Origin of the sequence: Massilia sp. Dwa41.01b (assembly GCF_014171775.1) — a bacterium.
Classification (GTDB): domain Bacteria; phylum Pseudomonadota; class Gammaproteobacteria; order Burkholderiales; family Burkholderiaceae_D; genus Telluria.
In genome coordinates, this window is sequence record NZ_CP050454.1 from 4,099,540 (window position 1) to 4,211,987 (window position 112,448).

Here is a 112,448-nt window from a genome sequence, read left to right on the forward strand (position 1 = left end):
TCCGCAATACCTCGCAGATCCAGGAACTGGCCGGTTGCGACCTGCTGACGATTTCGCCGGACCTGCTGCAAAAACTGGCCGACAGCGACGCGCCGCTCGAGCGCAAGCTGACTGCCGATGCGAATGCCGAAATCGAGAAGATCGAAGTCGACGAGAAGAACTTCCGCTTCATGCTCAACGAGGATGCGATGGGCACCGAGAAGCTGGCCGAGGGTATCCGCGCGTTTGTGGCCGATTCGGCGAAGCTGAAGAAGATGATCGAAGAGATGCGCTGATCGCGCGTTTTCGTCCGCAGTGCAATGCAAACGCCGGCGTGATGCCGGCGTTTGTTTTTCATGTGTGTAATTCCGGTATAGCGTCTGCAGATGATCGTGGTGGTGTGCAGGGGTACGACCGCGTGGGCACGAGTGCCCACCCTACCCTCCTTGCGAATGGCATCGATTGCGCGGCCCAGGAAGAGGCGTAGGGTAGGCGGATCTCCCGCCTACGCGTTCAACAGGCGTATGCAATCCGGACGCGTTCATGCGGCTGCTCCTTGAACGCGCAGGCGGGGAACCCGGCTACCCTACGGTTCAGCGCACGCGGATGCCTTCGAGCATGGTCCCGATCATCCGTTCGCCGAGGTCGACCAGGCTGAACGAGGTCGGTTCGAACATCCAGTTACGGATGAGGCCATCCATCAGCGCCCACAGGCCTGTCGCCATCAGCTGGGGATCGGCGTCGGGCTTGATCTGGCCGGCGCTCCGGGCCAGCTGCAGGCGCTCGACGACCTGGTCCATCATGTCGCATTTGCTCTGGCGCCGGCGCACGCGCACCGCATCCATTTCGCTGACGAACTCTACTTTCAACGAGGCGATCTCGAGCACGCGGCGGGCTTGCGGGTTGGTCTCCGTCACACGGAAGATTTCCGCGAAAAAGCGGCGCAGGTCGTCCAGCACGGTTCTTGCATCCGACTTCCCCAGGCTGCTCAGCGCACACTCGAAGGGCAAGGTGACCCGCTCCATCATCGCGTTGAACAGCGCGCCTTTGTCGTCAAAATGCCAATAAATCGCACCGCGCGTCACACCGGCAGCCGTTGCGATATGCTGCAAAGTTGTCCGTGAAACCCCTTGTTCTACAAACAATTGTTCTGCCGCATCCAAGATGCTGTCGCGGGTGGCCGCTGCTTCTTCCTTTGTCCTGCGGGCCATGCTTTCTCCGTTTTTGGGTGGTCCTGCACGTTAAACATACACTCGTGATAGTATATAAAAAAGCCCGTAAAAGCCAGTGATACAACCGTGCGCAGGACCGAGAGGATTCTGGGAGCGGTTGCATCTTTTCTAAAAAACTCGAAGGAAGCACACGTAATGCGCTCTGCCCACTCCTCACACCTGTCCCTCACGCGGATTGCCGCCACCACGCTGATGGCCGTCGCCCTGCTGTCGGCATGCGGCAAGAAGGACGCTGCCCAGGCCGGTCCTGGCGCCGGCGGCCAGATGCCCGCGCCGGAAGTCGGCGTCATCACCACCAAATTCGAATCGGTCGCGCTGCAGACCGAACTGCCGGCACGTGCCGAGCCGGTGCGCGTCGCCCGTGTGCGCGCCCGCGTCAATGGCGTGGTCCTGAAGCGCCTGTTCACCGAAGGCAGCGAGGTCAAGGAAGGCCAGTCGCTGTTCCAGATCGACCCGGCACCTTACCAGGCCCAGCTGGCCGCTGCCCAGGCCGATGTCGGCCGTGCCCGTGCGACGCTGACCCAGGCTGCAGCCCAGGCCGAGCGCTACAAGCCGCTGGTCGAAGCCAATGCCATCAGCAAGCAGGAATATACCAACGCCGTCGCTGCCCAGAAACAGGCCGAAGCGGCCGTGGCCGCAGCGCGCGCCCGGTGCGCATCGCCCAGATCAATTCGGGCTATGCCAGCGTCAGGGCGCCGATCTCCGGCCGCATCGGCCGCGCCCTGGTCACCGAAGGCGCCCTGGTCTCGGCAGCCGAAGGCACCGAACTGGCCGTGATCCAGCAGACCAACAATATGTACCTGAACATCACCCAGTCGGCCTCCGAAGTGCAGCGTCTGCGCAAGCAGGCCGGCGCCAACGGTGGCGTGGCCAAGGACGTGCCGGTCACCGTGATGCTCGACGACGGCACCGAACTGCCGACCCGCGGCAAGCTGCTGTTCTCGGACGTCACCGTCGACCCAGGCACCGCCCAGGTCACGCTGCGCGCCACCGTGGCGAATCCGGACAACGCCTTGCTGCCGGGCCAGTACGTGCGCGTGCGTATCGCCCAGTCCCAGCTGCCGAACGGCATCGTCGTGCCGCAGCAGGCCGTCACCCGCGGTGGTGCCCAGGGCGATACCCTGATGGTCGTCGGTCCGGACAACAAGCCGGCCCCGCGCACCGTCAAGATCGCATCGGGCCAGGGCTCGAACTGGATCGTCACCGAAGGCCTGAAGGAAGGCGAACGCGTGATGGTCGACGGCTTCCAGAAGCTGCAGATGCTGCCGCCGGGTACCCCGGTCAAGGCAGTGCCATGGCAAGCCAGCCACGAAACCACCGCGCAGGCACCAGCTGCCGCGCCGGCCCCGGTTGCAGGTGCGGCCAACGCCGGTGAATCGGCCGCCGCCACGGCGCGCCAGTTGCCGGCTTCGGCGCCGTCGGGCTCCACTGCCGGCGCCGCACCGGCAGCCGCGTCGACCCGCCGCTAAGCATCGCGGTAACAGAACAGGACTATTGCAATGGCACGTTTTTTTATTGACCGCCCTATTTTCGCCTGGGTGATCGCGCTGTTCATCATGGTGATCGGCGCGGTCTCGATCACCCAGCTGCCGATCGCCCAGTACCCGAACGTGGCCCCGCCATCGATCGTGGTCAATGCCGCCTATCCGGGCGCATCGGCGCAGACCCTGGAAGACTCGGTCATCTCCGTCATCGAACGCGAGATGAACGGTTCGCCGGGCCTGGTCTACATGGAGTCGAGCAGCACTGCCAACGGCAGCGGCTCGATCACCCTGACCTTCGAGACCGGCACCAACCCGGAACTCGCCCAGGTGGACGTACAGAACCGCCTGTCGCGCGCGGCCCCGCGCCTGCCGGCGGCGGTGAACCAGCAGGGCGTGCGCGTCGACAAGGTGCGCGCGAACTTCCTGCTGTTTACCATCCTGTCGTCGGATGACCCGAAATGGGACCCGATCGCGCTGGGCGACTATGCCTCGCGCACGGTGCTGCCTGAAATCCAGCGTATCAAGGGTGTCGGTACCGCCCAGCTGTTCGGTACCGAGCGCGCCATGCGTGTCTGGATCGACCCGGCCAAGCTGGTGGGCTTCCGCCTGTCGCCCGCCGATGTGAACAACGCCATCCGCAGCCAGAACGCCCAGGTGGCCTCGGGCACCATTGGCGAACTGCCGCTGGCGCAAGGCCAGGAAATCACTGCCACGGTGGTGGTCACCGGCCAGCTCTCGACCGTCGAACAGTTCGGCAACATCGTGCTGCGCGCGAACCCGGACGGCTCGACCGTGCGCCTGAAGGACGTGGCCCGCATCGAGATCGGCGCCCAGGCCTATGGCACCTCGGCGCGCCTGAACGGCAAGCCCTCCACCGGTATCGGCGTGCAGCTGGCGCCAAGCGGCAATGCGCTGGAAACGGCACGCCTGGTGCGCGAACGCATGGACGAACTGTCGAAGTTCTTCCCAAAGGGAATGAAGGCCACGGTGCCGTTCGACAGTTCCAAATTCATCGACATCTCGATCGAGCAGGTGCTGCATACCCTGGTCGAAGCGCTGGTGCTGGTGTTCCTGGTGATGTATCTCTTCCTGCAGAACTTCCGCTACACCATCATCCCGACCATCGTCGTGCCGGTGGCGCTTCTGGGTTCGCTCGGTACCCTGCTGGCGCTGGGCTACTCGATCAACGTGCTGACCATGTTCGGCATGGTGCTGGTCATCGGTATCGTCGTCGACGATGCCATCGTGGTCGTCGAGAACGTCGAGCGCATCATGTCCGAAGAAGGCCTGCCGCCGCTGGAAGCAACCCGCAAGGCCATGGGCCAGATCTCGGGCGCCATCATCGGCGTGACCGTGGTCCTGATGTCGGTGTTCGTGCCGCTGGCCTTCTTTGCCGGCGCGGTCGGTAACATCTACCGCCAGTTCTCGGTCGTCATGGTGTCCTCGATCGCCTTCTCGGCCTTCCTGGCGCTGTCGCTGACCCCGGCGCTGTGCGCGCACTTGCTCAAACCCGTCGAAGCCGGCCACCACCACGAGAAGAAGGGTTTCTTCGGCTGGTTCAACCGCCGCTTCGCGAAGACCGCCAAGGGCTATGAAGGCTGGGTCGGGAAGCTGATCCGCGGTTCCGGCCGCGCGCTGGTGGCCTTCGTGGTCGTCATCGGCCTGGTCACGCTGCTGTTCACGCGCCTGCCGAACTCCTTCCTGCCGAACGAAGACCAGGGCTATGTGATCGCCAACATCCAGCTGCCGCCAGGCGCGACGCTCGAGCGCACCAACGAAGTGATGAAGACTGCCGAAGCCTTCATCATGAAGCAGCCGGAAGTGGCGAACATGGTCAGCGTGCTGGGCTTCTCGTTCTCGGGCGCGGGCCAGAACATGGCGCTGGCCTTCATTCCGCTGAAGGACTGGAGCGAGCGCAAAGGCGCGGACTCGAACGCGGGCGCTGTCGCCAACCGCATCATCGGCGGCCTGTCGGGCGTGCGCGACGCTTTCATCTTCGCCCTGTCCCCGCCACCGATTCCGGAACTGGGCCGCGGTACCGGCTTCTCGTTCCGCCTGCAGGACCGCGGCGGCAACGGCCACAATGCCCTGCTCGCAGCGCGTAACCAGCTGCTGGGCATGGCCTCGCAAAGCAAGATCCTGGCGGGCGTGCGTCCGGAAGGCCTGGAAGATGCGCCCCAGCTGATGCTCGATATCGACCGCGACAAGGCGCAAGCCCTGGGCGTGAGCTTTGACGCCATCAACTCCGCGATCTCGACCTCGCTCGGCTCGAGCTATGTGAACGACTTCCCGAACGCCGGCCGCCTGCAGCGTGTCGTGGTGCAGGCCGACGCGAAGGACCGCATGCAGCCGGACGACCTGCTGCGCCTGAACGCGCTCAACGTGCAAGGCAATCCGGTGCCGCTGTCCTCGTTCGCGACGACCAAGTGGGTGACCGGTCCGATGCAGACCCTGCGCTACAACGGCTATCCGGCAATGAGCATTTCCGGCGACGCCAAGCCAGGCTATTCGACCGGCGACGCGCTGGCCGAGATGGAAGCCCTCGCTGCAAAACTGCCACCAGGCTTTGCCTTCGAATGGACCGGCCAGTCGCGCGAGGAACAGCTCTCCGGCGGCACCATGGGCATCCTGATGGCCTTCTCGCTGCTGGCGATCTTCCTGGCCCTGGCGGCGCTGTATGAAAGCTGGTCGATCCCGGTGGCGGTGCTGCTGGTCGTCCCGTTTGGTATCCTGGGCGCGGTGCTGGCGGCGATGCTGCGCAGCTACCCGAACGACGTGTACTTCAAGATCGGCCTGGTGACCATCATCGGCCTGGCGGCGAAGAACGCGGTCCTGATCATCGAGTTCGCGAAGGACCTGCAGGCGCAGGGACGCTCGCCGATGGAAGCGGCGATCGAGGCGGCGCACCTGCGCTTCCGTCCGATCATCATGACCTCGCTCGCCTTCATCCTCGGCGTGCTGCCGCTGGTGATCGCAGGCGGCGCCGGTTCGGCATCGCAGCGCGCCATCGGTACCGGCGTGATGGGCGGCATGATGACGGCGTCGACGCTGGGCGTGCTGTTCGTCCCGATGTTCTTCGTTGTCGTGCGCAAGATCTTCAAGGGCAGCGAACGCCAGCGCAAGAAGTATGCGCATGAAGAAGACACCAGCAAGGTTATCGAGGAAAAAATCTGATGCAAAAACTCAAACTCATCCTGACCCCACTGGCGCTGGCCATGATGCTGTCCGGCTGCCTGTCGCTGGCGCCGAAGTACGAGCGTCCGCAGGCGCCCGTGGCCCCCGCCTTCCCCGAGCTGCCAAAGAGCGGCGGCACGACGCTGCCGACGGCGACGTCGGAAGCGCCGGCGAACCTCGCCTGGCAGCGCTTCTTTGCCGACGCGCGCCTGCGCCAGCTGATCGACATGGCGCTGGCGAACAACCGCGACCTGCGCGTGTCCATCCTGAACATCGAGCAGGCGCGCGCGCAGTACCGCATCACCCGCGCCGACCGCCTGCCGACCGTCGCGGCGGTCGTCTCCGGCAACCGCCAGACCACGGGCGAAGACGCGCCGATCCAGAGCCTCTACCAGGCTGGCCTGGGCGTGTCGGACTTCGAACTGGACCTGTTCGGCCGTGTGCGCAACCTGTCGGAATCGGCGCTGGCGCAATACCTCGCCACCGAGGAAGCGCGCCGCACCGCCCAGATCAGCCTGATCGCATCGGTGGCCAACAGCTACCTGACCCTGCTGGCCGACGACGAACTGCTGGCGATCACCCAGCAGACCTTGAAGACCCGCGAAGAGTCCGACCGCCTGACGCGCCTGCGCTTCGAGAACGGCGTCGTCTCCAAGCTGGAACTGCAGCAATCGACCTCGCTGGTGGAAAACGCCCGCGGTACGCTGGCCCAGCTGCAGCGCCTGCGCGCGCAGGACGCCAACCTGCTGACTCTGCTGGTGGGCCAGCAGATTCCTGAAAACCTGCCTGCCGGCGCGACGCTGGCCACGACCGAACTGCCCGACCTGCCGGCCGGCCTGCCGTCGGACCTGTTGACGACACGCCCGGACATCCGCGCGGCCGAGCAGCAGCTGATCGCGGCCAACGCCAACATCGGCGCGGCGCGCGAACTACTTCCCGCGCATCTCGCTGACCGGCAGCGTCGGCAGCGCCAGCACCGAACTCGGGGCCTGTTCAAGTCGGGCTCCTTCGGCTGGACCTTCGCCCCGCAGGCCGTCCTGCCAATCTTCGACCTGGTCCGCATCAGTGCCGGCGTCGACGCGGCCAAGGCCGGGCGCGACATCGCGGTGGCCCAGTACGAGCGGTCGATCCAGACCGCGTTCCGCGAAGTGGCGGACGCGCTGGCCGGCCAGGCCACCTACAGCGAGCAGCTGCGTGCCCAGCGCGCCGTCGCCGTGGCCGAGCAGGACCGCTTCAACCTGTCCGAGCTGCGCTACAAGAGCGGCGCGGCCAGCTACCTCGACCTGCTCGACGCCCAGCGTTCGCTGTTCCAGGCCCAGCAGGCCGCGGTGCAGGCAAACCTGGCGCGCCTGCAGAACCAGGTCACGCTGTACCGCGTGCTGGGCGGCGGCTGGTCGGAACCGGCGTCGAACGCGCAGGCGGCGCGCTGATCCGCACTGGCTGCGGAACGAAAAACCGGGACATGTGTCCCGGTTTTTTTATGCCCGCTTCCTGAGCGAATACACAACTTCCCTGGTGCCCGGAGGACCGCGCAGCCAGCCCTGCTGCGCGTAGAAGCGGTCTGCCCGGGTACCGGGGGTCGTGCTCAGCTCCACGTGCTCGTGGCCGAGCGCGAACAGCCAGTCCACGGCCAGCGCGAGCAGCGTCCTGGCAAGGCCCCTGCCCTCGTGGCCCGGGGCGACGAAGAGCGCCCAGATGGAGGCGTTTTCCCTGTCCGCATAGCAGAAGGCCACGACTTCGCCATTGCCTTCGGCGACCCAGCCGCGGCCCGATTTCTCCAGGAAGTCTTCATACATCTGCGGCGTGACACGCGCAGGGTCGGACAGGACGTTTTCGGTGACGGACAGGCGGATGCGCGACATCGCGGGGATGTCGCTACTGTCGGCTTGCCTGAACGACGGCAGGTAATCCGGCGCCATCAGCTGTGCTCCGACAGCAGGTGCGCGTCGATCAGCGGCGCCACACGGCTGGCCAGGCTGGAGCCAAGGCTGTGGTCCGCAGCGGGGAAGACGTGCAGCTGCGCCCGTGGCAGCAAGCCGGCCAGGCGCTCGCCTACCGCTACGGGACTGATCGGGTCCGCATCGCCCCACAGCAGCAGCGTGGGAATACGCAGCGTGGCCAGGTTGGACGTCAGGTCGTCCCGGCAGCGGATGAACCAGTCGGGCAAATCGGGCTGGGCGGCGCGCATGGCCGGGCGCCAGTCGTGCGCGTCATACGCCGACAGGTCGATCCCGCCCGAGGTCGCGGACAGCACCAGATGCGTGACCAGCGCGGGCTCCCTGAGCGCCGCACGCAGGGCGATCACGCCCCCATCGATTGGGCGACCAGCGCGGTCGGCCGGTCTATCTGGCCGGCGACCATGTCGGCCAGGTCGTCCAGGTCGCGGACAGCGGGATCGCGCGGCACGTCGCCGAATCCGGGCCAGCCGACATGGACTTTGGTGGCCAGGCACGACAGCAGGTCGGCCACCGGGTGCCAGAATTGCGTTTGCCCGGACGCGCCGGGGAGGAACAGGAGTTGAGTTGGTTTTTGCACGGCAACACTATACAACAGCGGCGTCATGCGTAAAAAAGCCGGGGCCGCGTGCCCCGGCTTTTCCTGGCAGGCCGGTCAATACGCCGAGCCGCCTGGCTGGTTCGACACCAGCACACCCTTCACGGCCGAGATCGAATAATTGACGGTCGCGCCATAGCTGGCCCAGTTGTTCAGGTCGAAGCTGCCCGTGCCGGACAGGCGCTGGACGCCGACGTTCTGGTAGGTGAGCGGCGTCTTCGGCGCGCATACCTGCGGCAGGCCGACCGTCTGCAGGAAGTATACGTCGCCCAGGCCAACCCGCTGCGCCTGGGCCCCTTCCACCAGCAGCGCCGTCTCGACATCGACGCCGATGCCGCGCGCGCTGCTTGTCCAGCCATCGTTGACGATGCGGCCGAGGAAGGCGACCAGGCGTCCCATGCGGTCGCGCGTGTCCAGGTGCGAATCCGTGATCACCCGGTTCAGGACGGGCAGCGCCAGGAAGTCGCGGTCGAGTGTGACATTCTTGTCGTAGGGATTGGCCAATGCCTGGGGCGAGGTCACCGACTGGTTCATGCCGGAATAAATGTACTGCCCGAGCACGGCCAGGCCGGCGCTGGTACCGCCCAGCGGCACATTGCGGTTGGCAAGCTCCTGCAGCGCGGCCTCCAGCGGCGTGTCCTTCCAGTAGCGGATGTAGTCGCTCTGGTCGCCGCCGGCGATGAAGACAGCCTCGGCACCGCGGATGCGCTGCAGCACGAAGGGATCGCTGGCCGCCGCCCGGCTCGGCAGCACGAAGGTCTCGACCGAGCGCACCCCGCCCATGGCGTAGATGTAGGGATTGTAGGCATCGGTCCCGGTGGCGCGGATGACGACGAAGTTGCCGCCCCCGCCTTTCTGGATCATCCATTTGAAGGCCTGGTCGACGTCGGGTCCGCCGCCCATCAGGACCAGCGCAGGCGCGGCCGGGCGCGGCAGCGCGACGTCGGTGGTGTCGCCGACGGCAAAGTGCTGGTACGGCTTGGCCGCATGGGCAGCCTGGGCGCCGCCCAGGGCCAGGGCAAGGAGGCCGAACCGGCAGCCGGTGGATATCGAACGGAACAGGGAGCGGGACAGGAAGCGCGGAGCGGGTGTCGATGCGTTCATGGGAGTCCTTCGGCGGGTGATGTGCGGCGCCAGGCCGGCACGGTTGGGATGTTAAACAGGATATAACAGGTTTCACCCGGCTTCGAGACCATCTCGACAACATTCCGATGCGCGCCGCCCTGCCCGGCCGTACCGGCTGGGCCCGATACGTGCATCCTCGTCGCCTGAACTTGGCTAGACTGGTGCTGTCTATCGGTTGAGGGCGTCCATCCACGGCGCCAAGAGACTGCCATGCGGAATTTCTTTCAATCACATTGGAAGGCGATCGTTGCGCTCGTCCTGCTCATCGTGGTCGCCGTCATGACGATCCGTCCGAACCCGGCCAGCGCCGCGCTCGACCTGGCCGGACGCATGCGCGAGCACGTGCGCGCCATCGCCTCCGAAGAACACAACACGGCCACGCCGAAGGCGCTCGAGCGCGCGGCCGTCTACATCGAAACGACGCTGCGGCAAGCGGGCTATGTGCCGACACGGCAGGAGTACGAGGTGGCGGGCCAGCGGGTGCGCAACATCGAAGTCGCGGTGGCCAATGTCGCGCAGGGCAAGCGGCCCGAGCGCATCTTCATCGTCGGCGCGCACTACGATTCGGCGCCGGGCGCGCCGGGCGCGAACGACAACGGCAGCGGCACCGCCGCCGTATTGGAACTGGCCCGGCTCTTGAAAACCGTGCAGCCGCGCGCCGGCACCGAGGTGCGCTTCGTGTTTTTCGTGAACGAGGAGCCGCCCTGGTTCATGGGCGCCGACATGGGCAGCATGCGCCACGCGGCGGAAATGAAACGCCAGGGCCAGAACGTCGAAGCCGCGCTGGTGCTCGAAACCATGGGTTACTACACCGACGCGCCACATACCCAGCAATTGCCGCCGGGGCTGGAGGGACGCTACCCGAGCACGGGCAACTTCATCGCCTTTGTCGGCACCCTCGAATCGTCGAAGCTCGTGCGCGATGCGCTGGCCGCGTTTCGCGGCGCATCCGATTTCCCGGCCGAGGGCCTGGCCGCGCCGGCGCACACGACCGGCGTGACGCTGTCGGATCACTCCTCCACAGCCGGCACGGCTATCCGGCGCTGATGATCACGGATACGGCCTTCATGCGCTATCCCTACTACCACACGGCGCAGGATACGCCGGACAAGCTCGATTACGACAGCATGGCGCGCGTGGTGACGGGGCTGGCGAAGACGATCGTGTCGCTGGCGGGGGCGGCGCAGGGGTAGCGGTCCAGGTTCGGCCCTGCCTGGGTGGAGACGCGGACAGTGCGGACTCGCGGCCATTGCGCTGCCGTTCAGGCGGTGATACCACGTGGGCGGAGCCCACCCTATGGGCTGCAGGCTGTACGGACTCGCGGGCATTGCGCTGCCGTTCAGGCGGTGATACCGCGTGGGCGGAGCCCACCCTACGGGCTGCAGGCTATACGGACTCGCGGGCATCGCGCCGCCGTTCAGGTGGTGATACCGCGTGGGCGGAGCCCACCCTACGGGCTGCAGGCTGTACGGACTCGCGGACATTGCGCCGCCGTTCAGGCGGTGATACCGCGTGGGCGGAGCCCACCCTACGGGCTCTGGCTCATCCCTGGCGCTGGAGCTCCTTACTTTGATTTACTCAGGAGCATCGCTCGCAGGGCGTCGAGGAAGCGCTGGTCGGGGCGGATCAGCTTGAAACCGTAGGGTGGGCTCCGCCCACGCGGGATCACCGCTTGAACGCCAGAACGAGGGCCGCGAGCCGGACTAGCATGTGCGCCCGCGTGGGCGGAGCCCACCCTACGGGCTGCAGGCTGCACGGACTCGCGGGCATCGCACTGCCGTTCAGGCGGTGATACCGCGTGGGCGGAGCCCACCCTACGGGCTGCAGGCTATACGGACTCGCGGGCATCGCGCCGCCGTTCAGGTGGTGATACCGCGTGGGCGGAGCCCACCCTACGGGCTGCAGGCTGGCGGACTCGCGGCCATTGCGCTGCCGTTCAGGCGGTGATACCGCGTGGGCGGAGCCCACCCTACGGGCTGCAGGTTGTACGGACTCGCGGGCATCGCGCCGCCGTTCAGGTGGTGATACCGCGTGGGCGGAGCCCACCCTGCGGGCTGCAGGCTGCACGGACTCGCGGGCATTGCGCTGCCGTTCAGGCGGTGATACCGCGTGGGCGGAGCCCACCCTACGGGCTCTGGCTCATCCCTGGCGCTGGAGCTCATTACTTTGATTTACTCAGGAGCATCGCTTGCAGGGCGTCGAGGAAGCGCTGGTTGGGGCGGATCAGCTTGGAACCGTAGGGTGGGCTCCGCCCACGCGGGATCACCGCTTGAACGCCAGAACGAGGGCCGCGAGCCGGACCAGCATGTGCGGCCGCGCGGGCGAGCCCACCCTACGAATGCAGGCGCCGGTGGGCCCTACTTCGCCTCGCCCAGGAACATCTCCTGCAGGTCGTTGAGGAAGCGCTGGCCGAGTTCCGTCGGGCGGATCAGCTTGAAGTCGCGCGTCAGCAGACCCTTGGCCTCGGCGGCGTCGAGCGCGCGGCTGATCGCCGTGATGCTCATGCCGGTGCGCTCGCCGAACAGGTTCGGGTCGAAACCATCGGTCAGGCGCAGGGCGTTGAGCATGAACTCGAAGCCCATGTCGGCGCGGCCGATCTCATGCTCTTCCTGCACGGGATTGCCGCGCTGGGCCGCCTCCATGAAGGACGCCGGCTGCTTGAAGCGCGCCTGGCGCAGGATGCGGTGCGGGAACGAGATCTTCGAATGCGCGCCGGCGCCGATGCCGAGGTAGTCGCCGAAGTTCCAGTAGTTCAGGTTGTGGCGGGCGCGGTGGCCGGGACGGGCGTAGGCCGACACTTCGTAGTGCTCGAAGCCGGCGCCGGCCATCGTCTCGGCGATCATGTCCTGCATGTCGGCGCTGAGGTCGTCGTCCGGCAGGCTGGGCGGATACTTGGCGAAGACCGTGTTCGGCTCCATCGTCAGGTGGTACAGCGACAGGTGCGGCGGCGCGAACGAGAGCGCCGTCTGCAGGTCCTGGCGCGCCCCTTCCAGGGTCTGCCCCGGCAGCGCGTACATCAGGTCGAGGTTGAAATTGTCGAAGGTCGATGCCGCGATCTCCACCGCACGCATGGCCTCGCGCTCGTCGTGAATGCGGCCGAGCGCCTTGAGGTGTTCGCCGTTGAAGCTCTGGATGCCGATCGACAGGCGATTCACGCCGCTGTCGCGGTACTGGCGGAAGCGTTCGGCCTCGAAGGTGCCGGGATTGGCCTCCATCGTGATTTCCGCATTCAGCTCGAGGGGCAGCAGCGTGCGCACGTCCGTCAATAAACGGTCGAGGCCCGCGGCCGACATCAGACTGGGCGTACCGCCGCCGATGAAGACGGTGTGGATCTTGCGGCCCCAGATCAGCGGCAGCGATTGCTCCAGGTCGAGCCGTACAGCGTCGAGGTAAGCCTGCTCCGGCAGCTCGCCCTTGGCCTCGTGCGAATTGAAATCGCAGTAGGGGCATTTGCGCACGCACCATGGAAAATGGATGTACAGCGACAGCGGCGGCAAGGCCGTCAGGTTCAGCGCGCCCGGCTGCAGGTATTGCAGTGCGGCCTGCGCCGGCGAACGGGCTTCACCGACCTGGGCGCCGGCGACTTTGATCGGGATCATTTGAGTTTCTCTACCAGTGCGCGCAGGGCCTGGCCGCGGTGCGACTGCGCATTCTTCTCGCTTGGTGCCAGTTCGGCCGTGGTCTTGCCCAGCGCCGGAATCAGGAAGTATGGGTCGTAGCCAAAGCCGTTCTCGCCGCGCGGCGTGTCGATGATGACGCCGTCCCAGCGGCCGTCGGCGATGACCGGCTGCGGATCGTCGGCGTGGCGCACGTAGACGAGCACGCAATAGTAATAGGCCGATTTGTCGGCGTGTTTGGCCAGCTCGGCCACCAGTTTCTCGCTGTTGCGCGCATCCGACTTCGGCTCGCCGGCAAAGCGCGCCGAGTAGACGCCCGGCGCGCCGCCGAGGGCATTCACGCACACGCCCGAGTCGTCGGCCAGCGCCGGCAGGCCGGTCAGGCGGCTCGCGTGGCGGGCCTTTTCCAGGGCGTTTTCAACAAATGTGGCGTGCGGCTCTTCCGCTTCCGGCACGTCGAATTCGCCTTGCGGATGCAGGGTGAAGCCGATGGGGCCGAGGATTTGCTGGAATTCCTTCAGTTTGCCGGCGTTGTTGGAGGCGAGGATGAGGCGTTGGGTCATGGTGGGAGCGAAGCGGAGGAACGGAAGCGGGTATTTTACCTGCATGCGCGGGCAGCCGCCGGCTGGGGAGAAACGTAGGGTGGGCACTCGTAGTGAAACCGTCATTGAGGCCACTGGCCTCAATGACCCCACGCGGTATCACAGGTGATTCGTCGCAAGCAGCGTCAAGCCCTGATGCACTGGCAGACCAAGGCTGTTGTCGGCAATGTGGTGGTACGCGTCGGTACGACAGCGTGGGCACGAGTGCCCACCCTACGTTACGCAACGGTCCCGGGCATCAGGAAACGATGCCCAGCGCGCCCTTCTGCAAGCGCACCAGCTCCGCAATCCCGCCTTCGGCCAAGTCGAGCAAACGGTTCATCCCCGCGCGGTCGAAGGCCACGCCCTCGGCCGTCCCCTGCACTTCGATGAAGTGGCCCGCTTCCGTCATCACCACGTTCATGTCGGTGTCGCAACCCGAATCCTCGATGTAGTCGAGGTCGAGCACCGGCGTGCCCTGGTAGACGCCGACCGAGATCGCGGCGACGAAGTGGCGGACCGGTACCGCCGGCAGCACGCCGCGGGCGACCAGTGCGCCAAAGGCATCGTAGGCGGCGACCATGGCGCCGGTGATCGAGGCGGTACGGGTGCCGCCGTCGGCCTGGATGACGTCGCAGTCCAGGTGCAGGGTACGCTCGCCGAAGGCCTCCAGGTCGAAGGCGGCGCGCAGCGAGCGGCCGATCAGGCGCTGGATTTCCGGGTGCGGCCGGACTGCTTGCCGCGCGCCGCTTCGCGGTCCATGCGCGTGTGCGTCGACCGCGGCAGCATGCCGTATTCGGCCGTCAGCCAGCCCTGCCCTTTGCCCTTCAGGAAGCCGGGTACCTTCTCTTCGATGCTGGCGGTGCAGATCACCTTGGTGTCGCCGCATTCGATCAATACCGAGCCTTCGGCGTGTTTCGTATACTGGCGCGTGATGCGGATCGGGCGCAGCTGGTCGAGCGCGCGGCCACTCGGGCGGGTAATAATGGTCACGGAAGCACCTTTTTCTGTTGAGTCGTTATTTGAGCACCTGGGAAGACTTCTCGATCGCCTCGTTGATCTCGGCGATCGCCTTTTCGATTTCGTCTTCGTCGAAGGGGTCGGCGTCGCCACTGCCGGGCGGCGCGCTGCCGATGATGCTGCTGACCTGGTTTTCCGGCAGCTGGCCGGTCGAGATCACATCGGGGCCGGCGTCCTCGTCCTGCGCGCCCTGCCAGCTGATCGCCAGCGCCGTCGTGTTGTCGGCACGCGGCCCGCCGACCGAGGTCGCCAGGGCGATCAGTTCGGGGATGGCCTGCACCACCGGCTTGGCCGCCAGCGCACGCACCATCTCGGCGTCCGGCACCATGGCCCAGAGGCCGTCGGAGCACAGCATCAGGATGTCTCCCGCCGACAGGATGACCTGGGACGAAACATCGATGCGCGGCGCCTTGCTCGCGCCCAGGCAGTTATACAGCTTGTTGCGGTCCGGATGGGTGGCGCGTTCCTCGGGGGTGGCCAGGCCTCTCGAGATCAGGTGTTCGACGTGCGAATGGTCGCGCGTCTGCGCCAGCACCTTGTCGCCGCGCACCCAGTACAGGCGCGAGTCGCCGCAATGGGCCCAGATGGCGCAGTTGTGCTGGACCAGGCAGGCCACCACGGTGGTGCGCGGCGTCTCGGGCAGCTTGTGGCGCGTGGTGTAGTCGAGGATGTCGCGGTGCGCCTGCAACAGCGCGTCTTCCAGGAAGCGCTCCGGCTTCCTGACGTAAGGCCTGGCCTGCATCTGGAACATCATCGACAGCGTCTGCATGGCGATCGTCGAGGCGATCTCGCCATGCTGGTGGCCGCCCATGCCGTCGGCCAGCACCAGCAGCAGCGAATCGCGCGTGAAGCAGTAGCCCATGCGGTCCTGGTTGACCCGGCGCCCGCCGATATGGCTTTGCTGGTAGACGGAAAACTGCATGGTGGCTCCTGGTGATGATCGATGGTGCGGATGTGGGAAGGCGAAAGCGTCGTCCGGTTCAGCTGCCGTCGCGGGCGCGGGTGCGCCCCCCCAGCCGGCTGAGCAGGCCGCGCAGGCCGGTGGGGGCGACCGCAGGCGGCGCCGGCTTGTTCGGCACGGCCGGCAGCGCCTGCAGCGACTTCTGCACCGCGAACACGCTTTGCGGACGCGCCATCGGATCGAGCGCCAGGCAGGCGCGCACGATCGCCACCAATGCGGGCGAATAGGCGGTGGCCAGCGCGTCGAACAGGATCGGCAGCTTGTCGTCGCCCTTGCGCGTGTCGGCCGACTGCGGCGGCGCGCCGGTCATGCAGGAGAACATCGAGGCGCCCAGGCTGTAGATGTCGGACCACGGACCGAAGGGCGTGCTCTTCGAATACAGCTCGGGCGGTGCGAAGCCTGGCGTGTACATGGGCGCGAGCATCGGCGCATCGTTCTTGATCGCCTGGCGCGCGGCGCCAAAGTCGAGCAGGATCGGCGAGCCATCGCTGCGCAGGTAGATATTCGCCGGTTTCAGGTCCAGGTGCAGCAGCTTGTTCGCATGGACTTCGCGCAGGCCGCGGCAGACGCCGTCGAACACCAGGCGCACGAAGTTTTCGTTCAGGCGCTTTCCCTTGCCGGCAGCACGCCCGATGTGCTCCTGCAGCGAGTGGCCCGATTCATAGGCCATCACCATGTAGACCGTGTCGTGGGCGCGGAAGAAGTTCAGGATGCGTACGACGTTCGGATGAACGATGCGTGCCAGTGCCCGCCCTTCCTCGAAAAAGCATTTGAGGCCGATGCGAAACAGCGGCTGGTTCGGCTTCGAGATATTCGGGACGAGTTCGCCCGCCTGGCGCAGCGCCAGGGCGCTCGGCAGGTACTCCTTGATGGCGACGGCGCTGCCTTCGGAATCATATGCAAGATAGACAATACTGAACCCGCCGGAAGCGATTTTCTTTACAATGCGATATCCGGCAATCTCCAGGCCTTCCGGCAGTGGTGCGTTATTTTGTGCGGTCATACTGAAGAGTTCCTTGCATAACACGGCGATTGTGTGGATAAATGTCGGCTTTGTAAAGAATAATGAGCGTCCAGGAAAACCTTCAGGGCCAGGCGTATCGTTGACGACAGTACTTTGGTACCGCAAGACGAAGCCACGCCCCGCAGCGAGTATCGGTTGGCGCTCAAAAAAAACCGGGGACACAATTGAGCATTTCTAGCATGACAGGCTATGCGGTTGCCACCAGCGAAGGCGCTGCGGGCACCCTTACCATCGAGATCAAGAGCGTCAATTCGCGCTTTCTCGATCTTCAGTTTCGCATCAACGATGAATTGCGCGCGCTGGAACCGGACCTGCGCGCCGCCATCATGGCCGCCATCACCCGCGGCAAGGTCGAAGCCCGCCTGTCGTTCGGCCGCAAGGCTGCCGGCGGCACCCAGGTACTGAACCACGAACTGCTGGCCGACCTGGCGCGCCTGCAGGGTGAAGTGACGCGCCATTTCGTCTCGGCCCCTTTGATGACGGTTGCGGAACTGCTGCGCTGGCCCGGCGTCATCGAGGAATCGCATGTCGGCCAGGAGTCGCTGCAGGCGGACGTGGCGGCGCTGACGGCGCAGACCGTCGCCGCCTTTGTCGAGAGCCGCCGGCGCGAAGGCGCGGCACTGGAAGCCATGCTGCTGTCGCGCATCGATGCGATGGAAGTGATCGTCAAGCGTATTTCCCCGCTCATTCCGCAAGTGATCGCACAGTTCCAGCAAAAGGCAATCGAGCGCATGCAGGACGCGCTCGGTCTTGCCGGCCACGGCAATCCGTCGGTCCTGAGCCGCCAGGAAGTATTCGAGCGCATTCGCCAGGAAGTAACGCTCTACGGCATCCGCATCGACGTGTCCGAAGAGCTGTCGCGCCTGTCGGCGCACCTGAACGAAACCCGCCACATCCTGAAAAAGGGTGGCCAGGTCGGCAAGCGCCTCGACTTCATGATGCAGGAACTGAACCGCGAAGCCAATACGCTCGGCGCCAAGGCCTCGGTGAAGGAATTGGCGGACGCGTCGATGGAATTGAAGCTGCTCATCGAGCAGATGCGCGAGCAGGTGCAGAACCTGGAGTAAAACCAATTTGAAGCGATACGGCGCTAGTTGGCCGTACGAGACGCAAACGTTGTACCGCGTGGGCACAAGTGCCCACCCTACAAAAATGGTAGGGTGGGCATTTTGCATTGCTTGGCATTTAGCTAAGTACTCGACCGGAAATAAATGGGAATTTTGGCAAACAGAACCGGACGTGCCGGTTCGGATGCGGTGCAAGACGGCGAGAGCGCCGCAGTGCGAGCACTGCCCCGCAAGCGGACGCGAGCCGACGCAGCAACGCGCCGGTTCTGGAAGCCAAAAACACATTTATTTTTGGGTGAGTACTTAGCAATGCTGCCCACGCGGATTTGTACATTTGAACTAGCGCGCGGCCATTCACCGCCGCGCCTGCGAATCACACGAAATAAGGAACCACACCATGCTTACCACCGCCTTTTCCGGCAGCCTGTTCGTCGTCGCCGCCCCATCCGGCGCCGGCAAATCGACCCTGGTCAACGCGCTGCTCAAGCAGGAGCCGGGCATCAAGCTGTCGATCTCGACGACCACCCGCCCTCCCCGTCCGGGCGAGCAGGACGGCCGCGAATACCACTTCACCACGCCCGAAGACTTCGTGGCCCGCGCCGAGCGCGGCGAGTTCCTCGAGTGGGCTGAAGTGCACGGCAATTACTACGGCACCAGCCGCCTGAGCGTCGAAGAAAAAATGAAGGCCGGCACCGACATCCTGCTGGAGATCGACTGGCAGGGCGCGCGCCAGGTGAAAAAACAGTTCCCGGACGCGGCCGGCATCTTCATCCTGCCGCCGTCGATCGCGGCCCTGGAAGAACGCCTGCACAAGCGCGGCACCGACGAGCCCCACATCATCACGCGCCGCCTGCTGGCTGCCGGAGGCGAGATCGCTCACGCTCCGGAGTTCGAGTATGCTATCATCAACGAAGAGTTCAACGTCGCCCTGGCCGAGCTGGTGGCGATTGTCAAAGCGACACGTTGCCGCTTCGCCCAACAGGCAGCCCGCAACGCCTCGCTGTTTGCCCAGCTGGGTATCCACGCGAATCAACCTACGTGATGGGAGCCTCGAGCTCCCTTTACTGCATCGTCTATTTAGGAGTAGTTACATGGCCCGTATCACGATCGAAGATTGCCTCAAGAACATCCCGAACCGTTTCCAGCTGACCCTGGCCGCGACCTACCGCGCACGCCAGCTGCTGCAGGGCCATACCCCGAAGGTCGAAGCCAAGGACAAGCCGACCGTCGTCGCCCTGCGTGAGATCGCCGCCGGTAAAGTTGGCCTGGAAATGCTGAAAAAAGTGCCGATGTAAGCGCGCTTGAGCGCCTAACAAAAGTTTCAGGGCAAGGCGCAGCGCCGCATCGGCGGACCGCGAAGACAGTACGCCTGTACGGCGAGACGCTGCAACGCAGCCATGGAGGTTTTGTTAGGCGCTCTTAGTTGCCTGACTGTGCCAGCCCTGTCTTCTGTTATTCTGTCACCACACTGCGGCTGATCGACATAACGTATGAACCTGTTCCCCCCGGACTCGACACACTCAGGCAATACCCCCGCCCGGACCCGGCGTCCGGGCAAGCCGCAAGACCCCGTCGAGGCGCCCGCTCCCGGCGTTGCCTCCGTCACACAGCTCATCAACAAGCTGTCCGACTACCTCACTCCCGTCGAACTCAAAAAAGTCAAGGAAGCCTACCGCTTCTCCGACGAGATGCATCTTGGCCAGGTCCGTAAATCGGGCGAGCCATATATCTCGCATCCGATCGCCGTCGCCGAAATCTGCGCCGACTGGAAGCTCGATGCCCAGGCCATCATGGCCGCCCTGCTGCACGACGTCATCGAAGACCAGGACGTCAAGAAGGAAGAACTGCTCGAGCGCTTCGGCCCGCAGGTGGCGAACCTGGTCGACGGCCTCTCCAAACTCGAGAAGATCGAGTTCCAGAGCCTGGTCGAGGCGCAGGCCGAGAACTTCCGCAAGATGCTCCTCGCCATGGCGTCCGACGTGCGCGTCATTCTCATCAAGCTCGCGGACCGCCTGCACAACATGCGCACGCTCGGCGTGATGATTCCGGCGAAAAAGCGCCGCATCGCCGGCGAGACGATGGAAGTGTATGTGCCGATCGCGCACCGCCTTGGCCTGAACAACATCTACCGCGAGCTGCAGGACCTGGCCTTCTCGCACCTGTACCCGCTGCGCTACCGCACGCTGTCGAAAGCGGTCAAGGCCGCGCGCGGCAACCGCCGCGAGGTGGTGAAGAAGATCCTGGAATCGGTCAAGCACACGCTGTCGATGGCCGGCATCCATGCGGAGGTCTACGGCCGCGAAAAGACCCTGTACGGCATCTACAAGAAGATGCGCAACAAGCACCTGTCGTTCTCGCAGGTGCTCGACGTGTATGGCTTCCGCGTCGTCGTCGATACCGTCCCGAACTGTTATGTCACGCTCGGTTCCCTGCACGGGCTGTACAAGCCGATGCCGGGCAAGTTCAAGGACTACATCGCGATCCGCAAGATCAACGGGTATCAGTCACTACACACCACCCTGATCGGCCCCTACGGCACCCCTGTCGAATTCCAGATCCGTACCCAGGACATGCACCGCACCGCGGAATCCGGCGTGGCGGCGCACTGGCTCTACAAGACCGGCGACCAGAACATGTCGGACCTGCAGCAGCGTACCCACGCCTGGCTGCAGTCGCTGCTCGACATCCAGCAGCAGACCGGCGACTCGGCCGAATTCCTCGAACACGTCAAGGTCGACCTGTTCCCGGATTCGGTCTACGTGTTCACGCCGAAGTCGAAGATCATCGCCCTGCCGCGCGGCGCCACGGCGCTCGACTTCGCCTACTCGATCCACACCGGCATCGGCGACCACACGGTGGCGGTAAAAATCAACAACGACACCCAGCCGCTGCGCACCGAGCTGCACAACGGCGACATCGTCGAAATCGTCACCGACCCGGATTCGCGCCCGAGCCCGACCTGGCTCAGCTACGTGCGCACCGGCAAGGCGCGCTCGGCAATCCGCCACTACCTGCGCACGATCAACGTCAACGAATCGGTCGAACTCGGCCAGGAACTGCTGGCCGGCGCCCTGGCGGCACGCAACATCGATCCGAACCTGTCGCAACTGACGATCGAGAAGCTGCTGGCGGAATCCTCGGCCAAGTCGATGGACGAGCTGTATGCCGACATCGGCATCGGCAAGCGCATGCCGGCCCTCGTCGCGCGCCACATTTTCGGCCTGATCGAAGGCGAATCCGACCTGCCGCCATCGACCCAGCCGATGGCCGCCGATATCGACCCCGTCACGATCTACGGCAGCGAAGGCGTGTCGGTGCAGCTGGCACCCTGCTGTTTGCCGATTCCCGGGGACGCGATCACGGGCCAATTGCGGCGCGACCAGGGCCTGGTGGTGCACACCGGTGACTGCCTGCCGGCCAAGCGCCTGCGCGCCAAGGAACCGGACCGCTGGATCGCGGTGCAATGGGGCGAGGAACTGAACCGCCGCTTCGACTGCCGCATCCGCCTGTTGATCAACAACGAAAAAGGCATTCTCGCGCGCGTGGCGGCCGAAATCGGCGAGTCCGACGGCAACATCACCTATGTCGGGATGGACGAGGACGACGAGAACATGATGACGCAGCTGCGCTTCACCATCCAGGTGAAGGACCGCGTGCACCTGGCGCATCTGATCCGCAACCTGCGGCGGGTGGCGGGCGTCAACCGGGTCGAGCGCGAACGGGCCTAAGGCCCACTACTTTATCGACAGCCCACGCGACGTGGGCTGTTTTGTTTTGGGAGCGCCGGCTTCAGGCGGGCACGTAGCGCAGGCGGAGTACGTTCTCGTCGATCCGGTCGTGGGCCACAAGGCGCAGCGGCGGCCGCGGTCCGGCAAAATACGGCTTCCCGCCACCGAGCACGACGGGATGCAGGTAGATGCGGTACTCGTCGATCAGGCCGAGTTCGGCGACGCTGTGTGCCAGGACCGTCCCTGCGACCTCGATTTCGCCCTCGTGCTCGGCGCGCAGGGCGCGCAGCGCGCCCCGAGGTCATCCGGCACCAGCTCGGCATTCGGCCCTACCGAGGTCAAGGTGCGCGACACAACCCACTTGCGCTGGCGGCGCCATGCCTGCGCAAAGGCCCGCCTGTCCTCGTCCCACTCGGGATGGTCCTCGTCCCAGTAGCGCATGATCTCGTACATGTGACGACCATAGACGCTGCCCGCCTGGGCCCGGGCCTCTTCGATGAAATGGCGGAACAGTACAGGACCGGGAGCAAAGCCCGTATGGTCGACGTAGCCGTCCAGGGACACGTTCATCCCGAATACGAGTTTGGCCATGTCACATTCCTTTCGCTCTACGAAGTTCGAATTTCCCGGTCAGGCAAAGGCCGGTTCAACGACGCCTGCGCCGCGGCCCACCCTGTGCGGAGAACGCCGTGGGTCGGTTATCGCGGTATTGCCGGGACTGTCCTATTCCAGGCTCCAGGTATAGTTAAAGCTCACCCACGCCGGCTCCGTCGCTCCTTCGGGGATCTTGTAAGCGCATTTTGCCAGTTCGACCAGGGCGGTTCTGTCGAGCGTGGAAAATCCCGACGATTTCACGATCTTCCCGTCGAGGATAGCCCCATCCTTGTCCACCAGGTAGGCCAGCGTCACCACACCTTCCTCGTTGTTACGCGCCGCCGACATCGGATACTCCGGTTTCTTGCAGGGACCACCAGGGCCGGGTCGGGCCACGGAAGGCAATTTTTTCGTAGACACGAACTGCGCCTGCGCGCACAGCGGCATGACGAGCGAGCACAGACATGCGACAAGAGGGATGAGTTTCATGGCGGGATGGAGAAGCGGGAGAAGTGGTCAATGATCGCTATCGTCACGGACGGCAGCGGGGAAAATATTCCAGTGTATCGAACGGCCGCGCCTTGACATCGGGAAGCGGAACATTGTTGCGATTGTACCGATGTGTAAATATTCAAGCCAACAACTTATTGCCGAAATAGAATAACTTTCCTCACTCAAAGGACGATCCATGAAGCGCACCCCGATTGCAAGGGGGCTTGGATTGGTCCTGGCCGCTGCCCTGACAATGTCGCTGGTACTGCCCACCCATGCCGGTCCGGTACGCAACTGGTTCAAGGTGCGGCGTGCGCAGCGGCAGGCGGCGCAGGGCGAGGACGACGGCGGCTTCGCAGGCCTCGGGCGTGGCACCGTCGCCGCGGTGCCCGGCGGACGTGCGCGTGACACGCGACCTGGCCTATGGCGGCGACCCGGCCGAACGCTTCGATGTCTACGCGCCGCGAGCCGGTTCAAGCGGCGCGTCCGTCATTTTCATGGTCCACAGCGGCGGCTGGAAGCACGGCGACAAGGGCGTGGCGGCGTAGTGGACAACAAGGTCGCGCGCTGAGTGCCCAAGGGCGTGGTCTTCGTGTCGGTGAATTATCCGATTCTGCCGGAGGCGAACGCGCTGCAGCAAACGAACCCAAGCGCTTGAAAATAGACGACAGCAAGTGCGTGTCGGCAAAATAAGAAAGGCTGGACCAAATTAGCCCAGCCCTCGCAGTACATATCCCGGCAAGCGGCGTCTTGCCAGGTACGGCTGTTATTTGCCGGCGCTGCAGCTACCCACCTGGGCCATTTCCAGCTGAGCAACCTCACGCTTGCCCTGCTCTTCCGGGACTTGCTCTAAGCGGGCGCCACCCACGAATACACCCATCTTGATGTATTGGCGGACGAAGTAATTTTTCCCGGCTTCAAACATCAGCTCCAGCGTATTCGGCGAGAATTCCGATTCGGTGTCAATCTTGTGGGTTTTGCCGCCTTCGACTTCGGTATAGAAGAACACGTCTGGCGCACTTTCGCCGACGCACTTACCATCAATCCAAATGTCTTTCTTGAGCGCCTTGCCGACGAAACTATTGCGATAAACGTAGACTCCGGCTTTGTTGGCTGCAGGTGGATTGAATTGTTTTGCTTTAGCAGACTCTTCTTTAGGTGCCATGTTAACGGAGGCGCAGCCGGTGAGCAAAGCGGCGGACAGGACAATCAGAAAGGAAGCAGTTTTCATTGTTTTAATAGAATATGATCCGGAAAGGGCGTCTCTTGTTCAGAGCGCCACAAATGGGAAAAATCGGGATCGCCAGGCCATTTGTTTATGACCGGATTCGATTATTTCCACAGATCCATTATGAATTAGAATCTTGTTTTCTCGCAAGAAATTAGCTGTAGATTTGCGAACAAACCGCGCGTTACGTTTCATACACGTCGGATCGGGCCTCATGCACGCTTAGGGGTCGACATGCCTTCTGCGCGACCTCGGGTGCCAGGATCGTTAGCAGGACCAGCTAAATGTAAGACAAATCCGCAGGGGATTGACGTAAGGATTCCCCATGTGCTGTCAGTACACATGATGGTATATCTGATAATTGCATTATTACAAGAAGGAAATGTTCTAACGGGAAAGATATGTGGGCGCCGCGCCACGTGGCCCGTTCACCCGGCGGGGGACCGAGGCGCCAGAGCGGCTCGGCGGCTCAGTGGCCGTCGAATGCCAGCGCCAGGATGCGGTCGAAGGCATCGCAGGCGCCGCGGCAGGCGTCGGCGACCTCGTGCGGCGTCTGCACGCCCTCTCGCAAGCCGGCCATGAAGGCGCGCCAGCGCGGACCGGGCCCGCTCGCCCGCGCCGTGCAGGTAGCGCAGCGGATGCGGGGCCAGCTGGGCCGCCAGCCGCTTGTAGAGCACAGCGCCGCCGAGCTGCGAGCCTTCGACGACGTAGGCCGCGCCCCAGCGGTGGCGGGGCTGGCCTCCTCCGGCCAGGCCAGGCTTGGGGCGAACGCGGCGGCGGGACAGGAGGCGAGCGCCGGATCGGCAAGGTCGGCCTCGATCAGGGCCAGGTGCGGTGCCGGTGAGATGCTTTCGCCCTGGGGACCGTCGTCACGACCTGGCCAGGCGGCAGCCAGCGGCAGCAGCCAGGCGCGCAGCAGCTGCAGGTGATGGGCGTAGTCGGCAAGCGTGGCGTCTAGCGCGGAAAGCGGCAAGCCGCTGTCGAGGCGCTCGTGGCGCGAGGACGTGGCCCGCCGCAGCGCGGCCAGGACGTCGGACTCGCGTGCGGTGTCATTGGAACGGTTCATGATGGGCCAGGGCGGCGCGAAGGCACGCGGCAAAACGCCATCTTACCAGTCCGGGCCGATTTCGCCCCGGCTGTGCCGCTGTGTGACAATCGATGGACTTTGGGGCACCGCTTTGCGGCACAATGGCGCCTGGTTTCGTGCGTTTTGCCCTTCCCTTGCCGTTTCGGCGCCTCCGCCACCCTTGGAACAGATGCATCTGAAAACATCGACCCTGTCTTTTGCCCTGCTCGTGCTCGCCGGCCTTTCCTGCGCACACGCCGCGCGGCCCGCCAGCATGCAGTTCACCCACCTGGCCTGGGACCTCGCCTGCGACAACACGCGCACATGCCGCGCGGCCGGGTATTACGACGAGGTCGGCAGCGACGAGGACAATGCATCGGGTCGCGCGCCCTTGCCGGTCTCGGTGCTGCTGACACGGGAAGCCGGTCCGCACACGCCGATCCAGGGAGAGGTCCAGCTCGACGAAGAGACGATGGTGAACTGGGCGCGCGAGCTGTCCCTGACATTGAGGATCGATGGCAAGCCATCCGGCACCGTCGTCCTCGATCATCGAACAGGCACCTTTCCGCTGCCGCAGCAGCAGACCATCCTCCTGGTCCTTGCCTTGACCAGGAACAGCCAGATCGCCTGGTCGGACGGACGGCGCAGCTGGAAGCTGTCCGATGCGGGCGCTGCCGCCGTCCTGCTGAAGATGGATGAGTTCCAGGGCCGGCTAGGCACACCAGGCTCCGTCATGCGCAAGGGAACGCGGGACGAGAACACAGTCCTGCCGCCTTTGCCGGTGCCTGTCATCCAGGCCGCCGCGGTGCCGCCTGGCGGGCCGATTTCGCTGCCGGCATCGGAGCGCGCGTCGCTGCGTAGCGCGCTGGCGGCATCGACGAAGGAGTGTTCGACGCTCGAGCAGGGACAGCCCCCGGGCGAGATGACCGTGCACCGGCTGTCGGCCACGAAACTGCTGGTTTCCACAGTGTGCTGGGTCACGGCGTATAACGAAGGCGAAGGGTACTGGGTCGTCAACGCCAAAGCACCGTACGCGCCCCGGATGGTGACGCCGCACGCCAGCGGCTATGCAGACGGTGCGATCAGCGCATCCCACAAACTGGATAGCCTTGGCGACTGCGCGGAGATTGAGAAATGGGTGTGGAACGGCCGCCGCTTCGTCCATGCCAGTCAAGGCACGACGGGCCAGTGCATGCCGCTGGTGGTCGGTGGCGCCTGGTCGCTGCCGGTGCTGGTGACGACCGTACGCCCGGCGGCCCGGCCTTGAACCGGTACGAAGAAACACTATCAGAAGAAAGAACAACATGATGCGCAAGCCCGCCTCGGTCGCCGCGATCTTTGCCCTGTCCCTGTCCTGTTTCCACGGCTGGGATCCCGCCCATGCCGCCGCAGCCAACCCGCTGGAGCGGATCGACCCCAAGCTCATCGCCGAGCACTTCAAGCACGAGCGCGTCGAAGGTGTCGGGAGCGAGATCGACGACAGCAGGACCCTCCCCGGATGCCCCTGGGTCAGGTCCTTCGTCGTCATGGACGAGGGCGCTTCCGGCGACATCGTCGTGGCGCTGTGCAGCAGCGGCACGCTGGGCCCGGCCAGCGTCGAGGCCACCGTCGGCAAGCAGGTGGCCGAGGCCAGGCGGGCGGTGGCCGCCATGCCTGCCCCGCTGGTGGCGGCCGTTCAGTCCGGAACCGAAGGGGTGGAGGTGCCCCTGGCCGGCGGCAGGCGCGGCAAGGCCTTGACGATTCCGGCAATCGGCCACGGCCTCGTGATGGCGCCGTTCGCCTATGCCGTGACGGCGAAGAAAGACATGACGCTAGTCGTGCAGCCCATGCTCAATCCGAACCGGTTCGACAACCTGAACGCCCCGCTGGCCGCGCTGCTGCAGGCGATCGACGCGCGCCTGCAGGACCGGGCCCGGCCGGAAGCCAACACCGAGCACGCTACGATGAAATGAAGACAACAATGAAGATGCGCTATAGCGTGTTTGCCGGACATGTCGACGTCAAGGCCCCGCTGATCTACATGTGGGAGATACACGACTTGCTGGGCCAGCTGATCGGCCGCTATATCGGCAAGGCCAACGGCGGCGATCGACGCCCTACCCAGCATTACCCGCGCAATGTGGACAAACTGCGCCAGGGGCTGCCCTACAGGAAGGGAAAGAATTACCGCCGCGTCCACTACGCGCTTGCCGACGCGGTAAAGGCAGAGCATGCGATTTCCCTTATTTACCTCTGCAATGTTCTTGATACCGTCGACATCTTCAAGGTGGAATCGCATTACATCGAGCAATACGGCTGCAATGCGGACGACGGTATTGGCCTGAACGGCAGGTGGAAAGGCGCGCCGCGCGAGGTCGTTGCCGCCGTCCCCGCTGTACCGGTCGAGGCGCCTGCAAGCGCAGACCCAGCGTCGCCCGATCTCGACGACTTCCTGGAATATTTTGACGACAAGCCACGCGAGACCTTTGAAGTCAGGGTCAATACCCGGAGCTGCTCGGTCTGGAGCGCCGGCCGCAGGATTCTGCGCGCAAAACAGGCCAGACCAGGCGCCAGGGTACTGATCAAGCTCGTGCAGAGCTCGACGCCGGAAAAGCCATTCCAGTTCGTTTGGGATGGAGACGAGGAGCACATCGACGCAGCCCTCGACCAGGAGCGCAAGCTGTTGCTCGCCCGTGGCGAGGCCGTCTCATTCTAAGTACTCACCCAAAAATAAATGTGTTTTTGGCTTCCAGAACCGGCGCGTTGCTGCGTCGGCTCGCGTCCGCTTGCGGGGCAGTGCTCGCACTGCGGCGCGCTCGCCGCCTTGCACCGCATCCAGTTCTGTTTGCCAAAATTCCCATTTATTTTCGGTCGAGTACTTAGAGCCTATCCCGGTAGTCCGGAGTCGCTGCTGGCGCGCCTGACAAACGCGTGCTGCGTTGCTCGTCGTTGCATGGCCAGCCATGCGGCCTCCTCGCGCCTTGCCCGCGCTTGCCATGCATCGCCACCAGCTTTCCCCGGACTACCGGGATAGGCTCTTAGCCAGCGTTGCGCGCGTGCCTGGCGAACCGTGTGACATTGTCGGACAGCTTGCCGCCTCTTGTTGATGCCGCTGCTCCGGAGCTTGCCCGTGCAGCGGGATTGCGTGTCTGCCCGAACACAGCAGCGCCCCTCTCGGGGCGCTTTGAAGCGTGCAGGTTCGAGGAAATGCGCGATCCGCCTTACCTGCGGTAGACCCGCACGTAATCGACCTGCATCCTGTTCGGGAAGACGGTCGATGCATCCGGGCTGCCAGGCCAGTTGCCGCCGACGGCCAGGTTAAACAGGAGGAAGTATGGCGCGTGGAACTCCGAGGTGCCGTTGATGCCGCCAGCGATATTCACTTCGTGGAACTTGTTGCCATCCACATACCAGCGGATGGTCGACGCATCCCATTCCACCGCATACACGTGGTACTGCGAGAAGTCCAGGCCGCCTGATGGGCCGCCATAATTGGCGTAGGCATTGTTCTGATCCGACCAGTGGATCGTGCCGTGAACAAACGCTTCGGAATTGACGTGCTCCATGATGTCGATTTCACCGCTGGCGGGCCAGCCGATGCTGCTGATGGAATTACCCAGCATCCAGAAGGCCGGCCAGGTCCCTTTCCCGGTCGGGATTTTCATGCGCGCTTCCATCCGGCCGTATTGCCAGCTGGCCTTGTTCTGGGTGGTGATGCGGCCCGAGGTGTACCCCTTGCCCCCATAGGCTTCCTTGCGCGCTTCGATCACGAGTTCGCCACCGGTGACGCGGATGTTTTCCGGACGGGCGGTGTAGTACTGCAATTCGTTGTTGCCGCCGCCATTGCCATTGACCTCGATGTTCCACTTCGAGGTGTCCAGCGCGGTGCCGTTGAACTCGTCCGACCAGACCAGCGTCCAGTTGCTTGGCGGCGGCGTGCCGCAGCTTGCGCCAGTGATCCGGATCCAGTTCAGGTTAAAGCCCGCGCTGCTGATGAAAGTGCCGAGGTTATAGGTACCGGCATTGACGTTGATGGTGCGCTGCACGGTCGTCCAGTTCTGCCAGCCGCCGGTCGCAGGCACCAGGGTGGACCCCAGCGGGATCGAACCGCCATTCAGGTCGGCGGAAATCTGGCCTCCTGCCGCGGGAGCGGCAACCCGGTAGGCGATGGTGTAGGCGCCGGAGGTCGGGAAAGTGACATTGTTGTGCGCCAGCCATTCGCCGTTGGCTGTCCAGCCCACATCGAATCCGCCGCCGGCATCGCTCGTCGCTTCGATATCGACGTTGTCGGCGCGGTAGACGTTGCCGGTGTTGCCGGCGGTGGTGTCGAACGCGGTCGTGTAATTTTCGGCCTGCAAGGTGCAGTCCGCAGCGCCGGCCGACAGCAGCGGCGCGAGCAGGAGTGAGGCCAGACAGACGTGGATCGTCCTTATCTTCATGTGTAAAGTCTCCGAATTTATAGTTAGGATTTACTTACAGGCGGCACTCGATCCCGGCCGATGTCATTTCCCATCGCGATTAAATGGAAACGATTCCACCACGTTCAGTATCATGCACATTTTGTGTATTGTCAAAAGCCGCACAAGCGGGACGCGGTCTGGACACGGCCAGCTGCCGTGTCCAGACCGGCACATGCTCGTGTGGATGGGAAGTGGAACGGACGCGGTCACTTGCGAGACGACCTCTGTGCGCATGGCACCGATGTCGTGGTGCCGACAGGGGACGGCGGCAATGCGGGAGGTTTCGTCAGGCGCGCCAGGCGCCGCCAGACCGTCCTAGTCGGCGACCGGCTCCGGATATTCCACGGACACGATCTCGAGTTCCTCGTTTCCCTGCGGGGTCTGCAGCGTGATGACATCGCCTTCGCGCGCCTTGGTCAACGCCCGCGCCACCGGCGAGACCCAGCTGATCTTGCCCTTGAGCGGGTCGAACTCGTCGACGCCGACGATGGTGACGGTGTGCTCGTCGCCTGCCTTGTTGACATAGGTGACGGTGGCGCCGAAGAAGACCTGGTCGTTACCGTAATGGACGCTCGGGTCGACGACGAAGGCCGAATCCAGGCGCTTGGTGAGGAAGCGGATGCGGCGGTCGATCTCGCGCAGGCGGCGCTTGCCGTAGATATAGTCGCCGTTTTCCGAGCGGTCGCCGTTCGAGGCGGCCCAGTGCACCACGCGCACGACTTCCGGGCGGTCGACGTCGATCAGCTGCAGCAATTCGTCCTTGATGGCCTTGTAGCCGGCCGGGGTGATGTAGTTCTTGGCACCGGCGGGGATCGCCTGCGCCAGCGCGACGGCTTCGTCATCGTCGTCGTTATCGGATTCTTTTACAAAGGCCTTGTTCATTCGTCCACCTTGTTCATCCGTCCATTGTAGCCCCAGTTGGCGCACCCCGGGAAACGGTAGCGGAGCGTCGCCGCCGGACTCAGCCTCTCCTAAGAATGGCCGCCGTGGATGCCGTATCATGCGCAGAATGACAAGTCCCAGACTGACAAGCCCGCCCTCGCCGCGCAGCCGGCTGCTGGCGCCCCTGCTCTACCTGGTGGCGCTGCTGCTGCTGGCCGAGCAATGGCTGTGGGAAGCGGGCAGCCGCTTCGGCGGGGCGCTTTCCGCCTGGCCGCCGCTGCGCGCTCGAAACGCGGTGCGCGCCCTGCCGCCCTACTGGGCCCTGCTGATATTCGTGCTGCCCGGGCTGCTGCTGTTTCCGGTGAAGCTGCTGGCGCTGCTGGCCATCGCGCACGGGCACCCGGCCTGGGGCGTGATGGTGTTCGTCGCCGCCAAGCTGGGCGGCGCGGTGGTCGTCGCGCGCATCTACGTGCTGACGCTGCCGTCCTTGCTGGCGCTGGCCTGGTTCGCGCGGTGGCACAATCGCTTCATCATGTTCAAGGACCAGCTCATCGCCCGCCTGCGTGCCAGCGGCGCGTACCGCCAGGTACGCCGCTCGGTATCGAACCTGCGCCATGCGCTGCGCCAGTTGCGCCGCAAGCTGCGCCCGTCCGTCCCCTTCGGCAGCCGCCATGCCACGCGCAGCGCGCGCGCCCTGCGCCGTTTCGTCGCGCTCTGGCGGCGCCGGCGCAAACCGGCCGGGAGCGAACGACCATGAGCACGACCGAGCCACTGATACCGGGCCCGATGCGAATCGCCCCTGCCGAAATCTACCTGATCGATGCCGCCACGCTGTCCCCGGTCGACGTCAACGCCAGCGCGCGCCAGAACCTCGGCTACGACGGCGCTGCCTTGCGCGGCCTGCCAGCGACCGATCTCATCCAGGAGGTCGGCGACGGCGGCCTGGCGACGCTGGCTGCAGGATTGAAAGACGATATCGGCGAGGGGCGCTGCCTGCCGGTGCGCCTGCGCCGCGCCGACGGCAGCAGCTATCCGGCCCGGCTGACCTTCCTGCGCACCCAGCGCGAGGGCCGCTCGCTGCTGCTGGCGATCGGCGACGACCTGTCGCAGGACGAAGCCGTGTCGGCGGTCCTGGCCGCCTACCAGAAGCGCTTCGATGCGATCGTCAACCACACGCCCGGCCTGGTCTACCAGTTCGTGCTGGGCGCCGATGGCACCCATGCCTTCCCCTACCTGAGCGAGGGCTGCGCGCCGCTGCTGGGCGTGCAGCCCGCGCAACTGCAGGCCGACCCGGACCTGTTCCTGCGCCTGCTGCTGCCGGAGGACCGCAAGGGCTACCTGGAAGCGATGGCGGTCTCGAAGATCAGCTTGTCTAGCTGGAACTGGGAAGGCCGGATCTGGATCGACGCCTGGAAAGACGTCAAGTGGATCAACCTGCGCGCCACGCCCCACGCCGCGCCCGGGGGCGCCGTCCAGTGGGACGGCATCATGACCAACATCACCGACAGCAAGACCGAGCAGCAGGACGTGCTGCGCTCGCGCGCGCGCCTGGCCGAGCTGACCGACCACATCGAACAGGTCAAGGAACAGGAGCGCACGCGCATCGCACGCGAAATCCATGACGACCTTGGCGGCAACCTCACCGCCATCAAGATGGCGCTGTCGATGCTGAGCAGCCGCCTGCCGCCCGAGCAGCCGCAATTGCTGGAAAAGGCCGCCTACCTCGACGACCTGGTCGACCGCACGATCGAGGCCGTGCACCGCATCTCGCTCGACCTGCGCCCGTCCACGCTCGACCTGGGCATCGTCGCCGCGCTCGAATGGCAGGCACGCGAGTTCGAGAAGGGCAGCGGCATCGCCTGCATCTTCCGCAGTGCCGAGCGCGAGATCGACCTCGACCCGGACCATGCCGCCGCCCTCTTCCGCATCTTCCGGGAAGCGCTGACGAATGTCGCCAAGCACGCGGGCGCCACCCGCGTCACCGTCACCCTGAGACGCCAGCGCCAGCACCTGACGCTTTCGATCTGCGACAACGGCCGCGGCATTCTCCCGGCCGACCGCCTGAAACCGGCCTCCTTCGGCCTGCGCGGCATGAGCGAGCGCGCCCGTGCGCTGGGCGGCACGTTGGCCTTGTCGGCGGCGCCCGGAGGTGGCACGATGGTGACCATCAAGATCAGGCTGGCCCCGGCGCCGGCCAAGCGAAGCGAGCCCACCGTAGAATGACCGACAAAGCCACCATCCGCGTATTCATTGCCGACGACCACGCGATCGTACGCGAAGGCCTGAAACAGATCCTCGCCGAACAGCGCGACATCGTCGTCGCCGGCGAAGCCGAGAATGGCGTCGATGCCATCAAGCTGTTCCGCAAGTCGCGCTGCCATGTGATGTTGCTCGACATCTCGATGCCGGACCGGAACGGCATCGACGTGCTCAAGCAGATCAAGCAGGAACGCCCGGAACTGGCCGTGCTGATGCTGTCCATGCACCGCGAGGACCAGTACGCGATCCGCGCATTGAAGGCGGGGGCCGCCGGTTATCTCACCAAGCAGAGCGCGCCGCGCGAACTCGTCACCGCGATCCGGCAGGTGGCCGGCGGCCAGAAATACGTCAGCGCCACCCTGGCCCAGGCGCTGGCCGAGCAGGTCGGCAGCGACCACGAGGCACCGGTGCACGACAGCCTGTCGGACCGCGAATTCCAGACGCTGACGATGATCGCCTCGGGCAAGACCGTCAGCGAGATCGCACGCGAACTCTCGCTCTCGGTGAAAACCGTCAGCGAGTACCGCACGCGCCTGCTGGCGAAGATGGGCCTGAAGACCAGCGCGGAACTGACGCATTATGCAATCCGCAATCAACTGGTCGAATGAACGAGCCTGACAAGCCCTTCATGCCTGCGTTGCAGCGTCCTGCCGTACACTCGTACTGTCTGCGACGCTGCGCCCTGGCCTGAAGGCCTTGTCAGGCTCTCTACACCGCAGAGCAGCCATGGCCGTAAGTACGCCGCTTTCCTCCCTCTGTTCGTGCGATTCGGCCAGGAAAATCTGCTTATCATTGCGATAAACAGAAAACAACTTTACGCTGCATCATGTCCAATCCTAGCAATCCGTCCACTTCCAACCCGGTCGATATCGCCCGGGAAGCCTTCCGCCGCCTGGCGACGCGCCGCATCGCGCCCACGCCGGACGCCTATCGCGACATCTATAACGAGATCGCGGGGATTCCGAAACCTGCGCCGGTGCCCGCTGTCCCGGCAGCGGTCGGTCCTGCCGCCGAGGAAGTACTGGGCGAATTCGCCACGCAGTTGACCGAAACCCCGGGCGAGCTGGCCGACTACGGCCGCCGCCTGAACCGCGCGGTGAAAGCGCGCGACTGGGATGCCTACGCCAAGGCGCTGTCGCAGCTGGTGGAAAAGCACCTGCGGCGCGGCATTCCGCCCGGCGTCACCTATGGCATGGAAAGCAACGACACGCGCCTGTTGCGCGAGCTGCTCAGCCGTACCCTCGCGTTCGCCCTGGCCTCGCTGCTGGGCACCAACCCGAAACTGGCCGGCGAAGCGGAGTCGCTGGGCCAGGCGGTCAAGGTCGCGCACAGCGAAGCGGCGCTGCAGGAAATCGCCAGCCGCCTGAAGGAACTGTGCTTCCAGGTGGAACTGCACAGCGGCGACAGCGCCGAGCAGCAGGAGTTGCTGCTGCGCCTGTTCAAGCTGCTGCTGGAGAACGTCAGCGAACTGCTCGATGACGACAGCTGGATGCGCGGCCAGATCGACGCCGTGCAGGAACTGATTTCCGGCCCGATCGACAGCCGCACGCTGGAAGACGCGACGCGCAGCCTGAAGGACGTGATCTACAAGCAGGGCCAGCTCAAGCACAACCTGTCGGACATGAAGGCCACCGTCAAGAACATGATGATGACCTTCATCGACCGGCTCGGTTCGGTGGCGGCCTCGACCGGCGAATTCCACGACAAGCTGGGCGGCTTCTCCGACCGCATCCGCCATGCCGGCGACATCAATGAATTGAACACGGTGCTCGACGAGGTGCTGCGCGACACCAAGCAGGCCCAAGCCGAGGCGCTGGCCTCGCGCGACCGCATGCTGGCCGCCCACCGCGAAGTGCAGGAAGCCGAAAGCCGCATCAAGGAGCTGGAGGCGAAGCTGCAGCAGATGAGCGAACTGGTGCGCGAGGACCAGCTGACCGGCACCCTGAACCGGCGCGGCCTGGACGACGTGTTCGAGCGCGAAAGCGCGCGCGCGACCGCCGCGGCACGCCCCTGTGCGCCGCCCTGCTCGACCTCGACAACTTCAAGCGCCTGAACGATACCTATGGCCACCTGGCCGGCGACAACGCGCTGCGTCACCTGGCCAAGGTGGCCAAGGCGACCTTGCGCTCGATCGACGTGGTGGCCCGTTTCGGCGGCGAGGAATTCCTGATCATGCTGCCCGAGACCGCGGTCGAGGCGGCCGTGCAGACGATGGTGCGGCTGCAGCGCGAGCTGACCCGGCATTTCTTCATGCACGACAACGAGAAGCTCCTGATCACCTTCTCGGCCGGCGTCGCGCTGCGCCTGCCGAACGAGGACCTGTCCAGCCTGATGGCGCGCGTCGACCGTGCCATGTACAAGGCCAAGCAGACCGGCAAGAACCGGGTCGAGGTAGCGAGCTGATACGGCCCAGGTAGCCGGCCAAACGAAAATGCCCGCAAGCGCGGGCATTTTTTTGTCCTGCCGTTTCTGCGCAGCCGCAGCCGCGCACCGGTCAATAACCGGAATTGGCCGCCAGCGCCGCCAGCTGCTGGGTCAGGTAGCTGTTCATGTTCTGCATGTTCGTCATCATCGTGTCGAGCGAGGTGAACTGGGCGCGGTAGCGCTTTTCGGTCTGTGCCAGTTGCAGTTCCATCCGGTCGGCGCTCTTGTTGATGCTCTCGATGCTGGCGTTCAGGCCGTCGGTGCGGTTCTTGAACAGGCCTTTCGAGCCCAGCATGTCCTCGGTGACCTTGCTCAGGCGCGTGGCCACGCCGTCGGTGCCCGAGAACAGGGTCGAGACGCCGGTGAAATTGGTCTCCAGGGCAGCTTTCAGCTTGTCCGGCTTTTCCATTTTCAGGGTGCCGTCGCGCTGGAAGGCGATGCCGATGTCGGACAGGGTCGCCAGGCCGCCGGCGCCGCTCGCGCCCTTGCCGAGCTCGGCACGGATATTGGTGAGGATGGAACGCGCGCCGGCGTCGCCATTGAGCACGGCCCCGGTCTTGGTGGTGGCGTTGTAGGCCGTCTGCTTGTTCACCGCCGTGGCCAGGGTGTTGTAGGCATCGACGAAAGCGTTGATGTCCTTGGTGACATTGGTGGTGTCTTTTGCCAGGCTGATCTTTACCGGGCTGCCGACATTGGTCTGCGCCAGGTTCAGGGTCACGCCCTTGATCGCGTCGGTGACGGTGTTCGAAGCCTTCGAGACGGAGACGCTGTCGATCGTCATTTCCGCGTTCTGCGCCTTCTGCGACAGCGTCATGCTGCCGGCGGTGGTATCGAAGGCGGCCAGGCTGCCGCTGGCCTTGATGGTGACGCCGTTGTCCTTGCCGGTGTTGTTGCCGGTAATGACGAGGCGGTCGCTGGTGCCGTCGTTGAGGATGGTCGCGGTGACGCCGGCATTGGCCTTGTTGATGGCGGAAGACAGGCTGGCCAGGTTACCGTCGGCCAGGTCCAGCTTGGTGGTCTTGCCGCCAATGCTGATTTCCATCGCGCTGCCGGCGGCGGTGAAGGTGGTGTTGGCGGCCACGCCGCTCGACACCAGCTTGTCGCTTTGCGCCAGCTTGCTTACTTCGATGGCATAGCTGCCGGCGCTGGCGCCGCTGCCCTTGGCCACGCTCACGCCCACGGTCTCGCTCTTGCTCGAGGTGGCGGTCAGGGCCGCCAGGGCGTCGCCCGAGACGTTCTTGACGGCGGTCTGGAAGGCCGACACGGCACTTTTCAGCGTACCGAAAGCGGACAGCTTGGAACTGAAGCTGGCCTGTTTCGACTGCATGTTCGCCAGCGGCTGGCGCTCGACACCCATCAGGGACGAGACGAGACTGTCCACCGGCAGTCCGGACAACATACCTGCACCACTAATCGTCGCCATGTGTTTCTCCCATCGGATTGGTCAGGGCGCGCCGCGCCTTACGCCTTGTCGCGCAACATTACGCCTTGCATTTGCTCGATCGAGCGCCACAGCTTCAAGGCCTCGATCGTCGGGATCTGGCGCAGCACCTTGTCGGTCTGGGTGTCGACCACCTTGACCACGGTGCGGCCCGTGTCTTCGTCGATCGAGAAGCGCACGCCTTGCGACGCGGCCTGGGCTACCTTGTTGAGGTCGGCAACAGCATTGCCCAGCTCGATATGTTCGGCTTTCTTGCCGGCCTGGACCGGCATGCCGGGTGCGACCGCCGCCGGCGCGCCCGCTTTCGCCGCGCCATCGACAAGCGGCCGTGCGCTGTTGCCAGCGACGGCCGAAGGGTTTCCAGCATTTACAGGTTGCAGCATCGGAACACCTCGTTATGAATGACTATGCGGGGCCGTGCCCCGCATAGTCATCGTTCGAACCGGAACCGGTCGATTATACCGATCGATTAGCCGCGCAGCAGGGACATCACGCTGTTCGGTGCCGAGTTGGCCTGGGCCAGCATCGCGGTACCGGCCTGCTGCAGGATCTGCGCACGGCTCAGCTTGCTGGTTTCCGAAGCGTAGTCGGTGTCGGTGATGCGGCTCTTTGCTGCCGACTGGTTCTCGACCGAGGTAGCCAGGTTGCTGATGGCGTAGCCCATGCGGTTCTGCGCGGTACCCAGCGAAGCGCGCTCGGTGTTCAGGGCCTTCAGGGCGCCGTCGATGGCGCTGATGGCGGCCGATGCGCTGGTCACGTCGCTGACGGCGACAGCCGTCGATTGCAGGCCGGCGTAGGCGGTGTTGGCGCCGAAGCTGACGGTGATCTTCTGGCCCGAGTCGGCGCCGACCTGGATGTCCTTCGACACGGCGGTCGCGGTCAGCAGGGCATTACCGTTGAACTTGGTGTCCGAAGCGATACGGCCGATTTCGGTGTTCAGTGCCTTGATTTCGGTGTCGATGTTCGACCATTCTTCGGTGCCGTTCGTGGCGTTCGCGCCCTGGACAGCCAGTTCACGCATACGCTGCAGTGCGTCCGAGATGTTCGACAGTGCGCCGTCGGCGGTCTGCATCATCGAGATGCCGTCGTTGGCGTTACGGGAAGCTTGCGACATGCCGCGGATCTGGGAATCCATCTTCGTGGCGATCGACATGCCGGCAGCGTCGTCCTTGGCGCTGTTGACGCGCAGGCCCGACGACAGGCGTTGCATCGAGGTGGACAGTTCGTTGGACGACTTGTTGATGTTGCGTTGTGCGTTCAGCGAGGACAGGTTGGTATTGATCGTCGACATGGTCATTCTCCAGTGGGCAGTTCGGTGTTAGTGCTGCTATCAGGGTTTGGTTGATTTCTTGCGTCGCGTTTTTCGTTTCCCGCTCGCTTGTATTCTTTAACGGAACCCCTTGCAAAACCTTGAGGAATTTCTTCAAAAAATTTTTTGTGAGCAATTTTGCATCGGAACCGCGACTGCTGACTTCTCTGATGCAACAGGCCTGTTCACGGCAGCGCCAGAGAAATATTTAGCGGCAATTTCCCCTTTTGTTCTTCCCTTGCCCCTTGGCACTGTCGAACTACACTGTGGCCTACCCTGCGGATACTGCCGCATCGAACCCGTACGCACGCCGAGCTCCTGTCGGAGGGGCGTACCCAGCGAAAGCCCGTCTTATATGAAGAAGAAGCAAACTCCGGCAGACCGCCTGTTCGCCGCCGGCCTCGCCGCGCACCAGAAGGGGCAGCTTGACGCCGCCTTTGCCCAGTACGAAGCCGCGCTGGCGCGCGATGGGCGCCATTTCGACACGCTGCACCACATCGGCATCCTCGGTTACCAGAGCGGCAACCACGAACTGGCCCTGCAATTCATGGGCGAGGCGATCAGCGTGAATCCGAACGTCTCTTCCGTGTATAGCAACCTCGGCAATATCTTCAAGGCGATCGGCGAGCACGCCTCCGCCCTGCAGAGCTATACCCAGGCGCTGGCGCTATCGCCGGGCAATGTCGATGCACTATATAACCGCGGTAATGTATTGCAGCAGTTGAAGCGCTACGAGGAGGCGCTGGCGAGTTACCGCCGTGCGCTCGAACTGGCACCGCGCGATGTCGCTGTCTGGAACAACTGCGCCTCGGTACTGCTGGAACTGAAGCGGCACGAGGAAGCCCTGGCCGCCTGCGAGCGCGCGCTGGCGCTCGACCCAAGCCATGCCGAAGCCCTCAACAACCGCGGCAACATCCTGCTGGACGAAGGCCGCCATGAGGAGGCGCTGGACGCCTATGCACTGGCACGCACGCGGCACCCGGACTATCCCGACGCCGGCATCAATTACGCCAAGGCCTTGCGCACGCTGGGCCGCTTCGACGAGGCACTGGACACCTACGACACCCTGCTGGAACGCTTCCCGCAGGCGGCCGAAGGCTGGCACGGCCGCGCCAACGTGCTGCGCCACCTGCGCCGCCGCGGGGAAGCACTGGAGAACTACCAGCGCGCGGTGGAGCTCGATGCCGGCTCGGCCGTGTTCCGCGTCAGCCTCGGCTACCTGCTGATCGAACTGGGCAAGATGGACAGCGCCCTGAAAAGCCTCGACATCGCCATCGCACTCGACAGCACGCTCACGTCGGCCTACAACGGCCGCGGCATCGCGCTGCAGCGCCTGCGCCGCCTCGAGGAAGCCATGGCCTCCTTCGACGCATCCCTCGCCATCGACCCGGAATACACCGATGGCCTGCTCAACCGCGCGAACATCCTGCAGGACATGGGCCGCAGCGAAGAGGCCCTGGCCGCCTACGACCTCGTGCTGGCACTGAAGGGCGACAGCGCCGCCGCCTGGAACAACCGCGGCAACGCCTACGAGGCACTGCGCCGCTACGAGGATGCCCTCGGCTGCTTCGACAAGGCCATCGCCATCCATCCCGGCTACGCGCCGCCGCACTGGAACCGCGCGCTGTTGAACCTGCAATACGGGAACCTGCTCGACGGCTGGCGCGGCTACGAGTGGCGCTGGAATAACGAAGTGCTGAGCTGCTATGCCGAAAAGCGCGACTTCACCGCGCCTGACTGGAGCGGCCAGGAATCGCTGGCCGGCAAGACCATCCTGCTGTGGGCCGAACAGGGCCTGGGCGACACGCTGCAGTTCTGCCGCTACGCCGCCATGGTCAAGGCGCGCGGCGCGCATGTCGTGCTGGAAGTGCAGAAGCCGCTGCGCGGCCTGCTGGCGGGCCTCCCGGCGTCGACCAGGTCATCGCCAAGGGCGACGCGCTGCCCGCTTTCGACTATCACAGCTCGCTGATGTCGCTGCCGCTCGCCTTTGGCACCGAGCTCGCTTCGATCCCGGCGATGCGCCGCTACCTGCAGGCCGAGCCTGCGCGCCTGGCCGAGTGGGAAGCACGCCTGGGCCCGCGCACGCGGCCGCGCGTCGGCCTGGTCTGGAGCGGCAACGCCCAGCACGCCAACGACCACAACCGCAGTATCCCGTTTGCACTGCTGGCGCGTCTGCTGGAGCTCGACTGCCAGTTCGTCTCGCTGCAGAAGGAATACCGCGACGCCGACCGCGACGCCCTCGACGCCTCGCCGGTAGTGCGCATGGACGCGCACCTGAACGACTTTTCCGACACCGCCGCCCTGTGCGAACTGATGGACGTGGTCATCGCGGTCGACACCAGCGTGGCCCACCTGGCCGGCGCCCTCGGCAAGCCCTTGTGGGTGATGCTGCCGCAGGTGGCCGACTGGCGCTGGCTGACCGTGCGCACGGACTCGCCGTGGTACCCGGACGCGCGCCTGTTCCGCCAGGACAAGCCGGGCGATTGGGCCGGCGTGATCGACGCCGTGAAGGACGCGCTGGCAACCCAGGCCTAGTCCCGGCACCGCCCGGGCGCACGGGCACGCGATTTTACAATTGTGCGCCATTTGCAAAATCCGCCCGCTTCTGGCGTAATGCAAAGTAATTCACGATCACAGCCGTATCGGCGATGCGGCTGGCCCTTGCGCCCATGATGACACCTCAGATCCCGGTAGACGAAGCGTCGCGGCTGGCCGCGCTGCATGCGACCAGCCTGTTCGGTACCGGGCCGGAGGAAGCCTTCGACCGCATCACCCGCCTGACCGCCAAGCTGCTCGATGTGCCGACCGCGCTGATTTCGCTGGTCGGCAGCGACACCCAGTGGTTCAAGTCGCGCTGCGGCTTTGCCGCCCAGTACACCTCGCGCGACGTCTCGTTCTGCGGCCACGCCATCCTCACCGACCAGCCTTTGGTGGTGCCGGACGCCAGCCGCGACCCGCGTTTTGCCGACAACCCGATCGTGCTCGGCGAGCCCCACGTGCGCTTTTATGCGGGCGTGCAGCTGTATTCGGTGGAGCGGGCCAAGCTGGGCACCCTGTGCATCCTCGACACGAAGCCGCGCGAGATCGGCGAGGCCGAGCTGGAGGAAATGCACGAGCTGGCGCGCATGGTCGAGGAACTGATCTACCACCGCCAGTTGGCGCGGGCCGCGCAGCAGCTGCACGAACAGTTGCAATCCCGCGGCTCGGGCACCCAGCTGGCAGCGGCGGCTGGCCAGGTCGAATTCCTGCTGACCCACGATACCCTCACGGGCCTGGCCAACCGCCAGGCACTGCTGCACGCTGCGCGACCGCATGCCCGAGTGGCGCGGCACCAGCGGCACGGCACGCCCCCTCGCCTGCCTGAACATCGACCGCTTCAAGCGCATCAACGAGGCGCTCGGCCACCTGGCCGGCGACGCCGCGCTGGTGGCGGTGACGCGCGCGCTGGAAGCCGAACTCGCCCCGGCGACATGCTGGCGCGCACCGGCAACGACGAATTCGCGCTCCTGATCGGGACGCCCGGCACGCCGGCAGAACTCGAAACGCGCCTGAACCGCTTGATGCACGAGGTCAACCACAGCGTGAGCTGGTCCGGCAAGGAAGTCGCCATCACCTGCAGCATCGGCTTTGCCCGCTTCCCCGGGATGGCGACGATGCCGACAGCCTGCTCGGCAATGCGGCCACCGCGATGCGCCATGCAAAAGCCTGGGCGGCGCGCGCATCGAGCATTTCTCGCCTGGCCAGCGCCGGAACTGGGCCGGCGCATGGCGCTCGAGAGCCAGCTGCGGCGCGCGCTCGAGCGTGGCGAACTGTTCCTGCAATACCAGCCGAAGATCGACCTGCAGCGCGGCTGGCTGGCCGGCTTCGAGGCGCTGCTGCGCTGGCGCCATCCGGAATACGGCGTGGTGTCGCCAGAGGAATTCGTGCCGATCGCCGAGGAAACCGGCCTGATCGTGCCGATCGGCGAATGGATCGTCGGCACCGCCATTGCCCAGATGGTCGCCTGGCGCAATGCCGGCCTGCCCGAGGTGCCGGTGGCCGTCAACCTGTCGGCGCGCCAGTTCCTGCAGGGCGACGTGGTGGCCCCGGGTGGAGGCGCTGCTGGGCACGGCCGGCCTGCGCGCGGGCCTGCTGGAGCTGGAACTGACCGAAAGCGTGTCCATGGCCGAACCCGAGCGCAGCCTGGCCATCATGCACCGCCTGCGCGCCCTCGGGGTCACGCTCAGCATCGACGACTTCGGCACCGGCTACTCGAGCTTCGGCTACCTCAAGCGCCTGCCGATCGACAAGCTCAAGATCGACAAATCGTTTGTCCACGACATGGTGCACAGCAGCGATGCGCGCGCCATCGTCGCCGCCATCGTCGCCATGGCCACAGCCTGAACCTGCGCGTGGTGGCCGAAGGGGTCGAAGTGGCGGCGCAGGCCGCAGCCCTGCGCGCCACCGGCTGCGACCCAGGCCCGGGGCTACCTGTATGCGCGCCCCTTGGGCGGGGCCGATGCCGGCCGCTATCTCGTCGACGCGCCGGCGCGTGGCGTCCTTTCCAAGCGTGCGGCGGGGGCATAAATGCGTTTTTCGGGTCTGTCCTACTAGGACAGTCCTACGACGGAAACAATTCCTCACAAATCAGCGGAACGCACGCATGGGCGCTCTGGATATCATTATGCCAACGCAGCTTGTTGCGGCCCAGGGGGCTGGAGCGCTGCGTGTGGATATCCGAGGCGTTATGATGCAACGAAGAACCGACGAGCAAACGGCCCTGACGGCTGAATATGCTCTGTACCTGGTCGATATACGCGGGGTGGATTTCGCCCTGAAGTATCTCGACACCTGCAATGTCCCCCGCTCGATCCTGGCGCGCGCGCTTGCCTCGCCCGCACTGCGGCGTCATCACGAACGCCGCCAGCAGCCGAGAAACGACTGACTGCGCAGCCGCCTCGTCCTGCGCGGCTGCGCGCCGCACCCCTCCGGCATCCTCCACACGGTCTACCCTTGCCGCCGCATTTCCTTGTCCGGATGACAAAACCGGAAAAAGCCGGGTATTCCCCACTCTCAAGTCCGGTTAGAAGCTGCCGTTAAGCCAGTAAACTACCCACGCTGAAGAATGGCACCGCGGCAGCAACGCCGCCCCGACCAGCTGCAGCACACAATTTATTGGGGGAGCGATGGCGCCAGGCGCCTGCTTCCCGGCCATGAAGTATTTGGAGGTTCACGATGTTTGGATCGATGCAGCGCGGCGTCAACGCCTATGCCAAAGTAGGACTGGAAACCTCGGTGATTTCCGCCTCGCCCCATAAACTGATCGTCATGCTGTACGACGGCGCCCTGGTCGCCGTCAAGAGCGCCGCCAACCACATGGCGGCCGGCCATATCGCCGAACGCGGCGCCGCCATCTCGAAGGCCCTGGACATCATCAACAACGGCCTGCGCGCCAGCCTCGACAAGAAGGCCGGCGGCGACATCGCCCGCAACCTCGACGCGCTCTACGTCTACATGACCGAACGCCTGCTGATGGCCAACCTGCAGAACAAGGCTGCGCTGCTCGACGAAGTGCAGACCCTGCTGACCGACCTGCGCGACGCCTGGACCCAGATCGGTGAAAAGCCGGCCGCGCCCGCGGATGCCATGTCGCAGTATCCCGTGATGGCGAGCGCATGATGATGACCGGCCAGGAAGTACTGTCCGAATACGCCGCCGTGGCCGACCTGACCGGGCAGATGCTTGCCGCCGCCGAAGCCGGCGACTGGGACCACCTGGTGGTCCTCGAGCAGGAGTGCACGCTGCACGTGAACGTGCTCAAGCGCGAGGAAGCGGCCGTCCAGCTGAACCCGTCGAACCTGTGCATCAAGATCGACTGCATCAAGCGCATCCTCGCCGACGACCGCCGCATCCGCGACCTGACCATGCCGTGGATGGCCCACCTGTCCGCCCTGATCAACAACTCCGGTACCCAGCGCCGCCTGAACAACGCCTACGGCAGCGTCTGAGCGACCAAGCTTCATGGTCGAGCGCCTTTCCAGCCCCGCCGTCGGCGCTCCGCTGCCGGCCCAGCCGGTGGCGCCGGCCGAACGCCTGGGCGATCCTCGCCTCGAACAATTCCAGCGCAGCCTCGCGACCATGCTCGGCAGCCGGCTGCCGGTCACGGTGCTGGGGCGCATGAACGACGGCAGTTTCATGACCCGCGTGCTCGACGCGCCGGTGCGCATGATGCTGCCGCCCGGCACCCAGTCCGGCGCCCAACTCACGATGACCGTCCTGGCGGCCTCGCCCCAGCCGACCTTCGGCCTGGGCGAAGCCAGCCTGCAGGGCACGCTGCTGCCTTTGAACGCGAATGCGGCCTCGCTGGCGGCCAGTGTCGCCGCGGCCAGTGTGCCCTTCGCCCGGATGGGCGGCCAGCCGCAGACAGCCGAGCTCAGTCCCGCCGCGCGCCTGCTGGCGCAGGTACTGCAAGGCACCGGCAAGGAGGGTACTCCTGCCCTGCAAGGTGCGGCGCCGCTGCTGCCGGCAACATCGAACGCGCCAGACCCGGCGCAGCTGGCAAAGCAGCTGCAGCACACCGTCGCCGCCAGCGGCCTGTTCTATGAATCGCACCTGGCCGAATGGGCCGAAGGCAAGCGTCCCCTGTCTGAACTGATAAGCGAACCCCAGGCGCAGCGCGCGCCGGGCACGTCGGCGCTTGACCCGGCCAGCGCCCGCCTGATCAACCAGCAACTCCATACCCATGAACATGGCCAGCTCGCCTGGCAGGGCCAGCTCGGCCCGGGCCAGGCCATGCGCTGGGAGATCCGGCGCGAGGATGGCGAGGCCGAGCCCGGCGAGCGCGGCCAGGAGAACGACGGCCCGGGCTGGCACAGCGGCCTGCGCCTGCGCTTTGCCGCGCTGGGCGAAGTGGAAGCGGCCGTCACGCTGCGTGCGGGCCGGTTGCGCATCGAACTGCAGGCGGCGCCCGCAGCCGGGCGCTTCTGCGCCAGGCCGCGCCGCGCCTGCAGGACGCGCTGGCAGCCGCCGGCAGCGAGCTGGCGGCGCTGCGTATCGAGGACCGTCGGCAGGGCCAGGACGACGCATGAACGAGTCCCTCCCCCAGCGCCAGCAGCGCGCCGTCGCCCTCGCCTACGCCGCCGGATCGAACGCGCCGACCGTGGTTGCCAAGGGCCGCGGCCTGGTGGCCGAGCAGATCATCGAACGGGCCCAGGAAGCCGGCGTCTTCGTCCACGAATCTAAGGAGCTCGTATCGTTGCTGATGGACGTCGATCTCGACGGCCAGATCCCACCGGGCCTGTACCGCGCGATTGCGGAACTGTTAGCCTGGCTATATCATATTGAGTCAGCGCAACAATCTGGCCAACCCCTCCTGGCGCCTCCCGACAGCGCGCTCCACATCGACCACCCTGGCTCACCAGCAGCCTTACCTGCACTATCGGCGGAACAAGATGCAAGCACTACATGACGCGGAACTGGAAAACTGGCACGACTTCGAAGTGGGGTCGCGCCGCGAGATCGTCGTACTGCTGCGCCAGATCGGCGAACACAAGCAGTTGATTCGCATGAAGATCAAGGGCGAGGGCGACGTCTGCGTCACTTCGGTCCTCGACGTCGATGACGACGAGGGCAGGTTTGTTCTCGACCGCTCGATCGATCCGGACCAGAACCGCCGCATCCTGGCCGCAAGCGGCCTGACCTGCGAAACCTATCTCGACAAGATCCGCATCCTGTTTTCCATTGACAAGGTACAGGAAGTCGAATACGAGGGCGGCCCGGCTCTGGTGGCCGACATTCCTGCGACGCTGTTTCGCCTGCAGCGGCGCGAGTTCTACCGCATGGCCACGCCATTGACGACCCCGGTCCCGGCCCTGCTGCCGATGCCGCTCGAACTCGGTGGCGGCAACGCCACCTTTCCGCTGGCCGACATCAGCTGCGGCGGCGTCGCCCTGCTCGACAACCGCATGGTCCTGAATTCGACGATGGGCCAGACCTTCACAGGCTGCCGCATCGAGCTGCCGGAGATCGGCACCGTTACTACTTCGCTGCAGGTGCGCAACGCGCTGGACGTCACCATGCTCAACAACAAGACCAGCCGCCGGATCGGCTGCATGTTCGTCGATATTTCGCGGGCGAACGCGGCGGCTGTGCAGCGCTATATCACCAAGCTCGAGCGCGAACGGAATGCTCGGCTGCGGGGGTAGGTTTTGTAGTTCGTAGGGGCCGTTGAGGCCAGTGGCCTTGACGGCGGTTTCACCGGGCACTCGTGCCCACGCGGTCGTACGGTTGTGCACCACCGGTATCGCTCGGAGCGACTGAGCCAATGACCAGGCGACGTACCGCGTGGGCACGAGTGCCCACCCTACAATGCATCGCCGCCAACAATGAAAACGGGCCGCGTTCCTAATGGAATCGCGGCCCGTTTTCATTACGACAGTGCTGCAGGATCACACCTGCATATTCATGATCTCGTGATACGCCGACACCAGCTTGTTGCGCACCTGCACAGTGGCCTGGAAGGCAATGCTCGACTTCTGCATGGCGATCATCGTGTCCGACAGGCTGACGCTGTCGTCGCCCATGGCGAAGCGCTGGCCAAGCTCTTCGGCCTTGTTCTGCGATTCGCTCACCTTCTCGAGCGAAGTCTTGAGCGCATCGGAAAAGCTGACCTTCGAAGCGCCTTCGTTGACGCCCACGCCAGGCGCGGCGCCAGGCCCGCCGAGGCCGCCTAAAGCGCCTGCGCCCAGCGAAGGCGCGGCCGGCCTGGTTGCCGCCGCTTTCAGCTGCGCCATCATCGATTCGATCCGGCTGCTGTCGATTCCGCCTACGTTCATGGGTTCTCCTGTTATGCCTTGCTGGTCCGTACCGCTGTACGGGACCGGTTTCAGGCTGTCAGATTACCAGTGTCGCGGCAACATTTTGCGTCGAGCAGGAGGGGAAACCACCCCCTGTTCCCCCATTTGAATGTTGCCCTGGAGCTCCATAATTCTGCCTTGACTCGCCCCATTCCGAACTGAATTCACTCCTCCTGGACAACAACATGGCCGCAACCGCCGACGAACTGCTCGACATTCCTGCTGCTCCGCAACCGTTCTTCAAGACCACCATGGGCCGTAACGTGCTCATCGGCGGTGGCGTGGCGGCCGTGCTGGCGATCGTCGCTGCTATCTGGCTGTGGAGCAGCACCCCCGACTACCGCGTCCTCTACGCCAACTACAGCGACAAGGACGGCGGCGCGATTACCGCGGCACTCGACCAGATGGGAGTCAAGTACAAGTTTTCCGAAGGCGGCACCGCGATCCTGGTCCCAAGCGAGCAGGTGCCGGACCTGCGCCTGAAGCTGGCCTCGCAGGGCTTGCCGAAAGGCGGCAATGTCGGCTTCGAGCTGATGGAAAACCAGAAGCTGGGCGTGTCGCAATTCCTGGAACAGGTCAATTACCAGCGTTCGCTCGAAGGCGAACTGGCCCGTTCGATCCAGTCGCTCGGTTCCGTCGCCGGCGCGCGCGTGCACCTGGCGCTGCCGAAACCGTCCGTGTTCGTGCGCGACCAGCAAAAGCCGACCGCTTCCGTGCTGCTGAACCTGCAGTCGGGCCGCGCCCTCGATCCGGGCCAGGTCAGCGCCATCGTCCACCTGGTGGCCTCGAGCATCCCTGAACTCACCATCGGCAACGTCACCGTCGTCGACCAGAACGGCAACCTGCTGTCGGAACAGCCGAAGCAGAATGGCCTCAACAAGCAGCTCGATGCCACCCAGCTCAAATATGTCGAGCAGGTCCAGCAGAACATCATCAAGCAGGTCGAGTCCCTGATCACGCCGATCGTCGGCAAGGGCAACGTGCGCGCCGAAGCCACCGCCGAGATCGACTTCGCGCAAGTGGACACCGCCGCCGAGATGTACAAGCCGAATTCGGCACCGGAGCCGCAGGCCATCCGCAGCCAGCAGAGCTCGGAGCAAACGGGCGCCACCACCGGTGCGCCGAGCGGCGTGCCGGGCGCCTTGTCGAACCAGCCGCCGGGCGTGGCAGTCGCTCCCTTGGATGGCGGCGCGCCGGGTGCCGCACCGCAGACGACGACGGGTCCCAGCCGCAAGGACGCCACCACGAATTATGAAGTCGACAAGACGATCCGCTACGAGCAGCGTCCGATGGGCGGCGTCAAGCGCCTGACGGTGGGCGTGGTGGTGAACTACCGCCGCTCGGTCGATCCGAACACCGGCAAGATCACGGTCAAGCCGCTGGCAGCCGCCGAAGTGGCCCAGATCAACGAACTGGTCAAGCAGGCGATGGGTTACTCGCAGGCACGCGGCGACACCATGAACGTGGCGAACGCACCCTTCGACGGCATCGACCGCCCGGACGAGAACGGTCCGGACTGGTACAAGGATCCATCGAACCTGCCGCTGGCCATGCAAGTAGGCAAGTACCTGCTGATCGCCCTGGCGATCGCCTTCCTGTACTACCGCATCCTGCGGCCGCTGCTGCGCCCTGTCATGCACAAGTTCGACGAGGCGACCGCGATGCCGGAAGAGGAAGAGGAAGACGAGGACGAGGACGCCGTCGTCGAGCTGGACTCGGCCGGCAGGGTGCTGGGGCCGGACGGCATGCCGGTCGAGGAAGAAGAAGCACCGCGGGAGCGCAGTTACCGCGCCAACCTGGCGATGGCAAAAGAGATGGCGAAGAATGATCCGCGCATCGTGGCAAACGTAATCAAGGCATGGGTGGGTTCGGAATGAGCGACAAGGACAAGGACGGCGTGACCAAGGCGGCAATCCTGATGCTGGCCATGGGCGAGGAAGAAGCGGCCGAGGTGATGAAATTCCTCGGCCCGCGCGAAGTGCTGAAACTGGGCGCGGCGATGGCGGCGATGAAATCGGTGCAGCACGAGCAGGTGGTCAGCGTGTTGGAAGCCTTCCGCGACGAAGCCGATGCCCATTCCACCGTCGGCCTCGATTCGGACGAATACATCCGCGAAGTGCTGACGAAAGCGCTGGGCGACGACAAGGCCGCCGTGCTGCTCAACCGCATCCTCGGCGGCAAGGACGCCTCGGGCATCGAAAGCCTGAAGTGGATGGATTCGCAATCGGTGTCGGAGCTGATCCGCAACGAACACCCGCAGATCATCGCCACCATCCTGGTCCACCTCGAACGCGACCAGGCCTGCGAGATCCTGTCGCACTTCACCGACCGCCTGCGCAACGATGTCGTGCTGCGTATCGCCACGCTCGACGGCGTGCAGCCGGCGGCCCTGCGCGAACTGAACGACGTGCTGACCAAGCTGTTGTCGGGTAACGAGCACATCAAGAAGTCCTCGCTGGGCGGCGTGCGCACCGCGGCCGAGATCCTGAACTTCATGGCTGGCGAGCAGGAAAGCTCGGTGATGGAAAACATCAAGAACTACGACAACGACATGGCGCAGAAGATCATGGACGAGATGTTCGTGTTCGACAACATCATCGACATCGACGACCGCGGCATCCAGCTGCTGCTGCGCGAAGTGCAGTCGGAAATGCTGATCATCGCCCTGAAGGGTGCCTCGCAGGACCTGCGCGAAAAGATCTTCAAGAACATGAGCCAGCGCGCCAGCGAGATGATGCGCGAAGACCTGGAGTCGAAAGGCCCGGTCCGTTTGTCGGAAGTGGAAGCGCAGCAGAAGCAGATTCTGCAAATCGTGCGCCGCTTGTCGGACGAAGGACAGATCGTATTGGGTGGCAAGGGCGAGGATTCCTTCGTCTGATCGGCTGAGTTCTGACTGACTTTCGGATAAAGATGAGCAAAGACACGCAGGGCGCGTTCAAGCGCTGGGAAATGACCTCGTTCGGCGACGAGCGGCCGAGCACCCTTTCGGCCCGCATCCAGGCCGAGGAGCGCGAACGCGCGGACCGCGCCGCCGCGGCGGCCGCTGCTGCCAGGGCGGCCGCGCAAGCCTATGCGCCCTCCCTCGCCCGCCATCGGCTTGCCCACCGCCGCCGAAATGGAAGCGCTGCGCGAGTCGGCGCGCGCCGAGGGCTATGCCGAGGGCCTGGAGAAGGCCGCCGCGGGCGGGCCACGCCGAAGCCTACGAGGCCGGCCGCGTCGCCGCCGCCGAAGAGCTCGGCGCACTGCGCGCAATCGCCGCCACCTTCAGCGCCGCCGTGGCGCAGGCCGACGAGACCATCGCCTCCGATGTGCTCGACCTGGCCCTGCACCTGGCGCGTTCGATGGTGCGCAGCGCCTTTACCGTCCGTCCGGAACTGGTCATCCCGATCGTGCGCGAAGCGATCGACTACCTGCCGGTGCTGCAGCAGCCGGCCATCCTGGCGCTGAACCCTGACGACATCGACATCGTGCGCGCCGCGCTTGCCGATGAACTCGACAAGGGCGGCTGGCGCGTTGTCGCCGACCCGCAGATCGGCCGCGGCGGCTGCAAGGTCGACACGGCCAGCAACCAGATCGATGCCCAGGCCGCGTCGCGCTGGGCGCGCCTGACCCAGGCACTGGGCAAGAACGTGGAGTGGCTGGGCTGATGGCGGCACATCTCGACGGCACGCCCGAGCGCGCATCCGATCGCCACACTGCGCGCTGGAAAGCCTACCTGGCCGACTGCGATGCGCTGGTCGGTTTCGTCGAGCCGATGCAGGTATCGGGCCGCGTCACGCGCGTGGCCGGCCTGGTGATGGAATGCGTCGGCCTGCGCCTGGCCGTCGGCAGCGCCTGCACCATTCCGCTGCCGAACGGCTCCCGGATCGAAGCCGAAGTCGTCGGTTTCGAAGGCGAGCGCCTGTTCCTGATGCCGCAGAGCGATGTCGAAGGCGTGGTGCCCGGCTCGCGCGTGTTCCCGGTCGAAACGCCGGTGCCGCGCCCCGGTACCGTGAACCACCCGCGCCGCCGTCCCAGCGACCGCGCGCGCCACCTGCCGGTGGGCTGGGGCCTGCTCGGCCGCGTGGTCGACGGCGCCGGCCGTCCGCTCGACGGCAAGGGACCGCTGGAGACGACCGACGTCGCGCCCATCAACGCGCGCCCCGTGAATCCGCTCGACCGCGCCCCGATCAAGGACACCCGGACGTCGGCGTGCGCGCCATCAATTCGATGCTGACGGTCGGCCGGGGCCAGCGCCTGGGCCTGTTCGCCGGTACCGGCGTCGGCAAGTCCGTGCTGCTGGGGATGATTGCGCGCTACACCACGGCGGACGTGATCGTCGTCGGCCTGATCGGCGAGCGCGGCCGTGAGGTGAAAGAATTCATCGAGCAGATCCTCGGACCGGAAGGCATGGCGCGCTCCGCCGTGGTCGCCGCCCCGGCCGACAGCCCGCCGCTGATGCGCCTGCAGGGCGCGGCCTATGCCACGGCGATCGCCGAACATTTCCGCGACCAGGGCAAGAACGTCATGCTGATCATGGATTCGCTGACGCGCTATGCAATGGCACAACGTGAAATTGCATTGGCAATTGGTGAACCTCCCGCCACCAAGGGCTATCCGCCTTCCGTGTTCGCCAAGCTGCCGGTGCTGGTGGAACGCGCCGGCAACGGCCTGGAAGGCGGTGGCTCGATCACGGCCTTTTATACCGTGCTGTCCGAGGGCGACGACCAGCAGGATCCGATCGCCGACGCCGCGCGCGGTATTCTCGACGGCCACATTGTCCTGAACCGCCACCTGGCCGAAGCAGGCCACTATCCGGCCATCGACATCGAACAATCGATCAGCCGCGCGATGCACGGCATCACCACCCACGAGCACCAGCTGCGCGCGCGCAAACTGAAGCAGCTGTATTCGCGCTACCAGCGCTCGCGCGACCTGATCAGCGTCGGGGCGTACGCCGCCGGCAGCGATCCGGTGCTCGACCAGGCCATCGCGCTGAATGGGCAGATCGAGGAATTCCTGTGCCAGGAAATCCATGAAAACACGAACATGGGCCAGAGTTTGGGGCAATTAACCTCTCTGTTCAGCTGATCGGTATGGCATCGGGCTCGCTATACTTTGATTCACTATGGCAAATACGTCCGCCCTTGAAACCCTGATCGAACTGGCCCAGCGCGATTCCGACGACGCCGCCAAGCGCCTCGGCGCGGCTTTGAGGTCGGTCGAGGAAGCCGAACAGAAGCTGCAGATGCTGCTCGGCTACCGGGACGATTACGCGAACAGGCTCGACCAGGCGCAGATGAACGGCATCACGCCCTTCGCCTACGCGAATTTCGTCGCCTTTGTCGGCAAGCTCGACAACGCGATCAATGGCCAGCAGGAAGTGTTAAAGCACGCGAAATACAAGAGTGAGCTGGAAAAGACCACCTGGCAGGAAAGCGAACGCAAGCGCCTGTCCTACCGCACGCTGACCGAGCGCGCGGCGGCCGAGGCCCTCAAGACTGAAAACAAGCGCGACCAGAAAATGATGGACGACCACGCCGCTCGCACCGCCCGCCGCGCCAACCACTGAACCATCGCAGAACGAATCGATTCCCGACATGACGATGCAAACGACCTCTTCCCTGCCCATCCAGCTGACGCCCGGCGTCCAGCCGCAGAGCCCGCGCATGAACGTGACGCCCCCGAGCGACGGCGTGAACTTCAGCGCCACGCTGGCGCGCCAGATCGAACAGCGCCAGCTCGAGGGGCGCCAGGCACTGGCCCAGCCGCAAGCGCAGCCTGTCATGCCATCCCCCGGCGTCAGCGCGCCCAGGCCGCAGGCACCGGCCAAGGCCGCCAATGAAGCGAAACCGGCGCCGCGCGAAGCGGCCAAACAGCCGGCAAAGGAAACGGCGCACGCGGAGTCCGCCGGCAAGGCCGAGGGCACGCAGGCGGCAAACGCGCAGGACAAGACGGCGGGCGCCGATGAAGGCAGCAGCGAGGACGGCAACGCCGCTGGCGCCCGCGCCGCCGATGCGGTGGTCGACATGCTGGCCCTGATGGCCAGCCTGAACGTTGCGGCACAGGTGCCGGCAGCCGCCGCCCCAGCGCCCCTGGAGACGGCCGCCAAACCGGACGCCCTGCTGGCCGGCCTGCAGAGCGGAGCTGACGACGATGCGGAACCGCTCCTCAAGCTGGCTGGCGACGCACTGGCGGACGAGGCGGACGAAGGGCAGCGCCAGAAGCCCGATGGGGGCATCGACCTGCGCGCACTCGGCCTGGGCAGGACGGCCGACGCGGCAAAGCTGCCGATGGAAGGCGCCGACTTCGCCGCCAAGCTGAAGGACAGCACGTTTCAAACCGCCATGAAGGAGGCGCCGCCGGCACTGGAAGCGTTTTCCAGCCTGAACGCCCAGGCCACGGCCCTGCAGAGCGCGCAGGCGGCCGGCAGCGTCCCGACCGACCGCCTGAGCGCGCGCGTCGGCACCCCGGCCTGGGACAACCAGGTCGGCCAGAAAGTCATCTGGATGGTCGGCGGCGAGGAGCAGAGCGCCACGCTGGAACTGAACCCGCCGGATCTCGGACCGGTGCAGGTGGTGCTGAACGTGTCGAACGACATGGCCAGCGTGACCTTCTCGTCCCAGCAGATGGAAGTACGCCAGGCGCTGGAAAATTCACTGCCGCGCCTGCGCGAAATGATGAGCGAAAGCGGCATCGCGCTCGGTAACGCGACCGTGAACGCCGGCAGCGAAGGCCGCCAGGGTCAGGAGGGCCAGGGCTCAGGCCGGCCGGGCAGCCGTAGTGGCGGCCAGGGCGGGGGCGACAGTGCCGTGGCGGAAGTCGCGCCGCGCCAGCGCAGCCGCATCCTGGGCGGCGCCGGAGCGGTCGATACCTTCGCGTGATGATGATTCATTATCGTCTCGCCCTACGCGAGACTGACGCATGATGTTCCGTTTGCGGCCGCCCTGTGCGGCCGTTTTCGTGGCAAGGGACCGGGGCGAGAACGCAAACCCCGAGATAGCCCAGCTTCCCCCCTCTTTTCAAAGCTTGCCGCTGCGCATTTTTTCTCGATAATGGCATCATTCCGCATCCCGGCAACCCATTTTGCAGCAGAGGCATCTTGAAAGCGAATCCGAAAACGAAGGCAGATCCGAAAGCAGAGGCGGCAGCAGCGCCGGCAGGCGGCTCGAAGATGAAGCTCATGATCATGCTGGTCGCGGGCGTGCTGCTGCTCGGCGGCGGCGCCGGCGCCAGCTGGTTCTTCATGCATGGCAGCGGCGACGCCGATGCCCATGAGGAAGCGTCGCCGAAGAAGAAGAAAAAGAAGGACAAGGAGGCCGTCAAGGCCGACTACCTGCCGCTCGAATCCTTCACCGTCAACCTGCAGCCCGAGAATGGCGACCAATATCTGCAAGTCCAGTTTACACTGCAGATCGAGGGTCCCGAACAGGTCGAGTTGATCAAGGAAAACATGGCAAAGGTGCGCAGCCGCGTGCTGCTGCTGTTGTCGAACAAGAAGGCATCGGAAATCAATACGGTCGAAGGCAAGCAGCAGCTGGCGGCCGAGATCAAGGCCGAGGTGCAGAAGCCTTTCGACGAGCACGGCGACGAGCAGGAAGTGGCCGACGTGTTGTTCACCTCTTTCATCATTCAGTAAGCAGCGAATAATCAGACATCATGGCCGATAATTTCCTCTCACAGGAAGAAGTCGATGCCCTCCTCAAGGGGGTCAACGGCGATCAGGACGACATTGCCGCGCCTGAAGATACCTCGGGAGTCCGCACGTACAACCTGGCGACCCAGGAGCGGATCGTGCGCGGCCGTATGCCGACGCTCGAGATCATCAACGAGCGTTTCGCGCGCCTGCTGCGCATCGGCCTGTTCAACTTCCTGCGCCGCAGCGCCGAGGTGTCCGTCGGCTCGGTGCGCGTCTCCAAGTACAGCGAATTCATCCGCAACCTGGTAGTCCCGACCAACCTGAACCTGATCCACATGAAACCGCTGCGCGGCACCGCGCTGATGGTGTTCGATCCGGGTCTCGTGTTCCTGCTGGTGGACAACCTGTTCGGTGGCGACGGCCGCTTCCACACCCGCGTCGAGGGCCGCGACTTCACGCAAACCGAGCAGCGCATCATCATGCGCATCCTCGACGTCGTGTTCGAGGCCTATACCAAGTCGTGGGAACCGGTCTATCCGATCGAATTCGAGTACGTGCGCTCGGAGATGAACACCCAGTTCGCGAACATCGCGACGCCGAACGAAGTCGTGGTATCGTCAACGTTCACGATCGAGCTCGGTCCCGTGTCGGGCCAGATCCACTTCTGCATGCCCTACTCGATGATCGAGCCGATCCGCGATGCGCTGACCTCGAGCATCCAGGGCGAGGCGCTCGAAGTGGACAAGCGCTGGATCCGCCTGATGACGCAGCAGATCCAGGTGGCGGAAGTCGAGCTGGTGGCCGAACTCGGCCACGGCAAGGCGAACTTCGACGAGATCCTCAACATGAAAGTCGGCGACGTGATTTCCATCACGGTCCCGGAATCGATCCAGGCCACGGTCGACGGCGTGCCGGTGATGGAATGCACTTACGGCGTCTCGAATGGCCAGTACGCGCTGAAGGTCGAGAAACTGCTGGCCAACAGCGACAGCTTCAATCAGGAGAAACACAATGTCTGACAATATGGACGACCAGAACCTCGACGACGACTGGGGCGCCGCGATTGCCGAACAGGCGGCGGCGGAAGCGGCGGCGCTGCAGAAGCAGCAGACCGCCAGCGCGGCCAGCGCCGCCGTCTTCCAGGATTTCGGCGCCAGGACGCCGCGTCCGGACACCCCGAACGACATCGACTTCATCCTCGACATCCCGGTCCAGCTGACCGTGGAACTGGGCCGCACCAAGATCGCGATCAAGAACCTGCTGCAGCTCGCGCAGGGCTCGGTCGTCGAACTGGACGGCCTGGCCGGCGAGCCGATGGACGTGCTCGTGAACGGCTGCCTGATCGCCCAGGGCGAGGTCGTGGTCGTGAACGACAAGTTCGGTATCCGGCTCACTGATATCATCACGCCATCGGAACGGATCAGAAAATTGAATAAATGATGCTAAAGCTCGCCCCTGCCTGCCTTTCTGCCATAACAGAAGCCAACACACGCACCGCGCCGGACTCCGACCGGCGTCGACTGGGTGCGGCAAGGTACGGGGCGAACCTGCTGCTGGCGGCAGCCTGCCTGCTGCCGCTGGCGGCCTGCGCTTCCGGGCAGGCCGTCCAGGCGGAACGCATCACCCTGGCGCAAGCCACCCCGGCACCGGCGCAGCAGGCGGCAGCGCAGCCCGCGCCGTCCCCGGGACCAGGCGCGGCCGATAGCCGCCAGCAAGCGCCGGCGGGGAGCGCCCCAGCCACGGCCGCCAGCGAGCGCAGCGGCAAGGCGCCGGCTGGCGGCCGCGCCGGCGCAGCGGCTGGCCCATCGGGCAGCGTCGCTGCAAGCCCCCTCCTCCTCTTCCCGTCCCGCCACGGCCGCCACGCCCGTGGCCGAACGCGCCACCACCGTCGGCGAAGTGCCGACCACGGCCGGCCCGGTGACGGGCCCCCGCACCCGATACGGCCAGCATGCCGGCCGCTCCGGCGGCGATCCCGGGCACGCCGGCCAACCCGGCACCCATGCCGCAGGCGGCGCCCGGCCCTCGGCCGGCACCCTGCTGCAGACCATCCTCGCCCCGGTGCTGGTGCTGGCCCTGCTGGCCGCGCTGGCCTGGGCCATGAAACGCTACGGTCCGCGCGTGGCCGGCAGTTCGGCCAACCTGCGCATGGTCGGGGCCCTGAACATCGGCGGGCGCGAACGCATCATGGTGGTGGAAGTAGGCGACCAGTGGATCGTGGTCGGCGCCTCGCCGGGACGCGTGAACGCACTGGCGACCATGCCCCGGCAGGACGGCGGCGCCCGTGGCGGCGCCACCCTGGCCGGCCATGCAGCGCCGGCGGCCAGTTTTTCCGACTGGCTCAAGCAGACGCTCGACAAGCGCAATGCGAAGTAAGCCGGCACCGGGCAACTGAACAAAGCGCAACGAAACAAGCCTCGGGATCGAGGCAAACGGATGAAGGCAAGACCAGTCAATGCAACGTAAACACCTCATTTTGCTGACCGCGGGCCTGGCCCTGCTGCCGCTGGCCGCGCTGGCCCAGCCTGGCATCCCGGCCTTCACCACCAGCCCGGTCGCGGGCGGCACCCAGTATTCGCTGCCGGTACAGACGCTGCTCCTGATGACGGCGTTTACTTTCCTGCCGGCGGCGCTCTTGATGATGACCAGTTTTACCCGCATCATCATCGTGCTGTCGCTGCTGCGCCAGGCCATCGGCACGCAAACCGCGCCGCCGAACCAGGTGATGGTGGGCCTGGCCCTGTTCCTGACCCTGTTCGTGATGGGGCCGACCTTCGACAAGATCTATACGGACGCCTACCTGCCGCTGCAGGAAAACCGCATCCAGATGACCGAAGCGATGAGCCGCGGCGCCCAGCCGCTGAAGGACTTCATGGTCAAGCAGACGCGCCAGTCCGACCTCGCCATGTTCGTCAAGATTTCGCGCACCCCGGCCCTGCAGGGTCCGGAAGACATCCCGCTGCGCGTCCTGATCCCGGCCTTTGTCACCAGCGAACTGAAAACCGCCTTCCAGATCGGCTTCGCCATCTTCATCCCCTTCCTCATCATCGACATGGTGGTCGCCTCGGTCCTGATGTCGATGGGTATGATGATGATGTCGCCGGCGGTGATTTCGCTGCCGTTCAAGATGATGCTGTTCGTGCTGGTCGACGGCTGGCAATTGCTGCTGGGCTCGCTGTCCCAGAGCTTCAATTAGGAACGCTCCCATGACTCCGGAAACCGTCATGACCATGGGCCGCACGGCGATGGAAATCACGCTGCTGGTGTCCGCGCCGCTGCTGCTCGTCGCCCTCGTCATCGGCCTGGTGGTCAGCATCTTCCAGGCCGCCACCCAGATCAACGAGGCCACCCTCTCGTTCATCCCGAAGCTGATCGGCGTGTTCGTCGCCCTGGTCGTGGCCGGCCCGTGGATGCTGTCGGTCATGCTCGACTACATGCGCCAGGTGTTCACCGGCATCCCCAACATGGTCAGTTGAGCCGGCGTCGATGCTGACGCTGACCTCCCTCGAGATCAACGCCTGGATCGCGGGCCTCATCTGGCCGCTCACGCGTATTCTCGGCCTGATCGCGGCCGCCCCGCTGTTCGGCCATGCCAGCGTGCCGAACCAGGTAAAACTCATCCTGGGCGTGCTGCTGGCGCTGATCATCGCGCCGAACGTCCCGGCCGTGCCGGCGCTCGATCCGATGTCCTACGCGGGCCTCTTGATCCTGGTGCAGGAAATGATGGTGGGCCTGTCCATGGGCTTCGCCATGCGCCTGGTCTTTGCCGCCATCGAATACGCGGGCGAGCTTGCCAGCTCGGCCATGGGCTTTTCCTTTGCCTCCTTTTTCGACCCAAGTACGCAAGGCCGCTCGGCCGCGGTCAGCCAGTTCCTGTCGATGGTCGCGACCATGTCCTTCCTGGCGGTGAACGCCCATCTGGTGCTGCTGGCTGCGCTGTCGGAAAGTTTTGTCAGCCTGCCGATTTCCGGCACGCCGCTGTCGCTGGCGGCACCGCTGGAACTGGCGCGCTGGGGGGCGCGCGTGTTCTCCGCCGGCCTGCAGCTGGCGCTGCCGATCATCGCCGCCCTGCTGATCACCAACGTCGCGCTCGGCATCCTGACGCGCGCCGCGCCCCAGCTGAACCTGTTCGGCATCGGTTTTCCGATCACGCTGGGCGTCGGCATGCTGACCATCAGCGTCGCCCTGCCCTACCTGAACATTCCGATCCAGAATTTGTTCAATGAAGGCATCGAGGCCGGGCGGCGGATTCCACGGGGGGGCCGACAGGGCGCCCGCCGACAGGGGGCGGCCGACAGGACGCCCGCCGACAGGACACCGGCGCCGCGGGTGCCGGCTGTGCTCGCGCCCCGTGGTGCCGCGCCAGCGGTAGCGCCGGGCCGCTGAGCCGGGCAGCTTCGCTCTTATTTCGGGAGCAACGAAACATCCGCACCACCGCCTTGCGTGCTTCCCGGACACCGCATTTGGACGCACGGCCCTGTCAGTTCGGCCGCCGCTCCGGTATCATGCGGGGATGAATGAGATTTCTTTCCAGCCCTTTGTCATTGGTGTCGCCGGCGGCAGCGGCAGCGGCAAGTCGACAGTGACCCAGCAAGTGCTGGCGTCCTTCGGCACCGAGATGGTCTCGGTCGTGATGCAGGACGATTACTACCGCGACCAGTCCGACCTCACCCCGGAAGTGCGCCGCAAGCAGAACTACGACCACCCGCAAGCCTTCGACTGGCCCCTGCTGGTGCAGCACGTGCGCGCCCTGCGCAATGGCGAAGCGATCGAGATGCCGGAATACGACTTCACGATCGACAACCGCTCGAACAAGACCATTCCCGTCAAGCCGGCCCCGGTCATCGTCATCGAGGGCCTGTTCGCCCTGTACGACGCGGACTTGCGCAAGATGATGTCGCTGAAGATCTTCGTCGACACCGCGCCCGACGTGCGCTTCATCCGCCGCATGCAGCGCGATATTGCCGAACGCGGCCGCACGACGGAGAGCATCGTCAGCCAGTACCTGGAAACGGTGCGCCCGATGCACAAGCAGTTCATCGAGCCAACCAAGCGCCACGCCGACGTGATCCTGCCGCACGGGGCCAACGGACCGGCGGTCGACGTCATCACCACCAAGGTCGCGAGCGTCATCGGCCAACTGAAGCGGCCCTGAGGCTGGTTGTCCAGGACGGCCGGCCAGGCCGGTCGCGCCCGGCTACTGCGGTCCCTGGCGGCGCTCCACCGGCCAGCTGCTGAAGGCAAACACCCACAGGCAGACGAGGTTGACCAGTGGCACCCAGGTCAGGAAGGACCAGGCGCCGGAATACCCTGCCTTGTTCAGGATGCGCCAGATCGGCACCATGAAAATCGCGGCATAAGCCGCGAGAAATACCAGCACGATCATCCAGTGCCAACCGCTGAATTCACCCATCATTCATCCATTGAAGCGGCATCCATGCGTGCCGTTGCGCCGCTCCATTCTAGAGCACGGGATTCCTCCCAAAGCTCACCAATTATTGCAAAATTGCAATAACAAACGGCGGCGTGGCGCGCGCATGCGGCCTGCATGAGCGTAATTCGCTAGTGCGAATATCGCTCGCTCCCCAGGATGCGCTGGTCTATCATGCATCCTTGGACTGGCACGCTTTCATGCCAGCCCGGCATGGCGACAGGAGGATGGATTGAATCTCACGCCCTTACCACTTGCGGTATTCGTCGTCGACGCGGCCGGCGTCCTGACGAGCTGGAACCGCGCATGCGAGCGGCTCGCAGGGTACAAGGTGGGCGACATCCAGGGCCGCAGGCTTGACGAACTGATCGCCTTCGACGACCTGCCTGGCGTGACGCCGTCGATCGCGGCGCGCGCCAATTTCGATTCCAGCGGCTACCTGGTGTGCGCCGACGGGCGGCGCCTGCCGGTACGGATGACGATCGCGCCGCAATCGCTCGACCCCGAGCAGCCGGGCAACTACAGCGTGATCGTGGTGCCGCGCGCCGGCCTGCCCGCGCCCCGCTATGCGCTGATCCAGGACCTGCCGGTCGCCGACATCATCGAGGGCCTGCCCTGCGTCTTCTATGTGATCGACCAGAGCGGGCACTTGCTGCTGTGGAACCGCCAGCTCGAGGAAGCGCTGGAGATGTCGAGCGAAGAGCTGCCCACGACCGATGTCCAGTTCTTCTTCGACGAAAAGGACCGCGCAAGGATCGTCCAGAAGATCATGGACGCCTTCGAACGCGGCAGCTCCTCGCACGAGGCGGAACTGGTCGGCAAGCACGGCAAGCGCACCACCTTCCTGTTCCAGTGCGCCCGCACCAACCTGGGCGACCTGCCCTGCATCTTCGGCACGGGCGTGGACATCAGCGCGCGCAAGCGCACCGAACAGGGCTTGCGGGTACGCGAACGCGCCATGTACGCGAGCGTGAACGCGATCGTGATCACCTGCGGCGAAGACGGCGAGCACAAGATCGAGTACGTCAACCCCGCTTTTGAACAGATGACCGGCTACACGCTGGCGGAAATCAAGGGACGCGATCCGCGCTTCATGCGCATCGAAGGCTGCGACGTGCACGAGCACCAGCGCATTCGCGAGGCCCTGCAGAACAAGCGGAGCGTGCAATCCATCCTGCGCAATGCCCGCAAGAACGGCGAAGTGTTCTGGAACGACCTGCGCATCGATCCGGTCGCCAACGTCGAGGGCGAAGTCACCCACTTCGTTGCCGTCATCAACGACATCACCGAGGCGCGCCACTACGAGCGGCGCCTGCACCACCTCGCCCACCACGATCCGCTCACCGGGCTGGCCAACCGCACGCTCTTGCAGGAGCGCCTGAAAACGGCAATCGAGAGTTCGCGCAACCGCGGCCTGCCGGGCGCCCTCGCCTTTCTCGACCTCGACAATTTCAAGCACATCAACGACAACTTCGGCCACGAGGCGGGCGACATCGTGCTGCGCGAAATCGCCAACCGCCTGCGCGTCAAGGTGCGCGAAGACGACACGGTCGCGCGCGTCGGCGGCGACGAGTTCGTGCTCGTCATCGCCAACCAGCCGAGCCTCGACCATATTGCCGACCTGGTGGAACGCATCCGCCAGAGCGTCGCCCTGCCCATCCTGGCGGCCGGCCAGGAAATCATCGCCGGCACCAGCATCGGGGTGAGCCTGTTCCCGCACGACGGCGACAACGTCGACCGCGTGATGCGCGCCGCCGACGCCGCCATGTACCACGCCAAGACGCTGGGCAAGAACAACTGCCAGTTCTATTCGAACGAACTGAACCAGGCCGTGCACCAGCACCTGATGCTCGAAGCGAGCCTCAGCCGTGCGATCGGCAACGAGGAACTGGTGCTCGGCTACCAGCCCAAGGTGGACCTGCGCACCGGCAAGGTGGTCGGCGCGGAAGCCCTGGTGCGCTGGCATCATCCCGAACAGGGCGTGGTGCCGCCGGACGAATTCATTCCCGTGGCCGAGGAGACCGGCCTGATCGTCCCGCTCGGGCAGTGGGTGATCGACGAAGCCTGCCGCGCCCTGAAAACCCTGGGGGCGCTCGGCATCGACGACTTCGTCATCTCGGTGAACCTGTCGGCGCGCCAGCTGCGCCATCGCCAGTTCGCCAGCGGCCTGGCACGCACCCTGGCGCGCCACGGCGTCGATCCGCGCACCCTCGAACTGGAAGTCACGGAAAGCCAGCTGATGGACCATCCGGACGAAGCTACCGACGCCCTCGCCCAGCTCAAGGCACTCGGCGTGCGCCTGTCGATCGACGACTTCGGCACGGGCTATTCGAGCCTGAGCCACTTGCAGAAATTCCCCGTGGACTTCATCAAGATCGACCGCTCCTTCCTCAGCGGCGACATCCACAATGGCCACTTCGTGATCACGCGCGCCATCATCGCGCTGGGCCATAACCTGAAGATGAAGGTGATCGCCGAAGGCGTGGAAACGCTCGAACAGCTCGTCTTCCTGCGCGACCACGGCTGCGACCAGATGCAGGGCTTTTACTTCAGCCCGGCGCTGTCGCAGAGCGCGCTGCAGGACATGCTGGCACGCGACGCACGGCTGCCCTGCTAGCCGCATTCGCGCGGACGGCAGGCAGGCGCCACCGCGCCCTGCGCCCCGCTACAATCGACAGCCCGCCATCCGCCCGCCACCATGACGCCCATCCAGGACATCCTGCACCGCATCCTCTGGGATAACGACTTCGGCAACGCCCATTTCACCATCGGCTACTACGACCGGGTCTGGAACCGCATCGTGCACATTTCCTTCGAGCGCATCGTCATGGACAAAGGCCAGCATTTCTCGTTCGACCTCATCGGCCGCGACGGTGTTGCGCGCATGATTCCGTATCACCGCGTGCGCGAAGTGCTGCGCAACGAGGTCGTGGTGTGGCGCAGGCGCGCACCCGCCTGATTCAGGCGGCCATCGGCACCAATGCCCGGTCGCGCCGTCCTTCCCCGGGCGATACCGGCCACCACTGGATCACGCCCCAGGCGAACTCCGGCACCAGCAACAGCCAGAGCAGCGGTGCGCCGGTCGCATGCAGGGTCCAGGCCATCCAGGCCGAAAACAGCAGGCGCGCGGCGCCGTCATGGCGGCCGAGGCGCTGCGCCGGTTCACGGATGCGCAGCAGCGACCATACCACTACGATGCTGCCCAGCAGCCCGGCAATGAGCATGTGAAAAGGGCCGAAAGCCGGCAGCGGCGCGGCGCCCATCCCCTCGTTCAGACCTGACATCAAACGATGAATAAAGGGGAAGGTCCAGGGCGTGGCGAATCCTGCCGTGACGACGAGGTCATACAGGGCGCTGGCGCGGACGATGTGCAGGTAGGTGGGCAGTGAAAAGGCGCGCATGGCGGCTCCCGGAAAGTAGGTGAGCTGCCATCGTCGACCATGGAGTACACTCCAGGGTCAAGCGTTTTTGAAGGGGAAGTCGATGCGGATCGGAGAACTGGCGGCGGCGACGGGATTGTCGCGCGATACCCTGCGTTTCTACGAGGAGCGCGGCCTGATCGCGGCGCGGCGGCGCGCCAACGGCTACCGCGACTATCCCGTGGAAGCCGTCGAGTGGCTGTGCTACCTGCGCAGCGCCCAGGCGCTGGGCTTCACGCTGGCGGAAATCGAGGCGGACCTGCCGCTCCTGGCCGATCCGGCGAGCAGTGCCGTTCAGATCCGCGCCGCGCTGGCGCACAAGCTCGAGGACATCGATGCCCGTATCGCCGGCCTGGCGCAGCTGCGTGCGGCGCTGGCGGGCAAGCTGGAAGACGTAGGGGCCGATTGCCCGCTGCGTCCCGCCGGCACCCTGCCAGCCTGACTGGCGAGCTGCCTGCTTACTGCGGCGCCACGCACTTGAACGAGATTTCCGCCGACGAGGTGCGCGCGAATGGAATCGCGTTCTTCGCGCTGGCGTTCAGGAGTTCCATGGTCTTGCCGCTCTTTGCGCAGAACTCGTTGGCTTCGACAAGGATCTGCGCCTTGACCTTCGAGCCGGGCACCGCCAGGCCGCCTGCGCTCTGCTTGGTGATCATGTAGGTGTCCTTGCCGGTCGGGATCGGGCCGCTCGAGGCACAGCCGGCCAGTACGATGCCGAGGCCGGCCCAGATTGCTTTTTTCATTATCGAATTCCTGGTGTCAAATTGAGTGCATGCATGTGCAAATGCGCGCGCATCATACCCGCAATACCCAAAAAAATGCTCTCAAATAATCACTGTTACCGAAAGATAATCCCGGAAATGAAAAAGGCCGCTCGCAAGCGGCCCGGCATGGAGGGAGCGCAGCGGATCAACCGATGTAATTGAACAGCGACAGCCCCGACATCGTCTTGAACGATTTCTGCGCCGCTTCCAGCGTCTGCTGCTGGGTGGCGTACTGCGAAATCGCCTTCACCATGTCGAGGTCCTGCAGTTTCGACAGCGTCGCCGAATACTGGATATTCAGGTCCGAGCCGGAGTCTTCCAGGTAGTCGAGTTCCTTCATGCGCGAGCCGACCGAGGCGCGCACCGTCAGGATGTTGTCGAGCGAGGACTTCAGGCCTTCGCTGGCGGTGGTCAGCTTGTTGCTCAGCGTGGCCAGGCCATTGGTGGTCTCGCCGGAGTCGCGCAGCGCCTTGACCAGGTTGGTCATGGTGGTGAAGATCGATTCCTTTTCGCTCGGCTTGACGGCGAACTTGTCGCCATCGGCCGGCTGGCCGGTGATGGCGAACGAGGTACCGTCGAAGGCGATCTGCTTGCCGGTCTCGTAAGGCTGGTTCGCCAGCACGGCCGTGTTGGTATTGGTGTCGGTGACGCTGTAGGTGGTCACGGCCGGGGTGCCGCTGACCTTGAATTCGAGCGTGTAGTTGTGGCCGGTCAGCTTGGACGGGTCCGACACCGAGCCGCTGGTGGCGACCGCCCCGCCCTGGTTGCCGTCGACCATGCTGGTCTGGTAGCTGCCGTTGCCGGTGCGGTTGTTTTCGAAAATGCTGCTGCCCGAGTCGCTGATCGCAATCGAGCGCGAGGAACCCACCTGCAGCTTGCGCTGGCCCTGGTCGCCCTGGTAACTCGCGCCGCTGTCGGTCTGGATGAAGGGAACGGTGGTGCCGCGGTAGCCCGAGAACAGGTAGCCGCCCGAGCCGTCGGAGGTATTCGCCACGCCCAGCAGGTCGTGCATGCGCGCCTCGATTTCGGTGGCGATCATGCCGCGGTCCGATTTCGACAGCGTGCCGTTACCGGCCTGCACCACCAGCGTCTGCACATCCATGAGCAAGTCGCCGGCGTCGCTGAGCGCGCCTTCCACCAGCGACAGCGAGCTGTTCGCGTTCGAGCGGTTGGCGGCGTACTGGGTGTTCAGCGACTGCGACTGCGTCACTTCCAACGCGCGCGCCGACGCGATCGGATCGTCCGCCGCCGTCAGCATGCGCTTGTTGGTGGCCAGCTGGGTCTGGGTGCGCGCCATGTTCGACTGCAGCGTGTTGAGCTGGGTCGTCGCGTTTTCGTAGATGCTTTTCGTGCTGATGCGCATGGTGTACTTCCTCGTTCGCTATTAGCGTGCGATCGACAGCAGCGTGTCGAAAATGGTGTTGGCAATCTGCATGACCTTGCCGGCCGCCTGGTAAGCCTGCTGGTACTTCAGCAGGTTGGTCGCTTCCTCGTCCAGGTTCACGCCCGACACGTCCGAGGCCGCTCCCTGCACCTGCTTGAGCAGGGCTTCGCCGGCGCTGGCGTTCACCTGCACTTCGCGCGTCTTGTTGCCGACCGCGCTCACGGTCTGGGCAAAGGCCGACTGGTAAGTGGCGCTGGCGCCGTTGAAAATGTTCTTCGTCTGCAGCGCGCCGAGGGCCTGGATGTTGCGGGTGTCGGCGGTGCCGGCGGTGTTGGCGCTGATGCTGAAGCTGTCGCCGTTGGCGGGCGCGCCCGACATCGTCACGTTCACGCCGGCGAAGCTGTAGCTGGCGCCGGCCTTGAACGGTGCCGAACCGGTATAGGTCGAGGTGCTGCCGTTCTGCGTCATGGTGATGGTCGCGCCGGCCGGGAAGCCGGTCAGCTGGCCGCCGCCGGCGGCGTCAAAACTCAGCGTCACCGGCAGCGTCGGCGGCGCGGTGAAAAAGCCGGCGCTGACGCTGCCCGCGCTGATCTGGCCGCTGCCCTTGTTGGCGAGCGGCGCGCTGGTGGCCACCGGCATGCCGGCGGCGATCTCGCTCACGTCGGAAATGGCCAGCTGGAAGTTGGCGGCGCCCCCGGCGGTCGGGCGCACCAGGTAGTTGTCGCCCGAGGCGGCGGCGCCGGCAATGGAAAACGCCACGCCGTCGATGGTCTGGGTGGTGCCGGCCGCGTTGTAGGGGTCGATCTTGGTCCGGTTGTTGTCGGACAGGCGCGTCACGAAGAAACTGGTGCCATCGGACTCGACCTTGTAGTCGCTGTCGGTCAGCTTCGTCACGTCCTTGACGACGGCGCCGACTGTTGCCGCGCCGTTGTTGTCGATGGCGGCCGAGACGAAGGCCGGCGCGGCGACGAAGTAATCCTTGCCCTGCTTGCCGGCGCCATCGATGCCCAGCTTGTGCTGGTCGTTGAAGCTCATGGCCATGCCCAGCGCCAGGCGGCCGATCGAATTCTGCACGCGGTCGAGGGTCTGGGTACGGAATTCCATGATGCCGCCCAGCTCGCCACCGGCCAGTGCGCTTTCCGGCAACTGGGTGACGCGGTCGCCGGTGACATAGCCCACGGTCAGGCGCGTCTGGTCGGTCGGCGTCTTCATCGTCGCCAGCTGGAAGGCCTGCTGGCCGACGACCAGCGGCTGGCCGTTGCCGATCGAGACGTTCATGGCATTGTTGCTGCCGGCGGTGACGGTCGCCTTGACGTGCTTGTTCAGCTCCATCACCAGCTGGTCGCGCTGGTCGAGCAGGTCGTTCGGCTTGCGCCCTTCGATCGAGCCATAGGAACCGATCTTCGAGTTGATCTCGGCGATCTGCTTGGCGTAAGTGTTGATCAGGTTGACGTTGGTCTGGACCTGGCTGTTCACGCCCTCGCCGATTTCCTCCAGGCGCGCGTCGATCTGCTGGAAGCTGCCGGCCAGCGTTTCGCTGGAGGACAGCAGCGCCTGGCGCGACGGGATCGAGGCGCCGTTGCCGGTCACGTCCTGCACGGCCGAGAAGAAGTTCTGGATCGCCGGCGACAGGCCGGAGGTGGTATCGGCCAGCAGGTTGTCGATCTGGCTGACCTGGGCGTAATAGGCGTCGAGCGAGGAGGTCGAGGCCGTGGCGGTGCGCACCTGCGTGTTCAGGAATTCGTCGCTGTAGCGCTTGATCTCGGCGATCTTGGTGCCGGTGCCGACGAAGCCATAGCCGTGCTCCATCGTCGTCGACGTGGCCTGCACCACGCCCTGGCGGCTGTAGCCTTCGACGTTGGCGTTGGTGATGTTATGGCCGGTCGTCGTCAGCGCGGTTTGCGCTGCGTACAAACCGCTTTTGCCGATGCTGAGGAGGTTTCCGGACATGTCTTTTCTCGCGAGTTATCTTCTTCTACGGCAGGCGTTGGCAAAACTTGAATAGTGATGCCGGCCCGCCAATGTTGTTACTCATGCCCTCTTACGCCAGGGAGTGCTTGATGATCTTCGACAGCTTGGTGCCGTAATGTGGATCGGTCGCATAACCGGCGCGCTGCAGGCCGTGGGCAAAGGCCGAGGCGTCACCGGCGTGGTTCAGCACTTTCTCGTAGCGCGGATTATTGGTGATCATGCGCGCGTAGTCCTTGAACGAATCGGCCGGGCTGTCGTAGGCACGGAAGCGCTGCACGCGCTGGTGCGCCTGGCCGTTCACGTATTCGGTGGTGACGGCGGTGGCAACCTTGCCTTTCCAGCCCGGACCGGCCTTGATGCCGAACAGGTTGTTGGCATTGCTGCCGTCGCTATTCCTGATCATGCGCTTGCCCCAGCCCGTTTCCAGCGCGGCCTGGCCAAGCATGAACTTGGCCGGCACGCCGGTGGCCGCTTCCGCTGCCGCCGCGTGCGAGCCCAGCTTTCTGGAAATCGCGCACGTGCGGCGCCTGGGTGCGGCCGCTGGCGCTCGTGCCGTTCGTCTGCACGCCGGCGTCCACACCCTGCACGCCGCGCGCCTTGTTCGGCAGCATCGGGATGTCGAGCGCACCGGCGCCAGCGGCGGCACCGCCTTCGCCACCGATGGCCAGCGCCTTGGCATCGGTCTGGGCCGACAGCTGGCGCACCAGCACGTCGGCCAGGCCCATGCCGCGCTTGGCCATGTTCTGGCTCATCTGCTGGTCCAGCATCGACGTGAACATCCTGGTCTGCTGGTTGTCCATCATCCCCTCCTGCGGCGTGGCGTCGCGCATGGTCTTCATCATCTGGTTGATGAACATGGCTTCGAACTGGGTCGCGGCGCCGCGCATGGCGTCGGCCGAGCCGGTCTTGGCCGACTGCTTGAGGCCGCCCAGGCTCTGGGTATCGAGCGCGAACGTGCTGCTCAGGTCCGTCCTGGAGGGGGTCATGGCTGGTCCTTCTTAGATGATTTCGAGTTCGGCGCGCAGCGAACCGGCGGCCTTGAGCGCCTGCAGGATCGCCAGCAGGTCTTGCGGGGTCGCGCCGATGGAATTCATCGCCTTCACGACTTCCGCCAGCGAAGCGCCGCCCTTGACCAGCAGCACCTTGCCCGGATCCTTCTTCACTTCCACGGTCGGGGTCGACGCCACCACGGTCTGGCCACGCGAACCCGGCGCCGGCTGGCTGATCTGCGTATCGGCGCCGATCGTCACCGACAAATTGCCGTGCGAAATCGCGCAGGTATCGAGGGTGACGGACTGGTTCATCACCACCGAACCGGTACGCGCGTTCAGGATCACTTTCGCCGCCGCCGCGGCCGGTTTCACGTCGATGTTTTCCAGCAGGCCGATGAAGCTCACGCGCGCATCCGACGAGGACGGGGTGCGCACGCGGATCACGCGGCCGTCGAGCGCGGTGGCGGTGCCGACGCCGAACTGGTCGTTCAGCGCCGAGACCACGCGGCTGGCGGTGGCGAAATCGGTCTGGTTCAGTTCCAGGCGAATCTGGTTGTTCTCGCCGAGGTTCGAGGCGACGGCCTTTTCCACGGTCGCGCCGCTCGAGATCTTGCCAACCGAAAGATGATTGACTTGCACCTGGGCGCCGCCACCGCCGGCGGAGGCACCGACGCCGCCGACCAGCACATTGCCCTGCGCCATGGCGTACACCTGGCCATCGGCGCCCTGCAGCGGCGTCATGAGGAGCGTACCGCCGCGCAAGCTTTTCGCGTTACCGATCGAGGAAACCGTGATGTCGATGGTCTGGCCTGGCTGGGCAAAGGCCGGCAGCGCCGTCGTGACCATCACGGCGGCGACGTTCTTCAATTGCAGCTGCGAGGTCGGCGGCAGGTTCACGCCCTTCTGCTGCAGCATGGCGACGATCGATTGCACCGTGAACGGGGTCTGGCTGGTCTGGTCGCCAGTGCCGTCGAGGCCAACCACGAGGCCATAGCCCGACAACTGGTTCTGGCGCACGCCAGCGATGCTGGCCATGTCCTTCAGGCGCTCGGCGCGGGCCGGAACGCTTGCGGTGAGAACGGCGCAGAGTGCGAGCAGCGGAAAAGCGAAACGCATGGTCATCCTCGGCTATTAAAACGGCAACATCGACTGGAAGAAACGCGACATCATCGAATCGACTTCGGCACGGTCGATACGGCTATTGGTGCGGTATTCGACGCGGGCGTCGGCGACAACGCTCGAGGACACGACATTGCCGGCCTGGATGTTGTCCGGGCTGACGAGCCCGGAGAAGCGGATGAATTCGACACCCTTGTTCATGGCGATCTGTTTTTCGCCGGCGACGATCAGGTTGCCGTTCGAGAGCACCTCGGTCACGGTCACGCCGATGGTGCCGGTGAAGGCATTGCTGGCGCTCTGGTTGTCGCCATCGTTGAACTTCGTCGCGCCCTCGAGGGCCACGTTCGCGCCCAGTTTCGACTGGATCACGCCCGGCAGGCCGAAACTGGCGCTGCCCGCCTTGTTGCCCGAGCTGGCGCCGGCCTTGTTGGCCGAGGTCTTCTCGACTATGTTGATGGTCAACAGGTCGCCGATATGGCGGGCGCGGCGATCCTCGAACATCGGACGGTAGCTGGCGGCGTTGTAGATGGCGCCATCGGCCGGCGGCGCGACTTCGGCCAGTGCCGGGCGCGCTGCGCGTTTCCGGGACGATCGAGCTCGGCGTGGTGCCGCAGGCGGCCAGCATGGCGGGGAGGACGAGGAAAGCGAGTTTTTTCATGGTGTCGAAGGCGTTCTCGGTGACGATTACAGCTGGGACAGTTTCTGCAGCATCTGGTCGGACGTGGTGATCGCCTTGCTGTTGATCTCGTAGGCGCGCTGGGTCTGGATCATGTTCACCATTTCCTCGACCACGTTGACGTTCGAGGTTTCCACATAACCCTGCATGAGGACGCCGGCGCCGTTCGTGCCCGGGGTGTTCGCGTTCGGGTTGCCCGAGGCCGTCGTTTCCAGGTACAGGTTCTCGCCCTTCGATTCCAGCCCGGCCGGATTCACGAAGGTCATCAATTGCAGGTTGCCCACCTGCGTGGTGGCGGTGGAACCGGCGACCTTGATCGAGACGGTACCGTCGCGGCCGACCGTGATCGACTCGGCGTTGGCGGGAATGGTGATCGGCGGCTGCACGGCATAGCCGCTGGAAGTGACCAGGGTGCCGTTGGCATCGGTCTGGAAGGAGCCGTCGCGGGTATAGGCCTGGGTACCGTCAGGCAGCAGCACGGGGAAGAAACCCGAGCCGTTGACCATGACGTCCTTCGAGTTGCCGGTCTGCTGGGGATTACCTTGCGTGAAGATGCGCTCGGTGGAGACGGCGCGCACACCGGTACCGAGCTGCAGGCCCGATGGCAGATTGGTTTGCTGGGAGGATTGGGCGCCTGGCTGGCGCACGGTCTGGTACAACAAGTCCTCGAACACCGCACGCGAACGCTTGAAGCCGTTGGTGCTGACGTTGGCGAGGTTGTTGGTGATGACGTCGAGGTTGGTTTGCTGCGCTTCGAGGCCGGTCTTGGCGATAAACAGCGAACGAATCATGAAATTCTCCTATTGGCGGCGGCAGTCCCGACCGGGACCCACCGCGTATGGAAGAATTATGCTGGAGAAACACTTAGTTCAAAGCAAGGATCTGACTGGCTTTCGCGGCGTTATTCTCGGCGTTCTTCATCAGGCTCATTTGCGTCTCGAAGGATCGGGCCAGGCCGATCATCGACACCATGGCGTCCACGGCGTTGACGTTGCTGCCCTCGAGCGCCCCGCCGGCGACGCGCACGGACGGGTCGGCCTGGGCCGGGGCGCCGTCCTTCAGGCGGAACAGGCCGTCATCGCCACGCACCAGGTCTTTCTCGGCGGGATTGACCAGCTTGATGCGGCCGAGGATGACGGGCGCGGCAGGACGCTCGGCGTTCGATACCGTGGAAATGGTGCCGTCGCCGCCCACCGTCACCGTGACGTCCGGCGGAATCGTGATCGGACCGCCCTCGCCCTGGATCGTCGCGCCGGACGTCGTGGTCAGCACGCCGTTCGGGCTCATCTGCAGGGCGCCGTTGCGGGTATAGGCTTCGCTGCCGTCGGCATTCTGCACCGCGATCCAGCCCGGGCCCTTGATGGCGACGTCGAGGTCGCGGCCGGTCAGTTGCAGCGGACCGGACTCGAAATTCGCGCCGACCGTGTTGTTGACGACAAAGGTACGCGTCGGCATCCCTTCGCTCAGCACCGGCACGGCGCGGAAGGTATCGAGCTGGGCGCGGAAGCCCGTCGTGTTCAGGTTCGCCAGGTTGTTCGAAACCGTGGCTTGCTGTTCGAGGATGTGCTTGGTGCCGGAGGCGGCGGTGTAGATCAAGCGGTCCATGTTGTTCCTTTGTCGTTCGTGCCGTTGTCGAGCGTTTCGATATGCTGCTTTGTACAGCGTGGAGTCAGGACTCCACCCTACGAATAACCACTGATCGTAGGGTGGGCTCCGCCCACGCGGTCTCACCCTACGAAAACCAGCGGCTAGTCAACTTGCCAATTAACGCAGGTTCACCAGCGTCTGCAACACCGAATCCTGCGTCTTGATCGTCTGCGCATTCGCCTGGTACACGCGCTGCGCCGTGATCATGTTCACCAGTTCGGCCGTCAGGTCGACGTTCGAGGTTTCCACCGCCGACGACTGCAGCACGCCGAAGCTGCCCGAATCCGGCACGCCCACCAGCGGCGTGCCCGACTTCGACGACTCGGCCCAGGCATTGTTGCCGAGGGGTTCGAGGCCATTGACGTTGGCGAAGTTCGCCAGCACCACCTGGCCCAGCGGCTTGGATTGGCCGTTGCTGTACTGGCCCAGCACGATGCCCTCTTCGCCGATCGAGAAGCGCTGCAGGTGGCCGGCGGTGTAGCCGTCCTGGGTCAGTTTCTTGTCGCTGGTACCGGTGCCGTACTGGGTGGTGCCGGTAAAGGCGATTTCCATCTTCTGAACCGGATCGGAACCGGTCGACGGGAAGATCGGCAGGTCGATGTTGAACTTGCCGCCGTTCGCCGTGTCAACCGCGTTCAGGGCGCCGTTCTCGTCGAATTTCAGGGTGCCGATCGGCTTCGGCGTGACCTTCACGGCCGCGGTGATCGCCTTGTCGACCTGGTCCGGGGTGTAGCCGGCGATTTTCGCGGCGTCGGTACCCGCCTCGACGATGGCTGCCTGGCCAATGGCGTCGGCGCCGGCCGGACCGGCAGCGGCGGCCACGACGGCCGAGGCCGCATCGGCATACTTGGCCAGCGCGGTCGCGATGGTGGCGGCGACTGGCGGAATCGCCTTGGTGGCCGCATCCCATTCGGCACGCGCGGCAACCACGGCGGCGTCGCCTTGCGACGACTGCGCCACTTTCAGCTGGTTGACTTCGATGCCGTCATTGGCCGCGTACACGTCCCAGGTGCCCGAGCCGTTCTTCACGTAAAAGCTCGACAGCACATGCGGATTGCCCAGCGTGTCATACACATCGATAGGCGACTGCTTGTTATAGGAGTTCGGGTCGCCTGCGTCGAAGGGCGTAACGGCCGGGGCCGCCGCACGGGAGTCGAGGTTCATCTCGATGCCGACCTTGGTGGTCGAGACCGGCTTGATGTCGGCGGTGCTGATCTGGATCGGAATCGGGGCGCCCGCCAGCACGCTGCCGGTCGGACCGACGCCGTAGCCGGTCAGCTTGGCACCTTGCGCATTGGTCATGAAGCCGTCCTTGTCCAGCGAGAACTGGCCGTTACGGGTGTACTGCACCATGCCCGAGGAAACCGTGCGGAAGAAGCCCTGGCCGTTGATCGCCACGTCGAGCGAGTTGTTCGACGATTCCACGTTGCCCTGGGTGAACTGCTGGGCGATCTGGGACACCTTGGTACCGATACCGGCCGTCACGCCGCCGGCGCCGTTGAGCGAGCTGGCATAGACGTCGGCAAACTGCGCCTGCGAACTCTTGAAGCCGACGGTGCTGGCGTTGGCGATGTTGTTACCGATGACGTCCAGCGATTTCGCTGCGCCGTTCAAGCCGCTCAGGCCTTGTTGGAAAGACATGTGATTCTCCTGGGAAGGTTAGTAAGCGGCTTGGCTTACAGGACTTGTTTGATGTCGGCGAGGGAAATGCTCCCTTTGCCGGCGAGGTTCAGCTTGACGCCGTCCTTCGAATTGGTACTTACACTGGCCACCGTATCGACGCTCAGCGCCTTGACGTCGGTCAGCGGCAGGCCGCCGCGCGAGGCGACGACGCGGAAGCTGTACTTGCCATCGGCCAGCATGGCGGCGTCGACGGCATCGCTGCTGCCATCCCAGGCCAGCGGCATCGCGCCCGCGTCAAGCGCGCCGAGGTCGATCGTGGCCACGTCCTTGCCGGTGCGCGGGTCGGTGACGATCACCTGCACGTTGTCGGCGGCGGTGGCGAGGTCGACACCGAACACCGATTTGCCGCCGGTCAGGTTGATGGTATTGCCTTCGACCAGCACGCCATGGCCGATCAGGTTCGTCGCCTGCATCGCTTCGCTCGACTGGTAGCTGGCCTTGAGCGTGTCCAGCGTTTCGTTCAGCTTGTTGACGCCGGTAACGGTCTGCAGCTGGGCCAGCTGGCTCGTCACCTGGGCGTTGTCGAGCGGGTTCAGCGGATCCTGGTTCTTCAGCTGCGTCACGAGCAGGGTCATGAACTTGTCGGTGTCGGCCTGGACGCTGTCTTTCTCGGCCTTCTTGTTGTTCATCGTCGACATCAAGTCGTTGATCGAGGTGCCGGCGCCGGCGGAATTTACGGTGGACATGGGGTGTCTCGCTTAGGGATTACTGACCGAGGGTCAGGGTTTTGAGCAGCATGCTTTTCGCCGCGTTCATCGTTTCGACGTTGTTCTGGTAGGAACGCGATGCCGACAGCATGTTGACCATCTCGTCCACCGCGTTCACGTTCGGCATCGAAACATAGCCCTTCTCGTCGGCCATCGGATGCTTCGGGTCGTAGACCTGTTTCAGGGGCGAGCTGTCTTCGACCACTTCGCGCACCTTGACGCCGGTGGCGCCGGTGTTCAAGGGAACCGCTTCGAACACGACCTGTTTTGCACGGTAGGCTTCGCCCGTGGACGAGGTGGCGCTGTCGGCGTTGGCGAGGTTGCTGGCAACGGTATTCAGGCGCTGGGCCTGGGCACTCATGGCCGAACCGGAGACATTGAATATATTAAAGAGCGACATGATTTACCCGCCTGATTGATTACTGACCGTTCTGGATCGCCGCCATCAGGCCGCGGATCTGATGGTTGATCATGGTGATGCCGGCTTCGTAGCGCAGCGCGTTGTCGGCGAACTGGTTGCGTTCGACGTCCATGTCGACCGTGTTGCCGTCCACGGCGCCCTGGACCACGCCGCGGTAGAGCACCGGCGTGCCGTCGGCAAGCGCCTTGCCGTCGGCGGCCGGGGCCGGCTGCTGGTGGCGGCCATTGGTGGCGGCCAGCTGCGGGTTGGCGGCATTCGCGCCTTTTGCCAGAGCACCCTGCAGCGCGCTGGAGAAATCGATGTCGCGCGCCTTGAAGTTCGGCGTGTCGGCGTTGGCGATATTGGACGCAATGATTTCCTGGCGCTGGGCGCGCAGCGAAAGCGCTGCCTCATTGAATCGTAAGTAGTTGTCGAGTTTGCCGATCATGCCGCCTCCGGGCTGATTTCTTGTTGGGACAGCGTGAATCATACGTTTGGGCAACACAAGCCAATCAAACGATGAGGGACGGGAATCCCCGGCTATTCAAAGTTTCACCGTGGAACCAAGACACCTAAGATGGCAGCCATCCTGATTGCATCCACTGCCATGTCCAAGAAACGCATACTGTCGACGCTTCCGCTGTTTGCCGCCCTGCTGGCCGCCATGCTGGCCGCCTTCCTGTCGCCCGCCCAGGCCGCCACAACAGCCGCCAGTCCTGCCGCCGCGCCAGGACGGCGCTGCGCTGCGCAAGGCCGCACAAGCCTATCTGGAAGGACAAAGCGCCGGCCTGCCGGGCAGGTGACGATCAAGGTCGGCGCGGTCGACCCGCGCCTGTCGCTGGCAAGCTGCCCGTCCCCGGAGGCCTTCCAGCAGCCAGGCGCACGGCCACAGGGCAAGACGACGGTGGGCGTGCGCTGCACCGCCCCCGTCTGGACCGTGTTCGTCCAGGCGCAAGTGAGCGTATTGGCCGACTACCTGACGGCCGCGGTGCCGCTGGCCCGGGGCCAGCCGATCGACGCCAGCCAGCTGGCGACAATGCAGGGCGATATCGCGGCCATGCCGAACGGCATCATCACTGACATGGCGCAAGCGATCGGGCGTACGCCCATCGTCTCGCTGCCGGCCGGCGCCCCGCTGCGCCTCGATGCGCTGAAGTCGAAACCGGTGGTGCAGCAGAACCAGGCCGTGCGCATTATTTCTCGCGGCGAAAACTTCTCGGTCTCGGGTGAAGGCAAGGCGATTGCGAATGCCGGCGAAGGCCAGGTAGTGCAGGTGCGCACGCCGCGCGGCGCGATCATCAGCGGTACGGCAAGGATGGGCGGGATCGTCGAAGTTGCGCTATAGAAATGCATAGTAAATAAACTTCTCGAAAGAGCGATCCGCGCTAAAGTTTGCGGCCAGGCAGCCGTTACACAGTGCAGATCCCGGAGCTCCTGCTTCGAACCGAGAAGGAACATGCTGTGAAAATCAACGACACCCTCAAGGGCCCACAAGCCCAACAGCTGCAGAACACGACGGCGGCGAACGCCAAGCAGGCTGAAAAGGCAGCGGCCACGGCCGCGCCAACGCAGACGCAAACTGACAGCGTGCGCCTGTCCTCGCAGGCGCAAGGCGCCAGCGGGGCATCGAGCACCGGTCAGGTGTTCGATGCCAAGAAAGTTGAACGTATCAAGATGGCAATTGCCGATGGGCAGTTCCAGGTAAATTCCGAAAGGATCGCGGACGGCCTGCTCGATACCGTGCGCGACCTGCTCCACTCACGCAACCGATAAAGCCCCATGACCAGTCCGAACACGACCCTCACCGCCGAACACGAGCGCATCAGCGCGCTGGTGGAACTGATGAAACAGGAGCAGCAGCTCCTGGTGGCGGCGGACGCGGACGGACTGGCAGGCATGACCCCGCGCAAGGTGGCGCTGGTGCAGGAGCTGGCGCAATTGTCGCGCGAACGCCATCTGGCGCTCGGCCGTGCCGGCTTCGCCGCAGCCGAAGCGGGCATGGAACCCTGGCTGGCAGCACACGGCGACGACAACGCGCGCGCCGCCTGGTCGCAGCTGCTGGCCGCGACAAGCGAAGCGAAAGAACTGAACCGCGTGAATGGACTGCTGATCAACCGGCAGATGGCGCATACCCAGACCGTTTTGACCGCCCTGCGCACACCCACCGCGGGTGCCGAGTCGACGCTGTACGGCGCCAAGGGCCAGACTTTCGGCAGTGGACCGTCGCGACGGTTTGTCGTCGGCTGACCCTTCTACGCTTCCCCATCACGACGGCCGCTTCTGCGGCCGTTGTCGTTGATGGGTGCCAGGGCGACCGGACCTGTCACCGATTCAGGTAACGCTGCGCGATCAGCGACAGGGCCTGACGCTCGATTGACGCGCTTGCCGCGCAGCCGCGCTACGACTTCATCGTTTTGTGTTGTTGACGGCCGAAGTAAAAGTCATTGATCGTCGTCGTGAAGTAGATATCGGCCGCCACGACAAGCACGACGATGACGCAAACGGCAAGGGCAAGACGAACGATGGATTTTCGGGTCATGTATGGTCCAGTACTGAAGGCGTCAATTCTTGTGGTGGATCCGTTCAGGCATTTCCTGGCGCTGGAAAAAAAACCGCCAGCGACGCCAGGGCGACGGATCGACGACGATACAGGCCGCAACTCGGATGGTGCGGAAGGCAGCACTCGGATCAGGGCGCCGTATAGTGTCGGAAGATCTTACACTTGCATCGCAGCAAATATTATCAGTAAATACAATCCCAATGGAATCAATCGACTGAACACATTATTTCCTATTGGCAAGAATTATGCTTATTAGAAATATTTACGAAGTCTAATAACTATAGGGATTGATCCATGTTTAAAAAATCGATGTTGGCAATGGGATGTGCGCTGGCTGTCATGTCCGGCAGCGCTTCTGCAGCACTGATCTACAACGAGGCAGTGTCGGGCGATGCAGGCCCGTGGTTCCTCAACGGCGGTCTCGCCTTGGGCGACGTCTATAGCGGTGACTATGTCCTCGGCCGCATGGACAACACCGCCTACGACTCGTACTGGGAGGGCTACAATTTCTACCTCGACGGCAGTATTCGCAGCGTCAACATCACCGTTTTGACGGGCCCAGCGTCGAATAACTGGCAGCTGTACTCCGGCGCCGGCTGGGGAGCGACGCTCCAGCAGGGGCCCTTGAATAGCTTCAATAGCTCGCTGAGCTTCAACGTGGCGGGCCTGAGCGGTTTTTACACGCTGGGAAACAACGGCGTTGTCAGCTCCATGCCTTACAACTACCAGATCGCCTTCGACACGGCGACCGACGGCGCGGATATTCCTGAACCAGGCACGCTCGCTCTGCTGGGCCTTGGCCTCGCCGGCTTCTGCGCGCGCCGCCGTCGCAAGGCTTAGAGCGCCTAACAAAACCGCCATAGCCGCGTTGCGGCTCCTAGCCGTACAAATGTACTGTCGTCGTCGCCGCGCCTTGCTCTGACGGTTTTGTTAGACGCTCTTAATCAAGGGCTTGCGCAAAAAACGGGAGCAACGCGCTCCCGTTTTTCTTTCTGCCGTCTCGTTTCAGCTTCCATTGCATTCACATCAGCCAATCACGGCTGCGCCCAGCTTTTCGCCCCATATTCCCAACGCCATGGCATGCCCGTGTCGCCCAGGACGAGCTTGACGATCCCGGGAAACAAGGCCTCGGCCCGAACATCGTTGGACAGGATGACAACACAACTTTGTTGTCGCTCCAGGCAAACCCAGGTATTTCCCGTCGAATCGTTGTGCCCGCCTTTCTGGAAACCATGGCCCAGCGGACCCCTGAAGGTGACGACACCCAGACCCGCGGCCAGATTATCGTGCCGCTGTCCAGGCGCGGCCTCGGGCTGCAAGGTGGGAAATTGCGACAAGGTCCTGATCGGCAGCTGCGGGCGCGTCAGTTCCGCCCGTGCAGCCGGACTGAGTCCGTCGCCGCGCACATAGGCCTCGGCGAACCTGGCGAAATCCGCAATGGTCGTGTCCATCGAGCCGGCCGCGCGTGTCTTACTGCGCTCGTCATGCGCTTCGACACTGCCGTCCTCTTTCCACCCGTCGGCCAGCTTGGCCGCAAAATCCGGACGCCAGGTCATGCTGGTGCGTTGCATGCCAAAACGATCGAATACGCGCCGCTGCATCTCCTTGCCGAGGTCCAGGCCCAGTCCGCGTTCGATGACGAATTGCAGCAGGATGATTCCGTCGCCGGAATAGGCATACCGCGAGCCCGGTTCGAAATGGAACCTGAGCTTTCCGTCCGGCTCGAGAAACCCGAAGTTCGCAAAGCCGGCGCTGTGCGTGAGCAGGATGCGCGGCGTCAGTTTCCGCCAGCGCTCATCGCCGGCAAGATGCTGCCAGGCAGCGTATTTGTCCGCCTCGCCAGTGTATTCAGGAAGCGGTTTTGGCAGGTAAGCTGCGATCGAGGTATCGAGGTCGAGTTTGCCCTCTTCCACCAGCTGCATCACCGTATAGGCGAACACGGCTTTGGTAAGCGAGGCGCCGTACATCACGGTGTCGGGCGTCAGCGGCTCGCCGCGGGCGTTGCGCTTTCCCCAGGTGCGAACCTGCGTCACGGCGCCATTCTTAACGATGGCAATCGCCAGACCTTGGGCGCCCGTGCGCTGCATACCCTGCTCGACGTAGTCATCCAGCCTTGCTCTCGGCTGTCCGGTTGCACAGCCGGCCAGCACCAGGCAAGAAAAAACAAGACACCGTTTGAGATAAGCGCGCATGACGTAGATGTTCCCTATTAGGTGAAAGGTGATCGAAACGGACGCCGCAGCGGCGTTCTCCGCCACTGCAAGGAATTGATTCCACATATCCGGCCTCCAACGCCCCCATGGCGCTGGGGTCAGGTCTGACAAATAGACACGAACTCTGCATTTGCGGTGCTGGGGTCAGGTCTGACAAATAGACACGAACTCTGCATTTGCGGTGCTGGGGTCAGGTCTGACAAATAGACACGAACTCTGCATTTGCGGTTTTCACGACAGCGGTGCTGGGGTCCGGTGCTGGGGTCAGGTCTGACAAATAGACACGAACTCTGCATTTGCGGTTTTCACGACAGCGTACGGCTGAGATCGTGTCCAAATGTCAGACCTGACCCCAGCCTTTCTGTGACGCGGCCCCGCGCTCGCTACTTCCCGATCAGCACCGGCTCATCAAATCCCAGCTCCTTCATCCGCGGTAGCTGCGTCTTGCCGTCACCCACCACCAGCCACACCATCTTCGACGGATCGAGATACTTCTGCGACAAGGCCTGCACTTGCGGCAGCGTCATCGCCTTGACGATCTGCTCGCGCTCCTTCACGTAGTCCGGGCGCCAGCCGTATTTGCTGATGTTGTCCAGCATGGCCAGCTTGGCGCCGGCGGTCTCGAAAGCGCGTGCATTGCTCTTGACGAGGAAGTTCCTGGTCGTTTCCAGGTCCGCGGCCGTGTAGGTGGACGGATAATCCTGCAGGATCTGCTTGACCAGCTGGGTCGATTCGAGCGTGACGTTGCTGCGCACGCCGCTGGCGATCAGGAAGGGGCCGGCGCTCTTGCTGCCGCTGAAACTGGAATTGATGCCGTAGGTGTAGCCCTTGCCTTCGCGCAGTTGCTGGGTCAGGCGCGAGGCGAAGCCGCCGCCGCCGAGGATGTAGTTGGTGACAAGCGCCGGGTAGTAGTCCGGATCGGTCACGGCCAGCGCGCGGTAGCCAACCTGCAGCACCGACTGCTTGGCGTCGGGCACGTCGACAAAATACACCTTGGCGGGCGCCTGGCCGGCGGCCGCCGTCGGGGCCGGCAGCGTGACCGGATGCGCCTTCCACTCGCGCCCCAAACCCGCAAGCGACCGGGTGATTGCCGCTTTCGGCAAGGCGCCGACGACCTGCATGCGCGCGCTCGAGGGCGACAGGTTCGCCCGGTAGTACGCTTTCAGGTCGTCGATGGTGATCGCATTCACACTCTCGAAGCTGCCGAGGATGTTGTGCGAACGGGGATCGTCCTTTGCATAAATCAACCTGGCGAAGTTGTTGGCGGCCAGCGCATTCGGCTCGGCTTCCTGCTGGCGGATCTGGGTCAGCACGCTTTGCTTGATGCGCGCAAATTCCTTCTCGTCCCAGCGCGGCGCAAGCAGGATTTCCTGGACCAGGGCCAGGGTCGCATCGTAGTTGCGTGCCAGCGTCGTGACGCCGATGCGGATGTCTTCGGTACGCGCCGAGACATTGATCGTGGCGCCCAGTTGCTGGATCGCTTCCTCGAGTTCCTGCGGGGTCTTGCTGGCGGTGCCCTGGGTCATCATTCGGGCCACCAGGTTGGCGACGCCCACCTTGTCCAGCTTGTCGAGCAACAGGCCGCCGTCGAGGGCGATCTCGAACTGCACCAGCGGTACTTCCTTGTTCTCGATGCCGACCACGCGCATGCCGTTGCCCAGCGACGCGTTCCATACCTGCGGCACCTTCAAAGCGGGCGTCGGTCCGTAGGGCGGCTCCTTGCTGCGGTCAAAGGCTGATGGGGTCTTCGCGTAGTCGGCGTTGACGCTCGGGTCGACCGCGTTCTCGGCGCCCTGCACCACTTTCTCTTCCACCACTTCGGCCTTGCTCGAACCACTCAGGGCGAGGGCCAGCTTGCCCTTCGGGACAAAACTGGTCGCGACAAATGGCTTGCCCTTGATATAGGTTTCGTACACGCGCCGCACATCGGCCGGCGTGACGGCCAGGGTCTTCCTGACGCCTTCGGTCGCATAGCCCGGGTTGCCGCTCAGGTAATTGTATTCGGCCAGCAGCGCCGATTTGCCCAGCACGCTCGACACCGAGTTATAGAAACGCGTCTCGATGCCGGCCTTGATCCGGTTCAGGTCTTTCTCGGGAATGCCTTCCTTCTCGAACTTCGCAAAGGCCGCGTCGACCGCACCGGCCACTTCGTCGAGCGGCTTGCCCTCGTAGGCGCGCACGCGCAGCATGAACTGGCCCGCCAGTTCCGAAGTCTGGTTGCCGATCTGGACGGCCGGCGCCAGCTTGCTGTCTTCCACGACCACTTTGTAGAACGGCGCGCGCTTCGTTTGCGACAGGTATTCGGCCAGCACTTCCAGCGCATACGAATCCGGATGCAGGTCCTCGACGGTCGGCCAGGCCATCGTCAGCTCGGGCAGCCTGGCGAAATTGTCTTCATGCGCCAGCTTGACGGTCTGTTTCACCACGCCCGGGCGCTTGGCCATCGCGCGGATCGGTTCGCCGCGCTTGATCTCGGAAAAATACTTTTCGACCCATTTGCGCGCCTGCACCGGATCGAAGTCGCCTGCCAGCACGAGGGTGACATTGTTCGGCACGTACCACAGGCGGAAGAATTCCTTGACGTCGTCGACGGTGGCATTCTGCAGGTCCTCGAGCGAGCCGATGACTTGCCAGTTGTACGGGTGGTCGGCCGGGTACAGCGCCTTGTTGATGACGTAGGAAGTGTGGCCATACGGGGCGTTGTCCACGCCCTGGCGCTTCTCGTTCTTGACGACCTGCTTTTCCTTGGCCAGCACCGGATCGGTCACGGTGTTGATGAACCAGCCGAGCTTGTCGGCCTCGGCCCAGATCATTTTTTCCAGGGCATCCTTGGGCACCGTCTGCAGGTAGTTGGTACGGTCCTGCGAGGTCGAACCATTCGCACCCGAGCCGCCGATGCGGGCGGTCATCTTGTCGAGGCCGCCTTTGCCGAGGTTTTCCGATTCCAGGAACAGCAGGTGTTCGAACAGGTGGGCAAAGCCGGTGCGACCAGCCTTTTCCCGGCTCGATCCCACGTGGGCCGTCAGGTTGACGGCGACGACCGGATCGGAACGGTCGATGTGGAAAATCACCTCCATGCCGTTGGCCAGCGTGAACTTCTGGTACTCCACCTTGAGGGCGGCCCGGGTGGCGGCCTTGTTGGGCGTCGCGGCCTGGATGGGGGCAGCGATGGTCGATGCCAGGCATGCAGCCAGCACTACGGTTGGGGGAAACATCTTCATGCGAACAAGATCCTCAGGATGGAAGGGACGGTAGGGCACCGGAGCGTTCTGGATGGTATTGCAATTTCATGATTGCTACAACGACAAAGGGCGCTCCGGCGCCGTACGCGGCAGTGTTGCCAGCCGCTTGCATACGGCAGGCTCGACAGGGTGCAATGCATATCTTGCCCTACGAACCTTGCTGTAGCACAAATTCCTCTCTACACAAGCAGCGGAAAGTAGTCCTGGTATTCACCCACGGAGGAACCCATGCGCCCTATCCCACCCCTGTTAGCCGCCCTGCTGGCCACGTCCCTGTCCGCCCAGGCCTCGGGCGACATCGCCGTGACCATCACGCCCGAGCGTGCCACCCTTGGCAAGCGCGACGACGTGATGGTGACGGTCACCATGCACAACACCGGCAGCGCGCCCGAGCGCCTGCCCGCCTGGCGCACGCCGTTTGCGCGCATCGACAGTCCGCTGTTCGAGATGACGCGCGATGGCCTGCCGGTGCGCTACCTCGGCCGCCAGGTCAAGCGCGCCGCACCGGCCGAGGCCGATTTCCTGACCCTGATGCCTGGCGAGCGCCGCAGCGCGCGCGTCGAGCTGTCGGCCCTGTACGACATGGCGGCGACGGGCGCATATGCGGTGCGCTACCGCGGCGCCGCCAGCAGCGGGAGCGAATCCGCCACCTCGACGGCCACGGTCAGGACCGGCGCCATGCGTTCGAATACCGCGGCGATCTGGATCGAAGGCCGCCTGCCGCGCGGCGTCGCTTCCATGGCGGTCGATGCGCCCACGGGCAAGGGTTTGAGTTATGCGCAGTGCTCGAACGCCCAGCAGGAAACCATTGCCCAGGCCATGAGCGCCGGCACCGCGATGACAAACGACGCCCTGGCGTATTTCGGCAAGGCCGAGGTGCCGGGCAAGCGCTATGTCAACTGGTTCGGCGCGCTCGACGGCACGCGCCAGGCGCTGGTCGCCAAACACTTCACGGCCATCAAGGATGCGTTCGACACCAAGCCGGTGAAGGTCGACTGCGGTTGTGACGAGGATTATTTCGCCTACGTCTACCCGGCACGGCCCTACACGATCTATGTCTGCAAGGCCTTCTGGAGCGCGGCGCTGACCGGCACCGATTCGAAAGGCGGCACGCTGCTGCACGAGATGAGCCATTTCGATGCCGTCGCCGGCACCGATGACCATGTCTATGGCCAGTCGGGCGCGGCCGAGATGGCACGGACGGCACCGGAACGCGCCGTCAACAATGCCGACTCGCACGAGTACTTTGGCGAGAACAATCCGCCCTTGAATTAGTGCAAGAAATCTTCCAGCCTGAGCTGCCGGCACTATTGGCAGGTTCAGGCTACGGAAGCCAATAAGAGGATACTGTTCATGCTTTTTGGGTCGTCTAGACAAGGCGCTAGCACAAGTTTTGACATAAATACAGAGCGATTCGACAATAGTTCATTCTTGTTACTTTTCCGCCAATCGACCAAACAAAATATCTAAATTACATTGCTTCGTTTGAAAGAATTGCGCAGTATAGGCGTGAGTTTTCGTTACATTCCGATGAAATGCGACGGGAGCTTACACAATAATGCGGGTGGCGAGCAGCCACGACAATTTTTATACGGAGAAGACACATGAGCTGGAACAGCATCTTGAAGTCGGCAATCGGTATCGCAGCACTCGGCATGGCATGCGGCGCCCAGGCAGGTTCGAACGGCGTGAAAGTGACCGTCACCCCTGAGAAAAACGCGCTTGGCGCCAGCGACGACGTGGTCGTCAACGTCACCCTGACCAACACTTCCTCGACCCCGCAATACGTGCTGAAGGCGCGCACGCCTTTCGAAGGCCTGAGCGCGCCGCTGTTCGACGTCACGCGCGATGGCGCCGCCGTCCCGTACACCGGCGCCCTCGTCAAGCGCGCCAAGCCGACCGCGGCCGACTACTACCTGCTGAAACCAGGCGCGTCGCATACCGTGAAAGTGGAACTGTCTGCCCTGTACGACATGAGCGTCAGCGGCGACTACTCGATCCGCTATCGCACCGCTTCGCCGGATCTGTTCCTGACGAATAACGGCCGCCTCGGCGGTACCGTGCAAGCCGCCGGCTCGAACGCCGGCATCGGCGAGCTGCAGTCGGAAGCGGCTACCCTGTACGTCCAGGGCCGCCTGCCGCGCGGTTCGGAATCGCCCATCATGGAAGCGCTGAAACGCGATGGCGGCACGGTTTCCCCGGCTGGCGTGAGCTACGCTTCGTGCTCGTCGTCGCAGCAGAGCACGATCGCTTCGGCGATCACGGCTGCGAAGAACTACGCCAACGGCTCGGTCAGCTACATGACCCGCACCACGATGGGTCCGCGCTACACCAAGTGGTTCGGCACTGCCACGTCCTCGCGCGTGTCGACCGTGCGCTCGCATTACAACAACATCAAGAGCGCCTTCGATACCAAGAACGTGGTGGTCGATTGCAGCTGCCGCGACAGCTCGTACGCCTACGTGTACCCGACCCAGCCGTACCGCATCTACGTCTGCAACGCGTTCTGGTCGGCACCGATGACGGGCACCGACTCGAAGGGCGGCACCCTGGTGCATGAGATGAGCCACTTCAACGTTGTCGCCGGTACCGACGACCACGCCTATGGCCAGAGCGCGGCCGCCAGCCTGGCGATCAGCAATCCGACCCAGGCTGTCGACAACGCCGACTCGCACGAGTACTTCTCGGAAAACAACCCGGCGCTGAACTAAGCACTGGTTTCGGCATCATCGGGCTTGACCCGGCTGAAACGACAAGGTCCCGGCGAACCGGCAAGTCTGACTTGCGGTTCGGCGGGACCTTTTTTTCGGCCGTGGGACCGAGGCTTCGCTTATTGCCCGGTATGGACGAAGGAGACCGGCTTGGCCGGGAACTCCGTCAGCGCATCCAGGCGCTTCGGATCGACCAGCACGGGGCCGGCATAGCCGATGTTGTAGCTGTGACGCCCGCTCTGGAAGGCGTAGGTGCGGGTGATGTCGATGGTGTTCTTCAGGACCTTGCCCGGTGCCAGAGGCTCGTAGTCGGCGGCCGTGAGTGCCGCGCGCTTGACCATCTTGCCGGTATAGTCGATTGGCCGGTTGCCGAAGTCACGCACGTCGAAGCGGCGGCCCGTCAGTTCCTTTTCCAGCGCAATCTCGCGCGGAATCCAGACCGTGGCCTTGCCCTGGTTGGTGATCGTCAGGTTGACCAGCACCTTGCCGGGCGGGGTAGCGATATCGATACTGTGTTTCACGTCCACGGTCGGTTCTCCAGCCGTACTGGCACAGGCGGTAATAAAGCTGGCTGCCGCAACGGCGGCCAGCAGGAAGGGTCTGCGTTGCATGTTCGACTCCGTATGGTTGTGCTTAGCATTGTGCGGGCACGGGGCGCAAAAGCCAAGGGTGGCGGTGCTGCGGAATCCACGGATGATCGGTGGGTGGACCGCGTGGAGTCAGGACTCCACCCTACGAAAACCACCAACGTAGGGTGGAGGCGGCCGGCAAGGCTCCTGACTCCACGCGGTACAAAGCATGATATACAGAATATTTCACGAATGCGGCTTTCGTGAAATATTCGTTCACCCGCCCTCTTGCGGCGTGGCCGCCAGGATCGTCACCGCCACGCGCCGGTTGCGTGCCCTGCCCGCTTCATCCGTGTTCGGCGCCACCGGTAGGTTGGCGCCATGGCCGACGGCGGTCAGCCGCGACGGATCGATGCCGCCTTCGATGAACAGGCGCACCACGCTGCTGGCGCGCACGCTCGATAACTCCCAGTTCGACGGAAACGCGGAATTGGCGATCGGCCGGTCGTCGGTATGGCCTTCGACCTGGATCGCATGGGTGTCAAGCTGCAGCAGGCCCGCCACCGTGCCGAGGGTGGCACGCGCATCCTTGCCCAGCACCGCCTGCCCTTCGGCGAAGAGCACGCTGGCATTGATGTCGACCTTGACGCCGCGCGCGGTCTGCGTCACGCGCACCTTGCCGTCTTTCACCAGCGGCGCAAGCGAGGCATTCAACTGGCGCGCGAGCGTGTTCAGGCGCTCCTGCTCGCGGCGCATGGCCTCCAGCCGCTTGCGTGCGATCAGCTGCGTCAGGGGCAGCTGTTCGATGGTGCTGCTGGCCTGCGGCGTCGTCGGCTTGCCGCCGAAGGCATCGCCAAGCGCGTCCGACAGCACCCGGTATTTTCCGACGTTGACCACGGAAATCGCGTACATCACGACAAAGAAGGCGAACAGCAGCGTGATGAAGTCGGCGTACGAAATCAGCCAGCGGTCGTGGTTTTCCGCCTCTTCCTCGACGCGTTTGCGCGCCATGTCAGTGCGTCACCAGGAGGCTGGCCATGCGTTCCTCGACCACGCGCGCATGGTTGCCGCTGGCCAGGTCGTGGAAGACTTCCAGCAGGATGTCGTACTGGGCGACGCGGTCCGCCACCAGGGCTTTCAATTTGTTGGCCACCGGCAGGAAGAACAGGTTCGCAAGGCCCACGCCATACACCGTCGAGACGAAAGCGACCGCGATGCCGGAACCCAGGCGCGAGGGGTCGGACAGGTTTTCCATCACGTGGATGAGGCCCAGCACGGCGCCCAGGATGCCGATGGTCGGCGCGTAGCCGGCAGCGGATTCCCAGATGCGCGCGGCGCGGCGTTCGGCCGCCTCGAAGGCGCTGACCTCGGTCTCGAGCAGGCCGCGCAGCTTGTCCGGGTGGACGCCGTCGACGACCAGGCGCAGGCCCTTCTGGATGAAGGGCTCCTTGCCGCCCATGTACTGCTCGAGCGCGAGCAGGCCGTCGCGCCGTGCCGTGTGGCTCCACAGCGCGATCTCGCGCGAGAGCGGCTGGCGCTTGTCCTTCGGCGGGAAGAAGACCCAGCGCAGCATCTGCATGCCGCGGCGGAAAGTACGCGCCTCGGACTGCAGGAGCACCGCCCCGAACGTACCGACGACGACGATGGCGAAGGCTGCCGGTTGAATGAGCGAGGCGAAGCGGCCGCCGTCGAGCGTGTGCCCGACAACAAGGCCGATAATCGCCAGCGCCAGGCCGATCAGGCTGGCGAAGTCCACAGCTTTTCCTTGAGCGAGGCACGCAGGCGCGCCACGGCTTGCGTGTGGAGCTGCGACACGCGCGATTCCGACACGCCAAGGACGGCGCCGATTTCCTTCAGGTTCAGCTCTTCCTCGTAGTACAGGCCCATGAGGATTTTCTCGCGCGGCGGCAAGCCGTCGATGGCGCCGATCACGGCCTGGCGGAAGTCGGTGTCGAGCAGCGCGCGCAGCGGGTCGTCGTCGTCGACCGCATACCGGTCGAGGAAGGAATCGTTGCCATCCTCGTCGTGGAAGTCCTCGTAATAGACCAGCTGGTGGCCGCCGCCTTCGAACAGCATTTCCTGGTAATCGGCCAGGGACACGTCGAGCGATTTGGCGACTTCGGTCTCGGAGGGCGCGCGGCCCAGCTTCTGCTGCAGTGCGGTCATGGCGGATTCCACTTTCTTCATGGTCTGACGGGTACTGCGCGGCATCCAGTCGTTGCTGCGCAACTCGTCGACCATGGCGCCGCGGATGCGCAGCACTGCATAGGTTTCGAATTGGGCGCCGTGGTTGTCTTCGTAGCGGTTGATGGCGTCGAGCAGGCCCATCATGCCGGCCTGGATCAGGTCGTCCACCTCCACCGATGGCGGCAATTTCGCCTTCATCTGGTGCGCGAGGCGCTTGACCAGCGGGGCGTGCTCGGTGAGCAGGTGGTTCTTGTCCGCTTTCCCTTTGACGGTATACATGCTTGTGCTTTTTTCTTAAGAACCGAAGTGCGCGCCGCGGGTCTGACGCACACCGCTGAAACGCCCGGCGAGTTGGCGGAAAGCCACCGAGGCACCGGCCAGCGGAAACGCATCGACCACGGCACGGCCGAGACGCGCGGCGCGGTGCAGGTATTCGTCTGCCGGGACCGAGCCCATGGAACTCAACGTTACTGCAAGGTAACGACTTGCCGCTGACGCCATATTATCGTAAACAACACGGGCCTCCGCCTCCGTTGCCCCGGTGACAAGGATGCCGAAACGGCGGCGTCCCAGCTCCTGCGCCAGGCGCTTGATCAGGCCATAGGCGTTGGTGATCGAGGTGGCGTTGGTGGAGACCTGGATCACGATTTCCGAGTCCGCCAGCGCCGGCAAGGCCAGGCTGCCATCGCGGTTCAGTTCGCCATCGACGATGACGATGCCGCCCTGGCGCTTGACCAGCACATCGAAGGCCTTGGCCAGGCGGCGCGCCTCGACCGCATCCTGCGGCAGGCGGCCGTCGCGGGCCAGCAGCGCCAGCGCGAAGCCTTGCGGCGCATGCTGCACCACCTGGTCGAGCGCGCATTCCTGGCGTGCCACCTGCATCAGGTCGGCATGGCGTTCCATCTCCAGGCGATAGGCGACGCTGTGGTTGCGCAGGCAGGCGTCGACGATCAGCACGTCGTTGCCGGATTGAAACAGCGAGGCGCCCAGGTTCACCAGCATGGCGCTCTTGTCGTCGCCCGGGGTGGCGGACAGGAAGGTCACGACGCGCGGCTGGGCGCCGGCCAGCATCCGGCGCAGGCCCTCGGCCTGGTCAAAGTCGAAACTAGACAAAACGCACCTCGCGCAGGCTGTCGTCGGCTTTGCCGGCACGGGCCATCATCAGCGGCAGGTCGGCGTCCTCGAACTGGGATGCGGCATCGCGGCGGCCGCGGAAGGCGCGGTCGACCAGCATGGCGCGGTCGGCCAGGTGCAGGTCTTCCGGCACGCGCTGGCCGTTCGAGATGTAGTGCAGGTTCAGCTTCTGGCGGATCATCACGTCGAGCACGTTGCCGATCGAGGCGGCTTCGTCGAGCTTGGTCATGATGCAGCCGTGCAGGCCGCTGCCCTGGTAGGCGCGCACGACTTCGGCCAGGGTTTCGTTGGTGGCCGTCGCGTTCAGGCACAGCAGGCGTTTCACGTCCGCGCCGGCGCCGTTCAGCATGGCCACCTGTTCCGTCACCATCTGGTCGCGCTGCGACATGCCGATGGTGTCGATGAGCACGGTGTGCTTGTTCTTCAGTTCTTTCAGGGCGATGCGCAGGTCGGCTTCGTCCTTCACCGAGTGCACCATCACGCCCAGGATCTTGCCATAGATGCGCAGCTGCTCGTGGCCGCCGATACGGTAGGCATCGGTGGTGATCAGGGCCAGCTTTTCCGCACCGTGGCGCATGACGCAGCGCGCGGCCAGTTTCGCGGTGGTGGTGGTCTTGCCGACGCCGGTCGGGCCGACCAGGGCGAACACGCCGCCCTTTTCCAGCAGGCTGTCTTCGTCGGCCATGGTGGTCAGGTTACGCGCCAGCACAGTCTTGATCCAGCGCATGGCTTCGGCCGCGTCCTTGTTGGCAGGCATCTTGTCGATCAGGTAGCGCGACAGCGAGGCCGAGAAACCGGCGCCCAGCATTTCGCGGAGCACGGCCGCCTTGTGCGGTTCGCGCTGCTGGGTACCGCCCCAGGACAGTTCGGCCAGCTGGGTTTCCATCATGCCGCGCATGGCGCGCAGTTCGCTCATCATGCCGCTCATCTCTTGCGCAGCCGATTCCTGGGCCTGGGCAATCGCGGCCTGCATCATCTGCGTCATCGCGCTCATATCAAAAGCGGGTGCAGCGGCCGGGGCTGGCGCAGGAGCGGCGGCGCGGCGCGGCGCGGCGAAGGCGGCTTCGAATTCCGGCTCCATCGCCGGTGCGCGGCGGGTGGCGTAGACGTGTTCGGGGGCCGGCGCTGCGGGCGCGGCGCTGCGGCGGTTCACAAAAGCCGGCTCGGCGTCGTCGAAGGGATTCAGGTGGTCCAGGCGCGGTGCCGGCTGGGCCATCGGCGAACCGGCGGCTGGCGCGGCCAGCGAGGCGACGTCGTCGTTGTCGAGTGCGAGGATTTCGACGACGCCATCGACCGGACGGTTCGAGAGGATGACGGCATCGGGCCCGAGCGCATCGCGCACCTTGCGCAAGGCTTCACGGGAGGTTGCCGCTGTAAATTTCTTCACATTCATCTTATTCTCCGAACTGCTTGATCTATTCATGCCGGGACGGAAGTCTCCGGTCTATGGCTAGATTATTGACGATGCTGTGAAGCAACCATCAGCGGAAAAGGATGGGGAAAGTGGGTTAATTCGAATTTGATGGTGGAGTGGTATGGCTTGCGGTCGCGTTACCGCGTGGGCTCGGGGCGCCCACCCTACGGATGCGCTACGGGGTGGAGCTTGCGAACCCGGGTATCTCCTGCTGTAACCGCGTGGGAACAGGGTGCCTCGGCCGCCCCGCCCACCCTACGGATGCGCTACGGAATGGAGCTTGCGAACCCAGGTATCTCCTGCTGTAACCGCGTGGGCACAGGGTGCCTCGGCGGCCCCGTCCACCCTACGGATGCGCTACGGGGTGGAGCTTGCGAACTCGGGTATCTCCTGCTGTAACCGCGTGGGCACAGGGTGCCTCGGCGGCCCCGCCCCTACGGATGCGCTACGGGGTGGAGCTTGCGAACTCGGGTACTTCCCGTAGGGTGGGCACCTGTGCCCACGCGGACGGTGCGGTCCGATAACGGCGCGCCGACGGGCTCGGCAAACCTTGCAAACCACCGGCGGTCAACGCTCCTGCGCACACCGGGTTTCTCGACCGTTCGTTGAACGCGTAGGGTCATCCAAGCCTGGGGCTTGGTGACGACCCGCCTACCCTACCTTATTGCACGCCCACCAGGCTGGTCACCCGAATCGTCTTGCTCTCCGGGATCTCCGAATGCGACAAGACCTTCAGCTGCGGCAGCGCGCGGCGCAGGAAACGCGACAGCAGCACGCGCAGCGGAGCCGGGACCAGCAGCACCGGGGTGTGGCCCATGGCTTCCTGCTGCTGCGCGGCGTTGTGCGCCTGCTGGGCGATGGTGTCGGCAAGGCCGGGCTCGATGCCGGTACCGTCGCCGCCGGCGCCAAGCGCCTGCATCAGCAAACGCTCGAGGCGGTTGTCCAGGGTCATCACGCTCAGTTCGTTGGTGCCCGGGAACAGCTGCTGCACGATCGCCCGGCCCAGCGCCACGCGCACCAGCGCCGTCAAATCGGTCGGATCCTGCACGCCGGCGTGTTCCGACAGCGTCTCGATGATGGTGCGCATGTCGCGGATGTGCACGCCTTCCAGCAGCAGGTTCTGCAGCACTTTCTGCAAGGTCGCCAGCGACACGACTTTCGGCACCAGGTCTTCGACCAGCTTCGGCGTTTCCTTTCCGAGGTGATCCAGCAGTGCCTGGACTTCCAGGCGGCCCAGCAGTTCGGACGCATGGGTCGTGATCAGGTGGTTCAGGTGGGTTGCCACCACGGTGCCGGCGTCGACCACGGTATAGCCCAGGTTCTGCGCTTCGTCGCGCAGGCCGGCGTCGATCCACACGGCCGGCAGGCCAAAGGCCGGGTCGGTCGTTGCCTGGCCCGGCAGCGTGCCGCTGGCCATGCCGGGGTTGATTGCCAGGAACTGCCCGTTCAGCGCTTCGCCGGTGCCCACTTCCACGCCCTTGAGGGTGATGCGGTAGCTCGACGGCTTCAATTCCAGGTTGTCGCGGATGTGCACTGGCGGCGCCAGGAAGCCGACTTCCTGGGCGAACTTCTTGCGGATGCCCTTGATACGCTTGAGCAGCTCGCCGCCCTGCCCCTTGTCGACCAGCGGGATCAGGCGGTAGCCCACTTCCAGGCCAAGCGTATCGACCGGCATGATGTCCTGCCAGGTCGCCTCTTCCGTCTCGGCGGACGCGGCTTGCTGGGCGCCGGCCGCGGCGTCGCTGGCGGCCGCTTCGGCTTCGCGCTGCGGCGCATTCCTGGCACGCTTGGCCAGCAGGTAGCCGGAGCCGCCCAGGGTGCCGCCCAGCAGCAGGAAGACGAGGTTCGGCATGCCGGGGATCAGGCCCATGCCGGCGATGATCGCGCCCGTGATGTACAGCACTTCGGGCTTGGCGAACAGTTGGCCGACCATCTGGCCGCCGATGTCCTGGTCGTTGGCCACGCGCGACACCACCATACCGGCAGCGATCGAGATGATCAGCGAAGGGATCTGCGCCACCAGGCCATCACCGATGGCCAGCAGCGTATAGGTCTTGGCGGCTTCGCCGACGGCCATGTCGTGCTGGACCACGCCGACGATCAGGCCGCCGATGACATTGATCAGGGTAACCATGATGCCGGCAACGGCGTCACCCTTGACGTATTTCGAGGCACCGTCCATGGCGCCATAGAATTCGGCTTCCTGGCCGACTTCCGAACGGCGCTTGCGCGCTTCCGGTTCGGTGATCATGCCGGCGTTCAGGTCGGCATCGATCGCCATCTGTTTACCAGGCATCGCGTCCAGGGCGAAACGTGCGCCGACCTCGGCGATACGGCCCGCACCCTTGGTGACGACGGTGAAGTTGATGATGGTCAAAATGACGAACACGACGATACCGACCGTGTAGTTGCCGCCGATCAGGAAGTGGCCGAAGGCTTCGATGACTTTACCGGCCGCGGCGCCGCCAGTGTGGCCTTCGGTCAGGACGATACGGGTCGACGCGACGTTGAGCGACAGGCGCAGCATGGTCGACACCAGCAGGATCGCCGGGAAGGCCATGAAGTCGAGCGGCTTGACCGTGTACAGCGCGGTCAGCAGCACGATCACCGACAGCGCGATGTTGAAGCTGAAAAACAGGTCGAGGACGAAGGCCGGCAGCGGCAGGATCATCATCGCCAGCAGCAGGATGATCAGGATCGGCGCCGCCATGGCATTGCCCCTGGCACCGATCGCTCCCACCCAGCCTGGCAGTCTCAAACTATTCATGCAACAGCTCCGTTATTCGTTATCAGGTCGTGCAGCAGGCTTGACCTGGGATGCAGGGTTCAGCGGGTCCATCTCCGGCGGCACAGGCAGCTTGGTCGGACGATCAGGATACTGTCCGGCGCCCTTGCTGTAGTTACGCAGCTGGAACACATACGCCAGCACTTCCGCCACGGCCGAGTACAACTTCTCGGGGATTTCGTCGTCGATCTCGGTGTGCTTGTAGAGCGCACGGGCCAGTGCCGGGGCTTCGAGCATGGCGACCTTGTTCTCCTTGGCCAGTTCGCGGATCTTGGCCGCCACTTCGTCGACACCCTTGGCCACGACGCGCGGCGCACCGCCCTGTCCGTCCGTGTACTTCAGCGCCACCGCATAGTGGGTCGGGTTGGTCACCACGACGTCAGCAGTAGGCACATTCTGCATCATGCGGTTGCGTGCCATTTGCCGCTGCATCTGGCGAATCTTGCCCTTAATCTGAGGATTGCCGTCCGATTCCTTCGATTCCTGGATCATTTCCTGGCGCGTCATCTTCAGCTTGTTGTTGTAGTGCCAAACCTGGTAAGGCGCGTCGATCAGGGCGATCACGCCCAGCGAACCGACGATGATGAGGAAGGCACGCGCGATCAGGCTGGCCAGGTGGCCGGTGCCGGAACCAACGGGCTCGACGGCCAGGCCCAGCACGGCTTCCTTCTGGCCCATGATCACGACCCAGGCCACCGCGCCGACCAGCAGGGTCTTGGCGACGGCTTTCAGGAGTTCGATCAGGGAATTGGTGGAGACCAGGTTGCCAAGGCCGCTGATGGGGTTCAGCTTCATGAAGTTCGGCATGAAGGCCTTGGTGCTGAAATTGAAGCCGCCGATCATCAGGGGCGCGGCCAGCGCGACGAGCATGATGGCGAACGCCAGCGGCAGGCAGGCCAGTAGCACGCTGCCGATATCGGCGGTGATGCGCTCGATGAGGACGTTAGGGTTGTAGATCTGTTCGCGGTCGAGGGTGAGGCCCGACTGGAGGACGGTCGACAGGCGGCCGACCAGGCTGCCGCCGGTCATCCACAGCCCGGCGCCGGCGGTCATCAGGACGGCGAAGGTGGCAAGCTCGCGCGAACGCGGAATGTCGCCTTCCTCGCGCGCCTTTTGTATTCTCTTGGGGGACGCGTCTTCTGTCTTTTCCGCGTCGCTGTCTCCCGCCATCGTTCGCTCCCCTTGTTCGCCTATGCCCGCGCCAGTGCTTGCAGGATGGAATTATCGCTGCTGTTGCCCTGGAGCTATAGGGGAAACAGGGAGGAAAAGGGGTGTCAATTCAAAACGAAGGGGACATTGCATTGCACTTGTTGCACCGCGACGTCCCGGAGACGGAGGGCTTCACCAACCCTTCAGCAAGGCGCGGCGACGAAGGCCGTACCCTGCAAGGCCAACAGTTGCAATGCAATCAGGTTTGTTTTATTAAGCACGCTAGCACGTAGCCATGGTGAGAAGATCCAACACGGCCACGGGGCGCGGCAGGTGCTTCTTCGCTTGACGCCTCTGTTCTTGTTGTTGGAGTGTTACCAGGACCGGCCAATGACGAGGTCACCAAAGCATGCCCGTTCGCATGCACACCTCAGGTTGGCTATTTTCATAAGGCAAACAGCACTATTTGCACTTTAGCAAGTAAGATGGGTCCCTTCCTGATCATTGACGGAGCTCCCGATGCATCGATTCACTGGCTTGTGCACCGCCTTCCTGCTGGTATCCGCTGTTCCACAAGTGCATGCGCAGGAGCAGCCCAGTCTGGCCGTAGCAGTGGACGTGCGCCACGTGTCGCAAGACCTGTGGCGCGTGGATTACCGTTTCGCGCACCCTGTGACGGCGGTCAGGCTGCATTCCATCGGCGCGTTCCGCAAGCAGGAGTGGAAAGTGCTCACGTCGGGCATGGCCATGACATCCGGACAGGACTTCGATGTCATTGCGTCGAAGGGCAAGCCCTTCAAGGCGGCGAGCGTGGAAATCAGGACTTTCGACGGCTGGTCGCCGAAGGAATATGTCTCGTTCAACCGTTTCAGTGATGGCGGGACCTCGGTCTATCTCGGCCACCTGCAGGGCGACGTCGAACAAGGCAACAAGACGGTCTCCATGCGCACAGACTTCCATTTGTCTGGCCTGGCCCGGGAAAACGTGATCGCACCGCCAGCCAACCGGCTTCAATCGGGTGGTACGCGCGGCTATGCCTACTTTGGACCGGCGCAGGCTGTCCCTGCCGGTGGGGCGAAAGTGCTCATGGATCCCCGAACTCCACTGTGGCTGCGCGAAACCATCCTGGATGTCGGCGCCAAAACGTCCGGGTACTACGAGAAGGCCTATGGGCGCGCGCTGAAGGATGAGTTGCTGATCATGGTGTCGGTTGGCAATCTGGAATCGCCGGGTTTTTCGATGAAAGGGGGCGCCATCATGGGCGCGGGCCAGATTTCTTATCTGCTCGAAGGCAAGCAAGTGCAGCTCGACCATCCGAAATTGCGTGAGGCCGCAATCAAAACCGTCGCGCACGAGATGGCGCACATCTGGCAAATGGCGGTGTCCCGCGGCGGCGTGGGCGACGACCAGGGGCCGTGGATCCACGAGGGTGGCGCGGAGGCCATGGCACTCGACGCCCTGGCGCGGACGGGCCTGTTCAGCGAGGAAGGGGTGAAAGCCTACCGCGCGAAGCAGGCCGCAACCTGCGAACAACTCGGTGGCGCGGTCGATACCTATGACGGCATCTATGCCTGCGGCCTGATGCGCTTCGACAAGCTGGGCGTCGGCATCGTCCCGCTATGGCGCGCCATGATGGAGGCTGCCGAAGCAACGGGCGCCGCCTATTCCCAGCAAATGATCGACACGATCGTGTCGGCGAAATAGGCGCTTCGGCCTGCGCGATGGATAGGGAACATCGGACCGGGTTCCCGCTAATCGGTTCTCAGTCGGCCAGTTCGGCGTCCGCGAACGACCTGCCCTGCCGATCCTTTTCCGAGAGCAGCGGCGTGCCTGCCAGCGGCCAGGCCACCGCCAGTTGCGGATCGTCCCAGGCGATGCAGCGCTCGTCGGCGGGCGACCAGTAATCGGTGGTCTTGTAGAGCAGCTCGGCGCTTTCCGACAGCACGAGAAAACCGTGGGCGAAACCCTCCGGAATCCACATCTGGCGCGCGTTGTCGGCACTGAGCACCTCGGCCACCCATTGTCCGCAAGTGGGCGAGCCGCGGCGCAAGTCGACCGCGACGTCGTACACGCTGCCGGCGACAACCCGTATCAGCTTGCCTTGGGGACGGTGCAATTGGTAGTGCAGTCCCCGCAGCACGCCGGCGCCGGATTTCGAATGGTTTTCCTGGACAAAGGTGACGCTGCGCCCGAGCGCCGCTTCGAAGCGGGCCTGGTGAAAGCTTTCGTACAGGAAGCCGCGCGCGTCGCCATGGATCTGCGGCGTCAGCAACAGGACCTCGGGAATCGCCAGGGGCGCGACCGTGCTCATGGCATGCCGCGCCGCGCCGGGCGGACCAGGAGAACGGACGGACAGGCCGGGCGAAAGCCAGGCGCAGCGCAAACGGAAAAGCTCATGCAGGGTGATGGAAGAAAAGGCAGCCGGACCGGCCCGGCATGCTGCGCCGATTGTAGACGATTGCCGGGCAGTCCGGCTCGGGCTCACGCCTGCAGCGAGGCGGCTTCCGGTTCGACCGCGGCGGCCACGGCGGCAATGGCCGTGGTGCGCGCCTGCGGACGCTGGGCGCGGCGGCGCCGTGCACGGGCCGCGTAGGCCACGTACCAGTAGAACGCCAGATAGATGCCGAGGCTGGCCAGGGCGGCCAGCACCAGGGCTTGCGAGTCCTGGTGGAAACGCACCGCCAGCATGGCCGGCACGGCGGCCAGTAGCCAGCAGAACGGCGACACACAGGCATTCCTCAGCGGTGCGCGCAGCTTGCGGAACAGACGGCCGGCAATGGCGATCTTGACCAGGCTGTGCAGGTGGCAACGGTCCGGCTGCCCCGGATGGCGTCCGCACCACACACGGCGCACGATGGTGAACAGGGTCTCGAAGGTCGGATAAGCACAGGCCAGCAGCGCCGCCCAGGCCGATACCTCGCGGTTGCGGTAGACCAGCATCACCGACAGCCAGGCAAGCAGGAAACCGAGCAGGTAGGCACCGCCGTCACCAAGGAACAGCTTGCCGAAAGGGAAATTCACGAGGAAGAAGCCGGCCGTCACGATGCACACCGTGAAGCACACCCAGGCCAGTTCGGTGTCGCCGCAATCGAGGGCGATCACGCCCAGCGCCGCCAGGCCGATGACGACCGTGCCGCTGGCCAGGCCGTTGAAACCGTCGATGATGTTGACCGCATTGGCCACGCCGCCCACCGCGAAGGCCGTAAACAGGATCGACAGGGGCAGCCAGGTCAGCGCCAGGTCGAGCAGGTCGAGGCCGGTATGGACGATGCTCACGCCGGTAAAGGCCCAGCAGGCCAGGCCGCTGGCCATGGTCGCAAGCAGGCGCGCACCGATCGAAACGCGGCGCGTCATGTCTTCGGCGATACCGAACAGGAAGGCCGGCGCCGCTGCGGCAAGCAGAGGCGCGAGCAGGTCCTGCTGCCTGGTGCCGGCAACCGCATAGGCGCAAATGAGCCCAAGCATGATCGCCAGGCCGCCAATGCGCGGCGTGGGCACGCTATGGAATTTCTGCACTCCAGCGGTCGCATCGAGCGTGAACCTGCCATGCCAGCGCGTTGTCGCGACCAGCAGCAGCGAGCACAGCAGCGATACTGCAAAGCCGAGCTCAAAAACGAAGATGTGGGTTTCCTGGAGATCCATAATGACAGTTCATTAACCGCCGAATTCTAGCGCATTTCTTTCTAGAAAGCGGAAGGCAGCCGCCAACTGTGCGCGACCATTCGATACTGACCCGACATGCATGTTTCATAGCTAAGTGCCTGATTTCATGTTGTATTTACGCTATTCAATCGTCAAATTGATCAACTGCAATAGAAACACGCGGCATTTTTCCTAATATTTACCGACATTTCGTTACAAGTTCCGAGGCATTTGCGCCACGAGCCCGCGGTATTTACTTACACACCGTTACACATTTATTTTGGAGCAACGAATGATTCTCTTTCCAGGCAGTCAAACTCGTTGCATTTCATTATTACTAATGTCGTTTTTACTGATTCCGCCTGGTGCCCACGCAGATAATGGTCACGACATCCAGGCGCTACGCGCCTTGCTGGAAGAACGCCTGGACAAAGCCGCGGCCGATACCGATGCCGGACAGCGTGCCGCGGAAGCGCGCCTGGCCACGCTCGAAGCCCAGCGCGCCGCCCTGTTCGCCCAGCTGCCGCCCGGCCAGGCCAAACCGCAGGCCGGCGCCGTCGAGACACGCCAGTTCGGCGCGGCCGGCCTGGTGCGCGCCTTCGACCTGGCGCGCGAACTCGCCAGCGAGGTGTGCACGAGCCTGCCCGATGGCGCCCGGGTGGTGGTGGTCGACCCGGCGGTGAGCGAAGGCGTGGTGGCCGCCCGTACCGTTAACGATGCGATGCTGCGCCTGGCTGACGAGCTGGCACGCCGCAACAAGGAACTCCAGCTGTATCTCGACGCGCATACCCCTCCCGGGGCCGTGCTCGGTACGCTGTCGACAGCCCTGACCGTGGTGCCGGCGCTGCTGCGCGCCTCGGTCCGACAGCGCCGCGCTGTTCAAGGGCGACGTCTCCGCCGCCGGCCTGGCCTATGGCGAAGGGTCGCGCGCGCTGTTCGTCAGCGCCCTGGCCGAGGCCTGTCCTGCCCGCATCGCCGGCCTTGGCGGCGGCTACCCGGGCGAACTCGATCCGGCCCAGCACGAGCGTCTGCTCGGCAAGCTGCGTTCGCTCACCAGCCATCGCGCCGACTACGCGCAACGCATCGCCCAGCTGCAACGGCTGGCCGACGGCGCCAAGGGCGACGACAAGAAGGAATTCACGGTTCTGGCCAACAGTGCCAGCGCCACCCTGAAGACGGTCGATGCCTTCATCGACTCGCTCCAGGCAGGCGAGACCGGCGCGCGCAGCCCGCTCTACAACGCGGCGCGCCACCTCGGCTACGCCGCGCGCACCGAGGGCGCGCTGGCGCTCGACTTCGACCTGCGCCTGGAAGGCATGAGCATCGTGCGCGACAATCTGTTTACCGGGCAGAAGCTGCGCCTGGCCGGTGTCGCCCTGCTCTGGTACCGGGTCCATGCGCCGGACGGCAGCCTGCGGCTGGCGCGCACCCTGCGGCGCGTGTCGGCGCCACTCGAACTCGACCTGCGCGGCACGCCGGCGCCCGGCTGGTTCTGGAACGGCGACGCCGCCGCGCGCTGAGTAGCCCCGGCTGTCCGGGCGGCTGGGCAATAAAAAAGGGCAAGCCATGCAGGCTTGCCCTTCCTGTTCACGCACCGTCCCGAATCAGGGATTCGCCACCAGGCTGAAGTCGTCGAAGCTCAGGCTGTAGTCGTCGCCTGCCGCGCCGAAAGCGCCCAGGATCTGCAACTGCGCGGCCGCATTCGTGACCGGAGAAGTGAAGGTGTACGAATACGTGCCCGCCGCCGGTGTCAATGCCGCTCCTGCATCCAGGTAGCGGGCGTAACTGCCGCCGTTCTCGCCGATCACGACCCCGACTGTCCCGGCCAGGCTGGCGGCGCCCTTGAAGGTCAAGGTATAACTCCTGCCTTTTACCAGGGGTACGCTCGGCTGGTTGAGCTGCACATGCCAGTTGTTCGACGGATCGACGTCAAGGACGACCAGCCTTGCGCTGCCATCCACGATCGCGGCGGCCAGCGAGCCGGTGCCCGGACTGGCCCAGGTCGTCCAGTCCGGGGCCAGGCCCGACGCGAAGTCGCCGTTCCTGAGCAGGTTCACGCCCACCGGCGGTCCGTCCGGCACATCGGCGGCGCCGATGTCTTCGACGACGACATTATCGATCCACACCGTATTGATCCCCGCGGTCGCCAGGTTGAATACCACGCGTGCGGCGTTATTCGTCCCGGTCTGCATGTCGAAGCTGCGGGTAAAACGCTGCACGCCCGTCGTCAGCTCGGCGATGTGGTCGCCGCCGGAATACGATTCGAAACCCCGGTCCTGGCCGGCACCGACGGTATAGCTCATGCTGCGGTTGCTGGAGGCGCGCGCATCAAAGCTCAGCCGGTACTTGCGTCCTTCGGTCAGGGCAATGTTGTTGTGCTGGAGCTGCACGTTCCATGCTTCGCTGCCGGGATCGGTAATGCCGATCCGGATCGCGCCGCCGTCGTTGCTGGCGACAGCGTCGCCATTGAGTTTGAACAGGTTCCAGAAATAGCTGTTGTTGACGCCCGCGATCGTTTCCACGTCCGGGCTTTGCGTGACGGCAGTGTGGCTCGCGGTCCAGTCGAACGAGGGGTTGTAGACCAGGTTGCCATTGACCGGCGGACGCCCCACCGTATTGGCCGGTGTCCACGGGTATTTCATCGCCGGACGCGGACCAGGGTCGCGCTTTTCGTCAGGCAGCATCGACCAGCGGATGTAGTCGACCAGCATCTCGCCCTTGTCGGGCGTGGCCGCATCCGGGTTGCCGTCGAAATTGCCGCCCACCGCCAGGTTGATCAGGACGTAGAACGGCTTGTCGAAGGGTGCGGGCCAGGCGTTCAGGTCGTCATCGCTGTCGGGCGGGTTGACGTTCGAACTCCACCATTTGGTTTGCGTGGAGGTAACGACGCCATCGATCGACCAGGTGATTTCGTTCGAACGCCATTCCAGCGTATAGGTATGCCATTCGCTGACCTTGCCGTTGTTCCCAATGGTGGCCTCGTTGCTGGTGTAGATGTTCCGCGGCCACATCCCGCCGTAGTGCAGGGTCTGGGCGATCTTGGTCGGCTTGCTGCCCATGCCTTCCATGATGTCGATTTCGCCATTGGCGGCCCAGGTCGCGTAGGGATTGCCGACATTGTCTTCAGGCAGCATCCAGACGGCTGGCCAGAAGCCTTTGCCGACGGGCAGTTTGGCGCGGAATTCGATCTTGCCGTAGGTGCGGCTGAATTTTCCGGCGGAGCGGATGCGGCCGGAAGTCCAGCCGAAGGTCTGCCCTTCGTTGCCACCGGCAGCGGTGCCGCGGAACGCTTCCTTGCGCGCGGTGATGACGAGGTTGCCGCCCTCGACACGCACGTTTTCAGGCCGGTCGGTGTAGTACTCGAGCTCGTTGTTGCCCCATCCCGGGTTGCCGACCGTGGCGCCATTGCCCAGCTGATAGCCCCACTTCGCCGGGTCGAGGCTGTTCCCGTTGAATTCGTCGCTCCAGAGCACCGTGGAGGTCGGCGGATTCGGCCCCGGGATCGGTGTTATTTTGCCCGCCGTTGCCAGGGTCGGCTGCGGATCGCTCCCGCTGCCCCCGCAGGCGCCGAGGACGAGGGCAATGCCCGCGCTGGCGAGCAGATTTTTATATCGAAACATGCATGTCTCCTGTTGATCTTCGGACTACGCCGTGAGCTGGCGCCGCGTGTGACGTCTTGTAGCAAGAAGAATAATAAACAGGTTTCGCACGAATTGGAATCGTTTCCATACCCAGCCACGAACAAGCCGGCGGTGGCGATGGCAAGCCCTGCCATGTCGCCGCCGCGTTGACGGGTGCATGCTATGCGCCGGCCTTGCGGACGGTCTGTTCGATGGCCCCGAAGATGGACTTGCCGCGCTCGTCCAGCATCTCGATGCGCACCGTGTCGCCGAAACGCAGGTAAGGCGTGCTCGGCGCGCCGTCGGCGATGGTTTCGCGGCAGCGCTGCTCGGCAATGCAGGAGTAGCCGGCGGCGGCGTCCTTGTTCGACACCGTGCCCGAGCCGACGATGCTGCCGGCGCGCACGTTACGGCTTTTGCACAGGTGGGCGACCAGTTGCGGGAAGTTGAACACCATGTCGACGCCGGCATCGGGCTGGCCCACCAGGTGGCCGTTCCAGCTCGAGCGCAGGGGCAGGTGCAGCTTGCCGCCGCGCCAGGCAGCCCCCAGCTCGTCCGGGGTGACGGCCACTGGCGAAAAACTCGTCGCCGGTTTCGACTGCAGGAAGCCGAAGCCTTTCGCCAGCTCTTCCGGGATCAAGTTGCGCAGGGAAACGTCGTTGGCCAGCATCAGGAGGCGGATGCGGCCGTGCGCCTCGTCGGGGGTCGCGCCCATCGGTACATCGTCCACGATGACCGCCACTTCCGATTCGAAGTCGATGCCCCACTCCTCATGCGCCAGCACGATGTCCTCAAGGGGCCCGAGCAGGTCGTCGCTGCCGCCCTGGTACATCAATGGTTCTTCCCAGAACGAGGCCGGCATCTCGGCGCCGCGCGCGCGGCGCACCAGCTCGACATGGTTGACGTAGGCCGAACCGTCGACCCATTGATAGGCGCGCGGCAGGGGCGCCATGCAGCGGCCTGGATCGAAATCGAAAGCGCGCCGGGTTGCGCTCGAAACGGTGCCGGCGTTGAGCTGGGCGTACAGGGCGTCGAGCTGGGGCGCGATGAACGCCCAGTCGTCGAGCGCCGCCTGCAGGGTCGGCGCAATCGCGTCGGCCATGTGCGCTGTCTTGAGGTCGCGCGAGACGACGGCCAGCTGGCCGTCGCGGCTGCCGTCCTTGATGGTCGCAAGTTTCATGTGCGGTCAGGAAATGATGAGACCGCCATTGTAGGGTGGGCACCCCGTGCCCACGCGGAAATATGGTCAGTGTTAGCGGAATCGACGCTCAATGTTACCGGCTCTCATGGCGCAAAACTGAAAAAACACTTAGAACAAACCCAGCACGCCCAGTCCGATCGACCGCTGGAAATAGTTATAGTCGATCAGACTCTGCCCATACCCCGCAAACCCCTGTGCATACCCCTTCAGGTTCCCCGCCAGCGGAAATGCCCAGCCCGCCTGGATGGCACCGCGGTTGGTCGCGAAGTTGTAGCGCAGCGTCGACGAATAGATATGGCCTTCGCGCCGGTAGGCCAGCGCCAGGTCGCCACGGCCCATGTAGTCGACCATGTCCGGATTGTCGTCGTCGCTCTCGCTCAGGCGCTTCCAGACGCGCGCCGTGGCCGAGAAACCATCGCGCTCGACGCCGAGCTGGGCATACACCCGGTTCCAGCTGCGCGAGAGCGTGCCGGACTGGCCATTCGACTGGTGCACCAGGCCCAGGCCGACGTGGCGCAGCTGCATTCCGCCGAGCTCGACGGCAAGCGGCGCCACGGCGATGATTTCCGGCTGGTAGTTCGTTTCGCGGAACGGGCTGGAGGCCGCGCTATTGGCCGCCTGCCAAAAGGAATTCTGGGTATAGCCGAACCACAGGTCGACGGGCTTGCCGAAGGCCTGCTCGACCATCTTCATCTTGAAGCTCAGCTGGAAAGCCAGTTCGCTTTTCGACAGCGCGGTGTCGTTGGTCAGGTCGCGATAGGGGCGATAGGGCGCGTCGTTCGGACGATAGCTGCGGTTGGCGATCAGGTAGCTGGCGTGGTGCGGGCGGAACTTGAAAACGCCGCGGCGGTAAGGGTCGTCCAGCTCCCAATGGTCGAGCTGGCTGAACCTGGCGCTGCTCTCGGCCGAGGGCTGGGCCGTCACTACAGGAACGGCCTCGACCTTGCCGTCGGCCGGGTTGACGACGACGGCCGCTTCGGTGCGCGGCGCCGGGGTGGCGGCGAGCCGGTCGAAGCAGGCCAGGCGCGCCGTGTTGTCGCCGATGTTGGCGCAATCGGATAGCAGCTTGGGCGCTTCCTGGGCAGAAGCGCCGCTGGCCGCGAAAACGAAGAAAGCGAGGGGGAGCAGGCGATGGGAAGGCGGCATGGTGCACTTGGTGTCGGTTGCAGGAATGCGTCGCCGCGGCCGACCGTGCGCACACGCGTCGTCCGCGATCTGACGCGAGTCAAACCAAGTTTGCGAGAAGATCAGCTTTTTTGTCGCACGCTTAAGCGCAGTAGCCCCCTGATGGGCGAAATACCACTCAGCCCGGCACCAGCAGCGCGAGCTGTTCGGGCTCGAGGAAACACCACTCGCCTTCCTTGAGGCCGAGCGACGAAAGCTGAAGCGCGCCGATCGCCGAGCGGTGCAGCGCGCTGCAATGGTTGCCGGCCGCGGCCAGCATGCGCTTGACCTGGTGGTACTTGCCCTGCTCCAGCACGATCTCGAGCAGGTGCTCGCCGCGCTGGACGCAGGACACCGCGCGCAGCGGCGCCGGCTCGTCGTGCAATTGCACACCCGCCAGCAATTGTTCGACCAGCTTTGGGGTCACCGGATCGGCGGTGGTGGCCTGGTAGACCTTGGGCACGTGGCGCTTGGGCGAGGACTGGGCGTGGATGAAGGGGCCGTCGTCCGACATCAGCAGCAGGCCCGTGGTGTCGTGGTCGAGGCGACCGACCGGCTGGACGTCGCGCCAGCCGAACTGCTCGGGCAGCAGTGTGAGCACGCCCGGGTGGTGACTGGGCTTGCGCGAACACTCGAAGTTCGCCGGCTTGTACAGTGCTATATAGACGTGCTCGCGATACACCCATTCTTCATCGAATACGGTGAGTACCAGGCCCTCGGTGTCGACGCTGCCTTTATAGGTGTCGACAATGGTGCCATTGACGGCGACGTCGCCGTCCTCGATCAGGGCACGGCAGTACTTGCGGGTGCCGAAGCCTTGCGATTGCAGGATGCGGTCCAGGGATAATTTACTCATGGGCGAGACTGTAACAGAAGGCCCAGGGGTGGGCATAGACTGCGGAGCTATTACTCAGAGGATAGTTACCTCTTACTCGTTTGAGATAAATCAATCCCCCCGAGCAATCCATTGATAGACTTCAACTCCATTAGGAATCGGACTACAGCGTGTCCGATTGCTAACCAGGCAATCTCGGATTAATTACTCAACAACCTGGGAGCAGTCGACGACAAGCGCGGTGCAAGACGCATCTACGCAGGTTTCGTTGGACGCTCCAGCACAACAAGAGGATGACATGCAACCAGTGAAGCTCATGCCCCACGACGTCGCTACGCTCCCGCCCGCTGCCGCCTCGGTACGGGCAGCGCGCCTTTCCCTAGCCCGTTCGCATACGGCAATCTTCCCCACCAACCTGGCGCTCGCACGCTGGACCGCCGGCTGCTGCCTGCCGCACCTGGCCGGCAGCGCCCGCCCCACCGCTGCGCGCGGCCTGGTTTGCCCGCGCCCAGCGCGAATTCCAGCCTGGCTCGAGAGCGGCGGCTTCGTCCAGCACGACGAACCGGCTTCAAGCGACGATGCGGTCACGCTGTGCGACGCCGCGCCGGACGGCACGGCCAGCTGAGGCAAACGCCGCCGGCACCCGCTGCCGGCGCCTCGTCCTCCCATTCCCGCCACCCTGCCCGAAGCTGCCGCTTCGCCCGCGCGAACGCAGCGGCATGCGTGTACGCAGCAAGAAGAGCGAAGATAGCGTCAGCTGGGCCCAAAATGAAAACGACGGCTTGCGCCGTCGTTTTCGCTCCCGGGTAGGGCTACAACTGTGAGGAATTGAATTCTCTCGAAAACCGCACGCATGCGGTGGGTAGCATCTCAGGTTAAGGATGGCAAACAGCTTCATTTCATCGCCCCGCCTGGGAGGAACTACGAGTTCCACTATAGACCATTTTCCGCGGGTTTCAAGGAACATATTGCAGAATATAAGGTCAACGCGGGTCCGCACTGGCGTCGACCCGCGTCTCGGCTCAATTGAGCTTCGGCAGCGTCGTGCGCGACATCGCCTTCATGGCACCGGCGCCCACCGAGGCGCCGAATTTCTTCAGCACCCGCTCCGGCAAGCCCTCGTGCGCCGTGTAGTCGACGATGTCCTCGGCCTTGACGATGTCGCGCGCGACCGTGTCGACCGTGCCGAAGCCATCGGCCAGGCCCATGTCCACGGCCTTGGCGCCGGTCCAGTACAGGCCGGAGAAGGTTTCCGGCGTTTCTTTCAGGCGCGTGCCGCGCCCTGCCCGCACTACCGAGATGAATTGCTGGTGAATCTCGTTGAGCATTTCCTGGGCGTGGGCGCGGTGTTTTTCCGACTGCGGGCTGAAGGGGTCGAGAAAGCCCTTGTTGGCGCCGGCCGTGAGCAGGCGGCGCTCGACGCCCAGCTTTTCCATGGTGCCGGTAAAGCCGAAGCTGTCCATCAGCACCCCGACCGAGCCGACGATGCTGGCCTTGTTCACATAGATCTTGTCGGCCGCGGCGGCAATGTAATAGCCGCCCGAGGCGCAGATCTCGTCGACCACGACATACAGCGGTTTATCCGGATAGCCGCGGCGCAGGCGCCGGATCTCGTCGACGATGATGCCGGCCTGCACCGGGCTGCCGCCGGGACTGTCGATGCGCAGCACCACCGCGGCCGAGCCGGCATCGGCGAAGGCCTTGTTCAGCGAGGGGATGACGTTGTCGGCCGCCCCGCTGCCCTCGGCTTCGATTTCGCCGTTGATTTCGATGAGCGCCGTGTGGCGGCCCAGGTTTTCGTCGTCGCCGCCGAAGCTCAGGTCGAAATACATCCACAGGCCGACCACCAGGGCGGTGAGGAAGGCCAGCCGGAAGAAGATGCTCCAGCGCCGCGCGGCCCGACGCTCCTTGATGGTGGCGAAGACGAGCTTTTCGAGCGTCTCGCGCTCCCAGTTGCCGGCCGTCGGATTGGCGACAAACCGGCTGTCGCCGTCGTTGTGAAGATGATCGCTCATAGTGTTCGCTGAAGTTGGATCGGTCCGAAGTGCATCAATGTGTTTCCCCGTTCAGGCAAGCGGCAAGCCAACCCGTTCGTCGGGCTCCCAGTACACCTTGCCGTCGGCCTCGTGCACGGCAATCGGGCGCAGCTTGCCGCCGCGACACGGACCGCCCGTGCAGACACCGGTTTCCGGGCGGTAGACGGCGCCATGGGTCGCGCACATCAGCAATTCGCCGCTCGATTCGAAAAAGCGCCCCTGCTCCCAGTCGAGTTCCATCGGCACGTGGGCGCAGCGGTTCAGGTAGGCATAGGCCTTGCCGCCGAAACGCACCACGAAGCCGGTCGCCGCTTCGCCGAACAGGCTCACCGGAAAGCGCACACCCAGGCCGCCGTCGACCAGTGCTTCGGACGCGCATATGTAAACGCCGGCCATCGATTCTACGCGTACTCGGCCAGCCAGGCGTGCAGCTCGACCGCGGTCCGGGCCGAGTACATCGGCCGGCAAGCCTGCAACTGGTCGACCGGATGGGCGCCATACTCGACGGCGATACCGGTGGCGCCGGCATTGTTCGCCATCATGAGATCGTGGGTGGTGTCGCCGATCATGGCGGTGCGCCGCATGTCCTGGCCCAGTTCGCGCGTCAGTTCCTGCAGCATTGCCGGGTGCGGCTTGGAAAAGGTCTCGTCGGCGCAGCGGGTGGCGTCGAAAGTCGACAGCAGGCCGGTCGCGTTCAGCGCCCGGTTCAGGCCGACGCGGCTCTTGCCGGTGGCGACCGCCAGGAAATAGCCCTGTTGCGAAAGTTCGCTCAACATTTCGCGTACCCCCTTGAACAGGACCAGATCGTGGTCTTTCGTCAGGAAATGGTAACGATAGCGTTCGACCAGGCGCGGGTACAGCGCCGGCGCCATGTCGGGAATTGCCGCCTGCATCGCTTCGGGCAGGGCCAGGCCGATGACGTGCGACGCCGCCTCGTCGCTTGGCACCGGCAGGCCGACATCGCGCGCGGCGGCCTGGATGCAGCGCACGATGGCGGCCGTGCTGTCCATCAGCGTGCCGTCCCAGTCGAAAACGATCAGATCAAATAGCTTTCTTGGCATTTCTTCCGGCAACGTGCCGGCTCCTGTCATGGTTGTCGTCGGGTGCGCCACCGCAGTCAACGTTCTTCGATTCAGTTGAGCGCCTGCCCCAAGCTTAACAAGAAACGGTCGCACTCTGCAGGCAAGGGTGCCTGCAGCGTCATTGGCTTGCCGGTATCGGGGTGCGTGAACGTGATTTTATGGGCGTGCAGGAACATGCGGCGCAGGGCTCCGCGCTTGTCGGTCGCCTTCTGCAGCTGCTTGTTGAGGGCGAAATCGCCGTATTTCTCGTCGCCCAGAATGGGAAAGCCCGACGATGACAGATGAACGCGGATCTGGTGGGTACGCCCCGTCTTCAGTTCGGCTTCCAGCAGGGCGAAATCCTCCCACTTGCGCAGCAGGCTGAAGACCGTATGCGATTCCATGCCGCCGGCCTGCACGACCACCCGGCGCTCGCCGTCCGGCGTCGTGTATTTATGCAGCGGCAGTTTCACGTGCTGGCGCTTGTTGACCCAGTTGCCGGCCACTGCGGTCAGGTAGCGCTTGTCGGTATGGCCGTCGCGCATTTGTTCGTGCAGGTTGGTCAGCGCCGAGCGCTTCTTCGCCAGCAGCAGCAAGCCCGAGGTCTCGCGGTCGAGCCGGTGCACCAGTTCCAGAAACTTCGCATCCGGGCGCGATGCCCGCAATTGTTCGATCACGCCATACGACACGCCCGAGCCGCCATGCACGGCCACGCCGGCCGGCTTGTCGATGACGAGCAGGTGACTGTCTTCGTGGACGATGGCAAATTCCGCGCCCGGTACCGGCGCCGTATGCGTTTTTTCGGCGATGCGGATCGGTGGAATACGCACCAGGTCGCCTGCTTCCAGGCGGTACAGCTGGTCGATCCGGCCCTTGTTGACCCGGACTTCGCCGGATCGCAGGATCCGGTAAATGTGGCTTTTCGGAACGCCTTTACACACCCGCAGCAGGTAATTGTCGATGCGCTGGCCGGCTTCTTCCTCGGTGATCGTAACGAACTGTGCTGCCAACGCCGCTGATGAAGGGGGAACAACATCGTTTTGCATCTTCATTTGGACTGTCTTCCCAGAAATTCTCTCTAAGTCCTTCATTTTGAATATATAATCGACATGCGGCGGTCAAACCTCTGCAGGTGTAAGAATTAAAACGATATTTTACACAGGGGCGCGCTCCATCGGCCCCGCTGGCATGCAAATTCGATGGAAAAAACGTGTACGCACATTCCTGCGTGGATCAGGGTTGCACCGCAGTTGTAATCGGTTCACGCGCAGGAGTGCCGGATTGGATTGTTTGGAACTGTAAGGATAAGTACCAGCAAGCTTGCCCCAATAGAATTCTGTTAGGTGGTGGGCTTGCCGGTTGATGGTGTCGATAACGCTTGTCGTTTCGCCCGACCCGTTGCAGGCGTCATCCTGCAGGCTTCACAGACAAGGCTGACTCCATCGCCTGTCGTCGAAGTCCAGGAGATGTTCGTCATAAACGGTCTGGCTGGTTTTGCGCGCATTGCCTCACCCTGTCGTGCCGCTCGGGATGAGCGGCCCGGGGTTGGCGTGCCCTCGGCATGACGATCGATTCCATGCGCCCTGTTGCGGCGGCGGGCTTCGTTGCTCGCTCTGCCGCACGCCCGGGCATACCCCCCTCCAGCTCTCCCCTCCCGCGTATGTCCCTGTAGTTCGCCGCCCTGGCAAGGCGGCTTTGGAACGACCCACGGGTCGCGGAGCAATAAAATGAAACGTATGTTGTTTAACGCTACGCAGCAAGAAGAACTGCGCGTAGCGATTGTCGACGGCCAGAAACTGATCGACATCGATATCGAAACGGCCGGGCGCGAACAGCGCAAGTCGAATATCTACAAGGGTGTCATCACCCGCATCGAACCCTCCCTCGAAGCTTGCTTCGTCAGCTACGGCGAAGACCGCCACGGCTTCCTCCCCTTCAAAGAAGTTGCCCGCACGTATTTCCGTGAAGGCGTCGACGTCCGCAATGCTTCCATCAAGGAAGCCCTGCGCGAAGGCCAGGAAATCATGGTCCAGGTCGAAAAGGAAGAGCGCGGCAACAAGGGCGCGGCCCTGACCTCGTTCATTTCGCTGGCCGGCCGCTACCTGGTCCTGATGCCGAACAACCCGCGCGGCGGCGGCGTGTCGCGCCGTGTCGAAGGCGAAGAGCGCCAGGAACTGCGGGAGACGATGGACAAGCTGGATTTGCCGCAAGGCATGTCGGTGATTGCCCGTACCGCCGGCATCGGCCGCAATGTCGAAGAACTCCAGTGGGACCTGAATTACCTGATGCAACTCTGGCGCGCGATCGAAGGCGCCGGCAAGTCGGCATCGGGCGCCTTCCTGATCTACCAGGAATCGTCGCTGGTCATCCGCGCCATCCGCGATTACTTCCAGCCTGACATCGGCGAAGTCCTGATCGACACCGACGAAATCTACGACCAGGCCCAGCAGTTCATGAGCCACGTGATGCCCGACATGGCGCACCGCGTGAAGCGCTACAGCGACGACGTGCCGCTGTTCTCGCGCTTCCAGATCGAACACCAGATCGAAACCGCCTACGCGCGCACCGTGCCGCTGCCATCGGGCGGCGCCATCGTCATCGACCACACCGAAGCCCTGGTCTCCATCGACGTCAACTCGGCACGCGCCACGCGCGGCTCGGACATCGAGACCACCGCCTTCAACACCAACTGCGAAGCGGCCGACGAAGTGGCGCGCCAGCTGCGCCTGCGCGACCTGGGCGGCCTGATCGTCATCGACTTCATCGACATGGAAGTCGCAAAGAACCAGCGCGAAGTCGAACAGCGCCTGAAGGACGCCCTGCACCACGACCGTGCGCGCGTCCAGATGGGCAAGATTTCCCGCTTCGGCCTGATGGAACTGTCGCGCCAGCGCCTGCGTCCGTCGCTGTCGGAAGGCTCGCACGTGACCTGCCCGCGCTGCTCGGGCACCGGCCACATCCGCGATACCGAATCGTCCGCCCTGCAAGTCCTGCGCATCATCCAGGAAGAGGCGATGAAGGAAAACTCGGCGACCATCCACGTCCAGGTGCCGGTCGACGTCGCCGCCTTCCTGCTCAACGAAAAGCGCGGCGAAGTCCTCAAGATCGAGAACCGCCACCGCATCACCGTGATCCTGGTGCCGAACAAGCACCTCGACACCCCGCACTACAAGCTCGAGCGCATCAAGCACGACGATCCGCGCCTCGAAGAAGCGCCGTCCAGCTACACGCTGGCCGAATCGGCCGAAACCGACATGGCCTACAGCAAGCGCCAGAAGGAAGAAGCCAAGCCGCGCCAGGAAGCCATGGTCAAGACCATCACCCCGGCCCAGCCGGCGCCCGTGGTCGACCGCAGCGAGGCCGCGAAACCGGTCAAGGCCCGCCGAAGCGCCAAGCGCACCAGCCGCACCGGTTGCCGCCCCTGCCCCGGCCGGCTTCTTCGCCCGCCTGCGCGCCTTCTTCGGCGGCGCTCCTGCCCCGGCAGAGGCGCCGGTCGTTGCCGAACCGGCCAAGCCGGCCGCGGCGACGCCAGGCCAGGCCGAACGCGGCGAGCGCAACGGCCGTGGCCAGCGCAGCCGGAATGGTCGCAATGAGGGACGCAACGAGGGCCGTAACGAAGGCCGCAAGGGCCGCGACCGCGACGAGACCGCGAAAGCCGGCGTCGAAGACAGCGTCAAAGCTGCCGAGACCGAAGGCAAGCCGGCACGCCAGCCGCGTCCGCCACGCGAGCCGCGTGCTCCGCGTGAAGCGCGCGAGCCTGCCGACACCGCACAGGCCGCACCGCGCGCCGAACGCGGCGAACGTCCGGAACGCGCCGAGCGTCCCGAGCGTGCACCACGCCAGCCGCGTGAACGCAGCGAGCGCCAGCAGCCGGTCGAAGCCAAGCTCGACGAGGTGAGCGCCATCCACGCGATCCCGGCGCCGCCGGAAGCCGAACTGTCGACGACCACCCCGCACGGTGACCTGCTCGAGCACGCCGTCAAGGCCGTGACCACGCTGGGCCCGAACGGCGAGGAAACCGATCTCGAGGGCGGCGACGAGCCGCGCCGCCGCCGCCGCCGCGGTGGCCGCAACCGCAACCGCCGCGACCGCGATGGCGTCGATGGCATCGAAACGCCGGAAAACGGCGAAGCGGGCGCCACCCCGGCCTTTACGCCGGTCGCCGACGAGGAAGCAGCCAAGGTGCAAGCCGCCGCCAAGTCCGGCCGCAAGCCGCGTGGCGAAGGCAGGCAGCAGTCGGCCGAGCCGGGCCCATGGCCGTTCCCGACCGCTGCGTCGGTGGCTGCGTCGGCTACCGCGTCGGCTACCGCGTCGGCTGCCGCGTCGGCCAAAGCTGCCGAACGGGCCGCTCAGGCCGCTGCCGCGCCAGCGCCAGCCCCGGCTCCGGCCCCTGCTTCGGCTGTATCGGCAAGCGCAGCGGCGGGCAACTTCACCGTCGCGGCGCCAACCGCGCAGGCCTGGTTCTTCCCGACCTCGGTCAAGGCTGCACCGGCTGCCGCTCCGGCCGCCGCTGCTCCTGCGCCGGCACCGGTCGCGCAGCCGGCTCCGGTCGCTGCCGCACCTGCGCCAGCCGTGCAAGCTGCCGCCGCACCGCAAGCGCCAGT

Annotated in this window: 103 protein-coding genes and 9 pseudogenes (2 of these 112 only partly in view); 55 read left to right on the top strand and 57 right to left on the bottom strand. The window is 64.5% G+C overall.

Annotation, left to right across the window (positions count from 1 at the left end; genetic code table 11):
• Positions 1–275: the 3' end of a transaldolase gene (tal, locus tag G4G28_RS18845; protein WP_182989452.1), read on the top strand. 655 nt of this gene lie to the left of the window's left edge; only the last 275 of its 930 coding nucleotides appear in the window; its start codon lies off the left edge, out of view; the stop codon is at positions 273–275.
• Positions 276–572: 297 nt separating this feature from the next.
• Here tal and G4G28_RS18850 read toward each other — a convergent pair whose 3' ends face one another.
• Positions 573–1,091: a TetR family transcriptional regulator gene (locus G4G28_RS18850; RefSeq protein WP_275944327.1), complete on the bottom strand. Its 519-nt coding sequence runs from the start codon at positions 1,089–1,091 to the stop codon at positions 573–575.
• A 255-nt stretch (positions 1,092–1,346) separates the two neighbouring features.
• Between G4G28_RS18850 and G4G28_RS18855 the strand changes: the two are divergent.
• From G4G28_RS18855 to G4G28_RS18865, 3 genes and pseudogenes are all read left to right on the top strand, one after another.
• Positions 1,347–2,680: pseudogene (locus tag G4G28_RS18855) on the top strand (efflux RND transporter periplasmic adaptor subunit).
• A gap of 30 nt (positions 2,681–2,710) precedes the next feature.
• A complete protein-coding gene (locus G4G28_RS18860) occupies positions 2,711–5,869 on the top strand; it encodes an efflux RND transporter permease subunit (RefSeq protein WP_182989455.1) in 3,159 nt (1,052 codons plus the stop codon).
• A complete protein-coding gene (locus tag G4G28_RS18865; RefSeq protein WP_229507724.1) occupies positions 5,869–7,299 on the top strand; it encodes an efflux transporter outer membrane subunit in 1,431 nt (476 codons plus the stop codon). The genes G4G28_RS18860 and G4G28_RS18865 overlap by 1 nt, the downstream gene beginning before the upstream one ends.
• A 48-nt stretch (positions 7,300–7,347) precedes the next feature.
• On the opposite strand, the gene G4G28_RS18870 is transcribed toward G4G28_RS18865, so the two are convergent.
• The 4 genes from G4G28_RS18870 to G4G28_RS18880 form a co-directional block, all read right to left on the bottom strand.
• The gene (locus tag G4G28_RS18870; RefSeq protein WP_229507725.1) at positions 7,348–7,788 is read right to left on the bottom strand and encodes a GNAT family N-acetyltransferase; all 441 of its coding nucleotides are present in this window, start codon (positions 7,786–7,788) and stop codon (positions 7,348–7,350) included.
• Positions 7,788–8,174 (bottom strand): alpha/beta fold hydrolase, encoded by a 387-nt coding sequence (locus G4G28_RS28575; RefSeq protein WP_308601021.1) that lies wholly within the window; start codon positions 8,172–8,174, stop codon positions 7,788–7,790. The genes G4G28_RS18870 and G4G28_RS28575 overlap by 1 nt, the downstream gene beginning before the upstream one ends.
• On the bottom strand, positions 8,171–8,404 hold the full coding sequence (locus G4G28_RS28580; RefSeq protein ID WP_308601024.1) for an alpha/beta fold hydrolase: 234 nt from the start codon (positions 8,402–8,404) through the stop codon (positions 8,171–8,173). The genes G4G28_RS28575 and G4G28_RS28580 overlap by 4 nt, the downstream gene beginning before the upstream one ends.
• Positions 8,405–8,479: 75 nt before the next feature.
• Positions 8,480–9,526 carry a cyanophycinase gene (locus G4G28_RS18880; RefSeq protein ID WP_182989457.1) on the bottom strand — a complete coding sequence of 349 codons (1,047 nt, stop codon included), beginning with the start codon at positions 9,524–9,526 and terminating at the stop codon, positions 8,480–8,482.
• A gap of 231 nt (positions 9,527–9,757) precedes the next feature.
• On the opposite strand from G4G28_RS18880, the gene G4G28_RS18885 reads away from it, so the two are divergent.
• Together G4G28_RS18885 and G4G28_RS18890 are read left to right on the top strand one after the other, a co-directional pair.
• On the top strand, positions 9,758–10,594 hold the full coding sequence (locus G4G28_RS18885) for a M28 family peptidase (protein WP_183107714.1): 837 nt from the start codon (positions 9,758–9,760) through the stop codon (positions 10,592–10,594).
• A complete protein-coding gene (locus G4G28_RS18890; RefSeq protein WP_183107715.1) occupies positions 10,594–10,740 on the top strand; it encodes a hypothetical protein in 147 nt (48 codons plus the stop codon). Before G4G28_RS18885 ends, G4G28_RS18890 begins: the two co-directional genes overlap by 1 nt.
• A 1,164-nt stretch (positions 10,741–11,904) precedes the next feature.
• Here G4G28_RS18890 and hemW read toward each other — a convergent pair.
• From hemW to G4G28_RS18915, 5 genes and pseudogenes are all read right to left on the bottom strand, one after another.
• A complete protein-coding gene (gene hemW / locus G4G28_RS18895) occupies positions 11,905–13,146 on the bottom strand; it encodes a radical SAM family heme chaperone HemW (protein WP_182989459.1) in 1,242 nt (413 codons plus the stop codon).
• Positions 13,143–13,727 (bottom strand): RdgB/HAM1 family non-canonical purine NTP pyrophosphatase, encoded by a 585-nt coding sequence (gene rdgB / locus G4G28_RS18900; RefSeq protein ID WP_182989460.1) that lies wholly within the window; start codon positions 13,725–13,727, stop codon positions 13,143–13,145. The genes hemW and rdgB overlap by 4 nt, the downstream gene beginning before the upstream one ends.
• 277 nt (positions 13,728–14,004) lie before the next feature.
• Positions 14,005–14,738: pseudogene (gene rph, locus G4G28_RS18905) on the bottom strand (ribonuclease PH).
• Positions 14,739–14,763: 25 nt separating this feature from the next.
• A complete protein-coding gene (locus tag G4G28_RS18910) occupies positions 14,764–15,687 on the bottom strand; it encodes a PP2C family serine/threonine-protein phosphatase (RefSeq protein WP_182989461.1) in 924 nt (307 codons plus the stop codon).
• A 58-nt stretch (positions 15,688–15,745) separates the two neighbouring features.
• On the bottom strand, positions 15,746–16,729 hold the full coding sequence (locus G4G28_RS18915) for a serine/threonine-protein kinase (protein ID WP_182989462.1): 984 nt from the start codon (positions 16,727–16,729) through the stop codon (positions 15,746–15,748).
• A gap of 200 nt (positions 16,730–16,929) precedes the next feature.
• On the opposite strand from G4G28_RS18915, the gene G4G28_RS18920 reads away from it, so the two are divergent.
• The 4 genes from G4G28_RS18920 to G4G28_RS18935 all read left to right on the top strand — a co-directional run bounded on the left by G4G28_RS18920 (position 16,930) and on the right by G4G28_RS18935 (position 21,545).
• Positions 16,930–17,817, top strand: a complete 888-nt coding sequence (locus G4G28_RS18920) for a YicC/YloC family endoribonuclease (protein ID WP_183107716.1) — start codon at positions 16,930–16,932, stop codon at positions 17,815–17,817.
• A 397-nt stretch (positions 17,818–18,214) separates the two neighbouring features.
• Positions 18,215–18,859 carry a guanylate kinase gene (gene gmk, locus G4G28_RS18925; RefSeq protein ID WP_182989464.1) on the top strand — a complete coding sequence of 215 codons (645 nt, stop codon included), beginning with the start codon at positions 18,215–18,217 and terminating at the stop codon, positions 18,857–18,859.
• Between the two features lie 49 nt (positions 18,860–18,908).
• Positions 18,909–19,112 (top strand): DNA-directed RNA polymerase subunit omega, encoded by a 204-nt coding sequence (gene rpoZ, locus G4G28_RS18930; RefSeq protein ID WP_056443456.1) that lies wholly within the window; start codon positions 18,909–18,911, stop codon positions 19,110–19,112.
• Between the two features lie 195 nt (positions 19,113–19,307).
• On the top strand, positions 19,308–21,545 hold the full coding sequence (locus tag G4G28_RS18935; protein ID WP_182989465.1) for a bifunctional (p)ppGpp synthetase/guanosine-3',5'-bis(diphosphate) 3'-pyrophosphohydrolase: 2,238 nt from the start codon (positions 19,308–19,310) through the stop codon (positions 21,543–21,545).
• A 61-nt stretch (positions 21,546–21,606) separates the two neighbouring features.
• On the opposite strand, the gene G4G28_RS29425 is transcribed toward G4G28_RS18935, so the two are convergent.
• From G4G28_RS29425 to G4G28_RS18945, 3 genes are all read right to left on the bottom strand, one after another.
• Positions 21,607–21,834, bottom strand: coding sequence for a dihydrofolate reductase family protein (locus tag G4G28_RS29425; RefSeq protein ID WP_202033767.1), 228 nt, complete (start codon positions 21,832–21,834; stop codon positions 21,607–21,609).
• Positions 21,750–22,136, bottom strand: a complete 387-nt coding sequence (locus G4G28_RS18940) for a dihydrofolate reductase family protein (RefSeq protein WP_202033675.1) — start codon at positions 22,134–22,136, stop codon at positions 21,750–21,752. The genes G4G28_RS29425 and G4G28_RS18940 overlap by 85 nt, the downstream gene beginning before the upstream one ends.
• 132 nt (positions 22,137–22,268) lie before the next feature.
• On the bottom strand, positions 22,269–22,628 hold the full coding sequence (locus G4G28_RS18945; RefSeq protein WP_229425198.1) for an energy transducer TonB: 360 nt from the start codon (positions 22,626–22,628) through the stop codon (positions 22,269–22,271).
• A 278-nt stretch (positions 22,629–22,906) separates the two neighbouring features.
• Here G4G28_RS18945 and G4G28_RS18950 point away from each other — a divergent pair, with 278 nt between their 5' ends.
• Positions 22,907–23,179, top strand: a complete 273-nt coding sequence (locus G4G28_RS18950) for a hypothetical protein (protein ID WP_183107717.1) — start codon at positions 22,907–22,909, stop codon at positions 23,177–23,179.
• A 218-nt stretch (positions 23,180–23,397) separates the two neighbouring features.
• Here G4G28_RS18950 and G4G28_RS18955 read toward each other — a convergent pair whose 3' ends face one another.
• Both G4G28_RS18955 and G4G28_RS18960 read right to left on the bottom strand, forming a co-directional pair.
• Complete coding sequence (locus G4G28_RS18955; RefSeq protein ID WP_182989467.1) at positions 23,398–23,862, bottom strand: DUF2846 domain-containing protein; 465 nt, start codon at positions 23,860–23,862, stop codon at positions 23,398–23,400.
• A gap of 466 nt (positions 23,863–24,328) precedes the next feature.
• Positions 24,329–24,925 (bottom strand): biliverdin-producing heme oxygenase, encoded by a 597-nt coding sequence (locus G4G28_RS18960; RefSeq protein WP_229507726.1) that lies wholly within the window; start codon positions 24,923–24,925, stop codon positions 24,329–24,331.
• Between G4G28_RS18960 and G4G28_RS18965 the strand changes: the two genes are divergently transcribed.
• The 3 genes from G4G28_RS18965 to G4G28_RS18975 are packed head-to-tail and all read left to right on the top strand — an operon-like array spanning position 24,924 to position 27,620.
• Positions 24,924–26,192 (top strand): DUF1176 domain-containing protein, encoded by a 1,269-nt coding sequence (locus G4G28_RS18965; protein WP_202033677.1) that lies wholly within the window; start codon positions 24,924–24,926, stop codon positions 26,190–26,192. The genes G4G28_RS18960 and G4G28_RS18965 overlap by 2 nt on opposite strands.
• A 37-nt stretch (positions 26,193–26,229) precedes the next feature.
• Positions 26,230–26,877 (top strand): hypothetical protein, encoded by a 648-nt coding sequence (locus G4G28_RS18970; protein ID WP_182989468.1) that lies wholly within the window; start codon positions 26,230–26,232, stop codon positions 26,875–26,877.
• An 8-nt stretch (positions 26,878–26,885) separates the two neighbouring features.
• A complete protein-coding gene (locus G4G28_RS18975) occupies positions 26,886–27,620 on the top strand; it encodes a hypothetical protein (protein WP_182989469.1) in 735 nt (244 codons plus the stop codon).
• A 505-nt stretch (positions 27,621–28,125) separates the two neighbouring features.
• On the opposite strand, the gene G4G28_RS18980 is transcribed toward G4G28_RS18975, so the two are convergent.
• Both G4G28_RS18980 and greB read right to left on the bottom strand, forming a co-directional pair.
• Entirely contained in the window at positions 28,126–29,343 is a 1,218-nt protein-coding gene (locus G4G28_RS18980) for a carbohydrate-binding protein (protein WP_182989470.1), read from the bottom strand.
• Positions 29,344–29,679: 336 nt separating this feature from the next.
• Positions 29,680–30,246 (bottom strand): transcription elongation factor GreB, encoded by a 567-nt coding sequence (gene greB / locus G4G28_RS18985; RefSeq protein ID WP_182989471.1) that lies wholly within the window; start codon positions 30,244–30,246, stop codon positions 29,680–29,682.
• Positions 30,247–30,373: 127 nt separating this feature from the next.
• Here greB and G4G28_RS18990 point away from each other — a divergent pair, with 127 nt between their 5' ends.
• From G4G28_RS18990 to G4G28_RS19005, 4 genes and pseudogenes are all read left to right on the top strand, one after another.
• Entirely contained in the window at positions 30,374–31,003 is a 630-nt protein-coding gene (locus tag G4G28_RS18990) for a hypothetical protein (protein WP_183107718.1), read from the top strand.
• A gap of 29 nt (positions 31,004–31,032) precedes the next feature.
• Positions 31,033–32,469 carry a histidine kinase gene (locus G4G28_RS18995; RefSeq protein WP_183107719.1) on the top strand — a complete coding sequence of 479 codons (1,437 nt, stop codon included), beginning with the start codon at positions 31,033–31,035 and terminating at the stop codon, positions 32,467–32,469.
• Positions 32,466–33,113 carry a response regulator transcription factor gene (locus G4G28_RS19000; RefSeq protein WP_182989473.1) on the top strand — a complete coding sequence of 216 codons (648 nt, stop codon included), beginning with the start codon at positions 32,466–32,468 and terminating at the stop codon, positions 33,111–33,113. The genes G4G28_RS18995 and G4G28_RS19000 overlap by 4 nt, the downstream gene beginning before the upstream one ends.
• Before the next feature lie 218 nt (positions 33,114–33,331).
• Positions 33,332–34,908, top strand: a pseudogene (locus G4G28_RS19005) (GGDEF domain-containing protein).
• A 91-nt stretch (positions 34,909–34,999) separates the two neighbouring features.
• Here G4G28_RS19005 and fliD read toward each other — a convergent pair.
• The 3 genes from fliD to G4G28_RS19020 form a co-directional block, all read right to left on the bottom strand.
• Positions 35,000–36,352, bottom strand: a complete 1,353-nt coding sequence (gene fliD / locus G4G28_RS19010; protein WP_182989475.1) for a flagellar filament capping protein FliD — start codon at positions 36,350–36,352, stop codon at positions 35,000–35,002.
• A 38-nt stretch (positions 36,353–36,390) separates the two neighbouring features.
• Positions 36,391–36,753, bottom strand: coding sequence for a flagellar protein FlaG (locus G4G28_RS19015; protein WP_229425201.1), 363 nt, complete (start codon positions 36,751–36,753; stop codon positions 36,391–36,393).
• Between the two features lie 86 nt (positions 36,754–36,839).
• Entirely contained in the window at positions 36,840–37,661 is an 822-nt protein-coding gene (locus G4G28_RS19020; RefSeq protein WP_182989476.1) for a flagellin, read from the bottom strand.
• Between the two features lie 373 nt (positions 37,662–38,034).
• Here G4G28_RS19020 and G4G28_RS19025 point away from each other — a divergent pair, with 373 nt between their 5' ends.
• From G4G28_RS19025 to G4G28_RS19075, 10 genes and pseudogenes are all read left to right on the top strand, one after another.
• Positions 38,035–39,648 (top strand): tetratricopeptide repeat protein, encoded by a 1,614-nt coding sequence (locus G4G28_RS19025; RefSeq protein ID WP_183107720.1) that lies wholly within the window; start codon positions 38,035–38,037, stop codon positions 39,646–39,648.
• On the top strand, positions 39,648–40,214 hold the full coding sequence (locus tag G4G28_RS19030; RefSeq protein WP_183107721.1) for a glycosyltransferase family 9 protein: 567 nt from the start codon (positions 39,648–39,650) through the stop codon (positions 40,212–40,214). Before G4G28_RS19025 ends, G4G28_RS19030 begins: the two co-directional genes overlap by 1 nt.
• 137 nt (positions 40,215–40,351) lie before the next feature.
• A pseudogene (locus G4G28_RS29430) lies at positions 40,352–40,753 on the top strand (GAF domain-containing protein); the annotation flags it as partial.
• A gap of 238 nt (positions 40,754–40,991) precedes the next feature.
• Positions 40,992–41,683: pseudogene (locus tag G4G28_RS29435) on the top strand (diguanylate cyclase domain-containing protein); the annotation flags it as partial.
• Between the two features lie 7 nt (positions 41,684–41,690).
• Complete coding sequence (locus tag G4G28_RS29440; RefSeq protein ID WP_374039746.1) at positions 41,691–42,062, top strand: EAL domain-containing protein; 372 nt, start codon at positions 41,691–41,693, stop codon at positions 42,060–42,062.
• A 259-nt stretch (positions 42,063–42,321) separates the two neighbouring features.
• Positions 42,322–42,603, top strand: a complete 282-nt coding sequence (locus G4G28_RS19055) for a hypothetical protein (protein ID WP_183107724.1) — start codon at positions 42,322–42,324, stop codon at positions 42,601–42,603.
• 290 nt (positions 42,604–42,893) lie between these two features.
• A complete protein-coding gene (fliS, locus tag G4G28_RS19060) occupies positions 42,894–43,337 on the top strand; it encodes a flagellar export chaperone FliS (protein ID WP_182989480.1) in 444 nt (147 codons plus the stop codon).
• Positions 43,334–43,666, top strand: a complete 333-nt coding sequence (locus tag G4G28_RS19065; RefSeq protein WP_308601039.1) for a flagellar protein FliT — start codon at positions 43,334–43,336, stop codon at positions 43,664–43,666. Before fliS ends, G4G28_RS19065 begins: the two co-directional genes overlap by 4 nt.
• Positions 43,667–44,742: 1,076 nt before the next feature.
• On the top strand, positions 44,743–45,126 hold the full coding sequence (locus G4G28_RS19070) for an EscU/YscU/HrcU family type III secretion system export apparatus switch protein (protein ID WP_183107725.1): 384 nt from the start codon (positions 44,743–44,745) through the stop codon (positions 45,124–45,126).
• The gene (locus tag G4G28_RS19075) at positions 45,110–45,862 is read left to right on the top strand and encodes a flagellar brake protein (RefSeq protein ID WP_182989484.1); all 753 of its coding nucleotides are present in this window, start codon (positions 45,110–45,112) and stop codon (positions 45,860–45,862) included. Before G4G28_RS19070 ends, G4G28_RS19075 begins: the two co-directional genes overlap by 17 nt.
• A gap of 243 nt (positions 45,863–46,105) precedes the next feature.
• Here G4G28_RS19075 and fliE read toward each other — a convergent pair whose 3' ends face one another.
• The gene (gene fliE, locus G4G28_RS19080; protein ID WP_182989485.1) at positions 46,106–46,492 is read right to left on the bottom strand and encodes a flagellar hook-basal body complex protein FliE; all 387 of its coding nucleotides are present in this window, start codon (positions 46,490–46,492) and stop codon (positions 46,106–46,108) included.
• A gap of 206 nt (positions 46,493–46,698) precedes the next feature.
• Here fliE and fliF point away from each other — a divergent pair, with 206 nt between their 5' ends.
• The 14 genes and pseudogenes from fliF to udk all read left to right on the top strand — a co-directional run bounded on the left by fliF (position 46,699) and on the right by udk (position 59,283).
• Complete coding sequence (fliF, locus tag G4G28_RS19085) at positions 46,699–48,390, top strand: flagellar basal-body MS-ring/collar protein FliF (RefSeq protein ID WP_182989486.1); 1,692 nt, start codon at positions 46,699–46,701, stop codon at positions 48,388–48,390.
• The gene (gene fliG, locus G4G28_RS19090; RefSeq protein WP_182991890.1) at positions 48,387–49,391 is read left to right on the top strand and encodes a flagellar motor switch protein FliG; all 1,005 of its coding nucleotides are present in this window, start codon (positions 48,387–48,389) and stop codon (positions 49,389–49,391) included. Before fliF ends, fliG begins: the two co-directional genes overlap by 4 nt.
• A 274-nt stretch (positions 49,392–49,665) precedes the next feature.
• Complete coding sequence (locus tag G4G28_RS19095; protein ID WP_229507728.1) at positions 49,666–50,160, top strand: flagellar assembly protein FliH; 495 nt, start codon at positions 49,666–49,668, stop codon at positions 50,158–50,160.
• Positions 50,160–51,583: pseudogene (gene fliI / locus G4G28_RS19100) on the top strand (flagellar protein export ATPase FliI). Before G4G28_RS19095 ends, fliI begins: the two are co-directional and overlap by 1 nt.
• Positions 51,584–51,620: 37 nt before the next feature.
• A complete protein-coding gene (gene fliJ, locus G4G28_RS19105) occupies positions 51,621–52,064 on the top strand; it encodes a flagellar export protein FliJ (protein WP_182989487.1) in 444 nt (147 codons plus the stop codon).
• A gap of 28 nt (positions 52,065–52,092) precedes the next feature.
• Positions 52,093–53,376, top strand: a complete 1,284-nt coding sequence (locus G4G28_RS19110; RefSeq protein ID WP_183107726.1) for a flagellar hook-length control protein FliK — start codon at positions 52,093–52,095, stop codon at positions 53,374–53,376.
• Between the two features lie 290 nt (positions 53,377–53,666).
• On the top strand, positions 53,667–54,131 hold the full coding sequence (gene fliL / locus G4G28_RS19115) for a flagellar basal body-associated protein FliL (protein ID WP_229425203.1): 465 nt from the start codon (positions 53,667–53,669) through the stop codon (positions 54,129–54,131).
• Between the two features lie 20 nt (positions 54,132–54,151).
• Positions 54,152–55,150 carry a flagellar motor switch protein FliM gene (fliM, locus tag G4G28_RS19120; protein WP_182989491.1) on the top strand — a complete coding sequence of 333 codons (999 nt, stop codon included), beginning with the start codon at positions 54,152–54,154 and terminating at the stop codon, positions 55,148–55,150.
• Positions 55,143–55,571, top strand: coding sequence for a flagellar motor switch protein FliN (gene fliN, locus G4G28_RS19125; protein WP_182989492.1), 429 nt, complete (start codon positions 55,143–55,145; stop codon positions 55,569–55,571). The genes fliM and fliN overlap by 8 nt, the downstream gene beginning before the upstream one ends.
• 426 nt (positions 55,572–55,997) lie before the next feature.
• Positions 55,998–56,504 (top strand): flagellar biosynthetic protein FliO, encoded by a 507-nt coding sequence (gene fliO, locus G4G28_RS19130; RefSeq protein ID WP_229507729.1) that lies wholly within the window; start codon positions 55,998–56,000, stop codon positions 56,502–56,504.
• Between the two features lie 79 nt (positions 56,505–56,583).
• Positions 56,584–57,324, top strand: a complete 741-nt coding sequence (fliP, locus tag G4G28_RS19135; protein ID WP_182989493.1) for a flagellar type III secretion system pore protein FliP — start codon at positions 56,584–56,586, stop codon at positions 57,322–57,324.
• 10 nt (positions 57,325–57,334) lie between these two features.
• Positions 57,335–57,604, top strand: coding sequence for a flagellar biosynthesis protein FliQ (gene fliQ, locus G4G28_RS19140; RefSeq protein WP_182989494.1), 270 nt, complete (start codon positions 57,335–57,337; stop codon positions 57,602–57,604).
• A 10-nt stretch (positions 57,605–57,614) separates the two neighbouring features.
• On the top strand, positions 57,615–58,514 hold the full coding sequence (fliR, locus tag G4G28_RS19145; RefSeq protein WP_183107727.1) for a flagellar biosynthetic protein FliR: 900 nt from the start codon (positions 57,615–57,617) through the stop codon (positions 58,512–58,514).
• A 127-nt stretch (positions 58,515–58,641) separates the two neighbouring features.
• Positions 58,642–59,283 (top strand): uridine kinase, encoded by a 642-nt coding sequence (udk, locus tag G4G28_RS19150; protein WP_182989496.1) that lies wholly within the window; start codon positions 58,642–58,644, stop codon positions 59,281–59,283.
• A gap of 42 nt (positions 59,284–59,325) precedes the next feature.
• Here the strand turns inward: udk and G4G28_RS19155 are convergent, their stop codons facing one another.
• Positions 59,326–59,541: a hypothetical protein gene (locus G4G28_RS19155; protein ID WP_182989497.1), complete on the bottom strand. Its 216-nt coding sequence runs from the start codon at positions 59,539–59,541 to the stop codon at positions 59,326–59,328.
• A gap of 250 nt (positions 59,542–59,791) precedes the next feature.
• On the opposite strand from G4G28_RS19155, the gene G4G28_RS19160 reads away from it, so the two are divergent.
• Both G4G28_RS19160 and G4G28_RS19165 read left to right on the top strand, forming a co-directional pair.
• Positions 59,792–62,176, top strand: a complete 2,385-nt coding sequence (locus G4G28_RS19160; protein ID WP_182989498.1) for an EAL domain-containing protein — start codon at positions 59,792–59,794, stop codon at positions 62,174–62,176.
• An 81-nt stretch (positions 62,177–62,257) separates the two neighbouring features.
• On the top strand, positions 62,258–62,518 hold the full coding sequence (locus tag G4G28_RS19165) for a DUF504 domain-containing protein (protein WP_182989499.1): 261 nt from the start codon (positions 62,258–62,260) through the stop codon (positions 62,516–62,518).
• Position 62,519: 1 nt separating this feature from the next.
• On the opposite strand, the gene G4G28_RS19170 is transcribed toward G4G28_RS19165, so the two are convergent.
• On the bottom strand, positions 62,520–62,960 hold the full coding sequence (locus tag G4G28_RS19170) for a hypothetical protein (RefSeq protein WP_182989500.1): 441 nt from the start codon (positions 62,958–62,960) through the stop codon (positions 62,520–62,522).
• 82 nt (positions 62,961–63,042) lie between these two features.
• Between G4G28_RS19170 and G4G28_RS19175 the strand changes: the two genes are divergently transcribed.
• Entirely contained in the window at positions 63,043–63,420 is a 378-nt protein-coding gene (locus G4G28_RS19175; RefSeq protein WP_182989501.1) for a MerR family transcriptional regulator, read from the top strand.
• 16 nt (positions 63,421–63,436) lie between these two features.
• On the opposite strand, the gene G4G28_RS19180 is transcribed toward G4G28_RS19175, so the two are convergent.
• The 12 genes and pseudogenes from G4G28_RS19180 to flgB all read right to left on the bottom strand — a co-directional run bounded on the left by G4G28_RS19180 (position 63,437) and on the right by flgB (position 74,769).
• Positions 63,437–63,721 carry a hypothetical protein gene (locus G4G28_RS19180; protein WP_182989502.1) on the bottom strand — a complete coding sequence of 95 codons (285 nt, stop codon included), beginning with the start codon at positions 63,719–63,721 and terminating at the stop codon, positions 63,437–63,439.
• A 166-nt stretch (positions 63,722–63,887) separates the two neighbouring features.
• A complete protein-coding gene (gene flgL / locus G4G28_RS19185) occupies positions 63,888–65,105 on the bottom strand; it encodes a flagellar hook-associated protein FlgL (protein ID WP_182989503.1) in 1,218 nt (405 codons plus the stop codon).
• 21 nt (positions 65,106–65,126) lie between these two features.
• The gene (gene flgK / locus G4G28_RS19190; RefSeq protein WP_182989504.1) at positions 65,127–67,076 is read right to left on the bottom strand and encodes a flagellar hook-associated protein FlgK; all 1,950 of its coding nucleotides are present in this window, start codon (positions 67,074–67,076) and stop codon (positions 65,127–65,129) included.
• A 91-nt stretch (positions 67,077–67,167) separates the two neighbouring features.
• Positions 67,168–68,083 (bottom strand): annotated as a pseudogene (flgJ, locus tag G4G28_RS19195) (flagellar assembly peptidoglycan hydrolase FlgJ).
• Between the two features lie 12 nt (positions 68,084–68,095).
• Positions 68,096–69,205 (bottom strand): flagellar basal body P-ring protein FlgI, encoded by a 1,110-nt coding sequence (locus G4G28_RS19200; protein ID WP_182989505.1) that lies wholly within the window; start codon positions 69,203–69,205, stop codon positions 68,096–68,098.
• 15 nt (positions 69,206–69,220) lie between these two features.
• Positions 69,221–69,866 (bottom strand): annotated as a pseudogene (locus G4G28_RS19205) (flagellar basal body L-ring protein FlgH).
• A 26-nt stretch (positions 69,867–69,892) separates the two neighbouring features.
• Entirely contained in the window at positions 69,893–70,675 is a 783-nt protein-coding gene (gene flgG / locus G4G28_RS19210) for a flagellar basal-body rod protein FlgG (protein ID WP_182989507.1), read from the bottom strand.
• Positions 70,676–70,748: 73 nt separating this feature from the next.
• A complete protein-coding gene (gene flgF, locus G4G28_RS19215; protein WP_182989508.1) occupies positions 70,749–71,489 on the bottom strand; it encodes a flagellar basal-body rod protein FlgF in 741 nt (246 codons plus the stop codon).
• Between the two features lie 159 nt (positions 71,490–71,648).
• On the bottom strand, positions 71,649–73,172 hold the full coding sequence (locus G4G28_RS19220) for a flagellar hook protein FlgE (RefSeq protein ID WP_182989509.1): 1,524 nt from the start codon (positions 73,170–73,172) through the stop codon (positions 71,649–71,651).
• A gap of 35 nt (positions 73,173–73,207) precedes the next feature.
• Positions 73,208–73,900: a flagellar hook assembly protein FlgD gene (locus G4G28_RS19225; protein WP_182989510.1), complete on the bottom strand. Its 693-nt coding sequence runs from the start codon at positions 73,898–73,900 to the stop codon at positions 73,208–73,210.
• 19 nt (positions 73,901–73,919) lie between these two features.
• Positions 73,920–74,321, bottom strand: coding sequence for a flagellar basal body rod protein FlgC (gene flgC / locus G4G28_RS19230; protein WP_182989511.1), 402 nt, complete (start codon positions 74,319–74,321; stop codon positions 73,920–73,922).
• A gap of 19 nt (positions 74,322–74,340) precedes the next feature.
• On the bottom strand, positions 74,341–74,769 hold the full coding sequence (gene flgB / locus G4G28_RS19235) for a flagellar basal body rod protein FlgB (RefSeq protein ID WP_182989512.1): 429 nt from the start codon (positions 74,767–74,769) through the stop codon (positions 74,341–74,343).
• Positions 74,770–74,928: 159 nt separating this feature from the next.
• Between flgB and flgA the strand changes: the two genes are divergently transcribed.
• The 3 genes from flgA (at position 74,929) to G4G28_RS19250 (ending at position 76,568) form a co-directional block, all read left to right on the top strand.
• The gene (flgA, locus tag G4G28_RS19240) at positions 74,929–75,666 is read left to right on the top strand and encodes a flagellar basal body P-ring formation chaperone FlgA (RefSeq protein ID WP_229507730.1); all 738 of its coding nucleotides are present in this window, start codon (positions 74,929–74,931) and stop codon (positions 75,664–75,666) included.
• Positions 75,667–75,782: 116 nt separating this feature from the next.
• Positions 75,783–76,094 carry a flagellar biosynthesis anti-sigma factor FlgM gene (gene flgM / locus G4G28_RS19245; RefSeq protein ID WP_182989513.1) on the top strand — a complete coding sequence of 104 codons (312 nt, stop codon included), beginning with the start codon at positions 75,783–75,785 and terminating at the stop codon, positions 76,092–76,094.
• A gap of 6 nt (positions 76,095–76,100) precedes the next feature.
• Positions 76,101–76,568 carry a flagella synthesis protein FlgN gene (locus G4G28_RS19250; protein ID WP_183107728.1) on the top strand — a complete coding sequence of 156 codons (468 nt, stop codon included), beginning with the start codon at positions 76,101–76,103 and terminating at the stop codon, positions 76,566–76,568.
• 151 nt (positions 76,569–76,719) lie between these two features.
• Here G4G28_RS19250 and G4G28_RS19255 read toward each other — a convergent pair whose 3' ends face one another.
• Positions 76,720–76,860: a hypothetical protein gene (locus G4G28_RS19255; protein WP_182989514.1), complete on the bottom strand. Its 141-nt coding sequence runs from the start codon at positions 76,858–76,860 to the stop codon at positions 76,720–76,722.
• Positions 76,861–77,175: 315 nt separating this feature from the next.
• On the opposite strand from G4G28_RS19255, the gene G4G28_RS26780 reads away from it, so the two are divergent.
• Entirely contained in the window at positions 77,176–77,721 is a 546-nt protein-coding gene (locus tag G4G28_RS26780) for a PEP-CTERM sorting domain-containing protein (protein ID WP_229425206.1), read from the top strand.
• A gap of 194 nt (positions 77,722–77,915) precedes the next feature.
• Here the strand turns inward: G4G28_RS26780 and G4G28_RS19265 are convergent, their stop codons facing one another.
• A complete protein-coding gene (locus G4G28_RS19265; RefSeq protein WP_229425207.1) occupies positions 77,916–79,160 on the bottom strand; it encodes a serine hydrolase in 1,245 nt (414 codons plus the stop codon).
• Between the two features lie 317 nt (positions 79,161–79,477).
• Positions 79,478–82,315, bottom strand: a complete 2,838-nt coding sequence (locus G4G28_RS19270) for a pitrilysin family protein (protein ID WP_202033856.1) — start codon at positions 82,313–82,315, stop codon at positions 79,478–79,480.
• A gap of 249 nt (positions 82,316–82,564) precedes the next feature.
• Here G4G28_RS19270 and G4G28_RS19275 point away from each other — a divergent pair, with 249 nt between their 5' ends.
• Entirely contained in the window at positions 82,565–83,611 is a 1,047-nt protein-coding gene (locus tag G4G28_RS19275) for a M35 family metallo-endopeptidase (protein WP_183107729.1), read from the top strand.
• A gap of 329 nt (positions 83,612–83,940) precedes the next feature.
• Positions 83,941–85,047 (top strand): M35 family metallo-endopeptidase, encoded by a 1,107-nt coding sequence (locus tag G4G28_RS19280; RefSeq protein ID WP_182989515.1) that lies wholly within the window; start codon positions 83,941–83,943, stop codon positions 85,045–85,047.
• A 119-nt stretch (positions 85,048–85,166) separates the two neighbouring features.
• Here the strand turns inward: G4G28_RS19280 and G4G28_RS19285 are convergent, their stop codons facing one another.
• The 8 genes from G4G28_RS19285 to flhB form a co-directional block, all read right to left on the bottom strand.
• On the bottom strand, positions 85,167–85,658 hold the full coding sequence (locus tag G4G28_RS19285; protein ID WP_182989516.1) for a hypothetical protein: 492 nt from the start codon (positions 85,656–85,658) through the stop codon (positions 85,167–85,169).
• 234 nt (positions 85,659–85,892) lie between these two features.
• Positions 85,893–86,627, bottom strand: a complete 735-nt coding sequence (motD, locus tag G4G28_RS19290; protein WP_182989517.1) for a flagellar motor protein MotD — start codon at positions 86,625–86,627, stop codon at positions 85,893–85,895.
• Between the two features lies 1 nt (position 86,628).
• Positions 86,629–87,372 carry a flagellar motor protein gene (locus tag G4G28_RS19295; RefSeq protein ID WP_182989518.1) on the bottom strand — a complete coding sequence of 248 codons (744 nt, stop codon included), beginning with the start codon at positions 87,370–87,372 and terminating at the stop codon, positions 86,629–86,631.
• The gene (locus G4G28_RS19300) at positions 87,354–88,082 is read right to left on the bottom strand and encodes an RNA polymerase sigma factor FliA (RefSeq protein ID WP_182989519.1); all 729 of its coding nucleotides are present in this window, start codon (positions 88,080–88,082) and stop codon (positions 87,354–87,356) included. Before G4G28_RS19300 ends, G4G28_RS19295 begins: the two co-directional genes overlap by 19 nt.
• 15 nt (positions 88,083–88,097) lie before the next feature.
• Positions 88,098–88,916 (bottom strand): antiactivator of flagellar biosynthesis FleN protein, encoded by an 819-nt coding sequence (locus G4G28_RS19305; RefSeq protein WP_183107730.1) that lies wholly within the window; start codon positions 88,914–88,916, stop codon positions 88,098–88,100.
• Complete coding sequence (flhF, locus tag G4G28_RS19310) at positions 88,909–90,330, bottom strand: flagellar biosynthesis protein FlhF (protein ID WP_182989520.1); 1,422 nt, start codon at positions 90,328–90,330, stop codon at positions 88,909–88,911. Before flhF ends, G4G28_RS19305 begins: the two co-directional genes overlap by 8 nt.
• 682 nt (positions 90,331–91,012) lie before the next feature.
• A complete protein-coding gene (gene flhA, locus G4G28_RS19315; RefSeq protein ID WP_182989521.1) occupies positions 91,013–93,118 on the bottom strand; it encodes a flagellar biosynthesis protein FlhA in 2,106 nt (701 codons plus the stop codon).
• A gap of 12 nt (positions 93,119–93,130) precedes the next feature.
• Positions 93,131–94,306 (bottom strand): flagellar biosynthesis protein FlhB, encoded by a 1,176-nt coding sequence (gene flhB / locus G4G28_RS19320; RefSeq protein WP_182989522.1) that lies wholly within the window; start codon positions 94,304–94,306, stop codon positions 93,131–93,133.
• Between the two features lie 498 nt (positions 94,307–94,804).
• Between flhB and G4G28_RS19325 the strand changes: the two genes are divergently transcribed.
• Positions 94,805–95,989: a hypothetical protein gene (locus tag G4G28_RS19325; protein ID WP_182989523.1), complete on the top strand. Its 1,185-nt coding sequence runs from the start codon at positions 94,805–94,807 to the stop codon at positions 95,987–95,989.
• A gap of 58 nt (positions 95,990–96,047) precedes the next feature.
• Here G4G28_RS19325 and rfbC read toward each other — a convergent pair whose 3' ends face one another.
• From rfbC to G4G28_RS19340, 3 genes are all read right to left on the bottom strand, one after another.
• Positions 96,048–96,596 carry a dTDP-4-dehydrorhamnose 3,5-epimerase gene (gene rfbC, locus G4G28_RS19330; protein ID WP_182989524.1) on the bottom strand — a complete coding sequence of 183 codons (549 nt, stop codon included), beginning with the start codon at positions 96,594–96,596 and terminating at the stop codon, positions 96,048–96,050.
• A 170-nt stretch (positions 96,597–96,766) separates the two neighbouring features.
• The gene (locus tag G4G28_RS19335) at positions 96,767–97,927 is read right to left on the bottom strand and encodes a glycosyltransferase (RefSeq protein WP_182989525.1); all 1,161 of its coding nucleotides are present in this window, start codon (positions 97,925–97,927) and stop codon (positions 96,767–96,769) included.
• Between the two features lie 400 nt (positions 97,928–98,327).
• Positions 98,328–98,714: a hypothetical protein gene (locus tag G4G28_RS19340; protein ID WP_182989526.1), complete on the bottom strand. Its 387-nt coding sequence runs from the start codon at positions 98,712–98,714 to the stop codon at positions 98,328–98,330.
• A gap of 529 nt (positions 98,715–99,243) precedes the next feature.
• Between G4G28_RS19340 and G4G28_RS19345 the strand changes: the two genes are divergently transcribed.
• The gene (locus G4G28_RS19345) at positions 99,244–99,447 is read left to right on the top strand and encodes a hypothetical protein (protein ID WP_182989528.1); all 204 of its coding nucleotides are present in this window, start codon (positions 99,244–99,246) and stop codon (positions 99,445–99,447) included.
• 84 nt (positions 99,448–99,531) lie between these two features.
• Here G4G28_RS19345 and G4G28_RS19350 read toward each other — a convergent pair whose 3' ends face one another.
• The 4 genes from G4G28_RS19350 to G4G28_RS19365 form a co-directional block, all read right to left on the bottom strand.
• Positions 99,532–101,547, bottom strand: coding sequence for a carbohydrate binding domain-containing protein (locus tag G4G28_RS19350; RefSeq protein ID WP_182989529.1), 2,016 nt, complete (start codon positions 101,545–101,547; stop codon positions 99,532–99,534).
• Positions 101,548–101,728: 181 nt separating this feature from the next.
• Complete coding sequence (locus G4G28_RS19355; protein WP_182989530.1) at positions 101,729–102,727, bottom strand: fumarylacetoacetate hydrolase family protein; 999 nt, start codon at positions 102,725–102,727, stop codon at positions 101,729–101,731.
• A 129-nt stretch (positions 102,728–102,856) separates the two neighbouring features.
• Positions 102,857–103,894, bottom strand: coding sequence for a phospholipase A (locus G4G28_RS19360; RefSeq protein ID WP_182989531.1), 1,038 nt, complete (start codon positions 103,892–103,894; stop codon positions 102,857–102,859).
• Between the two features lie 157 nt (positions 103,895–104,051).
• Positions 104,052–104,768 (bottom strand): pseudouridine synthase, encoded by a 717-nt coding sequence (locus G4G28_RS19365; protein ID WP_182989532.1) that lies wholly within the window; start codon positions 104,766–104,768, stop codon positions 104,052–104,054.
• Positions 104,769–105,045: 277 nt separating this feature from the next.
• On the opposite strand from G4G28_RS19365, the gene G4G28_RS19370 reads away from it, so the two are divergent.
• Entirely contained in the window at positions 105,046–105,372 is a 327-nt protein-coding gene (locus tag G4G28_RS19370; RefSeq protein ID WP_183107731.1) for a hypothetical protein, read from the top strand.
• 397 nt (positions 105,373–105,769) lie between these two features.
• Here G4G28_RS19370 and G4G28_RS19375 read toward each other — a convergent pair whose 3' ends face one another.
• From G4G28_RS19375 to G4G28_RS19390, 4 genes are all read right to left on the bottom strand, one after another.
• Positions 105,770–106,762 carry a S49 family peptidase gene (locus tag G4G28_RS19375; protein WP_182989534.1) on the bottom strand — a complete coding sequence of 331 codons (993 nt, stop codon included), beginning with the start codon at positions 106,760–106,762 and terminating at the stop codon, positions 105,770–105,772.
• Positions 106,763–106,813: 51 nt separating this feature from the next.
• Positions 106,814–107,179: a Rieske 2Fe-2S domain-containing protein gene (locus G4G28_RS19380; protein ID WP_182989535.1), complete on the bottom strand. Its 366-nt coding sequence runs from the start codon at positions 107,177–107,179 to the stop codon at positions 106,814–106,816.
• A gap of 5 nt (positions 107,180–107,184) precedes the next feature.
• Positions 107,185–107,844, bottom strand: a complete 660-nt coding sequence (locus G4G28_RS19385; protein WP_182989536.1) for an HAD-IIIA family hydrolase — start codon at positions 107,842–107,844, stop codon at positions 107,185–107,187.
• 71 nt (positions 107,845–107,915) lie between these two features.
• Positions 107,916–108,896 carry an RluA family pseudouridine synthase gene (locus G4G28_RS19390; RefSeq protein WP_182989537.1) on the bottom strand — a complete coding sequence of 327 codons (981 nt, stop codon included), beginning with the start codon at positions 108,894–108,896 and terminating at the stop codon, positions 107,916–107,918.
• 675 nt (positions 108,897–109,571) lie between these two features.
• Here G4G28_RS19390 and G4G28_RS19395 point away from each other — a divergent pair.
• Positions 109,572–112,448 (top strand): annotated as a pseudogene (locus G4G28_RS19395) (Rne/Rng family ribonuclease); it runs 283 nt beyond the window's last position.

What these genes read in the sequence shown, in the direction of transcription:
- G4G28_RS18860 (WP_182989455.1), top strand. Translation starts at nt 2,711, where the DNA reads ATGGCACGTTTTTTTATTGACCGCCCTATTTTCGCCTGGGTGATCGCG.
- G4G28_RS18865 (WP_229507724.1), top strand. Translation starts at nt 5,869, where the DNA reads ATGCAAAAACTCAAACTCATCCTGACCCCACTGGCGCTGGCCATGATG.
- G4G28_RS18870 (WP_229507725.1), bottom strand. Translation starts at nt 7,788, where the DNA reads ATGGCGCCGGATTACCTGCCGTCGTTCAGGCAAGCCGACAGTAGCGAC.
- G4G28_RS18880 (WP_182989457.1), bottom strand. Translation starts at nt 9,526, where the DNA reads ATGAACGCATCGACACCCGCTCCGCGCTTCCTGTCCCGCTCCCTGTTC.
- G4G28_RS18885 (WP_183107714.1), top strand. Translation starts at nt 9,758, where the DNA reads ATGCGGAATTTCTTTCAATCACATTGGAAGGCGATCGTTGCGCTCGTC.
- G4G28_RS18890 (WP_183107715.1), top strand. Translation starts at nt 10,594, where the DNA reads ATGATCACGGATACGGCCTTCATGCGCTATCCCTACTACCACACGGCG.
- hemW (WP_182989459.1), bottom strand. Translation starts at nt 13,146, where the DNA reads ATGATCCCGATCAAAGTCGCCGGCGCCCAGGTCGGTGAAGCCCGTTCG.
- rdgB (WP_182989460.1), bottom strand. Translation starts at nt 13,727, where the DNA reads ATGACCCAACGCCTCATCCTCGCCTCCAACAACGCCGGCAAACTGAAG.
- G4G28_RS18910 (WP_182989461.1), bottom strand. Translation starts at nt 15,687, where the DNA reads ATGCAGTTTTCCGTCTACCAGCAAAGCCATATCGGCGGGCGCCGGGTC.
- G4G28_RS18915 (WP_182989462.1), bottom strand. Translation starts at nt 16,729, where the DNA reads ATGACCGCACAAAATAACGCACCACTGCCGGAAGGCCTGGAGATTGCC.
- G4G28_RS18920 (WP_183107716.1), top strand. Translation starts at nt 16,930, where the DNA reads ATGACAGGCTATGCGGTTGCCACCAGCGAAGGCGCTGCGGGCACCCTT.
- gmk (WP_182989464.1), top strand. Translation starts at nt 18,215, where the DNA reads ATGCTTACCACCGCCTTTTCCGGCAGCCTGTTCGTCGTCGCCGCCCCA.
- rpoZ (WP_056443456.1), top strand. Translation starts at nt 18,909, where the DNA reads ATGGCCCGTATCACGATCGAAGATTGCCTCAAGAACATCCCGAACCGT.
- G4G28_RS18935 (WP_182989465.1), top strand. Translation starts at nt 19,308, where the DNA reads ATGAACCTGTTCCCCCCGGACTCGACACACTCAGGCAATACCCCCGCC.
- G4G28_RS18940 (WP_202033675.1), bottom strand. Translation starts at nt 22,136, where the DNA reads ATGGCCAAACTCGTATTCGGGATGAACGTGTCCCTGGACGGCTACGTC.
- G4G28_RS18945 (WP_229425198.1), bottom strand. Translation starts at nt 22,628, where the DNA reads ATGAAACTCATCCCTCTTGTCGCATGTCTGTGCTCGCTCGTCATGCCG.
- G4G28_RS18950 (WP_183107717.1), top strand. Translation starts at nt 22,907, where the DNA reads ATGCCGGTCCGGTACGCAACTGGTTCAAGGTGCGGCGTGCGCAGCGGC.
- G4G28_RS18955 (WP_182989467.1), bottom strand. Translation starts at nt 23,862, where the DNA reads ATGAAAACTGCTTCCTTTCTGATTGTCCTGTCCGCCGCTTTGCTCACC.
- G4G28_RS18965 (WP_202033677.1), top strand. Translation starts at nt 24,924, where the DNA reads ATGATGGGCCAGGGCGGCGCGAAGGCACGCGGCAAAACGCCATCTTAC.
- G4G28_RS18960 (WP_229507726.1), bottom strand. Translation starts at nt 24,925, where the DNA reads ATGAACCGTTCCAATGACACCGCACGCGAGTCCGACGTCCTGGCCGCG.
- G4G28_RS18970 (WP_182989468.1), top strand. Translation starts at nt 26,230, where the DNA reads ATGATGCGCAAGCCCGCCTCGGTCGCCGCGATCTTTGCCCTGTCCCTG.
- G4G28_RS18975 (WP_182989469.1), top strand. Translation starts at nt 26,886, where the DNA reads ATGAAGATGCGCTATAGCGTGTTTGCCGGACATGTCGACGTCAAGGCC.
- G4G28_RS18980 (WP_182989470.1), bottom strand. Translation starts at nt 29,343, where the DNA reads ATGAAGATAAGGACGATCCACGTCTGTCTGGCCTCACTCCTGCTCGCG.
- greB (WP_182989471.1), bottom strand. Translation starts at nt 30,246, where the DNA reads ATGAACAAGGCCTTTGTAAAAGAATCCGATAACGACGACGATGACGAA.
- G4G28_RS18990 (WP_183107718.1), top strand. Translation starts at nt 30,374, where the DNA reads ATGACAAGTCCCAGACTGACAAGCCCGCCCTCGCCGCGCAGCCGGCTG.
- G4G28_RS18995 (WP_183107719.1), top strand. Translation starts at nt 31,033, where the DNA reads ATGCGAATCGCCCCTGCCGAAATCTACCTGATCGATGCCGCCACGCTG.
- G4G28_RS19000 (WP_182989473.1), top strand. Translation starts at nt 32,466, where the DNA reads ATGACCGACAAAGCCACCATCCGCGTATTCATTGCCGACGACCACGCG.
- fliD (WP_182989475.1), bottom strand. Translation starts at nt 36,352, where the DNA reads ATGGCGACGATTAGTGGTGCAGGTATGTTGTCCGGACTGCCGGTGGAC.
- G4G28_RS19015 (WP_229425201.1), bottom strand. Translation starts at nt 36,753, where the DNA reads ATGCTGCAACCTGTAAATGCTGGAAACCCTTCGGCCGTCGCTGGCAAC.
- G4G28_RS19020 (WP_182989476.1), bottom strand. Translation starts at nt 37,661, where the DNA reads ATGTCGACGATCAATACCAACCTGTCCTCGCTGAACGCACAACGCAAC.
- G4G28_RS19025 (WP_183107720.1), top strand. Translation starts at nt 38,035, where the DNA reads ATGAAGAAGAAGCAAACTCCGGCAGACCGCCTGTTCGCCGCCGGCCTC.
- G4G28_RS19030 (WP_183107721.1), top strand. Translation starts at nt 39,648, where the DNA reads ATGTCGCTGCCGCTCGCCTTTGGCACCGAGCTCGCTTCGATCCCGGCG.
- G4G28_RS29440 (WP_374039746.1), top strand. Translation starts at nt 41,691, where the DNA reads ATGCCGGCCTGCCCGAGGTGCCGGTGGCCGTCAACCTGTCGGCGCGCC.
- G4G28_RS19055 (WP_183107724.1), top strand. Translation starts at nt 42,322, where the DNA reads ATGGGCGCTCTGGATATCATTATGCCAACGCAGCTTGTTGCGGCCCAG.
- fliS (WP_182989480.1), top strand. Translation starts at nt 42,894, where the DNA reads ATGTTTGGATCGATGCAGCGCGGCGTCAACGCCTATGCCAAAGTAGGA.
- G4G28_RS19065 (WP_308601039.1), top strand. Translation starts at nt 43,334, where the DNA reads ATGATGATGACCGGCCAGGAAGTACTGTCCGAATACGCCGCCGTGGCC.
- G4G28_RS19070 (WP_183107725.1), top strand. Translation starts at nt 44,743, where the DNA reads ATGAACGAGTCCCTCCCCCAGCGCCAGCAGCGCGCCGTCGCCCTCGCC.
- G4G28_RS19075 (WP_182989484.1), top strand. Translation starts at nt 45,110, where the DNA reads ATGCAAGCACTACATGACGCGGAACTGGAAAACTGGCACGACTTCGAA.
- fliE (WP_182989485.1), bottom strand. Translation starts at nt 46,492, where the DNA reads ATGAACGTAGGCGGAATCGACAGCAGCCGGATCGAATCGATGATGGCG.
- fliF (WP_182989486.1), top strand. Translation starts at nt 46,699, where the DNA reads ATGGCCGCAACCGCCGACGAACTGCTCGACATTCCTGCTGCTCCGCAA.
- fliG (WP_182991890.1), top strand. Translation starts at nt 48,387, where the DNA reads ATGAGCGACAAGGACAAGGACGGCGTGACCAAGGCGGCAATCCTGATG.
- G4G28_RS19095 (WP_229507728.1), top strand. Translation starts at nt 49,666, where the DNA reads ATGCCGAGGGCCTGGAGAAGGCCGCCGCGGGCGGGCCACGCCGAAGCC.
- fliJ (WP_182989487.1), top strand. Translation starts at nt 51,621, where the DNA reads ATGGCAAATACGTCCGCCCTTGAAACCCTGATCGAACTGGCCCAGCGC.
- G4G28_RS19110 (WP_183107726.1), top strand. Translation starts at nt 52,093, where the DNA reads ATGACGATGCAAACGACCTCTTCCCTGCCCATCCAGCTGACGCCCGGC.
- fliL (WP_229425203.1), top strand. Translation starts at nt 53,667, where the DNA reads ATGAAGCTCATGATCATGCTGGTCGCGGGCGTGCTGCTGCTCGGCGGC.
- fliM (WP_182989491.1), top strand. Translation starts at nt 54,152, where the DNA reads ATGGCCGATAATTTCCTCTCACAGGAAGAAGTCGATGCCCTCCTCAAG.
- fliN (WP_182989492.1), top strand. Translation starts at nt 55,143, where the DNA reads ATGTCTGACAATATGGACGACCAGAACCTCGACGACGACTGGGGCGCC.
- fliP (WP_182989493.1), top strand. Translation starts at nt 56,584, where the DNA reads ATGCAACGTAAACACCTCATTTTGCTGACCGCGGGCCTGGCCCTGCTG.
- fliQ (WP_182989494.1), top strand. Translation starts at nt 57,335, where the DNA reads ATGACTCCGGAAACCGTCATGACCATGGGCCGCACGGCGATGGAAATC.
- fliR (WP_183107727.1), top strand. Translation starts at nt 57,615, where the DNA reads ATGCTGACGCTGACCTCCCTCGAGATCAACGCCTGGATCGCGGGCCTC.
- udk (WP_182989496.1), top strand. Translation starts at nt 58,642, where the DNA reads ATGAATGAGATTTCTTTCCAGCCCTTTGTCATTGGTGTCGCCGGCGGC.
- G4G28_RS19155 (WP_182989497.1), bottom strand. Translation starts at nt 59,541, where the DNA reads ATGGGTGAATTCAGCGGTTGGCACTGGATGATCGTGCTGGTATTTCTC.
- G4G28_RS19165 (WP_182989499.1), top strand. Translation starts at nt 62,258, where the DNA reads ATGACGCCCATCCAGGACATCCTGCACCGCATCCTCTGGGATAACGAC.
- G4G28_RS19170 (WP_182989500.1), bottom strand. Translation starts at nt 62,960, where the DNA reads ATGCGCGCCTTTTCACTGCCCACCTACCTGCACATCGTCCGCGCCAGC.
- G4G28_RS19175 (WP_182989501.1), top strand. Translation starts at nt 63,043, where the DNA reads ATGCGGATCGGAGAACTGGCGGCGGCGACGGGATTGTCGCGCGATACC.
- G4G28_RS19180 (WP_182989502.1), bottom strand. Translation starts at nt 63,721, where the DNA reads ATGAAAAAAGCAATCTGGGCCGGCCTCGGCATCGTACTGGCCGGCTGT.
- flgL (WP_182989503.1), bottom strand. Translation starts at nt 65,105, where the DNA reads ATGCGCATCAGCACGAAAAGCATCTACGAAAACGCGACGACCCAGCTC.
- flgK (WP_182989504.1), bottom strand. Translation starts at nt 67,076, where the DNA reads ATGTCCGGAAACCTCCTCAGCATCGGCAAAAGCGGTTTGTACGCAGCG.
- G4G28_RS19200 (WP_182989505.1), bottom strand. Translation starts at nt 69,205, where the DNA reads ATGCGTTTCGCTTTTCCGCTGCTCGCACTCTGCGCCGTTCTCACCGCA.
- flgG (WP_182989507.1), bottom strand. Translation starts at nt 70,675, where the DNA reads ATGATTCGTTCGCTGTTTATCGCCAAGACCGGCCTCGAAGCGCAGCAA.
- flgF (WP_182989508.1), bottom strand. Translation starts at nt 71,489, where the DNA reads ATGGACCGCTTGATCTACACCGCCGCCTCCGGCACCAAGCACATCCTC.
- G4G28_RS19220 (WP_182989509.1), bottom strand. Translation starts at nt 73,172, where the DNA reads ATGTCTTTCCAACAAGGCCTGAGCGGCTTGAACGGCGCAGCGAAATCG.
- G4G28_RS19225 (WP_182989510.1), bottom strand. Translation starts at nt 73,900, where the DNA reads ATGTCCACCGTAAATTCCGCCGGCGCCGGCACCTCGATCAACGACTTG.
- flgC (WP_182989511.1), bottom strand. Translation starts at nt 74,321, where the DNA reads ATGTCGCTCTTTAATATATTCAATGTCTCCGGTTCGGCCATGAGTGCC.
- flgB (WP_182989512.1), bottom strand. Translation starts at nt 74,769, where the DNA reads ATGATCGGCAAACTCGACAACTACTTACGATTCAATGAGGCAGCGCTT.
- flgA (WP_229507730.1), top strand. Translation starts at nt 74,929, where the DNA reads ATGTCCAAGAAACGCATACTGTCGACGCTTCCGCTGTTTGCCGCCCTG.
- G4G28_RS19250 (WP_183107728.1), top strand. Translation starts at nt 76,101, where the DNA reads ATGACCAGTCCGAACACGACCCTCACCGCCGAACACGAGCGCATCAGC.
- G4G28_RS19255 (WP_182989514.1), bottom strand. Translation starts at nt 76,860, where the DNA reads ATGACCCGAAAATCCATCGTTCGTCTTGCCCTTGCCGTTTGCGTCATC.
- G4G28_RS26780 (WP_229425206.1), top strand. Translation starts at nt 77,176, where the DNA reads ATGTTTAAAAAATCGATGTTGGCAATGGGATGTGCGCTGGCTGTCATG.
- G4G28_RS19265 (WP_229425207.1), bottom strand. Translation starts at nt 79,160, where the DNA reads ATGTGGAATCAATTCCTTGCAGTGGCGGAGAACGCCGCTGCGGCGTCC.
- G4G28_RS19270 (WP_202033856.1), bottom strand. Translation starts at nt 82,315, where the DNA reads ATGAAGATGTTTCCCCCAACCGTAGTGCTGGCTGCATGCCTGGCATCG.
- G4G28_RS19275 (WP_183107729.1), top strand. Translation starts at nt 82,565, where the DNA reads ATGCGCCCTATCCCACCCCTGTTAGCCGCCCTGCTGGCCACGTCCCTG.
- G4G28_RS19280 (WP_182989515.1), top strand. Translation starts at nt 83,941, where the DNA reads ATGAGCTGGAACAGCATCTTGAAGTCGGCAATCGGTATCGCAGCACTC.
- G4G28_RS19285 (WP_182989516.1), bottom strand. Translation starts at nt 85,658, where the DNA reads ATGCAACGCAGACCCTTCCTGCTGGCCGCCGTTGCGGCAGCCAGCTTT.
- motD (WP_182989517.1), bottom strand. Translation starts at nt 86,627, where the DNA reads ATGGCGCGCAAACGCGTCGAGGAAGAGGCGGAAAACCACGACCGCTGG.
- G4G28_RS19300 (WP_182989519.1), bottom strand. Translation starts at nt 88,082, where the DNA reads ATGTATACCGTCAAAGGGAAAGCGGACAAGAACCACCTGCTCACCGAG.
- flhF (WP_182989520.1), bottom strand. Translation starts at nt 90,330, where the DNA reads ATGAATGTGAAGAAATTTACAGCGGCAACCTCCCGTGAAGCCTTGCGC.
- flhA (WP_182989521.1), bottom strand. Translation starts at nt 93,118, where the DNA reads ATGAATAGTTTGAGACTGCCAGGCTGGGTGGGAGCGATCGGTGCCAGG.
- flhB (WP_182989522.1), bottom strand. Translation starts at nt 94,306, where the DNA reads ATGGCGGGAGACAGCGACGCGGAAAAGACAGAAGACGCGTCCCCCAAG.
- G4G28_RS19325 (WP_182989523.1), top strand. Translation starts at nt 94,805, where the DNA reads ATGCATCGATTCACTGGCTTGTGCACCGCCTTCCTGCTGGTATCCGCT.
- rfbC (WP_182989524.1), bottom strand. Translation starts at nt 96,596, where the DNA reads ATGAGCACGGTCGCGCCCCTGGCGATTCCCGAGGTCCTGTTGCTGACG.
- G4G28_RS19335 (WP_182989525.1), bottom strand. Translation starts at nt 97,927, where the DNA reads ATGGATCTCCAGGAAACCCACATCTTCGTTTTTGAGCTCGGCTTTGCA.
- G4G28_RS19340 (WP_182989526.1), bottom strand. Translation starts at nt 98,714, where the DNA reads ATGCGCGTCGAGATACAGCTGGAGTTCCTTGTTGCGGCGTGCCAGCTC.
- G4G28_RS19345 (WP_182989528.1), top strand. Translation starts at nt 99,244, where the DNA reads ATGAGCATCGTGCGCGACAATCTGTTTACCGGGCAGAAGCTGCGCCTG.
- G4G28_RS19350 (WP_182989529.1), bottom strand. Translation starts at nt 101,547, where the DNA reads ATGTTTCGATATAAAAATCTGCTCGCCAGCGCGGGCATTGCCCTCGTC.
- G4G28_RS19355 (WP_182989530.1), bottom strand. Translation starts at nt 102,727, where the DNA reads ATGAAACTTGCGACCATCAAGGACGGCAGCCGCGACGGCCAGCTGGCC.
- G4G28_RS19360 (WP_182989531.1), bottom strand. Translation starts at nt 103,894, where the DNA reads ATGCCGCCTTCCCATCGCCTGCTCCCCCTCGCTTTCTTCGTTTTCGCG.
- G4G28_RS19365 (WP_182989532.1), bottom strand. Translation starts at nt 104,768, where the DNA reads ATGAGTAAATTATCCCTGGACCGCATCCTGCAATCGCAAGGCTTCGGC.
- G4G28_RS19370 (WP_183107731.1), top strand. Translation starts at nt 105,046, where the DNA reads ATGCAACCAGTGAAGCTCATGCCCCACGACGTCGCTACGCTCCCGCCC.
- G4G28_RS19375 (WP_182989534.1), bottom strand. Translation starts at nt 106,762, where the DNA reads ATGAGCGATCATCTTCACAACGACGGCGACAGCCGGTTTGTCGCCAAT.
- G4G28_RS19380 (WP_182989535.1), bottom strand. Translation starts at nt 107,179, where the DNA reads ATGGCCGGCGTTTACATATGCGCGTCCGAAGCACTGGTCGACGGCGGC.
- G4G28_RS19385 (WP_182989536.1), bottom strand. Translation starts at nt 107,844, where the DNA reads ATGCCAAGAAAGCTATTTGATCTGATCGTTTTCGACTGGGACGGCACG.
- G4G28_RS19390 (WP_182989537.1), bottom strand. Translation starts at nt 108,896, where the DNA reads ATGAAGATGCAAAACGATGTTGTTCCCCCTTCATCAGCGGCGTTGGCA.